We start from the raw sequence: 112582 nt of genomic DNA on the forward strand, positions 1-112582 counted from the left end.
CCGCGGGCGCGGCGGGCGCCTGCGCGGGGGCGGCCGCCGGGGCTGCCGGTGCCGCGACGGGTGCCGGGTCCTGCCGGCGGCTGACGCGCACGTTGAGGCTGTCGTCGGTGCCGTAGTCGCGCTTGACCTGCAGTTCGGTCAGGTCGTTGTCGTTGAGAAGCTCGGCCAGCGCACGGATGAAGGCGACGTCGTCGTCGTGGGTCTTGTTGGGCATGCGGTTCCTCGGCTGTTGCGGCGCCGCGGCCCTGGCGGGCCAGAACGGACGGTCCCGCCGCTTATAGGACAAGGCGCCGCGGTAGAAAAGCAGCCATTTGGTGCCGTGCGCCGCCACGCGGCGGCGCACAGTTGATTGCCGGACCGGTTGGTGCTTGTCTGTTTCCTGCACCGTGCGCAGGGAGGGCGGACATGAACATCGCGCAATGGCTGGCACGCGTGGCCGCGGTCTCGCCGCGGAGGCCCGCGGTCTTTCTCGGGCGCGAGCGGGCCTGCGACTATGCCGGCCTGCACGGCCGCGCGGCGCGCCTGGCCGGCTGGCTGAGCGCGCAGGGCGTTGCCCCGGGCGATCGCGTCGCGATCTTCATGACCAACGTGCCGGACTACCTGACCGCGCTTTTCGGCATCTGGTATGCCGGTGGCGCGGCGGTGCCGATCAACGCGAAGCTGCACGGGCGCGAGGCCGCCTGGATCATCGGCGACGCGGGCGCGGCGGTGACGCTGGCGTCGCCGGAGCAGGCCGCCGCGCTGCGCGCCGCCGCCGCAACCGGCCGCCTGGTCGAGACGGACGGCGCGGACTGGGCCGTGGCGATGGACCACGCCCCCAGCGACGGCCCCGCCGCGCGTGCGCCGGGCGACCTGGCCTGGCTGTTCTACACATCCGGCACGACGGGCACGCCCAAGGGGGTGATGATCACGCACCGGATGCTGCAGGGCATGACGCTGAGCTACCTGTCGGACGTCGACACGGTGACGGCCGGGGACGCGACGCTCTATGCCGCGCCGATGAGCCATGGCGCCGGCCTTTACAGCCTGCCGCATGTCCTGATGGGGGCGCGGCACGTCTGCCCGCCCTCGGGCGGTTTCGACCCGGCCGAGATCCTCGACCTGGCCCGCCGGCACGAGCGGCTGCACATGTTCGCCGCGCCCACGATGGTCAACCGGCTGACCGCGCATGCGCGGGATGCCGGCGAGACGGGCGCGGGGCTCAGGACAATTGTCTATGGCGGCGGGCCGATGTATCTGGCCGACATCGAGGCGGCGGTGGACCGTTTCGGGCCCGTGTTCGTCCAGATCTTCGGGCAGGGCGAATGCCCGATGTGCATCACCGCCCTGTCGCGTCACGACGTGGCCGACCGCACCCACCCGCGCTGGCGAGAGCGCCTCGGCTCGGTCGGGCGGGCGCAGAGCCTTGTCGAGGTGGCGATCGGCGACGAGGCGGGCCGTGTCCTGCCGCCCGGCGAGACCGGAGAGATCATGGTGCGCGGCGACCCGGTGATGCCGGGCTACTGGCAGAACCCGCAGGCCACGCGCAAGGCGCTCAGGGACGGCTGGCTGATGACCGGCGACGTGGGCCGGATCGACGCCGACGGCTACGTCACGTTGCACGACCGTTCCAAGGACGTGATCATCTCGGGCGGCACGAACGTCTACCCGCGCGAGGTCGAGGAGGCGCTGCTGTCGCACCCGTCGGTCGCCGAGGTGTCGGTGGTGGGCCGCCCGGACGCGGAGTGGGGCGAGGTCGTTGTCGCCTTCGTCGTCCCCGCAAGCGGCTCGAAGCTGGACGAGGCGGCGCTCGACGCCCATTGCCTTGACCGGATCGCGCGCTTCAAGCGGCCGAAGGCCTATGTCGCGCTGGGCGCGCTGCCCAAGAACAACTACGGCAAGGTACTCAAGACGGAACTGCGCAAGATACTGGAGGGCGCGAATGGTTGATCTGACGGGAAAGACGGCGCTGGTGACCGGTTCGGTGCAGGGCATCGGGCTGGCCGTGGCCGAGGCGCTGGCCGGCGCGGGGGCGCGTATCGCGGTGCACGGCCTCGCCGGCGATCACCAGATCCACGAGGCCTGCACGCATCTGCGCGCGAAGGGCGCGCCGCAGGCCGAGTTCTTCCACGGCGATCTGCGCCAGCCCGAGCGCATCGACGAGCTGATGGCGGCGGTCGCGGCCTGGGGCGGGGCGGACATCCTCGTCAACAACGCGGGGATCCAGCACACCGCGCCGCTGGCGCGGATGCCGCGCGAGACATGGGACACGATCCTGCAGGTCAACCTTTCGGCGGCCTTCGAGACGATGCAGGCCGCGCTGCCGGGCATGGCCGAGCGCGGCTACGGCCGGGTCATCAACATCGCCAGCGTGCACGGGCTGGTGGCCAGCAAGGACAAGGCCCCCTATGTCGCCGCCAAGCACGGTCTGGTCGGCCTGAGCCGCGTGGCCGCGCTGGAATACGCCGGGACGGGCAGCAAGGCGGACGGTGGCGTGACCGTCAACTGCATCTGCCCCGGCTGGACCGAGACCGAGATCCTTGCGCCCCAGATCGCCGAACGCGCGGAGGCGCACGGCGGCGACCGCGCGGCCGGCATCGCCGAGCTTCTGGCCGAGAAACAGCCCAGCCGCCGGACGTCGGACCCGGCGGAGATCGGCGCGCTGGCGCTTTGGCTTTGCGATCCGATCGCCCACAACGTGACCGGCACCGCGATCCCGGTGGACGGCGGCTGGACGGCACAGTAACCGCCGCCACCACGCCGGTTTTCAGGAGCCGCCGCGCGGGCCGGTCTCGCCGGCATGGAAGTCCGCGGCGATGCGCATCTCGCGCAGCGGGCGGACCCGCGCGATGGCCGACGCGTAGAGCGGATGCGCCTTGTAGGCGGCCAGGTCTTCCTCGCTGTCGAACTCGGCATAGACCACGAGATCGACATGCGGGCCGCTGATCGTGTCGGCACCGAGGTTGCCGCCCACCTCGAAATGCCGCGCGTGCGGAATGTCCGCCAGGGTCATGAGCCCGTCGCGGATGGCGTCCAGATCGGCGTGGTCGCGCGCGGAAAAGAACACGATGTGGCGGATCATTCGCTGCGCGCCGCCTTCTCGGCCAGCCCGGACCGGCCCTGCCGGCGGGCCAGTTCATCCATCACATCCGAAAGCGCCACGCCGCGCGACTGCAGCATCACAAGCAGGTGGAACAGCACGTCCGCGGCCTCGGCCGTCAGGCCCGCGCGGTCGTCCTTCACGGCCTCGATCACCGCCTCGACGGCCTCTTCGCCGAACTTCTCGGCGGTTTTCTCGGGCCCCTTCGCCAGCAGCCGGGCGGTCCAGCTGTCCTCGGGGTTCGCCGCGGCGCGGGTGGCCACGATCTCTGCAAGTTCCTCGAGCGTCATGCCTGCGTCCTCACGGGTATGCCGGCGCGGGCCATGTGCGCCTTGGCCTGCCGGATGGAGAATTCGCCGAAGTGGAAGATCGAGGCGGCCAGAACCGCGCTGGCGCCGCCCTCGGTGACGCCGCGCGCCAGGTGGTCGAGCGTGCCCACCCCGCCCGAGGCGATGACGGGCACCTCCACCGCGTCCACGATGGCGCGGGTGAGCGCGATGTCGAAGCCTTCGCGCGTGCCGTCGCGGTCCATGCTGGTCAGCAGGATCTCGCCCGCGCCCTTGGCCGCGACCGTGCGCGCGAATTCGACGGCGTCCACGCCCGTCGCGCGGCGGCCGCCGTGGGTGAAGATCTCCCAACGGTCCGGGGCAACCCGCTTGGCGTCGATGGCGACGACGATGCACTGGCTGCCGAAGCGGTCGGCGGCGCGGCGCACGACATCGGGGTCGGCCACGGCCGCGGAATTGAAACTGACTTTGTCGGCGCCGGCCAGCAGCAGGGCGCGAACATCGTCGGGCGTGCGCACGCCGCCGCCCACGGTCAGCGGGATGAAGCAGTGCTCGGCGGTGCGGCGCACCACGTCGAGCATCACGCCGCGGTTCTCGTGCGTGGCGTTTATGTCGAGAAAGCACAGCTCGTCGGCGCCGGCGGCATCGTAGGCGCGCGCGGCATCCACCGGGTCGCCCGCGTCGCGCAGGTCGACGAAGTTCACGCCCTTGACCACGCGGCCGTCGGCGACGTCGAGGCAGGGAATGATGCGGGTCTTGAGCATGCGGCAGGCCCCTTTCGCGTTCACGGCATTGTTTATGGGCATTGGCGGCGACATGCCAGAGGGTGGGGCCGATTGCCACTGCCATTCAGGGAGTTTCGCGATGAACAGGATCTTCGCCGCCGCCACGCTCATGCTCGCCCCGCTGCTGACCGCGCCCGCGGCCGCGGCCGACCTGACGCGCGTGGAGTCCGCGCGCGGGGTCGCGGCCACCGCCGACGCGCTGGAGGCCGCGGTGGAGGGCGCGGGCGCCACCGTTTTCGCGCGCGTCGATCACGCCGCCGGCGCCCGATCGGCCGGCATGGACCTGCGCCCCGCGCAGCTTCTGGTGTTCGGCAACCCCAGGCTGGGCACGCCGGCGATGCAGGATGCGCCCGAGGCCGGGCTTTTCCTGCCGATGCGCGTGCTGGTCCACGAGGATGCCGACGGACAGACCCTGCTGGTCTACGAGGATCCCGCGGCGATGCTGGGCGATCTCGACGGTGTCGCGGCCGGCGCGGGATACATCGAGAAGATGACCGGCGCGCTTGCCAAGCTGACGGCAAAGGCCGCCGGCGGTTAACCGGCCAGCGCGGCCAGGGCCTGCCGCAGGTCGATCGCCCCGTCGTAGAGCGCGCGCCCCGAGATCGCGCCGTTCAAAGGTGCCCCGCAGTCGCGCAACGCGATCAGGTCGTCGATGGAACTGACGCCACCCGAGGCGATGACGGGGATCGACACGGCCCGCGCGAGCGCGGCCGTGGCGGCGACGTTGGGCCCGCCCATCGCGCCGTCGCGGTCGATGTCGGTATAGATGATCGCGGCCACGCCCGCGTCCTCGTAGGATCTGGCAAGCTCGGTGGCGTCCACGTCGGTCTCGTGGGCCCAGCCCTGGGTGGCCACGCGGCCGTCGCGCGCGTCGATGCCCACGGCGACCTGCCCCGGAAAGGTGCGCGCGGCCTCGCGCACCAGCGCCGGGGTCTCCACCGCCACGGTGCCCAGGATCACGCGGGCCAGCCCCTTGTCCAGCCAACGTTCGATCGTGGCCATGTCGCGGATGCCGCCGCCCAGTTGCGCCGGCACGCCGGCCCGGGCGAGGATCGCCTCGACCGCGGCGCCGTTGACCGGCTCGCCCGCGAAGGCGCCGTTGAGGTCGACCAGGTGCAGCCATTCGCAGCCGGCCGCGACGAAGGCCTCGGCCTGCGCGGCGGGGTCGTCGTTGAACACCGTCGCCTGGTCCATCTCGCCCTTGTAAAGGCGCACGGCCTGACCGTCCTTCAGGTCGATGGCGGGATAAAGGATCATGGTGCCTGCACTCCCCCGTGTGGCTGACTGGACCCGTCCTAAATCACGCGCACGGGGGATTTGCAACGCGACCCCACGTCAGGCTTGATCGCGGCCCGGCGGCGCGCACACTGGGCCGAAAAGGGAGGAGACGGATGAAACACATCGCAACCGCCGTCGCGTTGCTGCTGGCCGGCGCCGGGGCCGCCCTGGCGGAGCCGCTCGAGGGCATGTGGCAGACCTCGCCCGACGACAACGGCCACGTCGGCTGGGTCGAGGTCACGACCTGCGGCGCCACGCTGTGCGGCAAGCTGGTCAAGGCATTCGATTCGGACGGTCGGCCCATCGAGTCGGACAACATCGGCCGCAAGATCATCTCGCGGACGGAGCCCGCGGGCGACGGCCGCTACACCGGCCGGGTGTATTCGCCGGACCGCGACAAGACCTACCGCTCCAAGCTGGAGCTTTCGGGGGACCGGCTTTCGGTGTCGGGTTGCGTCATGGGCGGGCTGATCTGCCGCGACGGTGGCACCTGGGTGCGCGTCGAATAACGCGGGCCGCGCGGCGGGTTAGCCACGCGTCACTGGAAAGGGCGCCCGTTTGCCCCATATGTATCGCATGTAACCGGGGCCGGCGGCGCCCGGGAAACGCGTCTCGGCGCCGCGGGCTCGCCATGCAGGGGCCAAGCCATGTGGCGCGTCGTTCTTCTGACTGCCCTCGTTTCCGCCGGGTCCGGCTGGGCGGGCCCGTCCGACGCCATTCTCGGGCTCTGGCGCACCGGCCCGGACAGCAAGGGACAGGTCGCGCACGTCAAGGTGCAGGAATGCGATCGCCGGATTTGCGGCCGGATCGTCGCGGCCTTTTCCGCCGAGGGCGAGCCGGTGACGTCGCCCAACGAGGGCAAGCTGGTGTTCTGGAACATGTCGCGCACCGCGCCTTCGCGGTATTCGGGCCGGGCCTGGGTGCCCGCGCACGACCGGGTCTATGATGCCGGTGCGCGCATCGCCGGGGACCGGATGAAGGTATTCGGCTGCCTTGGCCCGTTCTGCCGCAGCCAGGTCTGGACCCGGGTGGAGTAGGGCGCGCAGCACCCCCCTCAGGGCCGCCACGTCAGGAAATTGCCGATCAGCCGCAGGCCGGTGGCCTGGCTTTTCTCGGGGTGGAACTGCGTGCCGACGATGTTGTCGCGCCCCACCACTGCCGTGATCGGCACGCCGTAGTCGGCATGGGCCAGCAAGTGCGCGGTGTCGTCCACCACGTAGTGGTAGGAATGCACGAAATAGGCATGATCGCCCGTCGCGATCCCGTCGAACACGGGGTGGGCGCGGTCGATCACCAGGTCGTTCCAGCCCATGTGCGGCACCTTGAGCGCCGGGTCGGCGGGGGCGATGCGCGCCACCGTGCCGCCGATCCAGTCGAAGCCCGGCGTTTCCTCGTATTCCATCCCGCGCGTGGCCATCATCTGCATGCCGATGCAGATCCCGAGGAACGGGGCGCCTTGACCGATCACGCGCTCCTCGATCGCCTCGAAGACGCCGCGGTGGTCGAACAGCGCCTGCCGGCAGGCCGGAAAGGCGCCGTCACCGGGCAGCACGATGCGGTCGGCGCGCGCGATGACCTCCGGCGAATCGGTGACGGTGACGGGGCCGGCGCCCGCCTCGGCGGCCATGCGCTGGAACGCCTTCTCGGCGGAGTGCAGGTTGCCGCTTTCGTAATCGACGATGACGGTGGACATGGCGCTACAGCGCCCCCTTGGTCGACGGGATGGCGTCGCCCTTGCGCGGGTCGGCCTCGATCGCGTCGCGCAGCGCGCGCGCCACCGCCTTGAACGCCGCCTCGGCGATGTGGTGGCTGTTGATCCCGCGCAGCGCGTCAACGTGCAGTGTGATCCCGCCGTGGGTCGAGAGGGCCTGGAAGAACTCGCGCACCAGTTCGGTATCGAATGCGCCGATCTTCTGGGTCGGCATCTCGACGGACCAGGCCAGGTAGGGCCGCCCCGAGAGGTCGAGCGCGGCGCGGACCAGCGCGTCGTCCATCGGCAGCAGGCACGCGCCGTAGCGGCGGATGCCGCGCTTGTCGCCAAGCGCCCGCGCCAGCGCCTGCCCGAGCGCGATGCCGATGTCCTCGACGCTGTGATGGTCGTCGATGTGGGTGTCGCCCGAACACCGTACCGTCATGTCGATCAGCGAATGGCGGGCCAGCTGGTCGAGCATGTGATCGAGGAACCCCACGCCGGTCGCCATGTCGTGGGCGCCGGAGCCGTCGAGATCGACCTCGACGCGGATGTCGGTTTCGGCCGTCTTGCGGGTGATCTCGGCGCGGCGCATGGGCGGTGGTGTCCTTTCGGCTGTGCGCCGCCCTTATAGGGCCGCCCGGCGTCGGCGCCAAGGGTTTGCGGCGCCGGCGAAAGACGAAAGGGCGCGGCCTGTGCCGCGCCCTTTTCGATGGCCTCCCGCGAGGGGAGAAATGGAGCGGGTGATGAGATTCGAACTCACGACATCAACCTTGGCAAGGTTGCGCTCTACCCCTGAGCTACACCCGCGCCCTTGGGTGAGGCGTGAGATATAAATTCTCGCGCGGGGCTGCAAGAGGAAAATTGCGGCGCCCCGCAATTTTCCTCGGGGGGCGGCGGGGCTCAGTTCGTCGCGCCGGCCCGTTCGCGGCGGCGCTTCTGTCGCAGCAGGTTCAGCCCTTCCACCGCGCCGGAAAACACCATCGCCGCGTAGATGAACCCGCGTTCGATATGGAAGTGGAAGCCGTCGGCGACCAGCGCCATGCCGACCATGACCAGGAACGCCAGCGCCAGCATCTTGGTTGAGGGGTGCGCCTCGATGAACTCGGCGATCGGGTTGGCGGCCACCATCATCACGACGATGGCCACGACCACCGCGGCGATCATCACCTCGATGTGGTCGGCGATCCCCACGGCCGTCAGCACGCTGTCGACCGAGAACACGAGATCCAGAACCATGATCTGCGCGATCACCGTCATGAAGACCGCCTTGACGACGGCTTCCTCGGAGGTCTGGAAATCCTCGCCCTCGACCTCGTCGAAGATCTCGGTCGCGGCCTTGTAAAGCAGGAACAGCCCGCCGGCGACGAGGATCACGTCGCGCCACGACACCGGGAAGTCCATGACCGTGATCACCGGCTCCGACAGACCCACGATCCAGGTTATGGAAAACAGAAGGCCGATGCGCAGCACCAGCGCGCCGGCCAGCCCCAGAACGCGCGCGCGCGGGCGCTGGGCCTCGGGCAGCTTCGACGCGACGATCGAGATGAAGATCACGTTGTCCACGCCGAGGATGATTTCCAGCACGGTGAGCGTGAAGAACGACGCCCAGACCGCCGGGTCGTTGAGCAATTCCAGCATGACACCTCCGCAAGCGGTTGGCCGGCCCGCCGGCCGGCGCGCCTTCGCCGCGGAGGATAAAGGATTCGCCCCGCCGGGCCAGCGCGAAACCGGCCGACCGGCAGGCGCTTGCAGACCCGTCTGGCGATTGTGCCCGCAAGGGGCCCAGGACGGCGCGGGCCTACTCCAGTTCGACCAGCAGGTCCTTGGCGTCGATCTGCCCGCCGGGCTGGACATGCACCGCCTTGACGGTGGCGTCGCGCTCGGCTTGCAGGCCGGTTTCCATCTTCATCGCCTCGATCGTCAGCAGCATGTCGCCTTCGTGCACCGTCTGGCCGGGCTGGACGGCCACGCTGGCCACCACGCCGGGCATCGGCGCGCCCACGTGGTTGGTGTTGGTCGGGTCCGCCTTGGGCCGCGCGCCGGCCTGCGCCTTGACCTTGCGGTCGGGCACGCGGATGACGCGGGGCTGGCCGTTGAGCTCGAAGAAGACCTTGACGTCGCCGTCCTCGCCCGTCTCGCCCACGGTCTGCAGCCGGATCTCGAGGATCTTGCCGGGGTCGATCTCGGCGCTGATCTCCTCGCCCGGTTCCATGCCGTAGAAGAAGGTGCGCGTCGGCAGGGTGCGCACCGGCCCGTACTGCCGGTGGCGGCCCATGTAGTCCAGGAACACCTTGGGATACATCAGGTAGCCGTTGAGATCCTCGTCGTCGACCGACTTGCCCTCGAGCTGGGCGCTGAGGTCGCGGCGCGTGGCCTCCAGGTCAACCGGCTCCAGGTGCTTGCCGGGCCGCTCGGTGTCGGGGGTTTCGTCCGTGAGCACCTTGCGCACGATGGCCGGCGGGAATCCGCCCGGCGGCTGGCCGAGGTTGCCGCGCATCATGTCGATCACCGAGTCGGGGAAGGAGACCTCGGTGTCCGGGTCCTCGACGTCGGCGCGCGTCAGCCCCTGGCTGACCATCATCAGCGCCATGTCACCCACGACCTTGGAGCTCGGCGTGACCTTCACGATGTCGCCGAACATCCGGTTGACCTCGGCATAGGTCTGGGCGACCTCGTGCCAGCGGTCCTCGAGCCCGAGGCTGCGCGCCTGTGCCTTGAGGTTGGTGAACTGCCCGCCGGGCATCTCGTGCAGGTAGACTTCCGAGGCGGGTGCCTGAAGCCCCGCCTCGAAGGCGGCGTATTGCCCGCGGACCTGTTCCCAGTAGTCGCTGATCCCGCGCACGCGCGCGATGTCCAGGCCCGTCTCGCGGGGGCCGTGGCGCAGCGCCTCGACGATGGAGCCCAGGCACGGCTGGCTGGTCGCCCCGGAGAACGCGTCCATCGCCGCGTCCGCGGCATCCACGCCGGCCTCGGCCGCGGCCAGCACCGAAGCGCCCGAGATGCCCGAGGTGTCGTGCGTGTGCAGGTGCACGGGAATGTCGATCTCGTCCTTGAGGGCGCGCACCAGCAGCGTCGCGGCGGCCGGTTTCAGCAAGCCGGCCATGTCCTTGATGCCCAGGACGTGGGCGCCGGCGGCCTGAAGCTCCTTGGCCATGCCGACGTAGTATTTCAGGTCGTATTTCGCGCGGTCGGGATCGAGGATGTCGCCGGTGTAGCACACCGCCGCCTCGCAGACGCGCCCGGTGTCCTGCACCGCGTCCATCGCCACCCGCATGTTCTCCACCCAGTTGAGGCTGTCGAAGACGCGGAAGATGTCGATGCCCGTCTCGGCGGCCTGCCGGACGAATTCCCGTACCACGTTATCGGGGTAGTTGGTGTAGCCGACACCGTTCGAGGCGCGCAGCAGCATCTGCGTCATCACGTTGGGCATCGCCGCGCGCAGGTCGCGCAGCCGCTGCCAGGGGCATTCCTGCAGGAAGCGGTAGGCCACGTCGAAGGTGGCGCCGCCCCAGCATTCAACGCTGAACAGCCCGGGCAGATGGGCGGCATAGGCCGGCGCCACGCGGATCATGTCGATCGAGCGCATGCGGGTCGCCAGCAGGCTCTGGTGGCCGTCGCGCATCGTCGTGTCGGTCAGCAGCAGCCGGTCCTGGTCGAGCATCCAGTCCGCGACGGCCTTCGGGCCCTCATTCTCCAGCAGGGTCCTGGTGCCCGGGGGCGGGGCATCGTGGCCCACCCGCGGCGCCTTGGGCGTTCTGGCCTGCGCCGGCGGACCGGCGCGGCCCTGCGTCTCGGGGTGGCCGTTGACGGTGATGTCGGCGATGTAGGTCAGCACCTTGGTGCCCCGGTCGCGCCGCTTGCTGAACCGGAACAGCTCGGGCGTCGTGTCGATGAAAGTCGTGGTGTATTCGTTCGACAGGAACGTGGGGTGCTTGAGAAGGTTCTCGACGAAGGCGATGTTGGTCGACACGCCCCTGATGCGGAACTCGCGCAGGGCGCGATCCATCCGCGCGATCGCGGCCTCGGGCGTGGGCGCCCAGGCGGTCACCTTCACCAGCAGGCTGTCGTAGAACCGGGTGATGATCCCGCCGGCGTAGGCGGTGCCGCCGTCGAGACGGATGCCCATGCCCGTGGCGCTGCGGTAGGCGGTGATGCGCCCGTAGTCCGGAATGAAGTTGTTCTGCGGGTCCTCGGTGGTGATCCGGGTCTGCAGCGCGTGGCCGTGCAGGGTGATCGACGCCTGGTCGGGCTTGCCGGTGGCCTCGGCCAGCGTCCGGCCCTCGGCGATCTTGATCTGCGCCTGCACGATGTCGATGCCGGTCACCTCCTCGGTGACCGTGTGCTCGACCTGCACGCGCGGGTTCACCTCGATGAAGTAGAAGGCGCCGGTCTCCATGTCCATCAGGAACTCGACGGTGCCGGCGCACTCGTAGTTGACGTGCTTGCAGATCTTCACGCCCAGTTCGCACAGTTCGGCGCGCTGCGCCTCGGTCAGGTAGGGGGCGGGCGCGCGTTCGACGACCTTCTGGTTGCGCCGCTGGACCGAGCAATCCCGCTCGTAGAGGTGATAGATCTCGCCGTGACCGTCGCCGAGGATCTGCACCTCGACGTGGCGGGCGCGGGTGATCATCTTTTCCAGGTAGCCCTCGCCGTTGCCGAAGGCGGCCTCGGCCTCGCGCCGGCCCTCGCGCACCTTCTCCTCCAGCTCGTCGGGGCCGTTGATGGGGCGCATGCCGCGCCCGCCGCCGCCCCAGCTGGCCTTGAGCATCATCGGGTAGCCGATTTCCTCGGCTGCCTCGCGGGTGCGCGCCATGTCGTCGTCCAGCACGTGACTGGCCGGGATCACCGGCACGCCCGCCTCGACGGCGACGCGCCGGGCGCTGGCCTTGTCGCCCAGCGCGCGCATGGTCTCGGCCTTGGGGCCGATGAAGGTGATGCCGGCCTCGCGGCAGGCATCGACGAAATCCGGGTTTTCCGACAGCAGGCCGTACCCGGGGTGGATCGCGTCCGCACCCGACTGCTGGGCCACCCGGATGATCTCGTCGATCGACAGGTAGGCCTGCACGGGGCCCAGCCCCTCGCCGATGTGATAGGCCTCGTCGGCCTTGAACCGGTGCAGGCCCAGCTTGTCCTCCTCGGCGAAAACGGCGACCGTGCGCTTGCCCAGCTCGTTGGCCGCGCGCATCACGCGGATCGCGATCTCGCCGCGGTTGGCGATCAGGATTTTCTTGAATTCGCTCACGTCTGCGTCCCCCTGTCCGTCGTTGCGGGCGGCGTCGCCCGGTGGCGTGCTGCAGCGCAGCGCCGTTGACCGGATGTTGTAGGCGGTGTGACGGTTTCTCGCAATCCGGCACCGACCACTTTCACCCGTTCGCGACATTTCCCACCCGCGCGGGCGATGCCGGCGCGGCCCCCGGCCCGGCGAAAGCTCCGGTCAACCTTCTCGCGCTAAGGTAAGAGGGGATACAGGAGCATAGGGGATGCCATGCTGTTTCGCCGCATCTACGTCAGCCAGGCCGCCCCGGGCGTGGGCGAACAATGCATCGCACGGATCCTCGCACAGTCGCGGCGCAACAACCAGGCCGCGGGGCTGACCGGGTTGCTGATCTTCCACGAGGGGCGATTCTTCCAGGTGCTCGAGGGGCGCGCCCCGGATGTTCTGGCCTGCTGTGCCCGGATCGCCGAGGATCCGCGACACACCGACATGCAGATCCTGCAGGAAGGCCGGGTCACCACCCGGGCCTTCGCCGGCTGGAAGATGGGGTATGGCTGGCCGCAGGCGTTGCCGGATGCCCGTTGCGACGGCGTCATCCCGCTGCATGACCTCGTGCCGCCAGACAGCCCCGCGCGCGGCGCCGACGGGCAGGTGCGCCGCGCGGTGCGCGATTTCCTTGCCGGGTTCCGGCACCTGCCGGATGCGGGCGGCCGGGTGCGCGCCTGACCGCCCGGAACGGGTGGACAGCAGGGCAGCGCGCAAGCTCCCGGCAACCATTTTCGCCTGTCAGACGGGAACGCCCCGTCGTCCACCCCGTCAACCAAGGGGAAGGCCGCCATGTTTTTCCGCCGAATCTACACCAGCACCGCCGCCCCCGGCACGGGGGAGCACGCCGTTGGCGACATCCTGCGCCGGTCGCGGCGCAACAATGCCGCTGCGGGGCTCACCGGGTTGCTCGTCTTCCACCAGGGTCGGTTCTTCCAGGTGCTCGAGGGGCCGCGACCGGCCGTGCTGGCGTGTTATGGCCGGATTTCCGGCGATCCGCGCCACGGCAAGATGCGCCTGCTCGACGAAGGCCCGGCGCAACAGCGTGCCTTCGGCGACTGGCAGATGGGGTACGGCCGCCCGCAGGATCTTCCGGCGGCGCAACGCGACGGGGTGATCGCCATCCTCGATCTCGTGCCGCCCGACAGCGCCGCGCGCGGCGCCGACGTCCAGGTCCGCCGCGCCGTGCGCGATTTCCTCTCCGGGTTCAGGCATCTTCCGGCCGGGCGCCGCACGGCGTGAGGTGACGCGCGCGGGCGGGTGCCCCGGCGCCCATGTCAGGGGGCGATGAGCCGCGCCCGTGCCTGCGCGGGGTGGGCCAGCCCCAACTGCCCCATGTTTGCCACCAGATCCGCGCGCAGGACGTCAGCCAGATGCGCGGGCCCTGCCGGCCCCAGCGCGGCCAGCGCGTAGTGCCACGCGCGCCCCAGCATCACGAAATCCGCGCCCAGCGCGAAGGCGCGCAGGATGTCGAGCCCGCCCGCGATGCCACCGTCTAGGATCACCGGCAGCGCGGTGGCCCCGCGGATCCCGCGCAGCGACTCCAGCGTCGCGGGGGCGGCGTCGAACTGCCGGCCGGCATGGTTCGACACCCACACGGCATCGACCCCTTCGGCCTCGAGCCGCGCGGCGGTTTCGGCCTCCAGCACCCCCTTGACCACCAGCGGGCCGCCCCACGCGTCGCGCAGCCAGCGCAGGTAATCCCAGTCGGGCGCCGTGCGCAGCAGGTAGCCCGCGTGCGCGGTGGACGACAGCCCGCTGGTCCGCCCCGCGTAATCGTCGATCAGCCGCATCCGGGGCATGCCGTGGCGCGCCATGCCCGCCGCCCAGGCCGGCCGCGCGGCCACCTGCGCCAGAAGCCGCGGCGTCAGCCGGGGCGGCTGCGTCAGCCCCGACCGCAACTGCCGTTCGCGCCGGCTGGCCACCGGCACGTCGACCGTCAGTACCAGCGTGTCGAACCCCGCGTCCCGCGCGCGCGCCAGCATGTCGGCGCGGATCTCCGGGTCGCGCGGCGGGTACATCTGGAACCACGCGGGCTTGCCCAGGTCGTCACCCAGATCCTCGGGCGTGCGGCTGGCCACCGTGGACAGGGTGTAGGGGATGCCAAGTTCGGCCGCCGCGCGGGCCAGGTGGTGTTCGGCCCGCGGCCAGACCAGCCCCGACATGCCCACCGGCGCGATACCCACCGGCAGCGCGGGACGCGCGCCCAGCAGCGGCACCGACAGATCCGGCACCACCTCGCCATGCAGCACCGAAGGGCGCAACAGCACCGCATCCAGCGCGGCGCGGTTGCGTGCCTGCGTGGCGCCCGTGCCGGTCGCGCTGTCGAGGTAGTCCCACACGAAGCGCGGCACGCGGGCGCGGGCCCGGGCGCGCAGGTCGGCGATGGCGGGAAAGCGGGCGTGCAGGTCCATGCCGCGCATTTGTCCCCACCGCCGTGCCCGCGTCCAGTGCCGGGCCGGAAAATTAAATAATTTTCCGGCCCGGAATTTTATTTAAAATTCCGGGCGGCCGCTGCGGCGACCTCGGGAACATCCTGCGAACAAACCTTTAACTCCGGCGACGCGCACGCTAACCTCGGGTCATGAGCCATTTCGACGAATCCGCCGCCTTCGAACAGGCCGCCCTGTCCACCCGCGCGATGGCCGCGCGGCCCGCGCCCTATCTTGACGGGCTCAACCCCGAACAGCGCCGTGCCGTCGAGGCGCTGGACGGGCCGGTGCTGATGCTCGCCGGCGCGGGCACCGGCAAGACCAAGGCGCTGACCACGCGGCTGGTGCACCTGCTGAACACGGGGCGCGCGCGGCCCGACCAGATCCTTGCCGTGACCTTCACCAACAAGGCCGCGCGCGAGATGAAGGACCGGGTGGGCCAGCTCATGGGCCACCAGATCGAGGGGATGCCGTGGCTGGGCACCTTCCACGCGATCTGCGTCAAGCTGCTGCGCCGGCACGCCGAACTGGCCGGGCTGAAGGCGAACTTCACCATCCTCGATACGGACGACCAGCTGCGCCTGCTCAAGCAGCTGGTGCAGGCCGCCGGCATCGACGACAAGCGCTGGCCGGCCCGCCAGCTGGCCGGGATCATCGACCGCTGGAAGAACCGCGCGTGGACGCCCGCGAATCTGCCGGCGTCCGAACACGCGGCCTACGACGGGCACGGCCCCGCGCTCTTTGCGCAATACCAGGCGCGGCTGAAGGAGCTCAACGCGGTCGATTTCGGCGACCTGCTGCTGCACGTGCTGACCATCTTCCGCGCGCATCCGGACGTGCTGGAGCAGTACCAGCGCCGCTTCGCCTATATCCTCGTGGACGAGTACCAGGACACCAACGTGGCGCAGTACATGTGGCTGCGGCTGCTGGCGCAGCGCCACCGCAACATCTGCTGCGTGGGCGACGACGACCAGTCGATCTATGGCTGGCGCGGCGCCGAGGTGGGCAACATCCTGAAATTCGAGACGGATTTTCCCGGCGCGACGGTGATCCGGCTGGAGCAGAACTACCGCTCCACCCCGCATATCCTGGGCGCCGCGGGCGGGGTGATCGCCGCCAACGAGGGCCGGCTGGGCAAGGAGCTTTGGACCGAGGCCGACGCGGGCGAGAAGGTGCGCCTGATCGGGCACTGGGACGGCGAGGAGGAAGCGCGCTGGATCGGCGAGGAGATCGAGGCGATGCAGACCGGCACCCGCGGGATGCGGCCCTTCTCGCCGGACGAAATCGCGATACTCGTGCGCGCCAGCCACCAGATGCGCGCCTTCGAGGATCGTTTCCTGACCATCGGGCTGCCCTACCGCGTGATCGGCGGCCCGCGTTTCTACGAGCGGATGGAGATCCGCGACGCGATGGCCTATTTCCGCCTCGTCGTGAGCCCCGCCGACGACCTGGCGTTCGAGCGGATCGTGAACACGCCCAAGCGCGGGCTGGGCGACAAGGCGCAGCAGAAGATCCAGACCACCGCGCGCGCCAACGGCGTGCCGCTGGTCGACGGCGCGCGGCTGCTGCTGGAACAGAAGGGGCTGACGGGCAAGGGCGCGGCGGCGCTGGGCCGGTTGCTTGACGATCTCGCGCGATGGGGACGCATGGCCGGCAGCGGCGAGGTCGGCCACGTCGAGCTGGCCGGGATGATCCTCGATGAATCCGGCTACACCGCGATGTGGCAGAACGACAAGACGCCCGAGGCACCGGGCCGGCTGGAAAACCTCAAGGAGCTGGTCAAGGCGCTGGAGGAGTTCGAGAACCTCTCGGGGTTCCTCGAGCACGTCAGCCTCGTGATGGACAACGAGCAGGGCGAGCAGGGCGAGAAGGTGTCGATCATGACGCTTCACGCGGCCAAGGGGCTGGAGTTCCCGGCCATCTTCCTGCCGGGCTGGGAGGACGGGCTGTTTCCCAGCCAGAGGTCGATGGACGAGACCGGCCTGAAGGGGCTGGAGGAGGAACGCCGGCTGGCCTACGTCGGCATCACGCGCGCCGGCGAGGTCTGCACGATCTCGTTCGCCGGCAACCGCCGCGTCTTCGGCCAATGGCAGAGCCAGCTGCCCTCGCGCTTCGTCGACGAGCTGCCCGAGGCGCACGTCGAGGTTCTCACGCCGCCGGGGCTTTACGGCGGCGGCTACGGTGCCGCCGCGCCGGGTGCGGGGGCCGCCGGGATCGAGACGCGCGCGGCCGAGGCCAACGTCTACAACTCGCCCGGATGGCGGCGGATGCAGGCGCGCGCGGGCGAGCGACCGCTGTCGCAGCCGCGCGAGTCGCGCGCGCCGGTGATCGACGCGCAGGCGGTGTCCAGCCACACCGTGGGCGAGCGGGTGTTCCACCAGAAGTTCGGCTACGGCCGGATCACCGGGATCGAGGGCGACAAGCTGGAGATCGATTTCGAGAAGGCGGGGCCGAAGAAGGTCGTGGCCAAGTTCGTCTCGGGCGCCGACGACGTGCCGTTCTGAGCCGGGGGGCGCGGGGGCGCTGCCCCCGTCGCCCTGCGGGCGACTCCCCCGGAGTATTTCGGGCAAGATGAAGAACGCCGGTGCGCCTCAGCGCTCCAGCCGCTGGCGCCAGTAGCCCAGCGGGTAGAAGACGAGCGCGGCGGCCATGCCGATCACCACGATCCGTGCGGCCAGTTGCGTGCCGCCGTCGGGAAACGCGTCGCGCAGCACCAGCAGCGCCGGCAGGCCCACGGCGTTGGGCACGGCCAGCACCGCCAGCGCGTAGAAGGCCGCGAAGCCGGCCCAGCCGGTGAAGCGCCGCGCCGCCGCCCGTGCGCAAAGCCAGACCCCGGCCAGGATCGCGACGAGGGAGACGAGCATCACCGTTCAGCCCGCCGTTTCCAGCGTCGCGCGGTCGATGATCGCGACGCCGTCGCCGACGCGGTCGGAGGGGTGGGTGACCACCCGCGCGCCGGCCTCGAGCCCGGCCGTGACCTGTGCCGCGCGGTCATTGCGCCGCCCGATCCCGACCGTGCGCAAGCGGGCGACGCCGTCACCACCGACCGCGAACACCGCCCAGTCGTCGCCGCGGCGAAAAAGGGCACTCAACGGCACCTGCAGGACGTTGTCGGCCTGCCATTCGACGATGCGCAGGTAGACCGCGTAGCCGTCGCCCAGGCCCGCGCGCGCGGCGGGGGGCGAGACGAAGTCGAAGACGACGTCGACGCGCTGTTCCTCGATGCCCAGCGCGGAGACCTCGGTGCGTGCGGATGGCTCGACCCGGCGCAGTTCCGCCTCCAGGGGCTCCGGGCCGCCCCAGCGCTCCACGATGGCGCGCGCCCCCGGTGCAAGACCGATGGCATCGGACGACAACAGCTCGGCGACGATCTCGAGATCCTGCGGCTGGCCTACCGACAGAAGCCGCGTGCCCGCGGTGACGGGCCGTTCGCTGAGCACGTCGATCGACAGGACCTGGCCGTCGATCGGCGCCGTGAGCCGCACGCAGCAGCCCTGGTCGCCGGCCGCCGGGTCGTCGGGTTCGATCAGCGCCGCGCGGGCACGGTCGAGCGCGCCGCGCGCCCGGTCGAGCTCGGCGCGCGCGGCCTCCAGCGCGGCCTTCCTGATCTCGAGCTGCTGGGTGACGTCCTCGAGCCGGGTGAGCGAGGCGACGCCGCGTTCCACCAGTGTCTGGACCCGTTCGAACTGGCTGCGGGCATGGGCCAGTTCCTCCTCGGCCACGCGCGCGCGGCTCTCGGCGGCGTGCAGCGCGGCGCGTGCCTCGCGCACGGCGGCCTCGGCCTGCACCCGGCTGCGGGTGTCCAGCAGCGCGGGGCTGGCCGGCTCCACCACCGCGACGACGGTCTCGCCCGCGGTCACGTCGTCGCCCACACGAACCGGCGAGCGCTGCGCCGTCCCGGTGATCGGGGCGGCGACCTCGTAGACCTCGCGGATGCGCGTGCGCCCCTCTGCGCCGATGGTCACCTGCATCGGCCCGCGCGTGACGGTGGCAAGGTCGACCGGCACGGGGTCCGGCCGGAACGCCACGACGGCCAGTGCGGCGACGGCGGCCAGCCCGAGGCCACCCAGGATCAGCGTGCGGGGTCTAGTGGCCATGGGTCATTCCCTCGTTTTCATGACGTCGACAAGATCGAGCCGGTCGAGCCGGCGGCGCACGATCAGCGCCGAGGCCAGCGCGGCCCCCAGCACGACCAGGCTTGCGCGCGCGAAACCGGCGGGTTCCAGCACCAGCGGGATCGCGTAGAGATCGCTGCTCGAGCCCTCGGCCAGCGCCTTCGAGATGGCCGCGCCCAGCAACCAGCCCAGCGGTTGCGCCAGCACCGCGATCAGCATGCTTTCGCCCACGAGGATGAACGAGACCTCGCCGCGGGTGAAGCCCAGGATGCGCAGGCTGGCCAGTTCGCGGGCGCGCTCCGACAGCTGGATCCGCGCCCCGTTGTAGGCGACGCCGACGGTGATCATGACCGCGATGGCGATGTAGACCGTGGTCATGATGGTCACGTTCTCGCGGATCGTGTCGCGGAACGCGCGGCGCATCCGGTCGATCATCACCAGCCCGCTGAGCTTCGGCGTGCGCTTGAGTTCCGCGTGCAGCGCGGGCAGCTTCGTGTCGTCGAGCAACAGGTTGGCGGTGGTGATGCGCGGCGCCTGGCCCAGCAGGCGGTTGAGCGTGCCGAGGTCCATGTAGGCGCCCAGCCCGAAGTACTGCGTTACCAGCCCGGCCACCCGGACCGCGTGCGTTTCGTTGTGCGCGCCCATGAACTCGACCTCGATCACGTCGCCGGGGCGCGCTTCCAGCTGGTCGGCCAGCCGCCGCGACAGCAGCAGCCCGCCGGGCGGCGCGGTGACCACGCGACCGGCACCGTCGATGATGCGCGACAGGTCGGTGCCGGGGCGGCGCGCCTCGATCGGCGTGTCCTTTTCCAGGTGGCCGTGGCGCAGGATCGCGGCGTGGAACTGCTGGCCCTCGGCGCGCAGCACGCCCGGCAGGTCCGCGACCCGCGCCAGCGCGGTTTCCGGCACGTCGGGTGTGAACATCAGCATCGCGTCCTGACGGTTGGCCTGGTGGAAGGCGGTATCCAGGATCTCGTCGAGCGCATCCGAGAAGAAGCTCGAGGCCACGAGGACCGCGACTGCCAGCGACAGCCCCAGCGTCGTCAGGGCCGAGCGCACCGGCCAGCGCATCAGGCTGCGCAGGATCATCATCACCGGCTGCGACAGGCGCATCGCGGCCAGCGCCCGGTCCAGCACGGTGCGCTTGAACCGCGGGGGTGCCGGCGGGGCCATGGCGACCGCGGGCGCCATCCGCGCCGCCCGCAGCGCGCTGCGCGTGGCCCCCGCCGCGGCGCTGAGCAGGGCCAGCGCCCCCGACACGGCGTAAGCGGTGTAGGACACGCTGTAGATCAGGTAGGGAAAGTCGAAGAACCGCGCGTAAAGCTGCGCCAGTTCGCGCGACAGCCACGTTCCCGCGGTCCAGCCGATCAGCGTGCCGGCCACGGCGATGAGCCCGGCCAGCATCAGGTAGTGGATGCAGATCTCGACGTCGGAATAGCCGATCGCCTTGAGCAGGCCGATCTCGGAGCGTTCCAGCGCGATGATGCGGCCGAGAACCATGCCCACGAGGAAGGCGGTGATGCCGAAGAACACCGGCGGAAGGATCATCGCGGTGGTGCGCAGCTGCGTGATCTCGGCGTCGACGAAACTGTGCGACACCTGCTTGTCGCGCCCGTAGGCCCCCAGCCCGCCGTAGGGATCGAGCAGGTCGTTCAGCCGGTCGATCACCGCCCGCTCGTTGGAGTGCGGCCCCAGGTCCAGCGCCACGTTGTTGAACGCGCCCTCCATGTCGAAGGCCGCCGCCAGCGCCGCCCGCGGCATCCAGAGGATACCGAAGGTCTCGTTGTCGGGCATCATGCCGCCCGGGCCGATGGTATAGATGAATTCCGGCGACAGCAGCGTGCCAGTCAGCGTGAGGCTGCGCTTGCGCCCGTTCAGGTTGGCCGCGAAGCTGTCCCCCGGTTGCAGGCCGTTGGCCCGCGCGAAGGGTTCGTTGACGGCGACCTCGTCTGCCGCCCCCGGCGCCGGCAGGCGCCCGGAGCGGACCACCGGCACGTTCAGCCCGCCGCCGCCTTCCCCGGGCAGCGACAGCAGGCGCCCCGTCACCGTTTCCATCCGGCCGGGGATGTCGAGGACGGCATGTTCGGACACCCGCGCCTGGGCCGCGCGCACGCCGGGAATCTCGCGGATGTCGCGCATCAGCGACAGCGGCGCGCGCCGGGCGTCGCCGAAGACGTCGGCGAAGCGGTTGCGCTCGTAGTAGGCCGCGCGCGTCTCCTCCAGCGCGGTCTGCATCCCGAAGGACGTCATCAGGATCGCCACGCCGCAGCCCAGCACCAGCGCGATGGCCAGCGCCTGGGCCCAGAGGCGGCGGAAATCGCGCAGAAGCTTGCGGTCGAGCGCGTCCATCGCCCCGCGTCCCCTACCAGCTGATCTCGGACGGGGCGACCCGGGTGGCGTTTTCCTCCACCCGTTCGATGCGCCCGTCGCGGAACCGGATCACCCTGTGGGCCATCTTGCGGATTGCCGCGTTGTGGGTGATCACCGCCGTCGTGGTGCCCAGCCGGTCGTTGACCGATTTCAGCGCCTCCAGCACCTGGATGCCGGTCTGGCTGTCCAGCGCGCCGGTGGGTTCGTCGCACAGCAGCACCTCGGGGCGTTTCGCGATGGCCCGCGCGATGGCGACACGCTGCTGTTCGCCGCCGGACATCTCGGCGGGGAAATGGTCCATCCGGTGGTCCAGCCCGACCTCGGCCAGCGCCGCTTCTGGCGTCATCGGGTCGCGGGCCACGTCGGTGACAAGCTGGACGTTCTCGCGCGCGGTCAGGCTGGCCACCAGGTTGTAGAACTGGAAGACGAAGCCCACGTGATCGCGCCGGTAGCGGGTCAGGCCCCGGTCGCCCAGCCCGGTGAGTTCAAGGTCGCGGAACCAGACCCGGCCCTCGGTCGCGTGATCCAGCCCGCCCAGGATATTGAGCAGGGTGGACTTGCCACTGCCCGAGGGGCCCAGCAGGACGGCCAGTTCGCCCGCGAAAAGTTCCAGATCGACGCCGGCCAGCGCCGTCACCTTCACCTCGCCGGTGTCGTAGACCTTGGTCACCCCTTCGGTTCTGAAAACCGTTTCAGGCATCTGCGCGATTCCCTTCGCGGCGGACAATGCGCCGGCACGGTGCCGCGGGCCTTGATCTGACGCAACTGCGCCGGATCGGGGTTGAGCGCGATCAAGGCGGGCGCGGGCCATGCCTGTCAAGCTCTCGGCACATGCAACCGCAAGGAGGCCGAAATGACCGCCGATGCCGAGATCCGGGATCTCGTGAACGCCGCCCACATGGCGCCGTCGAGCCACAACACACAGCCCTGGGTGTTCGAGGTGGAGGGGCGCCGCGTGCGCCTGCTGGCCGACCGCACGCGCGCGTTGCCCGCCAACGACCCCGATGACCGCGAGCTGACGATCAGCTGCGGCGCCGCCCTGCTGAACCTGCGGGCTGCCGCGGCCGCGCAGGGGCATGGCGCGCAGGTGGCTCTGTTGCCCGACGCGGACGATCCGGACCTGCTGGCCGAGGTCGAGATCGGGCCGGGCACGCCCGAGACCGCGCTTGCCCCGCTGGCCCCGGCCATCGCGGCGCGGCGCACCTGGCGCAAACCCTTCGACGGCACGCCCGTGCCCGCCGACCGGGTGGCGCAGCTGCAGCGCGCCGCGCAGGAGGAGGGTGCGTGGCTGGCCCCGCTGGAGGACCCGCAGCTGCGGGAGTCAGCCGCCGAGCTGGTCTCCGAGGGCGACGCGGCGCAATGGGCCGATCCGCGCTGGCGCCGCGAACTGGCCGCCTGGATGCACCCGCGCCGCGACGGCGAGGGGCTGAGCCTGCCGTGGCTCGCGGTGCCGGTGGCGCAGCTGGTCGTGCGCAGCTTCGACATGGGCGGCGGTGTCGCGGCCCATGACGCGAAGCTGGCCGAGGGGTCGCCGTTGCTGGCGGTTCTGGGCACGGGGGCCGACGGCACCGCCGACTGGCTGCGCGCGGGGCAGGCGCTGGAGCGGGTGCTGCTGGCCGGTGCCGCCGACGGGGTGCAGGCGTCCTATCTCAACCAGCCGGTGCAGGTGGCGCACCTCCGCCCCAAGCTTCAGGCGCTTGCCGCGCAGCCGGGTCAGCCGCAGATCCTGCTGCGCATGGGGTTCCCCGAGGATGAGGTCCCGGCGGCCCCGCGCCGCCCGCTCGACGCCGTCCTGCAGGGCTGAGCGCGCCACGCGCCTGCCGGCCATCGGCGCGGGCGCGGTGGCGTCCTGAACGGCACGAAAAGCGAATCAACCGTGCGGTCCCGCCGGGTGCGGGGCCGCCGTGCAGCGCGCGCATGCCCATTTGAAAAGGCGGGTCCGCGCGCGGGGTGTGCCCTGCCGGCAACGGGCCCGGGTTCCCGCGATGCCGCAGCTTCGGGCAACACCGCATCAATGATTGGCAGGAGACGTTCGCGCAGGCGAGTCGGACTTCGGGGCATGCTCAAAAATTACTGCAATTGCGCAAGTTTAGATCACTTTCTTAGCTTGCAAATTCTGCATAGCAGCATTGAGAAACCCGGGGATTGTGCAGGTGCAGCATCCGCCTATGTTGGAGGTCAACGAGACACGGCACGGCGTCCAGGCCGCCGCACCGACCGACCACGACGGAGCACGAAGAATGGCATTCGATGTCAACACCCGCCCGGCCCACTCGACACTCGCGCTTGAAATCAGCGCGCTTGTCGACCGCTTGGGGCAGCGGGCTGCACACTACGCCGCCTTCCGCCGCACGCGCAACGAACTCGCGGCTCTGAGCGACCGCGAACTCGCGGATCTCGGCGTGCACCGCAGCGAAATCACGCGCTGCGCCTACGAATCCGTCTACGGCCCCCGCGACCGGGGCTGACAGAAATCAGGCGCTCTTTCTCCTCCTCCCTTGGAGCGCCTGAGACCGGCGGCGGCACCCTTCCTCCTCCCTGGTGCCGCCGCCCGTAAGACCGGGGATCCTCGGATCCCGACAGCATACGCGGGGTTCCCTCCTCCTCCCTGAACCCGCGCGTTGTATGGCGGTGGCACCTCTCCTCCTCCCGGGTGCCACCGCCGCAAGACACTGGGATCCTCGGATCCCGACAGGATACGTGGGGTTCTCTCCTCCTCCCTGAACCCACACGTTGATCGACGGCGGCGCCTCTCCTCCTCCCGGGCGCCGCCGTCATTCTTTTTCTGGCCACATCCTTGACCCGCGTCGCAACTTGGCGATCCTTCGGCCGTGATGCCGCCAAGGGGGGAAGATGACCCGACACGCAACCGATGCCGCCACCTGCCGCGCCATTCGCGACGCCGTGGCAGAGGCCATGCCCGCCCAGACCGAGTTCCTGGCCGATCTCACGCGCGTGCCCAGCGTGCGCGGCCAGGAAGGGCCGGCACTGGACCTGGTGGCCGGGGCACTGGGCGCCCACGGCATGGCCGTGGACGACTGGACCGTGCCGGTCGATGAGTTGGCGGGCCAGCCCGGGTTCTGCCGGGCGGCGGGCGAGGTGCCGTCGGTGCGCAGCGTCGTGGGCACGCACAGGCCCGCGCAGGCGCGCGGGCGGTCGTTGATCCTGCAGGGGCACCTGGACGTCGTGCCGCCGGGGCCGGAGGGCATGTGGACCACGCCGCCATTCGAGCCCGTGCTTCGCGACGGCTGGATGCACGGCCGTGGCGCCGGTGACATGAAGGCGGGGGTCTCGGCCAATCTCTTCGCCCTGGCCGCGCTGGCGCGCGCGGGGGTGGCGCCGGCGGCGCAGGTGCATCTTCAGGCGGTGGTCGAGGAGGAAAGCACCGGCCTTGGCGCGCTGGCCACGCTCGCGCGCGGGTATCGTGCGGACTGCGCGCTGATACCCGAACCCACGGCGCACGGGCTGGTGCGCGCGCAGGTGGGCGTGCTGTGGTTCCGGCTCGAGGTGGCAGGCCGGCCCGTGCACGCGGCCGAGGCCGGGCAGGGCGCCAACGCCATCGACGCCGCCTGGCACGTCATCGGGGCCCTTCGCGAGATGGAGGCGCGCTGGAACGCCGCCGCCGCCGCCGACCCGCTCTATGGCGGCGTGGCCCACCCGCTGAACTTCAACCCGGGCCGGATCTCGGGTGGCGACTGGGCCTCGAGCGTACCGGCGTGGTGCCACGCCGATTGCCGGATGGGCCTTTTGCCCGGCGCCGACGTGGACGAGGCGAAGGCCGAGATCGAGGCCACGGTGGCCGAGGCGGCGCGCGGCCATCCCTTCCTGTCTGCGCATCCGCCGCGCGTGGTCTGGAACGGGTTCGAGGCCGAAGGATACGTGCTGGACCATGCAGGCCCGGCCGAAGCGGCGCTGGCCGGTGCCTACCGGCAGGTTTTCGGCGAGGACGGCCCCGAAGACCGGATCTGGACGGCGCTGACCGACACGCGGTTCTACGGTCTCTATCACGGTATTCCGGGGGTGTGTTTCGGCCCGCGTGCCGAGGGCATTCACGGCTTCGACGAGCGCGTCGACCTCGGGTCGTTGCAGCAATGCACCGAAACCATCGCGCTTTTCGTGGCGGCGTGGTGCGGGCTGGAGCCGGCGGGCGATGCCTGACGTCGAAATCCGGCCGGCGACGGCCGGCGACTGGCCGGCGCTCTGGCCGATCCTGCGCGACATCTTCCGTTCGGGCGACACCTACGCCGTGGACCATGACATTTCGCAGACGGACGCGCGCGCCATGTGGCTGGAGGCCCCCGCGGCCAGCTTCGTCGCGCTGGCGGACGGCGCCGTGCGGGGCGGCTACTACATCAAGCGCAACCAGGCGGGGGGCGGGGCGCATGTGTGCAACTGCGGCTACGTGGTCGCCCCGGCGGCGCGCGGGCAGGGGCTGGCCGAGGCGATGTGCCGCCATTCGCAGGCGCAGGCGCGCGCCCTGGGGTTCGAGGCGATGCAGTTCAATTTCGTGGTGACCACCAACACCGGCGCGATCCGCCTGTGGGAGCGGCTGGGCTTCGAGACCGTGGGCCGGTTGCCGGGCGCCTTCGAACATCCCGCCGCCGGCCGGGTGGACGCGCTGGTGATGATGAAGTGGCTGGCGCCCGCCGGCTGACGCCGCCCCGGGAAAGCATGGGACATGGGAAACCGTGGGACACCGGCGCGGGAAACCGTGGGAACCGCGCCTGCCCAGGCCGAATCATGCATGGGAAAGCCGCGGGTCGGCCCGTGATTCACGCTTGAATCGCGCGGATTCCATGGTATCTCGCCCCTCGTTCCCCGGTCTGGCGCGGAATTTCTGGGAATTCGCGGGAAATTTTTGCCGTTCCATTTCAGCACCACATATTGTGCTCATCAAATGGTATTCCGCAACTTCGTGGGAAAAATTGCCCGAAATTGCCACATCATATTGTCTCGGAGGGGGTGTCTGAACAAGATGATGTGGGTTCTTCGGGCAGAATTCTATTGATTTCCATGAATTCCCATGGCATCCCTGTATTCACGATGAGGACGGGACGAAGGGGCACGAAGAACCCCGCAACACAATCTCCCAAGTCAGGTTTCATACAGGCACCCGCTTCATCGCAAGAAGTTCCGGCGCGCGGGCGAGCAGACATCCCCCCAGGTGGCGCGCGCAGCCGGATACCCGCGCAGCGGGACGAGGGCGGCGGATTGGGCAGTGGCAGCAGCTCAATCCGCCGTTTCGTTTCCGGGGCGCGAAACAGCGGGGGCCGAGGAAAGGACCAGCTGGACAGTGGTTCGACGGTTCAGAGGCGAGAGCCACCACAAGGTGGACAGCAAGGGCAGGGTGTCGATCCCGGCCTCCTTTCGCCGAGTCCTCGAAGCGGGTGATCCCAACTGGACCGACGGCCTCAACCCCGAGCTGGTGATCGTCTACGGCGACCACCGGCGCGACTACCTGGAATGCTACACGATGGAAGCGATCGGCGAGGTCGACGCCAAGATCGACCGGCTGCCGCGCGGCTCGATGGAACGCAAGATGCTTCAGCGCCTGTTCCACGGTCAGTCCTACCCCACCAACGTGGACGACACCGGCCGGCTGGTGCTGCCGGCCAAGCTGCGCCAGAAGATCGGGTTGGAGGACGAGGCGTTCTTCATCGCCGCCGGCGACACCTTCCAGATCTGGAAGCCAGAGACCTACGAGGCCGAACAGGCCCGCACCGAGGCCTGGCTCGAGGACCTGCCCGACGACGTCGACCCGCTGGTCTTTCTCGACAAGGCGGAGGGGGAGTGATCCATGTCCGCCGCGGCCCGGACCGGTGACACCACGCCCCATGTTCCGGTTCTGCTGCGCCCGCTTCTGGACGCGGTGGCGCCGGTTGAGGGCACCTGGATCGACGGGACGATGGGCGCGGGCGGCTATACCCGCGGGCTGCTCGAATCCGGGGCGGCGCATGTCGTGGCGATCGACCGCGACCCGCAGGCGCTGGAGATGGCGCGCGGCTGGGCCGCGGCCTGGGGCAGCCGGCTGACGCTGGTGCGCGACGTGTTCTCGAACATGGACGCGCACGCGCAGGACGTGGCCGGCGTGGTGCTCGATCTCGGGGTGTCGTCGATGCAGCTCGACGCGGCCGCGCGCGGCTTTTCCTTCACCCGCGACGGGCCGCTCGACATGCGCATGAGCCAGCAGGGCGAAAGTGCCGCCGAGTTGGTCGCGCGGCTGGGCGAATCCGCGCTGGCCGACCTGCTGTTTCTCTATGGCGAGGAACGCGCGAGCCGCCGGATCGCGCGCGCGATCGTGCGCGCCCGTGCCGAGGCGCCGATCGAGACCACAGGTCAATTGGCGGAGATCATCGAGAAATGCCTGCCACGCCCGAAGCCGGGGCAGGCGCACCCCGCCACCCGCAGTTTCCAGGCGATCCGCATCGCCGTGAACGACGAGTACCGCGAACTGGTGGGCGGGCTCGAGGCCGCCGAGCGCGCGCTGGCACCGACGGGCCGGCTGGCCGTCGTCACCTTCCATTCCATCGAGGACCGTATCGTCAAGCGGTTCCTGCAGGCGCGCTCGGGCGGGGGCGGCCGGGGAAGCCGCCATGCCCCCGAGATCGCCCGGGACGCGCCGCGCTTCACGCTGCCGCGGCGCAAGCCGATCGAACCCGACGCCGCCGAACTGGACGTCAACCCGCGTGCCCGCAGCGCGCGCCTGCGCGTCGCCGTGCGCACCGACGCGCCGGCCGGTCCGGTGGACCGCGACGCGCTGGGCATGCCCAGTCTGGAAGGAAAGAGATGATGCGCAGCCTGTTCTACATCACCTCAGCGCTCGCGGTGATCGCGCTGGCCTTCTGGGCCTACCGCGAGAACTACCGCACGCAACAGGTGCTCGCCGAAACCGAGGACCTGCAGCAGCAGATTTCCCGCGCGCGCCAGAGGCTGCGCGTGCTCAACGCCGAGTGGGCCTATCTGAACCGGCCCGACCGTCTGCGCGCGCTGGCCGAGATGAACTTCGACAAGCTGGGGCTGTTGCCCTTGCAGCCGTCGCAGTTCGGCATGGCCGACCAGGTGGCTTTCCCCCGCCGCGACCGTCTGCCGGTGCGGCAGCGCCTGCCGATCAGCCAGCCGGTGGACGTCTCGAACATGGACCGGGCGGAGGCACAGGAATGACCCGCGTCCCGCTGCGCCCGCTGCCCCGCGTTCTGGAGGCCCGAGAGAAGGGCGAGAACCCCGACTCCATCGAACGCGAGAACATCCGCCGCCGCAACGAGGCCACGCGCGACCGTGCCCGCGCCCGGGCCGAAAGCCGGCTGCTGGTGCTGGCCGGGCTGTTCGTCTGCGCCTTCGCCGTGATCGGCGGGCGGATGAGCGTGCTGGCCAGCTCCGAGCCGGCCGAACCGCGCGCCAGCGCCGCCGGCGCCGGTATCCTCGCGCAGCGTGCCGACATCGTCGACCGCAAGGGCCGCATCCTGGCCACGAACTTCGAGACCCACAGCCTCTACGCGCGGCCGCAGGACATGATCGAGCCGGCCCACGCCGCGCAGGAACTGGCCCGGATCTTCCCCGATCTGGAAGCCGCCCGGCTGACCGAGGCCTTCACAGGCAAGCGCCGCTTCATCTGGATCAAGCGCAAGATCAGCCCCGAGCAGAAGCAGGCCGTCCACGACATCGGAGAGCCGGGGCTGCTGTTCGGCCCGCGCGAGATGCGGCTGTATCCCAACGGGAAGCTGGCCGCGCACGTTCTGGGCGGGGCCAGCTTCGGCCGCGAGGGCGTGCATGCCGCGGAAGTGGTCGGCGCCGCCGGGGTGGAAAAGCATTTCGACGCCCGCCTGCGCGATCCCGCCCGCGGGCACGAGCCGCTGCGCCTGTCGCTCGACCTGTCGGTGCAGGCCGCCGTGGAACGCGTGCTGCAGGGCGGCATGGGCCTGATGAACGCGAAGGGTGCGGCAAGCGTCCTGATGGACGTGCACACCGGCGAGATCATCTCGATCGCGTCTCTGCCCGATTTCGACCCAAACCGTCCGCCGCCGGCGACATCGGACGCCAAACCGGGCGACAGCCCGCTGTTCAACCGTGCGGTGCAGGGGCTTTACGAACTGGGCTCGACCTTCAAGATCTTCGCCGCCGCGCAGGCGCTGGAACTGGGAGTCGTGGAGCCGGGGACCATGATCGACACCTCCGGCCGGATCAGGTGGGGCGATTTCACCATCTCGGACATGTACGACCACGGAGAGGCGCTGTCGGTGGCCGACGTGATCGTCGAGTCATCGAATGTCGGCACCGCGCGCATCGCCAAGAAGATCGGCGCGGACCGGCAACAGGATTTCATGCGCGCGCTCGGCCTGACCGAGCCGACGCCGTTCGAGATCGTCGAGGCCCGCGGGGCCAAGCCGTTGCTGCCCGCGCGCTGGTCCGAGCTTTCGGCGATGACGATCTCCTTCGGGCACGGCATCTCGGTCAGCCCGCTGCACCTTGCGGCGGCCTATGCCACCATTGCCAACGGCGGCCGGCAGATCACGCCGACGCTGCTGCGCCGCGACACGGCCCAGCAGGGCACGCGCGTGCTGTCGCCCGAAACCGCAAGGGCCGCGCGCAGGATGCTGCGCCGCGTGGTGGCCGACAAGGCGGGCACGGCGAACATGGCCGAGGTCGCGGGCTATGCCGTGGGCGGCAAGACCGGCACCGCCGACAAGCCCAAGCCCACCGGCGGCTATTACGAGGACCGGGTGATCGCCACCTTCGCGTCGATGTTCCCGGCGCACGACCCGCGCTTCGTGCTGGTGGTGATGCTCGACGAGCCGGTGGAAACCTCGGGCGAGGAGCCGCGCCGCACCGCCGGCTGGACGGCGGTGCCCGTGGCGGCCGAGATCATCCGCCGCGTCGCGCCGCTGCTGGGCCTGAGACCCGAGATTGAACCCCGGGCAGCGACTGATATAACGCTCACGTCGAACTAGCGGCCCGGGGGGCGGACATTGGCGGCGGGGCAATCGAAATCACTGGCGGACCTGGGGCTGACGGCCCAGGGCGGGCGCCGCGCCGAGATCACCGGCCTGGCGGTGGACAGCCGCAACGTCAAGCCGGGCTTCCTGTTCGCCGCGCTGCCGGGCACGCGCGTGCACGGCGGCGAATTCATCCAGTACGCCCTGCGGATGGGCGCGGCGGCCGTGCTGACGGATGCCGAGGGCGCGCGCGTGGCCGCGGAGGTGCTTTCCGACAGCGACGCCGCGCTGGTCCTGGCCGAGGATCCGCGCCAGGCGCTGGCTTATGCCGCGGCGCTGTGGTTCGCCGAGCAACCCGACACCGTCGTGGCGGTGACCGGCACCAACGGCAAGACCTCGGTGGCGCATTTCACCCGCAGGATCTGGGCGGCGCTGGGCCTGTCGGCGATCAGCGTCGGCACCACCGGCATCGAGGGCGCCTTCGAGGCGCCATTGTCGCACACCACGCCCGAACCGATCACGCTGCACCGTTTCCTGTCCGCCGCGGCGGCCGCCGGGGTGACCCATGCGGCGCTGGAGGCCTCCAGCCACGGGCTGGAACAGCGGCGCGTGGACGGGGTGCACCTGGCCGCCGCGGCGTTCACCAACATCAGCCAGGACCACCTGGATTACCATCCGAGCTTCGAGGCCTATTTCACCGCCAAGGCCGGCCTGTTCGCCCGCGTTCTTCCCGACGATGGCGTCGCGGTGGTCAACACCGACGATCCCAAGGGCGATGACGTGGCCAGCATCGCCCGTGCCCGCGGGCAAACGCTCATCACCGTCGGTCGGGATGCCGACGCCAGCCTGCATCTGCAGGCGCAGCGGTTCGAGCCGGCAGGACAGACGCTGCGCTTTGCCTGGAAGGGCTGCACGCACCAGGTCGCGCTGCCGCTGATCGGCGGCTTCCAGGCCGAGAACGTGCTGCTGGCGGCGGGGCTGGCCATCGGCGCGGGTGCGGATGCCGAGCGGGTGTTCGAGGTCCTGCCCGACATGCAGACGGTGCGCGGCCGCATGCAGCTGGCCGGGCGGCGCGAGAACGGCGCGGCGGTCTTCGTCGACTACGCCCACACCCCGGCGGCGGTGGCCACTGCGCTCGGGGCGCTGCGCCCGCACGTGATGGGCAGCATCGTCGCCGTGGTGGGCGCGGGCGGCGACCGCGACCGCGACAAGCGTCCGCTGATGGGCCGCGCGGCGGCCGAGAATGCCGACGTGGTGATCGTGACCGACGACAACCCCCGCTCGGAGGACCCGGCGGCGATCCGTGCCGCGGTGATGGAAGGCTGCCCCGACGCCCGCGACGTCGGCGACCGGGCCGAGGCGATCCTGCGCGCGGTCGACGCGCTGGGGCCGGGCGATGCGCTGCTGATCTGTGGCAAGGGCCACGAGACGGGGCAGGTCGTGGGCGACGACGTGCTGCCCTTCGACGATGCCGAGCAGGCCAGCGTGGCGATCGCGGCGCTCGACGGGGGCAGGGCATGACGCTGTGGACCGCGACCGACGCGGCGGCGGCCACGGGCGGGCGCGCCACCGGCGACTGGCAGGCCACGGGCGTGTCCATCGACACCCGCACGCTGGCCCCGGGCGAACTGTTCGTCGCGCTGACCGCGGCACGCGACGGGCATGACTTCGTGGCCGATGCGCTGGCGCGGGGCGCGGCGGCGGCGATGGTCTCGCGCGTGCCCGAGGGGGTGGCGCCGGACGCCCCCCTGCTGATGGTCGATGACGTTCTGGCCGGGTTGACGGCGCTGGGCGCGGCAGGCCGCGCCCGCAGCGCCGCGCGGGTCGTGGCCGTGACCGGCTCGGTCGGCAAGACCTCGACCAAGGAAATGCTGCGCGCGGCGCTGCACCGGCAGGGCCGGACCCACGCGGCCGAGGCCAGCCACAACAATCACTGGGGCGTGCCGCTGACGCTGGCGCGGCTGCCCGCCGACGCCGAGTATGCCGTCGTCGAGATCGGCATGAACCACCCCGGCGAGATCGCGCCGTTGTCGCGGCTGGCGCGCCCGCACGTGGCGATCGTGACCAGCGTGGCCGCCGCCCATCTGGAGGCCTTCGACGACCTCGCGGGGATCGCCCGCGAGAAGGCATCGATCTTCGAGGGGCTGGAGCCCGGTGGGGCGGCCGTCCTCAACGGTGATCTCGAGACCACGCCGATCCTGCGGGCGAAGGCCGCCGCCCACGCCGACCGGGTGATCGACTTCGGCGCGGCACCGGGCAATCACCACCGGCTGACGCGGGTGGACATCCACGATGCCGTCACGGTGGGGCACGCGCTGGCCTGGCGCACGCCGCTGGTCTACAAGGTCGGGGCGCCGGGGCGGCACCTTGCCGTCAACGCGCTGGCGGTGCTGGCGGCGGTGTGGTGGCTGGGCGCGGACCGGGCGCTGGCGATCGCGGAGCTGGGCCGCTGGCAGCCGCCCGGCGGGCGCGGCACGCGCGAAACCGTCGCGCTGGACCCGTCGGACGAGGCCATGAGCTTCGACCTGATCGACGACGCCTTCAACGCCAACCCCGCGTCGATGGCCGCCGCGCTGGAGGTGCTGGCCGCCGCGCGCCCGCGCGACGACGTGGGCCACGTCGCCCGCGGCCGGCGCATCGCCATCCTTGGCGACATGCTGGAGCTGGGCGAGACCGAGGCGGCGCTGCACGCCGCGCTGGCCGAGCTGCCGGAGATGGACCGGCTGAGCGTCGTGCATTGCGTCGGCCCGCGCATGAAGGCCCTGTGGGACGCCCTGCCCGAGGCGCGGCGGGGCCGCTGGGTGGAACATGCCGACGATCTGGCCGGCCGCCTGCACGGTATGGTAGACGCGGGCGACGTCGTGCTGGTCAAGGGCTCGAAGGCGAGCCTGGTCAGCCGGCTGGTCGATGAACTGCGCCGCACGGACCGCGCCGCGCGCCGCGCCCAAGGGGGACGCTGAATGCTCTACTGGTTGACCCTGCTGTCGGACGGCGGCGACGTCTTCAACCTGTTCCGTTACATCACCTTCCGCGCCGGGGGCGCGTTCCTGACGGCGCTGCTGTTCGGCTTCCTGTTCGGCCCGCCGCTGATCAACGTGCTGCGCCGCCGGCAGGGCAAGGGCCAGCCCATCCGCCATGACGGCCCCGAGACGCATCTGACCAAGACGGGCACGCCCACCATGGGCGGGCTGCTGATCGTGGGCGCGCTGGTGACCTCGACGCTGCTCTGGGCGCGGCTCGACAACCCCTTCGTCTGGCTGGTGCTCTTCGTCACCGTGGCCTTCGGCGCCATCGGCTTCGCCGACGACTACGCCAAGGTGTCCAAGCAGACGGCCTCGGGCGTGCCGGGCAAGCTGCGGCTGCTGCTGGGCTTCGCGATCTCGGCGGTGGCGGGCTACTGGGCGACGGCCTACCACCCCGAGGCGCTGCAGGACCGGCTGGCGCTGCCGGTGTTCAAGGACACGCTGATCTACATGGGCTATCTCTTCGTGCCCTTCGCCACCATCGTCATCGTCGGCGCGGCCAACGCCGTGAACCTCACCGACGGGCTGGACGGGCTGGCGATCATGCCGGTGATGATCGCCGCGGCCACGCTGGGCATCATCGCCTACACCGTGGGGCGGGTGGACTTCACCGACTACCTCGACCTGCACTACGTCCCCGGCACGGGGGAGCTTCTGATCTTCACCGCCGCGCTGTTCGGCGGCGGGCTGGGGTTCCTGTGGTACAACGCCCCGCCCGCGGCGGTGTTCATGGGCGACACCGGCAGCCTCGCGCTGGGCGGCTCGCTGGGCGCGATCGCCGTGGCCGCCAAGCACGAGATCGTGCTGGCCATCGTCGGCGGGCTGTTCGTGGCCGAGGCGCTGAGCGTGATCGTGCAGGTGCTCTACTTCAAGCGCACCGGCAAGCGGGTGTTCCTGATGGCCCCCATCCACCACCACTACGAGAAGAAGGGCTGGGCCGAACCCCAGATCGTCATCCGCTTCTGGATCATCGCCCTGATCCTCGCGATGATCGGGCTGGCGACGCTCAAGGTGCGGTGAGGGGGCCTGAGTTTGCTAGGAGTGCGGGAAAGCGATCGGCAAAGCCGATTGCGGCCGCACAGGCCGGACCCCTGCCACCCCCTTACAAAATCGCGTTAAACGGGTATGGTCGAGACAAATGACCAGTGATATGGAGATCACGGATTGGACGGGCCGGAAAACCCCGACCGGGTCAGGCGTTTCGCGCGCCGGTATAAGCAATGCATGGGGGGGGCAAAAATTAGGTCATTCGTTATTGTCGCGGCTGCTGCGGCAACCTTGGCTGGCTGCAAGGCCGACGAGGTCGAAATCGACTTGACCGGAAGCGCCGTCGCCGCCGCCGCATCGGGCGACCACCGCATGGTCGACTTTGAAGCCGAGTTTTCCAATTTCGGTGAAATTGACGACGAGCAGCGCGCCGACATGAAGACGGTCGAGAACATCATAGCTAAACATGTTAGTGTCGACGATTTCGAGGTCGAGCAGACGGATATGGGCTTCGAGGTTGCCGTCGAAGGGCAAATCCCAATGACCTCGGACCCCGACACAGCGGACCCGTGGTTCATACTCGTGCAGCCTTCTGACGTGTTTCCCGAAACCCTGCGCGTGCAAGTGGTAAACGGCAGCGATTTCGACGTCCTCGGCGACGAAGTGCAGCAGGTCAATTTCATGCTCGCGCCCGATGCATCCCAGCCCACACAGATTCGGCTGGAGGCCGACGGCATGGATGTCCTGGCGCCGGCGGCGCAGGTCGATGGCCGTTATCACCTGCTGTGGCGCGGCACCGTGACCGACAGGATTCGCATGACCTTCAAGGGCGGCGCCTACGACTCCATCGGAGCAGGTTTCTTCGTTCGTTAAGCCGGTAGAAATACGCTGATCCACGGCACCCAAGCCCGGCCCGGTGCCGCGCTTTGTCATGTGTCCGGCCAAGCCTGCGGTGAGTGCGCCAGACCGACACGCGGCGGACCGGCATCTGGTGCGCATCGGCGATTTCCAGCGCCGGATCGTCTCGCGAGGGATCGGGCCTCGCGGCCATCCGCGCCGCGCTCCAGCCCCGCAACTGGACAAGCTTGCCATGCCCGCCGCCATTGCCCTGAAGGCGCGGGGGGCGGTATGCGGAGGCCGAGGGGCTTTTCCGGCAGGCGCTGGAGGTCACCCGCGCGACCCTCGGGGAGGGGCACCCGGAGTATGCCAAGAACCTCGGCAATCTCGGGCGGTTGCTGGGGCAGACCGGGCGCGTGGCCGAGGGGCGCGGGATGCTGGAGCAGGCGCTGGAGATCTTCCGCGCCGCGCTGCCCGCCGATCATCCGCATATCGCCGAAACGCAGCGCCGCCTCGCCGATCTGCCCGGCGACTGATCCCTGCGCGGCACCGGCGCGGGGCCGACACGAGACCGACGCGATACCGACGCCGCCCCCGCCCTCTGGCCAAGGCGCGCGCGATGGGCTAGCGAAGGGGCGGAGGGGCAGGACAAGGGGCCAGGCGATGATACCGGTCAGGGGCGTTCAGGGCAGCCGCGTCGCGGTGCTGGGGCTGGGCCGCTCGGGGATGTCGGCGGCGCGGGCGCTGCGCGCGGGCGGCGCGCATGTCCTGGCGTGGGATGACAACCCCGCCGCGCGCGAGATGGCCGCCGAGGACGGCTTCGAGGTGGCCGACCTGACCCGGCAGGGCGCCGTCGAGGCGGTGGCGCGCCTCGTCGTCAGCCCGGGCATTCCGCATCTCTATCCCGCGCCCAACCGCGTGGTCGCCGCCGCGCTCGACGCGGGCATCCCGGTGGACAACGACGTCGGGCTGTTCTTCCGCTCGCTGGCCACCGCCGACTGGGACGGCTTCGACCGGCCGCCGCGGGTCATCGCGGTGACGGGAAGCAACGGCAAGTCCACCACCGCCGCGCTGATCCACCACGTGCTGGAGGAGGCCGGGACGCCCGTTCAGCTGGCCGGCAACATCGGCCGCGGCGTGCTGGACATCGACCCGCCCGGCGACGGCGGCGTGGTGGTGCTGGAGCTGTCGAGCTACCAGACCGAGCTGGCGCGCGCGCTGACCCCCGACGTGGCGGTCTTCACCAACCTCAGCCCCGATCACCTTGACCGCCACGCCGGCCACGGCGGCTATTTCGCGGCCAAGCGCCGGCTGTTCGCCGAGGGCGGGCCGGACCGCGCCGTGGTGGGCGTGGACGAGGACGAGGGGCTGTTCCTGGCCAACCAGATGGCCGAGGGGCCGGGTGACGACCGGGTGATCCGCGTCTCGGCGGGCCGGAAGCTCGACGGGCCGGGATGGTCGGTCTTCGCGCGCAAGGGCTTCCTGTCGGAATACCGCAAGGCCAGGCAGATCGGCTCCATCGACCTGCGACCCATCGCCGGGCTGCCGGGCGCGCACAACCACCAGAACGCCTGCGCGGCCTATGCCGCCTGCCGCACGCTGGGGCTGGCGCCCCGGGTGATCGCGCGGGCGTTCGAAAGCTTCTCGGGCCTGCCGCACCGCAGCCAGATCGTGGCGCGCGCGGGCGGCGTGACCTTCGTCAACGATTCCAAGGCCACCAACGTGGACAGCGCGCGGCGCGCGCTCGATGCCTTCCCGGCGGTGCGCTGGATCTGCGGCGGGCTTGCGAAGGACGGTGGCCTTGATGCGCTCAAGCCCGCGCTGCACCGGGTCGTCAAGGCCTATGTCATCGGGCGCGAGGCCGCGCAGTTCGCGATGCAGCTCGACCGCGTCGAGACCGAGGTCTGCACGACCATGGAGCGCGCCGTCGCGCGCGCGGCGGCCGAGGCGGAGGCGGGCGAGACGGTGCTGCTGGCCCCCGCGGCGGCGAGCTTCGACCAGTACGACAATTTCGAGATGCGCGGCGAGGATTTCATCGCCCGCGTGCACGAGGCGCTGGGCAGCTGAGCACGCCTTGCCGCTTTCCCTCGCGCGCGCGGCGGTGTACCCCTGCCGACGGTAACTTCGCGGAGGCCCCATGCCAGACACCATGCTCCTCTTGCAAATGCTGGCCATGTTGTTGGCGATCGGCGCCTTCGCGGGCGTTCTTGCCGGGCTGCTGGGCGTGGGAGGCGGCATCGTCCTGGTGCCGTCGTTCTTCTATGCCTTCCAGACGCTGGGGTATGCCGGCCCGCAGCTGATGCAGATCTGCCTGGCCACCTCGCTGGCCACGATCATCGTGACCTCGGTGCGCTCGGTGCTCAGCCACCACAGGAAGGGCGCGGTGGACTGGAGCATCCTCAGGCGATGGGCGCCGGGCATCGCGGCGGGGGCCCTGCTGGGCGTGATGGTGGCGGCCTCGCTGAAATCCTCGTCCTTGCAGGGCATCTTCGGCGCGCTGGGGTTGGTGATCGGCGCCTACCTCGGGTTGGGCCGCGTCGAATGGCGCCTCGGGCCGGTCATGCCCACGGGGCTGGCCCGCGGGGCCATGGCGCCGGTGCTGGGGTTCCTGTCGGTGCTGATGGGCATCGGCGGCGGCAGCTTCGGCGTGCCGCTGATGAGCCTTTACAGCGTGCCGATCCACCGCGCCGTTGCCACCGCGGCGGGCTTCGGCGTGACCATCGCGGTGCCCTCGGTCGCTGGGTTCCTGTTCCTCGAGATCGCGGCGGAAAACCGGCCGCCGCTGACGGTCGGGGCGGTCAACCTCGTGGCCTTCGGTATCGTGATCGCGATGACCTTGCTGACGGCGCCGCTGGGTGTCAGGCTGGCGCACGCGATGGATCCCAAGCCGCTGCGCCGGGTCTTCGCCGTGTTCCTGACGATCGTGGCGCTCAACATGCTCAGGAAATCGCTGGGATGGTAGAGGCGTTCGTCGGCCAGGGCTGGGCGCGGTTCCCTTTCGAGCGGGCCGTCGCGGACTGGGCCGCGGCCGCGCGCGCGGCCGCGCTGCCGCGGATCGCTGACCCGGAGGCACGCGCGAGGTGGCTGGCCTGCGAGGGCACGTGGTTCGTCGGCGTGGACGCGCTGCCCAACGGCCCCGACGGGGCCGTGGAGGGCGCCGGGCCGCCCGGGGGCGCGGCGTTGTGCGCGGCGCGTGCGTTGTACGGTGCGCTGCCGCTCCACCCGGCGCAGGTGTCGGTCGTCTATCCCGGCTACCCCCGCCCGCGTGCAGGCGAGGGCGAGGCCGCCTTCCGCTACCGTCTGCGGCGCGACGCGGCCCATGTTGACGGGCTCAAGCCGGTCGGCCCCGACCGCCGGCGCAACCTGGAGGAGCAGCACGCCTACATCCTGGGGCTGCCGCTGACCGCCTGCGACGCGGGCGCGAGCCCGATGGTCGTATGGGAGGGCAGCCACGAGATCATGCGCGCGGCCTTCCGCCGCGCGTTGGGCGGGTTGCCGGAGGCGCAGTGGGCCGGGGCGGACCTGACCGAGATCTACAAGGCGGCCCGCCGCGAGGTCTTCGAAACCTGCCGCCGCGTGCCGATCCCGGCGCAGCCCGGCGAGGCCTACCTCGTGCACCGGCTGGCGCTGCACGGCGTCGCGCCCTGGGACGAGGGCGCACAGGCGTCGCAAGAGGGCCGCATGATCGCCTATTTCCGCCCGGAACTGCCCCCGGGCACGCGCGGCTGGCTGGAGTTGCCCTGACGCGCGCGCCCGGCCCCGGACGGTTGCCCGGTCAGCCCGATCGCGCCAGGCGTGCGCTGCGTCCGCCGCGGCGCTTTTGCAGCAGGGGGGCGCGGCCGGGCAGGGCCTCCATGATCTCGCGGCGCTCGTCGGCGGTCATGCGCGACCAGCGCGCGATCTCGTCGGTGGTGCGGTAGCAGCCGGTGCAGATCCGCGCCTCGGGGTGAACGACGCAGATGCGGATGCAGGGCGATGCGATCTCGTCGCGCTTCCAGACGTCGTTTTCGCTCATGGCGTCGTCCTCAGGTTGGCCAGCCTGTCCAGCAGTCCCTGCAGGATATAGGCCGCCGCGACGGCGTCGATAACCTCGGCGCGACGTTTTCGTGTCGCATCCGCCTCAAGAAGCGCGCGCTCGGCGGCCACCGTCGACAGGCGCTCGTCCCAGAAGGTGACCGGCAGGTCGGTGCGGCCCGCGAGGTTGCGGGCGAAGGCCCGGGTGGACTGGCACCGCGGTCCTTCCGAGCCGTCCATGTTGCGCGGCAGCCCCAGGACGATGCCGCCCAGGTCGCGTGCCTGCGCGATGCCAAGAAGATGCTCGGCGTCGGTCGTGAACTTGCGCCGCTTGACCGTCTCCAGCGCCGAGGCCGCCGACAGCATCGGGTCGGAGACCGCCACGCCGATGGTCCTGGTGCCGAGGTCGAGCCCCAAGAGCGCCCGGCCCGGCGCCAGCGCGGCAGCGAACTCCGCCACGTCCTCGTGAATCATTCGACCAGTCCGGCACGGCGCGCGCCCTGGCGCACCCGGTCCAGCGCCTCGGGCTTGTCGGCGAAGACCTCCTGGGCCTCGGTCCAGATCGCGCGCGCGCGATCGGTTTCGCCCAGCACGCCGTAGGCGCCGATCAGCCGCGCCCACTCGGCGGGGTTGCCGCCCTCGTTGGCCAGCCGCTCGGACAGCTGCCGGACCATGCCGCGGATCATCTGCTGGCGCTGCTCGGGCGTCATGTCCTGCGCGGCGTCCATGTCGGCCGCGTCCGGCCCGCGGGGGGTGTCCTCGGCTGCCGGGGCGCCCGGTGTCTCGGGCGGCTGGTAATCGGTCACCCCGGCGCGCATGGCGATCTCGCCGATACGCTCGCGGATGGGCGCGATCCAGCGCGCGCTGGCCGGTCCTTCGCGCAGCAGCTGGTCCCACAGGCGGAAGGCGCCGTCGGGACGGTCCACCTGAAGCAGGTAGAGCCCGAGGTAGTAGCGGGCGAGCTTGTGATCGGGATCACGCTGGAGCGCCTTGCGCAGGGCATCCTCGGCCTCGCGCGAGACATAGCCGCCCGCGGCGCCGATCATCAGTTCGGCGTGCGCGGCGAAGTCGTCCGCCGTGGCCTCCGCACCCTTGGCCGCGATCAGCCTGGCCTGTGCCTCGTGCGCGGCCGAAAGGTTGCCCAGCCGCGCCTCGTTGCGCGCCAGCAGCATCAGCCCGCGCAGGTCGTCGGGGCGCTGGCGCACGGTTTCGCGCAGCCGTTCCATCAGCTGCAGGAATTCCTCGGGCGCGTCGGGGCGGGGGGCATCGGCGGGCATTCGCTCCTCGGCCTCGGCCTGTGTCATGCGCGACTGGCGCGCCGCGTCCGAGGCGGCGATGCGTCCCTGCAGCGGCAGGTCGCGGTAACCGGGTGCGCCCAGCCGATCATAAAGCCAGAGCGATCCGCCCACCAGAACCACCGCCGCGACACCGGCCAGAACCCGGCCGGCGATCCGCGGTTGCCCGCCCGTTTCGCCTTGCTCGCGCAGCTGCGCGTCAGCGGACAGAATGCGGCGCGAGATCTCGTTGCGGACGCGCGCGGCCTCCTCGGTGCCGATCAAGCCGCGCGCCGCGTCGCGGTCCACTTCCTTGAGTTGGTCGCGATAGACCTGCAGGTCGTAGGCCGCCGGCGGGGCGTCGCCCACGCGTCCGCGCAGCAGCACGCCCACCAGGATCCCGCTGACCGCGATCGCGAGCGCCGCGATGACAATCCAGAAAACCATCGTCTCTCCCTAGGTTCTTTCTTCATTTAGACGTGCCGCGGCGGGGGCGAAAGGGGCAACCGGCGCCGTATCCGGGGCGCGGCCCCCGGCACAATGTCGCAATGTCGCTTCTCGTCCCCGATTTGCCGCGCGGGGTATCCTGTGCCGCCGTCAGCTGTCGCATTACGATCGCCAAGCAGAACCGTCTGCGAATCCAACAGAACCCGGAGCGCGTATGAAACGGTATTCCGCCTTCGCCATCGCCCGCGAGGCCCTTCGCCACCACACCGGGTGGGAGCGCGCCTGGACCTCGCCCGAGCCGCGCCAGCGCTACGACGTCGTCATCATCGGCGGCGGGGGGCACGGGCTGGCCACGGCCTATTACCTGGGCAAGAATTTCGGCATCACCAACGTGGCGGTGCTGGAAAAGGGCTGGATCGGCGGCGGCAACACCGGGCGCAACACGACGATCATCCGCTCCAACTACCTGCAGGATCCGTCGGCCGCGATCTACGAGAAATCGCGCGGCCTGTTCGAGACCCTCAGCCAGGACATCAACTTCAACCTGATGTTCAGCCCGCGCGGCGTGATGATGCTGGCCCAGACCCAGCACGAGGTGCGCGGCTACACCCGCACGGCACACGCCAACGCGCTTCAGGGCGTGGACACCGAGTTCATCGGTCCCCAGCGCGTCAAGGAACTGTGCCCGATCATGAACATCGAGGGCCCGCGCTATCCCGTGCTGGGCGCGCTGTGGCAGCCGCGCGCGGGCACGGGGCGGCACGACGCGCTGGTCTGGGGCTTCGCGCGGGCGTGCTCGGACATGGGTATGGACATCATCCAGAACTGCGAGGTCACCGGCATCCACAGCGAGGACGGCGAGGTTTCGGGCGTGAGCACCACCCGCGGCGACATCGCCTGCGACAAGCTGGGCATCGTGGTGGCCGGACACTCGGGCCGCCTGGCCGAGATGGCCGGATTCCGCCTGCCGATCGAGAGCGTGGCGCTGCAGGCCCTGGTCAGCGAGCCCATCAAGCCCTGCATGGACGTCGTGGTGATGGCCAACACCGTGCACGGCTACATGAGCCAGTCGGACAAGGGCGAGATGGTGATCGGCGGCGGCGCGGACGGGTTCAACAACTACACCCAGCGCGGCAGCTTCCACCACATCGAGGAGACGGTGCGCGCGCTGTGCGAGACCTTCCCCGTCATCAACCGGCTGAAGATGCTGCGCCAGTGGGGCGGCATCGTCGACATGACCGGCGACCGCTCGCCCATCCTGTCGAAGACGCCGCTGGGCAACTGCTTCATCAACTGCGGCTGGGGCACCGGCGGCTGGAAGGCCACGCCCGGCTCGGGCTGGGGGTTCGCCGAACTGATGGTCAGGGGCTATTCGCCGCTGACCGCCGCCTTCGGGCTGGAGCGCTTCCGCGAGGGCCGCTTCATCGACGAAAGCGTCGCCGCGGGGGTGGCGCACTGATGACTGCCACAGGCCAAAATCTTTCACAAAGATTTTGCCAGAAGTTTTCGGAAAACTTCTGGCGCGCAACTTCTCCGATCCGGAAAGGACGCACCGATGCTTCAGCTTGAGTGTCCCAACTGCGGCGTCACCGCCGAGGAAACCGAGTTCGCCCAGGGTGGCGAGGCGCACCTGACCCGTCGGGGGCCGGAGGCGTCGGAGCAGGAGTTCCACGACTACCTCTTTGCCAAGGAGAACCCGCGCGGCGTGCATTTCGAGCGCTGGCGCCATGTCAACGGCTGCGGCAAGTGGTTCCATGTCGCCCGCTGCACCGCCACGCTGGAGATCTTCGGCACCTACAGCGCGCAGACGCTGGAGCCGCCCAGGGAAATCCGCGACCGGATCAGCAAGAAACGTCCCGGCTGGAGCTGGAGGGAGTTCGCATGAGCACACGTCTGGCCAAGGGCGGCCGCCGTCTCGACCGGTCCCGCAAGATCGAGTTCACCTTCAACGGCAAGCGCCTGGCGGGTCACGCGGGCGACACGCTGGCCTCGGCGCTGCTGGCCAACGACCAGGTCATGGTGGGCCGCTCGTTCAAGTATCACCGCCCGCGCGGCATCGTGGCCAGCGGCGCGGAGGAGCCCAACGCGCTCGTCGGGCTGGGCGAGGGGCCGCGCTTCGAGCCCAACCAGCGCACGACGACGACCGAGCTGTTCGACGGGCTGACCTGCGTCAGCCAGAACCACTGGCCGAGCCTCGAGTTCGACGTCGGCGCGCTCAACGACAGCCTCGCGCGGTTCTTCCCGGCGGGCTTCTACTACAAGACCTTCCTGTTCCCGCGGCCGTTCTGGAAGCATGTCTACGAGCCTGTCATCCGCCAGTCGGCCGGGTTGGGCAAGGCACCGAAGGATCTGGACCCCGACCGCTACGAACACTTCCATGCCTATGTCGACGTGCTGGTCGTGGGGGGCGGCTTGGCCGGCTTGCAGGCCGCGCGCGCGGCCGGTCAGGCGGGGGCGCGCGTGCTGGTGCTGGAACAGACGCCGCACTGGGGTGGCCGCGCGCCGGTCGACGGCGGCACCGTGGATGGCAAGCCGGTCGAGGACTTCATCGCAGACACGCTGTCCGAGCTCGAGGCGATGGACAACGTGACCCTGCGCGCCCGCACCATGGGCGCGGCCGTCTACGACCACGGCTACGCGCTGGGCTACGAACGGGTGGCCGACCATGCCCCCGGCGCCGAGGGGCCGCGCCACCGGCTGTGGCGCATCCGTGCCGGGCGCATCGTCACCGCCACCGGTGCCATCGAGCGGCCGCTGAGTTTCGCCGGCAACGACCTGCCGGGGGTGATGCTGGCCTCGGCCGTGCGCGACTACGTGGTGGACTACGGCGTCTCGGCGGGCGACCGTACCGTGGTGGTGACCAACAACGACGATGCCTACCGCACGGCGATCACGCTCAAGCAGGCGGGGCTGGAGGTGCCGCTCATCCTCGACGCGCGCGCCGGTGGCGGCGGTCCGCTGGCCGAGGCGGCGCGCGGGATGGGCATCCGCGTGGAAAACGGCAAGGGCATCGCCAAGGTCAAGGGCCGCAAGCGCGTCGAGGGCGTGGCGATTTGTGCGCAGGCGGGCGAGGGCGCGGTGCTGGAAGAGGTCGCCTGCGATGCCGTGGCGATGTCGGGCGGCTGGTCGCCGGTCGTGCACCTGTGGTCGCACTGCGGCGGCAAGCTGACATGGGACACGGGGCAGGCCCTGTTCCGTCCCGACCCCGAGCGCGCACCGACGGGTGCCGACGGTGCTGGCTTCGTCCTGGCCGCGGGCGCGGCCAACGGCGCGCTGGACCTTGCCGGCGGGCTGGCCGACGCGGACGCGGCCGGCAAGGCGGCGGCCAAGCAGGCGGGCCACGCGCCGGGGCGCAAGGCCGCGCCCAAGGCCGAGACCGAGGAGGCCGCGCCGATCGAACCCGTCTGGCTGATGCCGCAGGGCGCGGGGCCCGCGCTGCGCATGAAGGCGTGGCTGGATTACCAGAACGACGTGAAGGTCTCGGACGTGCAGCTCGCCGCGCGCGAGGGCTATACCAGCGTGGAGCACACCAAGCGCTACACCACGCTGGGCATGGCCACCGACCAGGGCAAGCTGAGCAACATCAACGGGCTGGCCACGCTGGCGGGCGCGCTGGGCGAGGAGATCCCGAATGTCGGCACCACGACCTTCCGCCCGCCCTACACGCCCATTTCCATGGCCTCGATCGCCGGCGACGCGCGCGGGCGCACCTTCCAGCCGATCCGGCGCACGCCGATGCACGACCGGCACGAGGCGAACGGCGCCTACTGGGAACCGGTGGGCCACTGGCGGCGGCCCTACTGCTACCTGCGCGACGGCGAGAGCGTCGAGGACGCGCTGACTCGCGAGATCAATCAGACACGCGCCAGCCTCGGGCTGCTCGATGCTTCCACGCTGGGCAAGATCATCGTGAAGGGGCCGGACGCCGGGCGCTTCATGGACATGATGTACACCAACATGATGTCCACGCTGAAGCCGGGGCGCTGCCGCTACGGGCTGATGTGTTCGGAAAACGGGTTCCTGATGGACGACGGCGTGGTCGCGCGGCTCGACGAGGACACCTTCCTGTGCCACACGACCTCGGGCGGGGCCGACCGGGTGCACGGCCACATGGAGGAATGGCTCCAGACCGAGTGGTGGGACTGGCAGGTCTACACCGCCAACCTGACCGAGCAGTACGCGCAGGTGGGCGTCGTCGGGCCGAAATCGCGCGAAACCCTGCAGAAGCTCACGGATGACGACATCAGCGCCGAGGCGCTGACCTTCATGGGCTGGACCGAGATCGACCTGCGCGGCATCCCCGCGCGCGTGTTCCGCATCGCCTTCGCCGGGGAGCTATCGTTCGAGCTCGCGGTCCCCGCGAACCAAGGTCGCGCGCTGTGGGACATGCTGATGGAGGCGGGTGCCGAGTTCAACGTCATGCCCTACGGCACCGAGGCGATGCACGTGATGCGCGCGGAGAAGGGTTTCATCATGATCGGCGACGAAACCGACGGCACGGTGATCCCGCAGGATCTGAACCTGCACTGGGCGATCTCGAAGAAGAAGGACGACTACATCGGCAAGCGCGCACAGGCCCGCAGCCACATGACCAGCCCCGACCGCTGGCGGCTTGTGGGGCTCGAGACGCTGGACGGCAGCGTGCTGCCCGACGGCATCTACGCCGTGGGCGAGGGCACCAACGCCAACGGCCAGCGCAACATGATCGGGCGCGTGACATCGACCTACCATTCGCCGACGCTGGGCCGCGGCATCGCGATGGGCCTGGTCAAGCACGGCCCCGAGCGCATGGGCGAGGTGCTGGAATTCGGCAAGACCGACGGCACCTTCGTGAAGGCCAGGATCGTCGAGCCGGTGTTCTACGACAAGGACGGGGAAAAGCAGAATGGCTAAGGCAGTCAGCGCGCTGGACGGCGCCAGCCACGACGGGTACGTCAGGGTCGAGGAGGCCGGTCTGCAGGGCATGATCACCCTGCGCGGCGACCTTTCGCTGGATGCGGTCAGGGCCGCGGCCACAACCGCCTCGGGCACCGAGATGCCCGGCACGCGCGAGATCCGGGCGGCCGAGGACCGCGCGCTGGCGTGGATGTCACCCGACGAACTGTTGCTGATGCTGCCCTACGAGGAGGCGCCGGAGACGGTGCAACAGCTGCAGGACGCCCTGGCGGGGACGCACCACCTTGCCGTCAACGTCTCGGACGCGCGCGCGATGTTCCGCCTGTCGGGCGGACCGCCGGTGCGCGAGGTGGCGGCCAAGCTGTGCCCGGTGGATTTGGCCCCCGGGCGCTTCGAGCCCGGGGAGTTCCGCCGTACGCGGCTGGCACAGGTGGCGGCCGCGATCTGGATGCCCGACGCGCAGAGCCTTCAGGTCATCTGTTTCCGCTCCGTGGCCGGGTATGTCCACGACCTGCTGTGCGACGCGGCCGCGCCGGGCGGCGAGGTCGGCTACCTCGTCTGACCCGCGCGCGTGTCAGGGCCGGGGCGGAATGTCGCGGATCGGCCTTGACCTCCCCCCACGGTCGGACACATGTAGACGGCACGTCAAAACAGATTTCAAGGACAGGGGGCCAACCCATGAGCTTCGAACTTCCCGATCTGCCATACTCGCACGATGCGCTGGCCGACAGCGGCATGTCGCGCGAGACGCTGGAATACCACCACGACATTCACCACAAGGCTTACGTCGACAACGGCAACAAGGCGATTGCCGGCACCGAGTGGGAAGGCAAGCCCGTCGAGGAGATCATCAAGGGCACCTATGACCCCAAGGCGATCGCCCAGAGCGGCATCTTCAACAACGCCAGCCAGCACTGGAACCACACCCAGTTCTGGCAGATGATGGCGCCCGGCGGCACCGGCATGCCCGGCGAGCTGGAAAAGGCGCTGACCGAGGCCTTCGGTTCGGTCGACGACTTCAAGCAGAAATTCGCGGCCGCCGGCGCCGGTCAGTTCGGATCGGGCTGGGCATGGCTTGTCAAGGATACCGATGGCAGCCTCAAGATCACCAGCACCGAGAACGGCGTGAACCCGCTGTGCTTCGGCCAGACGGCGCTGCTGGGCTGCGACGTGTGGGAGCATTCCTACTACATCGACTTCCGCAACAAGCGCCCCGCGTACCTGCAGAACTTCCTGGACAACCTGGTGAACTGGGAAGACGTGGCCAGCCGGATGTGATGGCCGGGACCGTCTGAAACACCGCGGCCCGCGCCATCCCGGCGCGGGCCGTGTCGTTTTGATTTGTGTCATCGCCCTTCGGCCGGCGATGGGCTTTCATGCAAGGATCCGATGCGCCAGATTGCGCACGACAGAAGGAGGACAATAATGATCGAGTTGCGCCAAGGCACCTGGGTTCTCGTGGCGGACGGGGAAAAGGCGATGTTCCTCGAAAACCTCACGGACGGCGAAGACCCCTACCTGCGGGTCCTTCGGCACGAGGAACAGGAAAACCCCCGCCACGGCGAGCAGACCAGCGACCGGCCCGGGCGCATGCCGGATGCCGGCGTCGGCCAGCGATCCTCGATGCAGGAGGCCGACTGGCACAAGCTGGCGAAGGACCGTTTCGCCTCGGAAATGGCCGACCTGCTGTACCGGTACGCCCACATGAACGCGTTCAGCCGCATCGTCCTTGTGGCCCCGTCCAAGGTTCTCGGCGCGCTGCGCGACCAACTCCACAAGGAGGTCAGCCAACGCGTCATCGCCGAGGTGTCAAAGGACATGACCAACCACCCCGTCAACGAGGTGGAAAGGCTGCTCAAGACCGAGCTGGCGGCGCGACGCTAGGCGCCCACGCCATCCGCGGCGCCCCGGCGCGGGGGATGCTGCCTTCCCCGATCCGGGCTTTCGTGCGATACTGTGATCGCACGTTGGCCGGGTCGGGGGAATTTTCATGAAAAACGCCGTTCTGGCGAGCGTGATGCTGCTCGCCGCGTGCGATCTTGCCAAGCAGGACATTTACAGTTCCGGCGGGTTCGTCGAGGCGAGCTATTTCTCGCATCTGTTTCCCGCCACGACCCATCAGCAACGATTTGATCGCTACCTGCTGTCCTTTTCCGTCCTGGCGCCGCTGGCGCTGGAAACGGCCGTGGATGGACAACAGGCCTCTGCCGCGATCGGGCGGGTGAACGCGACGTACCGGTCGCTCGCGGTGCTGCAGACGGCGGCGGCGAGCTGCACCATCGGCCCGGCGACAGACGACCTGCCGTCGGAGATCCCCGCACCGTGTCGCGAGGATGTGCCGAAGGACGGCCAGCCCAACGCCTATGCGTTCGAAACCGCTGCCTATGACGTGCAGTCCGACCTGTATTTCCTGTCCAAGACGCTGATCGTGAACCTCGATCTTGACGGCACGGCGCGCGATCTGGCCGCGCTCGACATCGACGGGCTGCTGGCGGTGTCCGGGCGGATGGATGACCTCTTTCCCGTCGTGCGCCGCGGTGCGGCAACCTACCGCGACAGCATCGTGCTGCTGGCCGACGCGGTGCAAACGTCCTGCGCGGCTTCGGGATACACGAGGGAGGAATACCCCGACTCGGAGTGCGCTCGGCTCGAAACGCGGCTCAGGGACACCTTCCATCGCGGCGATCCGCCGGACGCGGTGTTCGACATCGAAGAGCTGCTCGAACTCGCCAGCGCCGCCAGCCGCACGCATCGCTGGTCGATGACCCCCCAGCAGCGCCGCGCGGTCATCCATCACGTCGACCGCGCCTGTGACCATGCCTTCGCTTTCCAGTCAATCGGCCGTGGCGCATCCGCGCAGAAGCGGAGTTGCGGAGTTGCGGATGGCGATGGCATCGACTCGGCGCGCAGGGAATTGCTCGGCCGCCTCGCGGGGTGACACGGGCGGCGCCCGCAGCCGGCAACGGACCCGGCTTCGCGACAAGAACAGCACCACCCGGCGCCCCCCGGGGCTTGCCATTCCTGCCCGATCGGGGCAGCACGGGCGGCAGGCAGCGATGGGGCAAGGCGATGCGCGAGGCGGTCAAGGGTGTTGCGGCGATGGTGCTGGCCTGTACCATCTGGGGCCTCTCGCCCCTGTTCTACAAGCTGCTCACCCACATCCCGCCCATCGAGATCCTTGCGCACCGCACGCTGTGGTCGCTGGCCTTCTTCGCCGGCGTTCTGGCGGTGCAGGGGCGGCTGGCATGGCTGGCCCGGGCCGTGGGCACCCTGCGGTCGGCGCGGGTGATCGGCTTTGCCGCGCTCATGATCTCGACGAACTGGTTCGTCTTCATCACCTCGATCCAGATCGGGAAGGCGCTCGAGGCCTCGATGGGCTACTACACGTTCCCGCTGGTGGCGGTGCTGCTCGGCGCGGTGGTGTTCCGCGAACGGCTGGGGCGCGCGCAGCGCTGGGCGGTGGCGCTGGCCGCCGCGGCCGTGATCACGCTCACGGCTGGTCTGGGCGTGGCGCCGTGGATCGCGCTGGTCCTGGCCACCACCTTCGGGCTTTACGGCGTGGCCAAGAAACACCTGGAGGTCGGGCCGGTCGTGTCGGTCACGGGCGAGGTGCTGCTGCTTTCGCCGATCGCGCTGGCAGTGCTGGCGGTCGCGCACGCCGATGGCGGCGGGGCCTTCGGCGCGGCATGGGGCGACAGCCTGCTGCTGGCGGCCTCGGGCGTGATCACGGCGACGCCGCTGATCCTGTTCAGCTACGCCACCCGCCGGGTCACGCTGGCCTCGGTGGGTTTGATCCAGTACCTCAACCCCACGCTTCAGTTCCTGGTGGCCACGCTGGTGTTCCGCGAGCTTTTCACGCCGTGGCACGCGCTGGCCTTCGGCATGATCTGGACGGCCCTGGCGATCTACACGGTCGCCGCGCTGCGTCAGGACAGGGCGGCGCGCAGGGCCGCCGCCAGCGCCTCGGGCGTGTCGATGACCTCGAGATAGCCGAGAAGCGAGGTATCCGCGAAACCCTGTTCGATCACGTGGTCCAGGACCGCCGTCAAGGGCGCCCAGTAGTCCCGAGTGTTGAGCAGGAAGATCGGCTTGGTATGCAGCCCCAGCTGGCGCCAGGTCAGCACCTCGAAGAACTCGTCGAGCGAACCGGCCCCGCCCGGAAGAACCACGATGGCGTCCGAGTTCATGAACATGACCTTCTTGCGCTCGTGCATGTTCTCGGTGACCACGAAACTCGTCAGGTCGGCGTTGCGGCGTTCGGCGTGCATCAGGTGCATGGGGATCACGCCGAAGGTTTCGCCGCCGGCCGTCTGCGCGGCGCGCGCGGTGGCGCCCATCAGCCCGATATCGCCCGCCCCGTAGACCAGCCGCCAGCCGTTCTCGGCCAGAAGGCGGCCCAGTCGGGTGGCCTCCGCCTCGTAGGCGGGATCGCCCCCCGAGCGTGAGCCGCAAAAGACACAGATCGACCGCTGTGGCACTGGTTCACCCCTGTATCGCGGTGTGTTGTTTTGACCCCTGATAGCCTTGTTGATATTGTCCGGCAACCGCGGGGTCGCGCGCCCCGCCGACGAGGAGAAACCATGAGCAAACTGACAGGGTTGGCAAGCGGTCCGGTCCTCGGCGCGGCCGGGGTGGCGGCCGCTGCCGGCGTGGTCGGCACGGCCCTGTATTTCTCCGGGGCGTTCACGCCGGAAACCCCGACGCCGGACGCGGCCGCGATCAGCCAGCCCGAGGCCCCAGAGGCCGAGGCCCCCGAGGCCGGAACACCACCCCCCGCCCCGGAACCGCAGGCGCCCGCGCCCGAGGAAGCGCCGAGCCCGGCGCCACCGTCCTTCGACGTCGTGCGCCTCGAACCCGACGGCGAGTTGCTGGTCGCGGGCACCACGCAGGCCGACTGGACCACCAAGCTCGTGATGGATGGCGAGGACCTGGGCCGCGTCACGCCGGACAACAGCGGGAAGTTCGTGAAGTTCGTGGACGTGGAGACCAGCGGCGAGCCGCGTGTCCTGTCGCTGGTGATGCGCGAACCGGAGACCGGCGAGGAGATCGTTTCGAAGTCGGAGGTCATCCTCGCGCCCACGCCGCAGGAGCCCGAGACGCCGGAGCCCGAGGTCGCCGAGGCGGAGCCACCGTCGGACCCGCAGGTCTCGGTTTCCGAGCCCGAAGGCGGCGAGGCGGCTCTGCCCGGGGCCGCGCCCGATGTCGCGGCCGTGGAGCCGCAGCCCGACACGCCCGAGGTTTCCGGCACGCCGGACGCGGCGCCCGAGGCGACGGCGCCCCCGGCCGCCGAGACCGGCACGGCCGCCCCCGCGCCCGAGGCCGACCCGAAGGTCGCCGTCGCGCAACCCGAGGGCGGGACCGAGGAAGCCGTTGCACCGGCGCCCGACGTTGCTGTCGTCGACCCGGCCCCGGAAACGGACGGGACCGCGCCGGACGCCGGCGAGGAGCCCGCGCCCGGCGGGGCCGCCGACCCCGAAACCGATGCCGCCCCGCAGCCCGACGCCCAACAGGAGGTCGTGCGCGCCGCCGCGCCCGAGACGGATGGCGGGCCGGTCGACGTGACAGGGGCGACACCGCCGCCCACGCCGTCCGCGGAAACGCCCGCTGCTCCGGCCGCCACGACCGCGGTTCTGCTCAGTGACGAGGAAGGCGTGCGCGTCGTCCAGCCCCCCGAGCCGCGGGAAAGCTCGCCCGAGGTGATGTCGGCCGTCGCGCTCGACGCGATCAGTTATTCCGAAACCGGTGAAGTGGAGTTGTCCGGGCGTGGCGGCAGCGGTCGCTACGTGCGGGTCTACCTCGACAACCGGCCCATCAAGACATCGCGCATTGCCGCCAGCGGCCAGTGGCGCACCGGGCTGCCGCAGGTCGATACCGGTGTCTATACCCTGCGCATCGACGAGGTCGACGAGAGGGGCGAGGTGGTTTCGCGTGTCGAGACGCCGTTCAAGCGCGAGGATCCGGAGAACATCGAATTCCTGCGCGATGCGCAGGGCAAGATCGAGGCCGTGACCGTCCAGCCCGGAAACACGCTGTGGGCGATTTCGCGCGAGGCCTACGGCGAGCCCACGGCCTACATGCGGCTTTACCGGGCCAACCGCGACCTGATCCGCGATCCCGACCTGATCTATCCCGGGCAGGTGTTTTCCGTCCCCGAAGACTGACGCGCCGCCCGGCGCTATGGCCTTTGCCGGCGCGCGGCGCTATCTCGTGGGCTGTTGTTTCCGCTTGGGGAGCGCGCGATGCGCCGCAGACACCTGACCACCACCGAGGCGCCGCAGAACGGCTGGCAGGTGATCGCGCGCGTTGCCCCCTATCTCTGGCCCGCCGACAAGCCCTGGGTGAAGCGCCGTGTCGTCCTGGCGCTGCTGGCGCTTTTCCTGGCCAAGCTGGTGGCGGTGGGCACGCCCTATCTTTACAAGGCCGCGGTCGACGCGCTGGGGGGCGAGGGCGACGCCGCGGGCTGGATGCTGGCCATCGGCGCCATCGGGCTGACGGTGGGCTACGGCATGGCGCGGCTGATGAACACGGGCTTCCAGCAATTGCGGGACGTCATTTTCGCGCGCGTGGCCCAGCGGGCGCTGCGCCAGCTCGCGCTGGAGACGTTCCGCCACATCCACCGGCTGTCGCTGCGCTATCACATCACCCGGCGCACGGGCGGGCTGAGCCGGATCATCGAGCGCGGGGTCAAGGGCGTCGAGTTCCTGTTGCGGTTCCTGCTGTTTTCCATCGGGCCGCTGGTGCTGGAGCTTCTGATGATCGGCATCGTCCTGTGGACGCTGTTCGATTTCTGGTATCTCGCTGTCGTGGTGGGCGTGATCGCGGCCTATGTCGCCTTCACCTTCAAGGTCACCGAATGGCGCGTGAAGTTGCGCAAGCAGATGAACGACCAGGACACCGACGCCAACCAGAAGGCGATCGACAGCCTGCTGAACTTCGAGACGGTCAAGTATTTCGGCGCCGAGGGCCGCGAGGCCGCGCGCTACGACGCGGCGATGGCCGGGTACGAGGAGGCCGCGCTGCGCACCAGCTATTCGCTGGCCTTTCTCAACTTCGGGCAGGCGTTCCTGATCACCGGCGGCCTGGTGGCGGTGATGGTGATGGCCGCCGTGGGCGTGCAGGACGGCACGCTCACGGTGGGTGATTTCGTGATGGTCAATTCCTACATGATCCAGATCACCATGCCGCTGAATTTCCTCGGCACCGTCTACCGCGAGATCCGGCAGAGCCTCGTGGACATGGCCGAGATGTTCGACCTGCTCGAACAGCCCCCCGATGTGACCGACAAGCCCGACGCGCGACCGCTGGAGGTTTCGGGCGGCGCGGTGCGTTTCGACGAGGTCGTGTTCGGCTACGACCCCGACCGGCCGATCCTGAAGGGCGTGACGCTCGACGTGCCGGCCGGGCAGACGGTGGCCGTCGTCGGGCCGTCGGGGTCGGGCAAGTCCACGATCGGCCGGCTGCTGTTCCGGTTCTACGACGTGGCAAGCGGCGCGGTCACGATCGACGGCCAGGACGTGCGCGACGTGACGCAGGACAGCCTTCACGCCGCCATCGGCGTGGTTCCGCAGGACACGGTGCTGTTCAACGACACGATCCGCTACAACATCGCCTACGGCCGCGATGATGCCACCCCGGCCGAGATCGAGGCCGCGGCGCGCGCGGCCCAGATCCACGACTTCATCGAGCGCCTGCCGCAGGGGTATGACACGACGGTGGGCGAACGGGGCCTGAAATTGTCGGGCGGCGAGAAACAGCGCGTCGGCATCGCGCGCACGCTGCTCAAGGACCCGCCGATCCTGCTGCTGGACGAGGCCACGAGCGCGCTTGACACCGAGACCGAGCAGGACATCCAGGGGGCGCTTGCGCGGGCCGGACAGGGGCGCACCGTCATGACCATCGCGCACCGGTTGTCCACGGTCGCCGATGCCGATCGCATCGTCGTGCTGGAAGACGGCCGGATCGTCGAACAGGGCACCCACGCCGAGCTTCTGGCGCGCAACGGGCGCTATGCCGGGCTGTGGCGGCGCCAGCAGGCAGAGTCCGAGGCCGCCTGATGGGGAGAGGAACACGCTTTTTGCCCGACCCGTGCCATGATTCCGGCAGGTTGGTCCTTTAGGGCGAACGGCATGGACACGACGCCCCGATACCCTCTGCCGCCGCGCGCCCTGTGGATCGGTGTGGTTCTCGTGCTGGAACTCGTGGCCGTCGTGCTGGCGTTTCAGGTTCTCACTTCGGTCGAATGCCGCGCGACGGGGCTCGAAAGCGCCTGTCGCGCGCTCCGCGGTGTCGTGGTGCGTGCCTTTTGCCTTGCCCTGATCCTCGGCGTCTACCTGTGGGCCCGAAGGGACGCGCGGCAGGGATTTGCCGACATGACCACGCGCGGGGGCGGGGCTGTGTGGGCGGCGGTGCACCTGGGCGGGCTCGCGCTGATCTTTCTGCCGCTCGGCATCGTCCCGGCCGACCGGATGAACGCGGCATTCGGGGGCATCTTCCCTGCCCTGGTGATGGGCGCCGTTCTGGCAGGGGCGGGCGGGCTGTTCTGGCTGGCGAGGCCCGTCGCCTGGGCCCGCTGGCTGCGCGGGCGGTGGGCCGTGCTGCTGGCGCTGGCGGCAATTGCCATGCTGCTGCCCGAGGCGGTCGGCCTGCTGGGGCCCCTGTGGTACTGGGACGCGCTGACGCGGGCGACCTTCCTCGCCGTCGCCCTTCTGCTGGCGCTGGTGTCGGGGCGGCCGCATGTCCAGCCCGATGTGCAGATCATCGGGGTCGATGGCTTCCGCGTCGCGGTGGCCGATTCCTGTTCGGGGATCGAGGGATTCGTGCTGATCACCGCGTTTCTCGCGCTGTACGCGTGGCTGTTCCGCGACACGCTGCGCGCCGGGCGGTTCTGGCTTGCGGTGTTGCCGGTGGCGCTGGCGCTGAGCTGGACGCTCAACGTGCTGCGCATCGCCGTGTTGATCCTGATCGGCGCGCATGTGTCACCGGAGCTGGCGGTGAACGGCTTTCACAGTTTTGCGGGCTGGCTGTTTTTCGCCGCGCTGTCCATCGGCGTGCTCGTCGCGGTGAGCCGCAGTCGCTGGCTTCACGCCGGTGCGGCGTCGGGGCCGCGGGGGGCGGGCCCGCGGTTGGGCGACGATGACATGGCCGCGCGGATCCTGCCATTTATCGTTTTCATGCTCTCCGGGGTGGTCGCGCAGGCATTCTGGCGCGCGCCCGAACTGGCCTACCCGCTCCAGGCGGCCGCGATGGTCGCGGCGCTGTGGTACGTGCGCCGTCCCCTGGCGCAATACCTGCAACCTCCGGGCGGGATCGCCGTGCCCGCCGGGCTTGCGGTGGGCGCGGCATGGGTTGTGCTGGCGCCCGCGCCGGACGCGCCGTCGGCCGCCCTGGCGCAGCTGCCGGCCGCGGCCCTTGTCGCGTGGGCCGCCGTGCGCATCCTGGGCACCGTGGCCCTGGTGCCGCTGATCGAGGAACTGTTCTTTCGCGGCTATGTTCAGGCGCGGATCGACACGGGCGGTTGGCCGCGCCGCGTTGCGGCGGTGGGGGTTTCCGCCGGGCTGTTCGCCCTGCTGCACGGCCGCTGGCTGGAAGCCGGCCTTGCCGGCACCGTCTTCTCTCTGCTCTACATCAAGCATGGGCGACTGGCCGATGCCATTGCCGCCCATGCAATCGCCAATGCCGTTATTGCCGGTTTCGCCGCGTGGCGCGGCGACTGGTCACTCGTCTGAGCGCAGGATCATCCCCGCTGGCGGCGGCGTTTGAGTTCCCACGCGAGCGCGACGGCCGCAAGCACCGCCGCGACGGCAAGCAGACCGCTCGACGCGTCGATCTCGGGCACCGCGTGCGTGGCGCCGCCGGTCTGACCCCCACCGAAGAAATAGTCGAAAATCCATCCCATGGAACCGGTTCCCTGTTGGTCTATGGCATGCCATACAATCGCCACAAACCCACGGACTGACAAGTTTTTTCTCTTTGCTGGCAGTGAAATGGGGACAGTGCGCTGGAGCCCCGCTTTCTGTTTCCGGGGCGGCTACAATGTCCCTGTTTCCGGGCTTGCGGATTGGTTGTTCATGCCTGCCTTGCCCACGGGAACCGCCGGCCGAGTCGTCGCCGGGGTGCCGGCGGCAGCGTCGTCGCAGGCGGCAGTCACTCGGCCGCGCGCAGCGGCTTGTGCGGCCCCCCGGGGGCACTGTCGCGCGTCTCCAACACCTTCTGGAAGTCGGTGAAGGCCAGTTCGCCGCCGGTTTCCTCGTCCTGGTCCTGCGCGGCCGTGCGCATGTCCGGCCAGATGACCTCCGGCGCGCGCAGGCGACTTGCCGCCCGGTTGAGCGCCCAGTCCCGCGCGGCCCGGCTGGTGCGGCCCGTCGACAGCCTGGCCGCCAGCCGCGCGGCCCAGACCACGTAGGTGCCCGCCCAGACGCGCAGCGCCAGCATCGACGGCGTGAACACGAGCGTGAGCAGCGTCGCGATCCCCAGGCCGAACACCACCGCCGTGGCCAGCTGTTTCCACCACAGCGCGGTGGGCGAGTTGAAGGAATAGCCACCCTCGACGAAGTTCAGGCTCAGTCCGAACATCATGGGCGCGAGACCGGCCATCGTGGTTATCGTGGTCAGAAGCACGGGGCGGATGCGCGCTTCGGCCGTGCGCGTGATCGCCTCGACCTGCGGCATGTAGCGGCTGTAGTCCTGGTAGGTGTCGATCAGCACGATGTTGTTGTTCACCACGATCCCCGCCAGCGCGACGATCCCGGTGCCCGTCATGATGATCGAGAACGGCTGGTTCATCACCAGCATGCCGATCAGGACGCCGGTCGTCGACAACACCACCGCCAGCAGCACCAGCGCGGCGTTGTAGAGGCTGTTGAACTGCGCCAGCAGGATGATGAACATCAGCCCCAGCGCCCCGGCAAAGGCCTTCTGCAGGAAGGCCTGGCTTTCGGCCTGGTCCTCCTGGTCGCCGGTCCATTCGTAATCCACTGCCGCGGGCAGCGCGCCGGACTCCAGCCACTCGGTCAGTTCGCCGATCCGTTCGTTGGCGGTGATCGGCACCTCCTGCTCGGCGCCGTCCGCGGTGGTGACTGTCTTGGTCAGCCCCGGCTCCACACCCGCCTTCACGTCGAAATAGCGGGTCTGGTCCACGCGGTCGATCTGGGCGAGCTTCTGCACCGGTTCGCGGGTTATGAAGTTCGCAAGCGGCACCAGACCGTCGGCGGTGCGCACCTTCAGCGTGTCGAGGGTGGACAGCACGCGGTCGTCCTCGGGCAGGCGCACGCGGATGTCGATCTCCTCGTCCGAACTGTCGACGCGCATGGTGTCCAGCAGGATGCCGCGGGTGACGAGCTGCACCATCGCGCCCACGGTCGCCACGTCGGCGCCGTAGCGGCCGGCCTTTTCCACGTCCACGTCGATCTTCCAGTCGATGCCGGGCAGGGGCAGGGTGTCCTCGACCTGGTCGAGGCCGCGCGTCTGGTCGAACTTCTCGCGCGCAAGCCGCGTGGCCGTCTTGAGCGCGCCCCAGTCGTCGCTTTTCAGGCGCAGGTGCACCGGCTTGGCCGACGCCGGGCCGCGCGCCTGTTCGCGGATCTCGATCTTGATTCCGGGCACCTGCGAGAGCCGTGCGCGCAGCTCGGAAATGACCCGGTCGCCATCGAAGGCCGGGTCGCGGACCTGGCGTTCGATCAGGCCGAAGGCCCAGGGCTCGGTGGTGGTGGGCCGCTCTTCCCACGGGATGGTTTCCAGCTGCACCTGTCCGATGGTGTCCAGCGGTGGCTGCGCCCCGCCGGTGTTGTTGTTCAGACCGCCGTCGCCCGCAAAGGCAAAGGCCGTTTCCACGCCCGGATGGTCGAGCACGATACGCTCGACTTCGGAAACGAGCTCATCCTTCTGGCCGATGGACAGGTTTCCTCGGGCGCGGACGTAGACAATGGCCTGCTCGGGCTCGGTCTCGACGAAGAATTCGGTGCCGTTGTTGTTGTTGACGTAGAACGTCAGCACCGAACCGACGAAAACGAAGATCGCGCAGAAGGTCACAAGCGGCATCACCGGGTTGGCGGCGATCAGGTGGATCACCTGTCCGAAGCCGCTGCGGCGGTATCCCGCCTGAACGCGGGCGCGCCGATGGGGCAGAAGCCACGCGCGGATCCAGCCCAGAAGGTTGCGCACCCGCCGGACCAGCGCCATCAGACCCAGCAGCGTGGCCACCACGCCGGCGATCGCCGCCGCCGCAAGAACGACGATCCCGAGGACGAGCGCGAACACCTTGGCCAGCGTGGGCGCGACCGAACCGATGATGCGGCTGGTGTCCATCGCCGAGAACTGCGCGTTCACCTGTTCCAGAAGCTGCGGCGCGGCCCAACCGGCCGCCGCCACGGCGCCGCCGGCGATCGGGAACAGCACGAGGTGCCACAACCAGAAGCCGCCGGCGATCCGGGTGATGCGGGTGTTGAACCACCGCTCCAGGCGCCCCGTCACACCCCCCATAACCGGCAGGTAGACCAGCGCCACCAGCAGCGAGGCCGAGAGCACGAAGATCAGCGTCACCGGCAGCATCCCCATGAACTCGCCCGGTACGCCGGGCCAGAACAGCATCGGCAGGAAGGCACAGAGCGTCGTCGCGGTGGAGCTGGCCACCGGCCAGAACATCCGCTTGGCGGCGGCGACATAGGCGTGCATCGGGCCCTCGCCGTCGGAGATCCGCTTGTCGGCGTATTCGACCACCACGATGGCGCCGTCCACCAGCATCCCCACCGCGAGGATCAGCCCGAACATCACGATGTTGGAAACCGCCACCCCCATCAGCGCCAGCAGCGCGAAGCACAGCAGGAACGACGTTGGGATCGCGAAACCCACCAGCAGCGACGGGCGGATGCCCAGTGCCGCCAGCGTGACGATCATCACCAGCGCGACGGCGGTCAGCACCGAGCTTTCCAGCTGGCCGACCATCGAGGCCACGGTGCGCGACTGGTCGTTCGACGTGCCCACGAGAACGGCGGTGCGCAGTTCCCGCGGCCAGCTCGCCTCCGCCTTGTCGATGGTTTCGCGGACAAGATCGGCGGTGTCGATGATGTTGAAGCCCTTGCGCTTGACCACCTGCAGGGCGACCGTGTTCTCGCCGTTGAACCGGGCGGTGCCCTTGCGGTCCTCGAAGGTCAGGTTGATGCGCGCCAGGTCGCCCAGCGTGACCACGCGGTCGCCGTTGGTCTTGACCGGCAGGTCGTAGATGTCGCGGGCCTCGTCGAAGCTCGACGGGATCTTGACGGAAAACGCGCCCTCTTCGGTTTCCACCTCGCCGGCGGCGATCAGCTGGTTGTTGTTGCGCACCACGTTGATGAGCTCGGCCGCCGTGACGTTGTAGGATTCCAGGCGCAGGGGGTCGATGACCACCTCGACCATCTCGTCGCGGTTGCCCGCGATCCCGGCTTCCAGCACCGGTTCCAGCCCCTCCAGCCGGTCCTGAAGATCCTTGGCCAGCCGCGCCATGGTGCGTTCGGGCACGTCGCCGGACATGTTCACGACGATGATCGGGAACTCGCTGAAATTGATCTCGTTGAGCGAGTATTTCTCGGCGCCGTCGGGAAACTCGGCCTCGGCGGCGTCCATCGCGTCGCGCACGTCGGCCATGATCTTGCTCTTGTCCCAGCCGAACTCGAACTCCATCGCGACGCCGGCGTAGTTCTCGGCGGCGGTGCCCGTCATCTCCTTGAGGCCGTCGAGGTCCGACAGCTCGGTCTCCATCGGCTTGACCAGCAGCTTCTCGCTGTCCTCCGCCGAGATCCCCGGGAACTGGACCGAGACGAAAAGCGCCGGGATCTCGATGTCGGGTTCGCCCTCCTTGGGCAGGCCGACGTAGGCAAGGCTGCCGGCCAGAACCGACAGCACGATCAGCGCCAGGATCATCCTGGCCCGGTTCGCGGCCCAGTCGACGATGCCGGTCATTGGCCGACCTCCCGGAAGGTCGCGGCGACGCGCACGCCATCGGTGACGTATTCCTGCCCGATCACGATCACGTCCGCGCGCTCGGGCAGCCCGGACACCCAGACGCCGGTCGGCGCGTCGCGCAGCAGCGTCACCGGCGCGAACCGGGCGTCATCGTTTTCGGTGACAAGACGCACGCCCAGCGTACCCGCGTCATTGAGCGTCAGCGCCGACTGCGGAAGCAGGTGCGCCGCCTTGCCGTCGGCACTGACGCGGATCTCGGCAGTTTGCCCGTCACGCAACGCGAGATCGGGGTTGGGCACCTCGACCTCGACGCGGAAGGTGCGCGTCGTCGGGTCGGCGGCCCGCGACAGGAAGGTGACCTCGCCCTCGACCTGCCGGCCCGAGGCCAGCTGGGCCGTCGCGGGTGCACCCAGAACGATCCGGTCGACTGCCGTTTCCGGCACGAAGCCCACCAGCGTGATCGGGTCGAGCTGGATGACGGTGGCGCACAGGCTGCCGGGTTGCAGAAGGCTGCCCACCTCGGCGGTGTCCGATTCCAGCAGCCCGGCGAAGGGTGCCGTGATGGTCAGCCGCTCGATCTCCTTTTCCGCCGCGGCCACGGCGGCACGCGCGCTTTGCACGGCGGCCTTTGCCGCCTCCTTGTTGGCCGCCACCGTCTCGAGGTTCGACCGCGCCGATTCCAGCCCGGCCTCGGCACTGACGACGCCGGCCTCGGCACCCCGGACCGACGCCTGCGTGCCGGCCACCCGGGTGCGCGAGGCGAAGCCTTCCTCGCTCAGCTTGGTGGCAGCGTTGGCGTTGATCTTCGCCTCCTCGAGCCGCGCTTTCGCTTCCTCGACCCGGGCCTTGGCTTCCCTCACCCGCGCCCGGGCCTCGGGCAGCTTGGCCTCGGCCTCGGGCACGCGGGCCTTGGCCTCGGCCAGCCGCGCGCGGGCCTCGTCCAGCTGGGCCCGCCGGGTGCCGGCATCGATCTTGCACAGCACGTCGCCCTCTTCCACGAAGGCGCCCTTGCGTTGGGGGTCCGAGACGACCTTGCCGGAGGTCTCCGCGCGCACCTCCACCTGGCGATCCGCCTCGGTGTCGCCACGCAGGACGACCGCGCTGTCGAACTGCCGCGCCGTCGAGTGCACGGCGACCACGCCCACGGGGCCGCTGTCCTCGGCGGGCGTTTCGTCCGCCGCGGTGGCCGCGCCCTGCCGGGCGGTTTCGGTGCCGCCCGTGGCGTCTGCCAGCATTTCGGTGAGCCGGTCGCGTTCGAACACGAAGATATAGATCAGCCCGCTCACGACGATGGCGGCAAGAATCGGAAACAGTCTCATCGGTCAACCTGGCGCGTCTTGGACTTGCGAGCGATAAATGGGCGTGTGAATCGCGGTTGCAATGCCCTATGTACTCTGAACTGACCAGTTTAGATTAATCTTTCCCGAAAACGGCAGCAAGATGCGCCAATCGTGCAACACCGGTTGCCCTTGGCACGGCTCGGGCTTCGCGGTAAGAGGGGGCGGATTCACGGATCGGGGGCAGGGCGTGAGCGACCGCGACAGTTTCATCGACGAAGTCACCGAGGAGGTGCGCCGCGACCGGCTTTTCGCGCTGATGCGGCGCTATGGCTGGATCGCCATCCTGGCCGTGCTGCTGCTTGTGGGCGGTGCCGCCTGGAACGAATGGCGCAAGGCGCAGGACCGCGCCGAGGCCCAGGCCCTGGGCGACAGCATCCTCGCCGCGCTCGAGGCCGACAGCCGCACCGCCCGTGCCGAGGCGCTTGCCGCGGTCGAGGCCCCGAACCCCGGCGCCGGTGCCGTGGTCGACCTGCTGGCGGCGGCCGAACGCCAGGCCGAGGATCCGGCAGCGGCCGCGCAACGGTTGCTGGCGCTGGCCGACAACAACGCGGTCGAGCCGGTCTACCGCCAGGTCGCCACCCTCAAGGCCTTGGCACTGCCCGAAAGCGGGCTGACCGACCAGGAACGGCGCAGCCGCCTCGACGGGCTGGCGCTGGCCGACGGGATCGTGGGCCTGCTTGCCGAGGAGAGGATCGCCCTGTTGCAGGCGCAAGCGGGCGAAACCGGCGCGGCGCTCGAGCGGCTCCGGCAAGTCGCCGCCGACGCGGGCGCCAGCACGGGCTTGCGCCGCCGTGCGGCGCAGGCGATTGTGGCGCTCGGCGGGGAGCCGCCGAAGATCGCGGAGCGACAGTGACCCTGCCCGCGCCCGCGGCACGCAGATGAAGCGAGGATGAGTGCATTGACACGGATCGGATTGGCCTTGGGACTGGCAGGCGCCGTCGCCGTCGCCGCCTGTTCCAAGCAGGAACAGGTGCTGACCGGCGAGCGCGAGGATATCCGCTCGGTCCTGAGCGAGGATCAGGCCGCCGCCGACGATCCGTCGCGGGACGCCGAGAAACCCGTTTCGCTGCCGGGCGCGACCGCGAACGCCGAATGGCGCCAGCGGCCGGGCACCGAGGCCACGCGCACCGACCATCCCGCTCTGGCCGCCGGCTTCGGTCCGGCCTGGTCGGTGTCGATCGGCGCGGGTGACGAGCGCCGCGCCCGGGTGACGGCCGACCCCGTGGTCGCGGGCGGGCGCATCTTCACGCTGGATTCGCAGGCCCAGGTGGCGGCGGTGTCCACCTCGGGCAAGATGCAGTGGACCCGCAGCCTGGTCCCGGCGACCGACAATCCCGGTGATGCCACCGGCGGCGGGCTGGCCTTCGGCGAGGGCAAGCTCTTCGTCTCCACGGGGTTTGGCGAGCTCACCGCGCTCGATCCGGCCACGGGCAAGGAGATCTGGCAACAGGACCTGCAGGCCACCGGCAACGGCAACCCCACTGTCTATGACGGGCTGGTCTACCTCGTGGCGGGCGACGAGATCGCCTGGGCCCTCGACGCCGACACCGGGCGCATCAAGTGGCAGCTTTCGGCGACGCCCGACATCAACAACGTCATGGGTGGGCCGGCGCCGGCGCTGTCGTCGAAATATGCCGTTTTCGCCTTCGGGTCCGGCGAGGTGCAGGGCGCCTTCCGCAAGGGTGGCCTGCGTCTGTGGGACACGCAGATCGCGGGCCAGCGTCTGGGCCGCGCGCGCAGCCGCATCGCCGACATCACCGGCGACCCGGTGATCGATGGCGGCCGCATCTACGTCGGCAGCCACTCGGGCCGCACGGTCGCGCTCAAGCTGGCCGATGGCGAGCGGCTGTGGACCGCCACCGACGGGCCGCTCAGCCCGGTCTGGCCGGCGGGCCGGTCGCTCTACATGATCACCGACCGCAACGAACTGGTCCGGCTGAACGCGTCGGACGGCCGGCGCGTGTGGGGCACCCGGCTGCCGTTCTTCGTCAAGGACAAGCCGCGCCGCCAGAACGAGGTCTTCGCGCACTATGGTCCCGTCATGGCGGGCGGGCAGCTGATCGTTGCCTCCAACGACGGGCTGATCCGCGTCTTCGATCCGGTCTCGGGCAAGTTGGCCCGCACGGTCGAGATCCCGGGCGGCGCCACCACCAACCCAGTCGTGGCCGGGCGCACGCTCTACCTGGTGTCGGCCAAGGGGCAATTGCACGCTTTCCGCTGACGCGGAATTGCTGTAACGGGGCGGATCAATCCGAACCGGAGCCTGTGCGATGAGCTTCACGCTTGCCATCGTGGGCCGCCCCAACGTGGGCAAGTCCACCCTGTTCAACCGCCTCGTGGGCAAGCGCCTGGCGCTGGTGGACGACCAGCCCGGCGTCACCAGGGACCTGCGCGAGGGCGAAGGGCACCTCGGCGATCTGTCGTTCACCGTGATCGACACCGCCGGCCTGGAGCAGGCGACCGACGACTCGCTCGAGGGCCGGATGCGGCGGCTGACCGAGCGCGCGGTCGACATGGCCGACGTCTGCCTGTTCCTGGTGGACGCGCGCACCGGCATCACCCCCACAGACGAGGTCTTCGCCGAGATCCTGCGCAAGCGTGCCGAGCACGTGATCCTCGTGGCCAACAAGGCCGAGGGCGCGGCGGCCGAGGCCGGGGCCCTGGAGGCCTGGGGGCTGGGGCTGGACGCGCCGGTGGAGCTGTCGGCGGAACACGGCGAGGGGCTTGCCGATCTTTATGCCCGGCTGGTCCCGCTGGCCGAGGCGCATGCCGCCACCGACGCGGCCGTGCAGGCCGCGCCGGACACGGATGTCGCCGTCGAGGTCGACGACGCGGAGGCGGCGGATGCCGCGCAGGACAGTCATCGCCCCACACCCGACCGCCCGCTGCAGGTGGCCGTGATCGGGCGGCCCAACGCCGGCAAGTCGACGCTGATCAACACGATCCTGGGCGAGGACCGGCTTCTGACCGGCCCCGAGGCCGGCATCACGCGCGACTCGATCTCCTTGAGGCTGGACTGGGGCGCGTTGCCCGTGCGGTTGTTCGACACCGCCGGCCTGCGCAAGAAGGCGCGCGTCGAGGGCAAGCTCGAGAAACTCTCGGTGGGCGACGCGCTGCGCGCCGTCAAGTTCGCCGAGGTGGTCGTCGTCCTGCTCGATGCCGCGGTGCCCTTCGAGCAGCAGGACCTGCGCATCGCCGACCTGGCCGAGCGCGAGGGGCGGGCCGTCGTCATCGCGGTCAACAAGTGGGATCTCGAATCCGACCGGCAGGGCAAGCTGCGCGCGCTGCGCGAAAGCTTCGAGCGGCTGCTGCCGCAGTTGCGTGGTGCGCCGCTGGTCACGGTGTCAGCAAAGACTGGCCGCGGCCTCGACCGGCTGCGCGAGGCCATCGAGCAGGCACATGCCGTCTGGAACCGCCGGGTGCCCACCGCGCAACTCAACCGCTGGCTGGCCGGCATGGTGGAGGCGCATCCGCCGCCCGCGCCGGGGGGCAGACGGATCAAGCTGCGCTACATCACCCAGACCAAGACGCGGCCGCCGGGGTTCGTCGTGATGTGCTCAAACCCCGCAAAGCTGCCCGAGGCGTACCGGCGGTACCTGATCGGCGGATTGCGCACCGATTTCGACATGCCGGGCACGCCGATCCGCCTGACGGTGCGCGGCCAGTCCGACAAGAACCCCTACAAGGGCCGAAAGAAAACGACGCCGTCGAAGTTGCGCAAGCATCTGGGCAAGGGAACGGCCGGGTAGCCACCCGCGGCGGGGGAAAATTTGTGCGCCGGCCGCTCAGGCCCGTTGGCGATCCTGCCGCACCAGCCCGGCGACAAGCACCGCGATGCCCACGGCGGCCAAGCCGGCCACGGGCAGGTTCAGCGGTGCCGCGTTTTCCGCGAGGATACCCACCAGCGCCCAGGCCAGCCCGACGGTGTAAAGCGGCGTGCCCGGGCGCAGGGCCTGAACCGCAACGCCGATGGCCAGCGCGAGCGCGATCATCGCCAGCGCGGCCGTGCGCTGCCCGATCACGCCGTGCCCGGCCAGAACCATCCCCAGCGCCACGCAGGCGGCGGCGGTCAGCCAGCCGGAATAGAGGCCAATGGGGGCCTGCAGCCACCAGCCGTCGCGCCGCCCGGCCCGCATCAGCGCCGCCAGCGCCGTGGCCAGCATCGCCCAGATCAGCACGGTCGCCCAGACGGGCGTGATCTGGGCCACCGGGATCCATGCGGCACCCATCACGAGGCTGGCGAACAGCGGCCAGCGCGCCGTGTCCCAAGCCGGATCGACGTCGCGGTACAGCAGGCCGAACCCCGTTCCCGCGATCATCCAGAGGTAGATCAATCCCCAGATCGCGAAGGCCCAGCCGGCCGGTTGCACCGGCGCGTCCACCTGCGGCACCGGGAACTGGTCGGGCCGGAACCCGGCAAATCCGTCTGTGACAAGCGGCGAGGCCGCGAAGGCCGCTGCGGCGGTGAGCGTGAGAATGGCTTTCATGCGTTCCATGGGTGTTAGATGGGGACGGGCGCGCGCAGGTCAAACCCTGCTCGACCTGCGAGGGGCGCGCGACTCTTGCGTCGCGCCTGCGGCTCTTGCAATTTTCGCGCGTGCCTTCACATTCCTGACGTATGCCGGGCGGTATGGCTCGGCCGTCGGAACCGGCGAAGACGGGGGTGGATGTCATGACGATCAGGGAGTTCACCAAGGCGTACACAGGCAAGAGCGACCTGCGCGGTGCGCTCAGCCTTTTCGGCACGCTTGCTGTCTACCTCGCCGCGCTGACGCTGGGGGTCTGGGCCGTGCAGGCGACGGGTCAGCCTCTGGCGGCGGTTCCGGCGGTGGTCGTGCTCGCCTTCGCCTCCGTCCGGCTCTACGTGTTGCAACACGACTGCGGGCACGCCTCGCTGTTCGCGACCCGGCGATGGAACGACTGGGCGGGCTACCTGCTGTCGGTCTTCTCGCTCACGCCGTTCCGGGTGATGCAGTACAACCACAACCTGCACCATGCCTACCTCGGCAATCTCGACCACCGCGAGACGACCGAGGTCTACACCATGACGCTGCGCGAATGGCAGGCGGCCCCGTGGCACAGGCGGCTGTGGTATCGGCTTTACCGCAACCCTCTGGTGATGCTTTCGCTTGGCGGTGTCTACACGTATTTCATCGCCTACCGCTGGCCGCGCAACACCGGGCGCGTGGGCGCCGCCGGCGTGATCGCGCACAACCTGATGCTGGCGGGCTACGTCGCGGTGGTCTACCTGGCCGCGGGCTGGACTGGCCTGGGCGTGCTGGGGTCGAGCGCCGTCCTGGCCGGCGTGATCGGTGTCTTCCTCGTCTACCTGCAACACAACTTCGAGGACACCTACTGGGACCGCAAGCCCGACCTTGATTTCCGCCGCGCGGCGCTTGAGGGGTCGTCGTCGCTGGATCTCGGCTGGTGGTGGGATCTGGGCACCGGCAACATCGCCTACCACGACCTGCACCACTTCAACCCGTCGATCCCTTCCTACAACCTCCGCCGCTGCCAGAAGGCGTTGCCGCCCGACCTGCAGTCGCACGACGTGATCCGCTGGCCCGAGGCGCTGGCAAGCTTCCGGCTCAAGCTCTGGGACGAGGACACCGGCAAGCTGGTTCCGTTTCCCCGCGCGGGCGCCAGCCAGGGCGCCGTGCCCGCGGAATAGGTGGACCGCCCCGGGAACCGGCCGTGACCGCGGGGCGTCAACTGCGCACGCGGGCGTCTCGGCCCTCGGCCCAGAGGTCGTCGTAGACCCGTGCGATGCCCGCGGCCTCGGCCTCGGCGCTGAACGTGGATTCCGCCACGGCGCGTGCGGCGCGGGACACGGCGGCGAGCCGGGCCTTGTCCCCCAGCAGCGCATCAACCGCGCCGGCCGTCGCTTCGGCGTCGTCGGGCGCCACGATGGTGCCGGCCGCTCCGTCCTGCGTGAAGCGGCGGTAATAGCCCGCGTCGGTGCCCACGAAGGGCACGCCGCTGGCCATCCCCTCGAGCGGGGTCATGCCATAACCTTCGTAGCGTGGCAGCTGCACCACTGCCGAAAGCGCACGCATCAGCGCGGGCAGCGCCTGCGGCGCCACCTCGCCGGGAAACAGGATTCGGTCCGACAGCCCCGCGGCGGCGATCCGCGCCTGCAGGTCGGCCAGGAATGCCCGGTCCGGTCGGGCTGCACGCCCGATCACCAGGGCGGTCAGCCCCGGGTGGTCGGGCAGCAGCCGCAGCATCGCGTCGACGAAGCGGTCGGTGCCCTTCTCGGGGCGTATGCGCCCGATGGTGGCCACGCCGGCGCGCCCCGGAAACCCGGTGGCGGCCCAGGCAGCCGCGCGGTCGGGGGCGGGGGTGAAGTTTTCGGTGTCCACCCCGTGCGGGACGACCGCCCGGACGTGGGGCACGAACGCCGCTGCCCGCTCGGTGGTGGCGATCACCGCGTCCATCCGCGCGATCAGCCAGCGGGGCAGGGTCGAGTGATACCGCTGCGCGGCCGAGGTGAAGACCACCCGCACCGGCAGGCGCAGCACGTCGCGTGCCCAGAGCGCCGCGCGCATCTCGGGATTGCGGCGAACGTGCCAGATGGTGAAGGCCCGCCCGGGGGCCGGGGTGCGGGAGTCACGGATGGCCTGCGCGCGGCTCACGGGCGCGGGGCAGCCCGGCAAGGGGTGACCGGCCAGGCGCAGGTCGAAGTGGGCGGCCTGCCGGCGGATCACACTCGCGGCGGTGGCCGAGACCCCGGTGAAGTTGCGGTTGAAGTTCGTGACGATCAGTTCGGGCATGCCTGCCTCGTCCGCTGCCCTCCCGGGGCGTCGACGAGACCCAGCGCATGGGCCAGGGTTCGGCCCAGTTCGTCGAGCATGTCGTCCTGCCGCCGTGCGAAGGCGTGGGCGTTCTCGCGCAGGGCGGCGGCCTGGGCGGGCGCGGCGATCAGCCGGTGCAGAACCGCGCCCAGTTCGCCGGCATCGGCCACCTCGACGCCCGCGTCGGCGGCGTGCAGGTCGGCGTAGGCCTGCGCGAAATTGGCGTGAAGCGGGCCGTGCAGCACGGCCGAACCCGCCTGCGCGGGCTCGTAGGGGTTGTGACCGCCGACATCCGTCAGCGACCCGCCGAGGAACGTGAGCGGCGCCAGCGCGTACCAGAGCCCGGTTTCCCCCAGCGTGTCGGCAAGATAGACCTGCGTGTCCGCCCCCGGCAGGCCGCCCGTGCTGCGCCGGGCGACGGTCAGCCCCGCATGCGCGATCATCTCGGCCACCGTGCCGCCGCGTTCGGGATGGCGCGGCACGAGGATCAGCAGCGCGCTTCGGTGATCGGCCAGCAGGCGGCGGTGCGCGCCCAGCGCGACCTCTTCCTCGCCCGGGTGCGTGGAGCTTGCCACCCAGACCGGCCGATCGCCGAGCATGCCGGCCAGACGGGCATGCGCGTCGGCGTCGAACGGCAGGGGGCCGGCCGCCGCCTTGAGGCTCTGCCCCGCCCGTGCGCCCGCGATCCCCAGCGCCTGAAGGTTGGTGGCCGTGCGCGCGTCCTGGCAGTGGATCATCGCGAACTGCCCGAGCAGGAACCGCGCGGTCCGCGGCACCCGCCGCCACCGGCGCAGCGACCGGTCGGACAGGCGCGCGTTGACAAGCGCCAGCGGCACGCCCCGGTCACGCGCCGCCGCGATCATCTGCGGCCAGAGTTCGCTTTCCACGAAAACGCCCGCGTCCGGCCGCCAGTGATCGAAGAAGCGGCGCAGCGCGGCCCGCGAGTCGAGCGGGGCGAACTGGTGGCTGCAGCGCGGCGGCAACCGTTTCGCGATCACCTGCGCCGAGGTCGCCGTGCCCGAGGTCATCAGGAACGACAGCTCCGGGCAGTCGCGGCCCATGTGCTCGATCAGCCGCAGTACCGACAGGCTTTCTCCCACGCTGGCGGCGTGAAACCACACCAGCGGGCCGTCGGGGCGCGGTGCCGTGGCGTGGCCCAGACGTTCGCGGATGCGCGCGGGCTCGGTGCCGTGGGCGGCCAGCCTGGGCCGGACGTGCCGGGCAAAGGCCAGTGGCGCGATCAGGTTCGCCCCGGCGGCGTAGAGACGCACCGGAAGGGGCCGTCGCGGCGGCGCGGCCATCAGCCGCCCGTGTGGCTCATGTGCCGCGATACGCGGCCGTCCACCGTCTGGCGGGAATAGTCGAAGTCGTGGCCCTTGGGCTTGCGCGCGATCGCGGCGCGAATCGCATCCTCGAGCGGTTCGTCATTGCCCGGGTTGTTGCGCAGCGGGGCGCGCAGGTCGGCCATGTCCTCCTGGCCCAAGCACATGTAAAGCTCGCCCGTGCAGGTCAGCCGGACGCGGTTGCAGCTTTCGCAGAAATTGTGGCTGAGCGGCGTGATGAAGCCGATCTTCTGGCCCGTCTCCTCGGCCCGCACGTAACGCGCCGGCCCGCCCGTCCGCTCGGCCAGGTCGGTCAGCGTGAAACGTTCGGCCAGCTGCGCCCGCAGATCGGTGAGTTTCCAGTACTGGTCGATCCGGTCCTCGTTGCCGATGTCGCCCATCGGCATCACTTCGATGAAGGTCAGGTCCATGTCGCGCTCGGCGCACCAGTCGACCAGCGGGAACAGTTCGTCCTCGTTGAACCCCTTGAGGGCGACCGTGTTGATCTTCACCCGCAGCCCGGCCTTCTGCGCCGCGTCGATGCCGCGCATGACCTGCGGCAGGCGACCCCAGCGGGTGACATCGGCGAATTTCTTCTCGTCCAGCGTGTCGAGCGAGATGTTCACGCGCCGCACGCCGGCATCGTGAAGCGGCTGCGCGAAGCGTTCGAGCTGGCTGCCGTTGGTTGTCAGCGTCAATTCGCGCAGCGCGCCCGACTCCAGGTGACGCGTCATGGCGTCGAAGAACGTCATGATGCCCTTGCGCACCAGCGGCTCCCCCCCGGTGATGCGCAGCTTTTCCACGCCCATGCGCACGAAGGTCGTGCACATCCGGTCGAGCTCCTCGAGCGTCAGGAGTTCCTTCTTGGGCAGAAAGGTCATGTTCTCGGACATGCAGTAGACGCAGCGGAAATCGCAGCGGTCCGTGACGGAGACACGCAGGTAGGAAATCGCGCGCTGGAACGGGTCGATCAACGGTTCGGTCATGTCACGAAACTATGCTCGCGTGCGGGCACGGGCAAGGTGTTCTTTGACGATTGAAGCCGCCGGGCGCGGCGCGTAGTCTGTCGGCATGACACGACTTGTGACGGTAATGACGGCGCTCGCCCTTGTCGCGGGCTGCGCGCGGATCGCCGACATCGTGCCCGGATTGTCGCGTCCCGGGGCGGACAGGGGCGCGTCGGCCGGCATCGAAGAGGACACCGGCACGCGCCCACGCGCGCGGCCCGACGGCATGTCACGCAGCGCCGCCGCGCTGGACACCGCCAGCCCGGAATCGCGCAACGCTGCCGCGCAGGATGCGGCGGCGCCCGCGCAGCGGCTGGGCAGTACCGTCGCCACGCTCGGCGCGCCGGGCGAGGAGGGGTTCTGGATCAAGACCCCGCTGGCCGATGCACCGGGGCGGGGCCGGGTCTATTACCCGGGCTCGGACAAGTCCGTCGGCGTCGACCTTATCCCGCTCGACGCGGCACCGGGGGCTGGCAGCCGGTTGTCGCTGTCCGCGATGCGAATGCTCGACGCGCCGCTGAGCGGGCTTCCCGAGGTCGATGTTTTCCGGCTGACCGAGTAGGTCGCGTTCACTCAACCGTGACGGATTTGGCCAGGTTTCGGGGCTGGTCCACGTCGGTGCCCTTGGCCACGGCGGTGTGGTAGGCCAGAAGCTGCGCGGGCAGCGCATACAGGATGGGCGTGAGGGCCGGATCCACCTGTGGCAGGATCACCTGCCGCCAGACGCCGTCGTCCTGCTGCTGCGCGCCCTCGGCGTCGGTGATCAGCAACACCCGGCCGCCACGCGCCATGACCTCCTGCATGTTGGACACGGTCTTGCCGAACAGCGCGTCGCAGGGCGCCATGACGATGACCGGCATGGTCTTGTCGATCAGCGCGATGGGCCCGTGCTTGAGTTCGCCTGATGCATAAGCTTCGGCATGTATATAGCTGATTTCCTTCATTTTCAACGCCCCCTCAAGCGCGAGAGGATACATCAGCCCGCGCCCCAGGTAGAGCGCGTTCCCGGCCTCAGCCAGCGCCCGGGCGGCTTCGCGGAACTCCGAATCCCTGGCCAGCACGCGATTGAGTATGGCCGGCAATCCGCGTAGGGCCGACAAGCGGTCCGCCAGCGCCTCGGCGTCCAGCTTCCCGCGGTCGCGGCCCGCGCGCAGCGCCATCAGCAGCAGCACCGTGAGCTGGCAGGTGAACGCCTTGGTCGACGCCACGCCGATCTCGGCCCCCGCCAGGATCGGCAGGGCCACGTCGCTTTCGCGCGCGATCGAGCTTTCGGGAACATTGACCACCGACAGCAGGCTGTCCGCGCGCCCCGAGGCGTAGCGCAGGGCGGCCAGCGTGTCGGCCGTTTCGCCCGATTGGCTGACGAACAGTGCCGCCGTGCGATCCGGGATCGGCGGATGCCGGTACCGGAACTCGGAGGCGATGTCGACGTCCACCGGCAGGCCGGCAAGCTGCTCGAACCAGTATTTCGCGGTCAGGCAGGCGTAATAGGCCGTGCCACAGGCCACGAGGACCATGCGGTCAATGCCGGCGAAGTCCACGCCAGTGCCGGGCAGAACGACGTCGCGGCCGTCCTCCGTCAGGTAATGGCGCAGCGCGTCGCTGATGACGGTGGGTTGCTCGGCGATTTCCTTGGCCATGAAGTGGCGGTGCCCGCCCTTGTCGATCTGCGCCGGGTCGATCTCGATGCGGCGCATCTCGCGGTTGGCGATGTTGCCGTTTTCATCAACGATTTCAACGCTGTCACGGGCGATGATCGCGCAATCGCCCTCTTCGAGGTAGGTGATGCGCTCGGTCAGCGGCGCCAGCGCGATGGCATCGGAGCCCACGAACATCTCGCCGTCGCCGTGCCCGACGGCCAGCGGGCTGCCCTTGCGCGCGGCGATGAGCAGGTCGGGTTCGCCGTCGAACAGGAACAGCAGGGCGTAGGCCCCTTCGAGCCGGGCGATGGTGCGCATCGCGGCCTCGCGCGGGGGATGGCCCGCCTCGAGGTAATGCTGCGCCAGCAGCGCGACCGTCTCGGTGTCGGTGTCGGTGCTGTGGCCGGTGCCCAGCTCGGTCAGTTCCGCGCGCAGCTCGCGGTAGTTCTCGATGATGCCGTTGTGGACCACGGCCACGGGGCCGGCCCGGTGCGGGTGGGTGTTGGCCAGGTTGGGCGCACCGTGGGTGGCCCAGCGGGTGTGCCCGATGCCCGCCTTGCCCGCCAGCGGTTCACGCACCAGAAGGTCCGAGAGGTTGACCAGCTTGCCGACGGCGCGGCGCCGCTCCAGGTGGCCGTCGTTCACGGTGGCCAGCCCGGCGCTGTCATACCCGCGGTATTCCAGCCGCTTGAGCGCCTCGACAAGGATCGGCGAGGCTTCGTGCCGGCCCAGGATCCCTACAATTCCGCACATCAGTCTGCCCCTTCGGCGGCTTTTTTCTTCCGCGCCTTTAGAATTTCCAACAATTTGCGGGCCATGCCGGGTTTGTTGACCTGCCGGGCGCGCGCCAGCGCCAGCGCGCCGGCCTCCACGTCCTCGGTGATGACCGAGCCCGAGCCGGTCATGGCGTCGTCACCCAGGGTGACGGGGGCCACCAGCATGGTGCTGGAGCCGATGAAGGCATTGCGCCCAACCTGCGTGCGGTGCTTGGAGACACCGTCGTAGTTGCAGGTGATCGTGCCCGCCCCCACGTTGGTTCCCGCGCCAAGCTGCGCGTCGCCGATGTAACTGAGGTGATTGACCTTCGCCGCTTCGCCCAACCCGGCGTTCTTGACCTCGACGAAGTTGCCGACGCGCGCGCCGGCGGCCAGTTCGGTGCCCGGCCGCAGCCGGGCATAGGGGCCGACCACCGCGCCACGGGCGAGGTGCGTGCCCTCGAGGTGCGAAAAGGCGCGGATGCGCGCGCCGCCCGCCACGGTCACGCCGGGGCCGAAGACGACGTTGGGTTCGATCACCGTGTCGGGGCCGATCACGGTATCGAAGGCGAAGTGCACGGTCTCTGGCGCGGTCAGGGTCACGCCGTCGTCCATCATCTGCGCGCGGGCGCGCGCCTGAAAAGCGGCCTCGGCGGCGGCGAGGTCCGTGCGGGAATTCACGCCCAGCGTCTCGGCCGCGTCGCAGGTCACCGCGGTCGCCGTCAGCCCACGCGCGCGGGCCAGCCCGACGATGTCGGTGAGGTAGTATTCGCCGGCGGCGTTGTCGTTGCCCACCGCCTCGATCAGTTCGAACATCAGTGCTGCCGGCGCGGCCACCACGCCGCTGTTGCACAGCGCGATGGCGCGTTCGTCCGGCCCTGCGTCCTTGAACTCCACGATCCGGTCGAGGCGGTCGCCCTCCATCACGAGCCGGCCGTAGCGGCCGGGGTCGGCGGGCTCGAACCCGAGAACGACGATGTCGTGTTCGGCGCGCGCGCGTTCCATGCGCGCCAGTGTTTCGGGGCGGATGAAGGGCGTGTCGCCGTAGAGCACCAGCGCATCGCCCTCGTGCCCCTCAAGGGCGGGCGCCGCCTGCGCCACGGCGTGGGCGGTGCCAAGCTGCTCGGCCTGCACGACGACGCGCGCGTTGCGGTCGACGGCCCGGGCGGCGTGGCTCACCGCCTCGGCGCCGTGGCCGGCCACGACGACCGTGCGCGCCGGCGCGATCTGGCGGCCGGCCATCAACGCATGCGCCAGAAGGGGGGCGCCGGCGACCTCGTGCAGAACCTTCGGGCGGTCCGATTTCATCCGCGTGCCTTTGCCGGCGGCGAGGACGATCAGCGCAGTGGCCATGACGTTTCCCTTTGTAATCTCGCGCCGCCCGTTCTATCGCGTTCGGGGCGCCGTGCAAGGCGGGTGCGGTTCAAAGAAGATTGCGGCATGTGTCAGCGGTGCGCGGGACTTCGCCGGCGCGGCGGCGCGGCCGGGGGAAGGATCGGGAAGTTTTTCGATGCGGACTGTTGTCTTCGATCTCGACGGGACGCTGGCGGACACCAGCGGCGACCTGATCGCGGCGGCCAACGCCTGTTTCCGGGCGATGGGCGAGGGCGATGTGCTGGACGTGGGCCGCGATGCGTGCACCGCCTTTCGCGGGGGGCGAGCGATGTTGAGCGCCGGGCTGGCGCGTTTGGGGCGGCCCGAGGCCGAGGCGGCTGCGGCCGTCGAGGCGTGGTATCCGCGGCTGCTGCGTTTCTACGAAGCCGAGATCGACGTGCACACGCGGTTCTATCCCGGCGCGCTCGATGCCGTCGGGGCCCTGCGTGCGGCCGGCTACAGGGTGGGGATCTGCACCAACAAGCCCGAGGCGCTCGCCGCCCTGCTGCTGGAGCGACTGGGCGCCCGCGCGGCGTTTGCCGCGCTGGTGGGCGCAGACACCCTCCCGGTGCGCAAGCCCGACCCGGCACCGCTGCGCGAAACCGTCCGCCGGCTGGGTGGCGCGATGGACCGGGCCGTGCTGGTGGGCGACACGGTGACAGACGTCGACACCGCGCGCGCGGCCGGGGCGCCATCGATCCTGGTCACCTTCGGGCCGAACGGGCGCGAGGTCGCCACCCTGGGCGCACAGGCGCTGATCGGTCATTTCGATGAGCTTCCCGGCGTGATCCGGCAGCTTATCGGCTGACCGCGCGCCGGGCGGCCATTGACCTGACCTTGCCCCCGGCCCAAAACATGCGCATGAGCGAGGTCTTCAAGGGCAGTTTCACCCAGCAGGAACCGATCCCCGAGGACGGGATCGCGGCCGCCGTGGAGGTAATGCGCCACGGTCGGTTGCACCGCTACAACCTGGCCGATGGTGAACCGGGCGAAACGGCGCTGCTGGAGCAGGAGTTCGCCGCGCTCACGGGCGCGGACTACGCGTTGGCCGTGGCCTCGGGCGGCTACGCCATGGCGACGGCGCTGCGCGCGGTGGGGGTGCAGCCGGGCGACGCCGTGCTGTCGAACGCCTTCACGCTGGCCCCTGTGCCCGGCGCGATCGCCAGCGTGGGTGCCCGCCCCGTCTTCGTCGGCGTGACCGGGGATCTGACGATCGACCTGGACGATCTCGAGGCGAAGGCGGATCAGGCGCGCGTGCTTCTGCTGAGCCACATGCGCGGCCACATCTGCGACATGGATCGGCTGATGGCGATCTGCGACGCGGCCGGCGTGACCGTGATCGAGGATTGCGCGCATACCATGGGGGCCACCTGGCGCGGCGTGCCATCGGGGCGGCACGGGCTGGTGGGGTGCTATTCCTGCCAGACCTACAAGCACGTCAATTCCGGCGAGGGCGGCCTGCTGGTCAGCGACGACGCCGGTGTGATGGCGCGCGCCGTGCTGCTGTCTGGCAGCTACATGCTTTACGAGCGCCACCTTGCGGCCCCCCCGCCGGACGCCTTCGAGCAGGTGAAATACGACACGCCCAACATCTCGGGGCGGATGGACAACCTGCGCGCGGCGATCCTGCGGCCGCAACTGGCGCGTCTGTCCGAGCAATGCGCGGCCTGGACGGCGCGCTACCGCGTGGTCGAGGACGGGCTGCGCGGCACGCCGGGCCTGACGGTGATCGAGCGGCCCGAGGAAGAGGGCTTCGTCGGCTCCTCGATCCAGGTCCTGCTGCGGGACTGGCCGGATGCAGCGATGGAAGAGGTGATCGGGCGGTGCGCGGCGCGCGGCGTCGAGCTGAAGTGGTTCGGCGCGCCCGAACCACGCGGGTTCACCAGCCGCTACGCGCACTGGCACTATGCCCCGAGCGCCGCGATGCCCGAGACCGACCGCGTGCTCCGCGGTCTTCTGGACATGCGGCTGCCGCTGACCTTCAGCCTCGGGGATTGCGCGCAGATCGCCCGGATCATCCGCGCCGAGGTGGGGGCCGTGCACCAGGCGGGTGTCGGCGGCTGACCGCGCGGGCGGTTGCCACTTGCACGGGTATCCCGGCCAGGGTGAAGAGGCTGCGCGCGGGATTGACCGGCGGGCTGTTTCGGGGCTATTATTGAACGGGCGTTCAATAAACGCCGGAGACGGGAGGGAAGGCAACGATGTTCAACGCGGTGATGCAGTTCGACCTGGGCGAGGACGTGAACGCCCTGCGCGAGATGGTGCACAGGTGGGCGCAGGAGCGGATCAAGCCCAGGGCCGCCGAGATCGACGCGACAAACGTCTTTCCCAACGACCTGTGGCCCGAGATGGGCGAGTTGGGCCTGCTGGGCATCACCGTGCCGGAGGAGCAGGGCGGCGCCGGCATGGGCTATCTGGCGCATGTCGTGGCGGTCGAGGAGATCGCGCGCGCCTCGGCCAGCGTGTCGCTGAGTTACGGCGCGCATTCCAACCTGTGCGTCAACCAGATCAAGCTCAACGGCACCGATGCGCAGAAGGCGAAATACCTGCCCGGGCTGGTCTCGGGCGACAGCGTGGGCGCGCTGGCGATGTCCGAGGCCGGCGCGGGCAGCGACGTGGTGGGCATGAAGCTGCGCGCCGAGAAGCGCAACGACCGTTACGTGCTCAACGGCACGAAGTACTGGATCACCAACGGCCCGGATGCCGACACGCTGGTGGTCTATGCCAAGACCGACCCCGAGGCCGGCGCCAAGGGCATCACCGCCTTCCTGGTGGAAAAGGAGATGAAAGGGTTTTCCACCAGCCCGCATTTCGACAAGCTGGGCATGCGCGGCTCGAACACCGCCGAGCTGGTGTTCGACGACGTCGAGGTGCCCTTCGAGAACGTCCTGGGCGAGGAGGGCAAGGGTGTGCGCGTGCTGATGTCGGGGCTGGACTACGAGCGCGTGGTGCTCGCCGGCATCGGCACCGGGATCATGGCCGCCTGCCTGGACGAGATCATGCCGTACATGGCCGAGCGCAAGCAGTTCGGCCAACCCATCGGGAACTTCCAGCTGATGCAGGGCAAGATCGCTGACATGTACACGGCGATGAACTCGGCGCGGGCGTATGTCTACGAGGTCGCCAAGGCCTGCGACCGGGGCGAGGTCACCCGGCAGGACGCCGCGGCCTGCGTCCTGTATTCTTCGGAGGAGGCGATGAAGCAGGCCCATCAGGCGGTGCAGGCGATGGGGGGCGCGGGGTTCCTGAACGATGCCCCGGTCGCGCGCATCTTCCGCGACGCCAAGCTGATGGAGATCGGCGCCGGCACGTCCGAGATCCGCCGCATGCTGGTGGGTCGCGAGATGATGGGGGCGATGGCATGAGGCGCGCACCGGACCGATGGGCGGGGCGGTGATGCCGCGCTGGCTGGTCTTCGCGCCGCTTCTGGCGCTGGTCGGCGCCGCGGCCGTTTTCGGCCTGACGCTGGGCTGGAAGGCCGCGACGACGACCGAGACGCAGGTGATCGACCGCATCGCGCAACGCTACCTGGCCGAGCACGGGGCGGGCGCAGCGGCCTCGGACTGCGTCGCACGGCCCGCGCGGTCCGACGGGCTGTGGCTGGTCGTGTCCTGTCGCCCGGCGCGTGGCGCGGGCGCCTATGCCTATTTCGTGGACCGGTTCGGCCGGCTGGCACACGCCGCGCGGCCCGGGGGCAGGGGAGAGGACGCATGACGGCCCCCGCACCGATGCTTCCGCGTGTGCCCAGCTACGCCGCGTTGCGCGACGGATTCCACTGGGATCTGCCCGACCGCCTGAACATGGCGGCGCAGGTTTGCGATGACTGGGCCGATGCCGCGCCGGACCGCGTGGCGATCGTGGAACTGGCGGATGGGCGCCGTGACGTCACATATGCGCGCCTGCGCGTAATGGCCGACGCGCTGGCCCATGCCCTCGTGGCCCGCGGCGTGAACCGCGGCGACCGCGTCGGCGTGCTGCGCAGCCAGGATGCGTGGTGTGCTGCCGCGCATGTCGCGATCTGGAAGATCGGCGCGATCTCGATCCCGCTGTTCAAGCTGTTCAGGCACGAGGCGCTGGCCAGCCGGCTGGGAGATGCCGGCGCCGACCGTGTGGTGACCGATGCCGACGGCGTGGCGATGCTGGACGGTCTGGACGGTGTCGCGGCGCTGGTGCCCGAGAATGAAACATTGCCCGGGGGGCGTTTCGAGACCGCGGTGACCGGGCCGGAGGACCCGGCGGTCCTGATCTACACCTCCGGCACGACCGGAAGCCCCAAGGGCGCGCTGCACGGCCACCGGATGCTGACAGGCCACTTGCCGGGCGTCGAGATGAGCCACGATTTCCTTGGCCGGCCGGACGATTGCCTGTGGACGCCGGCGGACTGGGCGTGGATCGGCGGGCTGTTCGATGTGCTCATGCCCGGGCTCGCGATCGGCGTGCCGGTGGTGGCCGCGCGCATGGCGCGGTTCGATGTCGACGATTGCCTGAAGATCGTCAGGCAAGGCGCTGTGAGAAATATCTTTTTCCCGCCCACCGCGCTGCGGATGCTCAAGGCCGCGGACGCGGGCATCGACGGGCTGCGGTCGGTCGCCTCGGGCGGCGAGCCGCTGGGGCCAGAGATGCTGTCGTGGGGCCGCGATGCCTTCGGGCTGACGATCAACGAGTTCTACGGCCAGACGGAGTGCAACATGGTCGCCAGCTCCTGCGGCGCGCTGTTCGATCCGCGCCCGGGGTGCATCGGCCGGCCGGCGCCGGGGTTCGAGCTGGCGGTGCTGGACGGTGACGGCTGCCCGCTGGGCGGCAACACCGAGGGCGATGTGGCGATCCACCGCGGCCCGGCGTCGATGATGCTGGAATACTGGCACAAGCCCGAAGCGACCGCCGCGAAGTTCCGCGGCGACTGGATGCTCACCGGCGACCGGGGCGTATGGGAGGGCGGCTTCCTGCGCTTCATGGGGCGCGAGGACGACGTCATCACGACCGCCGGCTACCGTGTCGGCCCGGCCGAGATCGAGGATTGCCTGCTGCAGCACCCGGCGGTGGCGACCGTGGGCGTTGTGGGCAAGCCCGACAGTCTGCGCACCGAGATCGTGAAGGCGTATGTCGTGCCGAAACCGGGCGAAACACCCTCCGGAACGCTTGCCGAAACCTTGCAGGATTTCGTCAGGGACCGGCTTTCGGCGTATGCGTACCCGCGCGAGATCGCGTTCCTGGACGACCTGCCGATGACGGTGACGGGCAAGGTGATCCGCAAGGATCTCAAGGCGCGTGCGGCGCGCGAAGCCACCGGGGAAGCGCCATGACCGCTTGGCATGCCTCCATCGGCGGCTGCCGGGCCGTGCACGTGGCCGGCCCGGCGAACCCGGGATCAGAACTGGTGGACGTAGGCCAGACCGAAGACCGTCGGGTCGATCTCGGCCTTGCCGATCGTCACGCCGCCCAGCTTGACGTCGCTTTCGATGTTCATCCAGCGCACGTCGGCGCGGATCGCGCCCTTGGGGCCGACGGGGATGTCGATGCCCGCGTGCAGCGCCATGCCCCAGGAATCGTCCAGATCGAGCGGGCCGAGCACGGAGGTGTCGTCGAAGAAGTGGGTGTAGTTGATGCCCGCGCCCACGAAAGGCGAGACGCCGCCGCCGGTGGGGAAGTGATACTGCAGCGACACGGTGGGCGGAAGGTGCTTGGTCGAGCCGATGGTGCCAAGCGGGCCAAGCGCGATGTCATGGTCGAACGGGGTCGCGGCCAGCACCTCGATCCCGACGTTGTCGGCGACGAAGTATTCGAAGGTGAACGTGGGCTGGGCGTTGTCGTCCACGTCAAGCGGCAGGCCGGCGGCAACGCCGTTGTTGGACTTCGGCGCGACCTGGTGGAAGCCGATGCCGATGGTCATGTCGCCCTTGGACTGCGCGAGCGCCGGCCCGGCGGCCGTCGTGGCCAGAAGGGCGGCGAGGGCGGCGGATGCGGTCTTTTTCATTGGTCTATCACTCCTTTGAACACCGCGCGGACCGTGTGTTGCGCCGCATGCGGAAACCTTGATGTGAATCAAATCGGGGCGGTGCACCGGACGATACGGCCGGACCGTGGCGCCGCGGCAACACCGGCCGCCATGCCGTTGCGATACCGGAACGAAACGAGGGAGGCCCGGAAATGAAGATCATGAGCGCCGCGCAGGCGGCCTCGGCCGAGTTCGCGGCCAACCGGGCCGCCCATCTGGAGGCTCTGGACACCGTGCGCGCCGCGGCGGAAACCGCGGCGGCCGGGGGCGGGCAGGCCGCGCGCGAGCGGCACGAGGCGCGGGGCAAGATGACGCCGCGCGACCGGGTGGCGGGGCTTCTGGATCCCGGCAGCCCGTTCCTGGAGATCGGCGCGACGGCCGCCCACGACATGTACGACGGGGCCGCCCCCTGCGCCGGGGTGATCGCAGGGGTGGGCCGGGTCCAGGGCCTCGACTGCATGGTGGTGTGCAACGACGCCACCGTGAAGGGCGGCACCTATTACCCGATGACCGTCAAGAAACACCTGCGCGCGCAGGAGATCGCCGAACAGTGCCACCTGCCGTGCATATACCTGGTGGACTCGGGCGGCGCGAACCTGCCCAACCAGGACGAGGTGTTCCCCGACCGCGACCATTTCGGGCGCATCTTCTTCAACCAAGCCAACATGTCGGCCAAGGGCATCCCCCAGGTCGCGGTGGTCATGGGATCCTGCACCGCCGGCGGTGCCTATGTGCCCGCGATGTCGGATGTCACCATCATCGTGAAGGAGCAGGGCACGATCTTCCTTGCCGGTCCGCCGCTGGTGAAGGCGGCCACGGGCGAGGAGGTCACGGCCGAGGACCTGGGCGGCGGCGACGTGCACACGCGGCTGTCGGGCGTGGCGGATTACCTCGCCGAGGATGACGCGCACGCGCTGGCGCTGGCGCGCCGGGCGGTGGCCGGGTTCAACCGGTCGCGGCCGGCGACGGTGGAGTGGGCGAGCCCCGAGCCGCCCGCCTACGACCCCGAGGAGATCCTGGGCGTCGTGCCCGCCGACCTGCGCACGCCCTACGACATCCGCGAGGTGATCGCGCGCATCGTCGACGGGTCACGCTTCGACGAGTTCAAGGCGCGCTTCGGCGAGACGCTTGTCACGGGCTTTGCCCATGTGCAGGGCTGCCCGGTGGGGATCGTGGCCAACAACGGCGTGCTGTTCTCCGAGGCCGCGCAGAAGGGCGCGCATTTCGTGGAATTGTGCAGCCAGCGGCAGATCCCGCTGGTGTTCCTGCAGAATATCACCGGCTTCATGGTGGGCCGCGCCTATGAAAACGAGGGTATCGCGCGCCACGGCGCCAAGATGGTCACGGCGGTGGCCACCACGCAGGTGCCCAAGATAACGATGCTGGTCGGCGGCTCCTTCGGGGCGGGCAACTACGGCATGGCCGGGCGTGCCTACAGCCCGCGGTTCATGTGGACGTGGCCCAACAGCCGCATCGGCGTGATGGGCGGCGAGCAGGCCGCGGGCGTGCTGGCGACCGTCAAGCGCGACGCCATGGAGCGCAAGGGAAAAGGCTGGTCGGCGGAGGAGGAGGCCGAGTTCAAGCGCCCCACCATCGAGATGTTCGAGCGCCAGAGCCACCCGCTCTATGCCAGCGCGCGGCTGTGGGACGACGGGGTGATCGACCCGCGCAAGTCGCGCGAGGTGCTGGCGCTGTCGTTGCGCGCGGCGCTGTGCGCGCCCATCGGGGAGACCCGCTTTGGCGTGTTCCGGATGTAGCCCCGGCCCCGCCCCGGGCGCGCCCGCCCGCCCACCCCGCACCCGGGGCGGGGCCGGGCGCGGGCGCGGCGCCGTCCGAGCCCGTCGCCGGGGTTGGGGCAATGAGTATTTTGGGCAAGATGAAGTGTGCGCACCGTTCGTGCGGGCCCCACGAGCGAGAGGATCGATATGTTCGACAGGATACTGATTGCCAACCGCGGCGAGATCGCCTGCCGCGTGATCGACACGGCGCGCGCCATGGGCGTGGAGACGGTGGCCGTCTACTCCGATGCCGACCGCGCCGCGCGGCACGTGGCGCTTTCGGACCGGGCGGTGCGCATCGGCGGGCCGGCGCCCTCGGACAGCTATCTGAAAGCCGAGGCCATCATGGATGCCGCCCGCGCCACCGGTGCGCAGGCGATCCACCCCGGTTACGGGTTCCTCAGCGAGAACCCCGGTTTCGTCGAGGCCGTGGAGGCCGCGGGGCTGACCTTCATCGGCCCCTCGGCGGCGGCGATCCGGGCGATGGGGCTCAAGGACGCGGCGAAAAAGCTGATGGAGGAGGCCGGCGTGCCGGTCGTGCCCGGCTATCACGGCGACAACCAGGACCCCGAGCACCTGTCCGGCGCGGCCGAGGCGATCGGCTATCCCGTGCTGATCAAGGCGGTCGCGGGCGGCGGCGGCAAGGGCATGCGGCTGGTGGAGCGCCCGGAGGACTTCATGGACGCGCTCGCCAGCGCGCGCGGCGAGGCGGCGACCGCCTTCGGCAACGACGCGGTGCTGATCGAGAAATTCATCGCCAAGCCGCGCCACATCGAGGTGCAGGTCTTTGGCGACGGTGCGCGTGCCGTGCATCTGTTCGAGCGCGACTGTTCGCTCCAGCGCCGCCACCAGAAGGTGATCGAGGAGGCGCCGGCGCCCGGCATGACCGAGGCGATGCGCGAGGCCATGGGGCAGGCGGCGGTGCGCGCGGCCGAGGCCATCGGCTACAAGGGCGCGGGCACGGTGGAATTCATCGTGGATGCCAGCGACGGGCTGCGCCCCGACGCGTTCTGGTTCATGGAGATGAACACGCGGCTTCAGGTGGAGCACCCGGTAACCGAGGCGGTGACCGGCGTCGATCTCGTGGAATGGCAGCTGCGCGTGGCGGCGGGCGAAGGATTGCCGGCGCGGCAGGACGATCTTTTCCTCGACGGTCATGCCTTCGAGGCCCGGCTTTATGCCGAGGACGTGCCGAAGGGGTTCCTGCCCGCCACGGGGCGGCTCGATCACCTGAGGTTTCCCGGCTCCGTGCGCGCCGACACGGGCGTGCGCAGCGGCGACGAGATCAGCCCGCATTACGACCCGATGATCGCCAAGCTCGTCGCGCGCGGACCGACGCGCGCGGTGGCCCTGCGCCGGCTGGCGGCGGCGCTGGGGCGCACGGAGGTCGCGGGCACCGTGACAAACCTGGCGTTTCTCGGGGCCCTGGCACATCACGCGGGCTTTGCCGCCGGCGACGTCGACACCGGGCTGATCGCGCGCGACCTCGATGCGCTGGCGGCCGCGCCGGCGCCGCGGGCTGCCGAAGTGGCGCTGGCCGCGCTGGCCGCGGCGGGTTTGCTGGATGTCGAGGATCCGGCCACGGGGTTCACCCTTTGGACACCGCTGGCGCGCGACGTCATCCTGCGCCGCGACGGGGCCGAGCGGATCGTGCGCATCCGCAGCCGTTCGGCCGATGCCCATGACGTGGTGGTCGACACCGAAACGGTCGCCGCGCGGCGTGTCGGCGGGCGCTGGCAACTCGACGGCGCGGCGGCGCCCGAGGTCGCGGTGACGCCGGGGCGCGTGACCGTTTTCTCGCAATACGGGCTGGGATTCGAGGTGGTCGAGCCGCTGGAGCGGGCGCAGGCCGCGGCCGGTGACGCCGGGATGATCGAGGCGCCCATGCCCGGGCTGGTCAAGACCTTGCTGGCCGAGCCGGGCCAGAGCGTGGCCCGGGGAGACCGGCTGGCGGTGCTGGAGGCGATGAAGATGGAACATTCGCTGCTGGCGGCGCGCGACGGCGTGGTGGCCGAGGTCATGGTGGCCGAGGGCGACCAGGTGGCGGCCGGTGCGGGCCTGATCGCGCTGGCCGAAGAAACCGGGGAGGGGGCGGCATGATCACGCTGCACCACGTGCCGCAGTCGCGCTCGATGCGGGTGCTGTGGCTGCTGCACGAACTGGATGTCGATTTCCGCGTCGTCGAGCACCCCTTCGACAAGTCTTTGCGCTCGCCGGAGTTCCTGACGCTGTCGCCCGCCGGCCGGGTGCCCGCGCTCGAGATCGACGGCGAACGGATGTTCGAATCCGGGGCGATGGTCGAATACCTGTGCGAACGCTTCCCCGACGCGGGCCTTGGGCGGGGTCCGGGTGACATGGACCGCATGGCGTGGCTGGTCTGGGTCCATTTCGCGGAAACCGTCAGCCAGCACACGGCGGCGCTGACCCAGCAGCACGTGGCCCTTTACGAGGAGTGGATGCGCAGCCCCACCGTGATGAAGCTGGAAGCGGCACGGGTGAAGAAATGTTTCGCGGCGATCGAGGCGCGCCTGAGCACGCCGGTGGAAAACCGCGACTACCTGCTGACCAGTGGCTTCTCGGCCGCCGATATCGCCGTGGGACAGGCCGTCTACATGGCCCTGCACTTCGCGCGGCTGGACGGTTTCCCCGAGACCGCGCGCTGGTACGACCGCATCACCGACCGCGGCGGGTTCCGCGCGTCCCTGCCCGGGCCGGAGAGCGGGCTGATCTACAACCGTGACTTCTACGAGGTGCCCGATGCCTGAGCGCGTGGAAATCTTCGAGGTCGGCCCGCGCGACGGGCTGCAGAACGAGAAACGCGGGATCGCGACAGAGGACAAGATCGCGCTGGTCGATTGCCTGAGCCGCGCGGGGTTCCGGCGGATCGAGGTGGCCAGCTTCGTCAGCCCCAGATGGGTGCCGCAGATGGCCGACAGCGCCGAGGTGCTGGCGGGCATTGCCCGGGCGCCGGGGGTGTCCTATGCGGCGCTCACGCCCAACATGCGGGGGCTGGAGCGCGCGCTGGCGGCCAGGGCCGACGAGGTGGCGGTGTTCGGCGCGGCCTCCGAAGGGTTCTCGAAGGCCAACATCAACGCCACGATCGATGAAAGCCTCGACCGTTTCGCGCCGGTCGTGGAGGCGGCACGCGAGGCCGCGTTGCCGGTGCGCGGCTATGTTTCCTGCGTGACCGACTGCCCCTACGACGGGCGCATCGACCCGGCCGCCGTGGCGCGGGTGGCCGGACGCCTGTTCGGGATGGGCTGCACCGAGATCAGCCTTGGCGACACGATCGGCCAGGGCACGCCGGAGCGTGTGGGCGCGATGCTGCAGGCGGTGCGCGACGTCGTTCCCGTCGATCGACTCGCGGGGCACTACCACGATACCTCGGGGCGGGCGCTGGACAACATCGAGGCGTCGCTCGATGCCGGGCTGCGCGTTTTCGACGCCGCCGTGGGCGGCCTGGGCGGCTGCCCCTATGCCCCGGGCGCGGCCGGCAACGTGGCGACCGAGGCGGTGCATGCCCGGTTGACGGCGCTGGGCTTCGAGACCGGGCTGGAGGCGGACGTGCTGGACCAGGCCGCGGACATGGCGCGTGCCATGCGGGGCGGGTGAGCGCGGGATACGCATCACCGCCGCGCCGAGGTGCCACTCGTCCGGGTGTGATCGGGCGGGGCGCAATGACAATGGCCGGCTTGCAAGCGCGTCGGACCACGGCGCCAGCCGGGAGTTGACTGGAAGCTCCGGCGCACGGGGCCGGGCGGGGAGACAGGGAAAGGAACTGCGCGATGTACGAAACGATTTCCATCGAGACCGATGCGCGCGGTGTGGCCACGCTGTGGCTGGACCGCGCCGAAAAGCACAACGCGATGTCCGCAAGGATGATCGCGGAGCTTCACGCCGCCGCCGATGCGCTGGGCGCGGACGATACGGTGCGTGCGGTGGTCCTGGCGGCACGGGGCAAGAGTTTCTGCGCCGGCGGCGACCTGGCCTGGATGCGCGACCAGATGGAGGTGGACGCGGCCACGCGCGGGCGCGAGGCGGGCAAGCTGGCCTACATGCTGCAGGCGCTCAACACCCTGCCCAAGCCCCTGATCGGGCGGGTCCACGGGGCGGCGTTCGGTGGCGGTGTCGGGCTGGCCAGCATCTGTGACGTCACCGTGGGCGCCGATCACGTGAAGATGGGGCTGACCGAGACGCGGTTGGGGCTGATCCCGGCCACCATCGGGCCCTACGTCTGTGCCCGCATGGGCGAGGCGCGCGCGCGCCGTGTCTTCATGTCCGGGCGCCGTTTCGGTGCAGCCGAGGCCGTGGAACTGGGGTTGCTGGCGCGCGCCGTGCCGGAGGCGGAGCTGGATGCCGCGGTGGAGGCGGAGGTCGTCCCCTATCTCGACTGCGCGCCGGGCGCGGTGGCGCGCGCGAAAGGGCTTTTGCGGGCGCTGGGCCCCGCCATAGACGAGGGCGTGATCGAGCGCACCATCGCCGCGTTGACCGCCTGCTGGGAAGGCGACGAGGCGCCGGAAGGAATCGCGGCCTTCTTCGAGAAGCGTGCGCCGGCGTGGAAAGCCGGCTGAGGCAGCCGCCCCCCTTTTCGGTGCGCGCCGGGGAACTAGATCTGACACAGGTGAAACTTTGGCGTCAGACGCGGATCGGCGTGTAATGTATGCAATCGCATGCATCCGGGGCGAGCGAAGCACGCAGCTTCTTGAATGTGTCCCGGGCTTGGTTGACCCCGCCGGGGGGCGGGGGTAAACCTGAGGCCGCATCCGCAGCCAGCCCAAGGCGCGCGCAACGCGCCCGAAAGGAGCCAGACCTCGTGGAAGATTTGCTTAGGGAATACGCGCCGATCCTTGTCTTTCTTGCGATCGCGGTGGGCCTCGGCCTTATCCTTATCCTGGCCGCTGTCGTTCTGGCGGTGCGCCATCCCGATCCCGAGAAGGTCTCGGCTTACGAATGCGGGTTCAACGCATTCGACGATGCGCGGATGAAGTTCGATGTCCGGTTCTACCTGGTCTCGATCCTGTTCATCATCTTCGACCTCGAAATCGCGATGCTGTTCCCCTGGGCGGTGGCGTTCAAGGACATCAGCATGGTCGCCTTCTGGTCGATGATGGTCTTCCTGGCCGTTCTGACGGCGGGCTTCGCCTATGAATGGAAGAAAGGAGCGATGGAATGGGAGTGAACGACGACGCGGACGCCCTCGTCACCGAGACCCAGCCGCACCAGTCCGACCGCGTCAAGAGCGGCCCGTCGATGCAGGTGGCCGGTGCCGACGCCAGCGACACCACCGACGTGGCGACGCAGGAGTTGAACCGCGAGCTGCAGGACAAGGGGTTCCTGGTCACCTCGACCGAGGACATCATCAACTGGGCACGCACCGGTAGCCTGCACTGGATGACCTTCGGGCTGGCCTGCTGTGCCGTCGAGATGATGCACACCTCGATGCCGCGCTACGACATGGAGCGGTTCGGCACCGCGCCGCGCGCCAGCCCGCGCCAGTCCGACCTGATGATCGTGGCCGGAACGCTGTGCAACAAGATGGCGCCGGCGCTGCGCAAGGTCTATGACCAGATGCCCGAACCGCGCTACGTCATCTCGATGGGGTCCTGCGCCAACGGTGGGGGATACTACCACTACAGCTATTCCGTGGTACGCGGCTGCGACCGGATCATCCCGGTTGACGTCTACGTGCCCGGATGCCCGCCGACGGCCGAGGCACTGCTTTACGGTATCATGCAGCTGCAGCGGAAGATCCGGCGCACCGGGACGATCGTGCGCTGAACGGCGCAAGGGGGGCGAGACATGAGCGAGGCACTCAAGGAACTGGGCACCCACATCGAGGCGCGCCGCCCCGACTGCGTGCGCGCGTGGCACGTCGACCGCGGGGAACTGACCGTGGACGTGACGCTTGCCAACATCGTCGGGCTGACCGAATTCCTCAAGGCGGACCAGACCTGCAAGTTCTCCACGCTGGTGGACATCACCGCGGTGGATCATCCGGAGCGCCCGAAGCGCTTCGACGTGGTCTACCACTTCCTGTCGATGTACCAGAACCAGCGCATTCGCCTGCGCGTCGCCACGCGCGAAGAGGACATGGTGCCCTCGATCACCGGGGTGCATCCCTGCGCCGACTGGTTCGAGCGCGAGGTCTTCGACATGTTCGGCATCCTGTTCTCGGGGCACCCGGATCTGCGCCGGATCCTGACGGACTACGGCTTCCGCGGGCACCCGCTGCGCAAGGATTTCCCCACGACGGGGTATACCGAGGTGCGCTACGACGAGGTGGAGAAACGCGTGGTCTACGAGCCGGTGAAACTGGTGCAGGAATACCGGCAGTTCGATTTCATGTCGCCGTGGGAGGGCGCGGACTACATCCTGCCCGGCGACGAAAAGACAGAGGAGGCGTAGCGCGTCATGGACAACCAGCGGGGGGTGCCGGCGTGATCTGGATCATCGTTCTGTCGGCGCTGTTCGTGATCCCGTTCTGGCGGCTGCTGCCCGACTACGGCATGCCCGCCTGGCTGGCGGTCTTCGCCGTCATTCCCGTCGGCGCGCTGGTGCTTCTTTACGCGATGGCCTTCTGGGCCCGGCGCACCGGAGAGCGGTAGGATGGCAGCGCCCTGCGCCGATATCCTGTTGCCGAGGCCGCGCGCGGGGCAGGAAAAAGCACAAGCCATGTCGCGTGGCCGGATGGCGGCCCGGCGGCGTTGCAACGATGTCCAGGGCGCCGCGGCGGACCCGGACGGGACCAAGCGGGGCGAGAGCCCGGCAAGGGGGTAGAATGGACGGAAAATTCGACGAGGCCCTGACCGGCGAACAGAAGATCCGCAATTTCAACATCAACTTCGGGCCCCAGCACCCGGCGGCGCACGGCGTGCTGCGCCTGGTGCTGGAACTGGACGGAGAGATCGTGGAGCGCTGCGATCCCCATATCGGCCTGCTTCACCGCGGCACCGAGAAGCTGATGGAAAGCCGGACGTATCTGCAGAACCTGCCCTATTTCGACCGGCTGGATTACGTGGCGCCGATGAACCAGGAACACGCCTGGTGCCTGGCGATCGAAAAACTGACCGGGGTCGAGGTGCCGCGGCGCGCGCAGTTGATCCGGGTGCTGTTCTGCGAGATCGGGCGCGTGCTGAACCATCTTCTCAACGTGACGACGCAGGCCATGGACGTGGGCGCGCTGACACCGCCGCTGTGGGGCTTCGAGGAGCGCGAGAAGCTCATGGTCTTCTACGAGCGCGCCTGCGGCGCGCGGCTGCACGCGGCCTATTTCCGGCCCGGTGGCGTGCACCAGGACCTGCCGTCGGAGTTGCTTGACGACATCGAGAGCTGGGCCAAGGCGTTCCCCTCGGTGATCGACGACATCGACGGGCTTTTGACCGAGAACCGTATCTTCAAGCAGCGTAACTGCGACATCGGCGTGGTGAGCGAGCAGGACGCGCTCGACTGGGGCTTTTCCGGCGTGATGGTGCGCGGGTCGGGCCTGGCCTGGGACCTGAGGCGCGCCCAGCCCTACGAGTGCTACGACGAGTTCGATTTCAGGATCCCGGTGGGCAAGAACGGCGACTGCTATGACCGCTACCTCGTGCGGATGGAGGAGATGCGCCAGTCCACCGCGATCATCCGCCAGTGCATCGAGAAGCTGCGCGCGCCGGAGAACCAGGGCGATATCCTGTCCCGCGGCAAGATCACCCCGCCCACCCGCGGCGAGATGAAGACCTCGATGGAGGCGCTGATCCATCACTTCAAGCTCTACACCGAAGGCTTCCACGTGCCCGAGGGTGAGGTCTATGCCGCGGTCGAAGCGCCCAAGGGCGAGTTCGGTGTCTATCTCGTGGGCGATGGCACGAACACGCCCTACCGCGCCAAGCTGCGCGCGCCGGGCTTTTTGCACCTGCAGGCCATGGATCATGTCGCCGGCGGCCATCAGCTGGCCGACGTGGCGGCGATCATCGGCACGATGGACGTGGTGTTCGGGGAGATCGACCGCTGATGACCACCTTCACGATCGACCTCTGGCTGCTTGTCGTCGGCGCGATCGCCGGCGCCGGCGCGGCCATTGGCGCGACGGGGCGGGGGCGTGTGCTCAAGGGTGGCGTGATCGGTGCCGCGCTCGCTGTCCTCGCCGGGGTCGTTCGGGGGTATCTGTGATCGTGTTGCGGTTTCCGCATATCCGGCGGCGCGCCTTCACCGAACGGGGGGCGTCATGACGCTGGCGTCTCTGGCGACGGCTCTTGCCGGGATCGGCGCGGCGGTCATGGCCGTGCTGGCGCTGCTGTTCTGGCGCGACCCGGCGCAGGCGATGCGGCTGACCACCCACAGGGCGGAGGCCCTGCCCCAGGTCATGGTGGACCGCTACGCCGCCTTCGGCGTGCTGGCGGTGGGGGCCGCGCTTTCGGGCGACCCGGTCGTCATCGCGTGGCTGTTTTCCGCCTTCGCCCTGATGGGGTTCGCCGACGCCTGGATCTATGCCCGCGCCGGCTACGCGTTCGCCAAGCACCTCGCCGCGGGCGTCGCGGCGCTGGTCGTGGTCGCCGTCGCACTGGCCGGCCGGGCGGGGGAGGGGAACCTATGACCCCGATGCGCCGCATCCCTTTGGCGGCACTGGGCCTGCCGGTGGTTCTGGCGGCCTGCGCCATGCCGCCGCGTGGTGTTTCCGACGCGGATCTGGCCGCCTACGCCTCCGCCGTTGCCAGCATCGGCTGCGAGATGCGTTACGAATCCGACTACCTGCCGGTCGAGCTGCAGACGGGGCTGAGCCGCGCGCAGGTCGTCGGCATCACCGAGTACCACCTTGCCGCGGGCAGCGCCGAGCCGCTGCCCGGTGGCGGGGCCAAACTGATCACGGGAGCCTGTGCCTGAATGCTACGCCGTCTTCACCCCGAGCAGCCTGACAGCTTCGCCTTCACGCCCGAGAACCAGGCCTGGGCCGAGGCGCAGATCACGAAATATCCGCCGGGCCGGCAGGCCAGCGCGATCATTCCGCTGCTGTGGCGCGCACAGGAGCAGGAGGGCTGGCTGTCGCGGCCGGCCATGGAATACGTGGCCGACATGCTGGACATGCCCTACATCCGCGCGCTCGAGGTGGCGAGCTTCTACTTCATGTTCCAGCTTTCGCCGGTGGGCAGCGTCGCGCACGTCCAGATCTGCGGCACCACCAGCTGCATGATCTGTGGCGCCGAGGACCTTGTTGGCGTGTGCCGCGAGAAGATCGCCGAAAATCCGCACGAACTCAGCCCCGACGGCAAGTTCAGCTGGGAAGGGGTCGAATGCCTGGGCGCCTGCGCCAACGCGCCCATGGCCCAGATCGGCAAGGACTACTACGAGGATCTGACCGCCGAGCGGCTGGGCGAGATCCTCGATCAGCTTGCCGCGGGCAAGGTGCCGACGCCGGGGCCGCAGAACGGGCGCTATGCCAGCGAGCCGCTGACCGGGCTGACGAGCCTCAAGGAATTCGACAGCGGGCACACCAAGTACAATGCCAGTGTTCAGCGGGCCGAGGACGCCGGCGACACGATCAAGCGCATCGACGGCAGCGAGGCGCCGCTTTACACGCCGTGGATCGACAAGGGCGCGCGGCACGATCCCGCGCCGCCCGACGTCGCGGTGCGCGAGACGCCCGCCGAGATCGGGGCGGCCGAGGCGCCGGCGGCGGAAACCGTCAAGGACAAGACCGAGCCCGCTGAAACCGGTGCGGCCGAGACGGAAACCGGCCGCAAGCCCGAGGTCCTGTCGGCCCCGCAGGCCGGGGGCGCCGATGATCTCAAGAAGATCAAGGGGGTGGGTCCGAAGCTGGAAAAGCTGCTCCACTCCATGGGGTTTTACCATTTCGACCAGATCGCCAAATGGACGGACGAAGAGGTGCAATGGGTTGACGCCAACCTCGAAGGGTTCAAGGGACGCGTCAGCCGTGACGACTGGGTTGAACAAGCCAAGATGCTGGCCAGGGGCGAAACCGACGCCTAGGCCGGGCAAGGAGGGCGGCGGAAGCTGAAACGCGCGCCCATCGTAGTCAGGGAGGACTGACAATGGCGAACGACAAAACCTGGAGTACCTGCTCGATCACCAGCTGGGTCGTGGCGGCCGCGGCTGGCGTCGTGGCGATCGTGATGACGTGGAGCGCGCTGTCGGCGGTGGCGGCGCTGCTGATCGGCGTCGTGCTGGCCGTTCTGCTGGGCCTTGTGCTCACGCGGCTGTTCTGCACGGGCGGCGAGGCCGGTACAGGCGCACAGGCCGGCGCCGCGTCGACTGGCGCCGCGCGCCCGGTGCCCGAGGCGGAACCGGCACCTGCACCGAAGCCCGAGCCGGCACCGGAGCCCGAACCGGCGCCGGAGCCCGAAACTGCACCGGAACCCCAACCGGCGCCGAAGCCCGAGCCGGCGCCGCAATCGCCGGCCGCCCGACAGGCGCCGGCAGAGCCGACCGAGGGCAGCCGGCCCGAGACGTTGTCGGCACCGCGCGGTGGACAGCCCGACGACCTGAAACAGATCAAGGGCGTGGGACCGAAACTTGAAGAAGCCCTCAACGAGCTGGGGATTTATCATTTCGACCAGATCGCCAACTGGTCCGAGGCCGAGGTGGCCTGGGCCGACGAGAACCTCGTGGGCTTCAAGGGCCGGGTGAGCCGCGACGACTGGGTGTCGCAGGCGAAGACCCTCGCGGCCGGTGGCGATACGGAATTTTCCAAGCGCGTCGAGGATGGCGACGTTTACGAGTGACGAGGAGGGTCGCGGAGTTGGCACCGCACGACACGCAGGAGCGGCACCTCGCCCGCAAGAGCCGCACAGTCGCGATCGTGATCGCGGCGGCCACGATACTGTGGCTCGGGGTTCAGTGGCTTGGCGCCGCGATGGGCTGGCCCGCGCGGTTCGTGTTCCTTGCCGATTTCGCGGCCATCGCCGCTTTCGTCTGGGCGCTTGTGGTGATCCATCAAATCTGGCGTGCGCGCCGGGACAATCGGGGGTAGCATCCGAATGCTGAAAGACCAGGACCGCATCTTCACCAACCTCTACGGGATGCACGACCGTACCCTGAAGGGCGCCATGGCGCGGGGCCACTGGGACAACACGGCGAAGATCCTGCAGAACGGGCGCGACTGGATCGTCGAACAGATGAAGGCCAGCGGCCTGCGCGGCCGCGGCGGCGCGGGCTTTCCCACCGGGTTGAAGTGGTCCTTCATGCCCAAGGAAAGCGACGGGCGCCCCGCCTACCTCGTGGTCAACGCCGACGAGTCCGAGCCGGGAACCTGCAAGGACCGCGAGATCATGCGCCACGATCCGCACACGCTGATCGAAGGCTGCCTGATCGCGAGCTTCGCGATGAACGCGCACGTCGCCTACATCTACATCCGCGGCGAATACATCCGCGAGCGCGAGGCGCTGCAGGCGGCGATCGACGAGGCATACGAGGCCGGGCTGATCGGGCGCAATGCCTGCAACTCGGGCTTCGACTTCGACGTCTACCTGCACCACGGCGCCGGCGCCTACATCTGCGGCGAGGAAACCGCGCTTCTGGAAAGCCTCGAGGGCAAGAAGGGCATGCCGCGGATGAAGCCGCCGTTCCCGGCGATGGCGGGTGTCTACGGTTGCCCCACGACGGTCAACAACGTCGAATCCATCGCGGTGGTGCCGACCATACTGCGCCGCGGGCCGGAGTGGTTCGCGGGGTTCGGGCGCCCCAACAACACGGGCACCAAGATCTTCGCGGTTTCGGGGCACGTGAACACGCCCTGCGTGGTGGAAGAGGAGATGTCGATTTCCTTCGAGGAGCTGATCGACCGGCACTGCGGCGGCGTGCGCGGGGGCTGGGACAACCTCAAGGCGGTGATCCCGGGCGGCTCTTCCGTGCCCTGCGTCCGCGGCGAGAACATGCGCGACGCGCTGATGGATTTCGACGCGCTGGCCGAGAAGAAGTCGAGCCTCGGCACGGCGGCGGTCATCGTGATGGACAAGGATACCGACATCATCAAGGCGATCTGGCGGCTGGCCAAGTTCTACAAGCACGAAAGCTGTGGCCAGTGCACCCCTTGCCGCGAGGGGTCGGGCTGGATGATGCGCGTGATGGAGCGGCTCGTGAAGGGGGACGCGGACCCCGAGGAGATCGACATGCTCTTCGACGTCTCCAAACAGGTCGAGGGCCACACGATCTGTGCACTGGGCGACGCGGCGGCCTGGCCCATCCAGGGGCTGATCCGCAACTTCCGCGACGAGATCGAGGACCGCATCAGGGCCAGGCGCGCCGGCCGCGTCGGCGCCGTGGCCGCGGAATAGGAAAGGGCAGGGCATGAAACACGCGATCGCAATCCTGACACTGGCTGCCGCGGCATCCACCGCCGCCGCGCCGGCGCTGGCCGAGACGTTGCGCGGCGAGACCTACACCGGCGCGGTGACCGAGCGTCTGATCGAGGAACAGCCCGCCGATGCGCGGATCGCCCAGGTGTTCGTGACGGTCACCCGCAACGACCGCGGCGCCATCGCCGAGGGTGCGCTGGAGCGGGCGGCCGCGTTCGCCGCCGGGGCGGGTTGCCGCGACGGCGACGTGCTGACGATGATCCGCGCCGCGCGCGAGGCGGCGCAGGTTGACTTCGAATTGCTTTGCCGCAGGCCGGAGGCCCAGTGACGAAGATTGGAGTGGATATCGTGACAGGCGTTCGCCGGCACAGCGCGCGCGCGGCGGCGCTGATCGCGTTGCCGGCGCTTCTGGGCGGCTGTGGCAACATGACCGAGTTCAGCGACCGGATGTATTTCGACGGGAACTATTATCCGGCCAAGGTCAAGCACGATCGCGAGAACCGGCGCATCTTCACGCTGACCGTGCGGCGTATCGGGCAGGGCATCGAGGGCGCGCGCGAGGCGGCCCGCTACGAGGGCACCCGCTATTGCGTGGACGAATACGGCACGTCCGAGATCGCCTGGGTGGTCGCCCCCGACGCGCCGTTGGAGGAGCTGCCGATCAGCGACGGCAAGATGGTGTTGCAAGGAAAGTGTGAACGGTGGGATTGATGGCGGTGCATAAGGCGTCGGCGACGCGGGCCGGGCGGCTGGCCGCGGCGGCGCTGGCGTGTGCGCTGATTGCCGCACCGGCGGCGCAGGCCGGCAAGCCGGGCCTCGCGCAGGAGGACGACATCAATGCCGGGCTGCTGGCCGTGGGCATCGCCGACGAGATCCGCGACCACTGCCCGACGATAAGCGGCCGCGTGTTCAAGGCGCTGTTCTACATGAACGGGCTCAAGCGGATGGCACGTGAGCGCGGCTACACCGACGACGAGATCGACGCCTACGTGGACAGTGATGCCGAAAAGGCGCGGATGCGCGAAAAGGGCGAGGCCTATCTCGCCCGGCACGGCGTGGACCGCGACACCCCCGAAACATTCTGCGATCTGGGCCGGGCGGAAATCGCGCGCGGCAGCCGGATCGGATCATTTCTCAGAGCAAGGTGAGCGTAATGGCTGACGCGCGCAAGATCATCATCGACGGCGAAGAGCACGAGGTCGACGGGGCCATGACCCTGATCCAGGCCTGCGAGGAGGCCGGCATCGAGATCCCCCGCTTCTGTTACCACGAACGCCTGTCGATCGCGGGCAACTGCCGGATGTGCCTTGTCGAGGTGCAGCCCGGCCCGCCGAAACCGGCGGCAAGCTGCGCGATGCAGGTCAAGGACATGCGCCCGTTCCCCGACGGGTCGCCGCCGCAGGTCAAGACCAACTCGCCCATGGTCAAGAAGGCCCGCGAAGGGGTGATGGAGTTCCTGCTCATCAACCATCCCCTCGATTGCCCGATCTGCGACCAGGGTGGCGAATGCGACCTGCAGGACCAGGCGATCGCCTACGGCGTCGATTTCTCGCGCTTCCGCGAACCCAAGCGCGCGGTGGACGACATCGACCTCGGCCCGCTGGTCGAAACCCACATGACGCGCTGCATCTCCTGCACGCGCTGCGTGCGTTTCACCACCGAGGTGGCGGGCATCACGCAGATGGGTCAGACCGGCCGCGGCGAGGATGCCGAGATCACCACCTACCTTAGCGGGACGCTCGATTCCAACATGCAGGGCAACATCATCGACCTGTGCCCGGTCGGGGCGCTGACGTCCAAGCCCTATGCCTTCACCGCCCGGCCGTGGGAACTGGCCAAGACCGAGACCATCGACGTGATGGATGCGCTGGGGTCCAGCATCCGCGTGGACACCAAGGGCCGCGAGGTGATGCGCATCCTGCCGCGCAACCACGATGGCGTGAACGAGGAATGGATTTCCGACAAGACCCGATTCGTGTGGGACGGCCTGCGCCGTCAGCGGCTGGACCAGCCCTATGTGCGCCGCGACGGGCGCCTCCGGCCCGCGACCTGGCCCGAGGCGCTGTCAGCCGTGACCGATGCGATCCGGGGAGCGAAAAAGCTGACCGGGCTGGTGGGCGACCTTGTGCCGGTCGAGGCCGCCTTCGCGCTCAAGCAGCTTGTCGAGGGGCAGGGCGGCACGGTGGAGTGCCGCACGGACGGCGCCAGTCTGCCTGCCGGCAACCGCTCGGCCTATGTCGGCACGGCGCGGGTCGAGGACATCGACACCGCGAAGGCCATCTACCTGATCGGCACCGACCCGACGGTGGAGGCCCCGGTGCTCAATGCGCGCATCCGCAAGGCGTATCTGGCCGGCGCGCAGGTGCGCCACGCCGGGCCGGAAGCCGAGCTGACCTACGAGGCCGACAAGATGGGCGCCGGAAACCGTTACGTCATGCGGATGGTCAACGAGGCCGAGCCCACCGAGGACGCGATCGTCATCGTCGGCCAGGGTGCGCTGCATGGCGAGCAGGGCGAGGCGATCCTGAGCCAGGCCATGGCGCTGACCGAGAAGCTGGGTGGCAAGATGCTGGTGCTGCACACCGCCGCGGCCCGCGTCGGCGCGATGGACGTGGATGCCACCACCGAGGGCGGCATCGAGGCGGCCATGGACGGTGCCGACGTGGTCTACAACCTGGGCGCCGACGAGATCCAGATCACCCCCCGCGATGCGGGTGGCCCCTTCGTCATCTACCAGGGCAGCCACGGCGACCGCGGCGCCCACCGGGCCGACGTGATCCTGCCCGGCGCGGCCTACACCGAGGAACAGGGGCTGTTCGTCAACACCGAAGGGCGGCCGCAACTGGCGCTGCGCGCGGGCTTCGCCCCCGGCGAGGCCAAGGAGAACTGGGCGATCCTGCGGGCGCTGTCGGGCGAACTGGGCGCGACCCAGCCGTGGGACAGCCTGCCGCAGCTGCGCCAGAAACTGGTGGAGACGGTGCCGCTCCTCAAGCGGGTCGACGAGGTTCCCGAGAACGCATGGACGCCGCTGGCGCCGGTCAAGCCCGGTTCGGGGCAGATGGCCCCCGCGGTCACCGACTTCTGGTTGACCAACCCGATCGCGCGGTCGAGCGCGCTGATGGCCGAGATGTCGGCCCGCTTCAAGGCACGTCGGCAGGGGGCGATGGCGGCCGAGTGATGCGGGCCGCGGCGCGGATATCCACGCTCGCGCCGATGGCGGTGCTGGGGCTGGCCGCTTGCGGCGAGGGGGCTGCAACCGGCGGGGCGGTAAGCCGGTCCGCACCGGATTACCGCGGCGTCGAAACACGCCTGCTGGACGGCGACCTGGTGAATTTCCATGTCAGCCTGTCGAAAGCCGACGATGCGGAGGCCGTGCGCCGCTATGCCGAGTGTGCCGCGGCGCAATACGCCCTGATCCGCGGTTACGGGTTCGCCCGCCACGTGCGCACGAATGTCACGCGCGAGGGTGGCATCTGGCGCGCGGATGCGGTTTACACGATCTCGGCGGCACTGCCGCAGGGGCTCAAGACAATCGACGCCGAAGTCGTCGCCGCCAACTGCGCGGAAAACGGAATACCGATGGTGTGAGGGACTGATGGCCGAATTCTTCTCAACCCCGCTGGGGACCTTCGTGATCATCCTGGCCCAGTGCCTGGCGGTGCTGGGCTTCGTGATGATCTCGCTGCTGGTCCTGGTTTACGGCGACCGCAAGATCTGGGCCGCCGTGCAGATGCGCCGCGGGCCGAACGTGGTCGGCGTCTACGGGCTATTGCAGACCATCGCCGACGCGTTGAAATACGTCGTCAAGGAGGTGGTGATCCCCGCCGGCGCCGACAAGGCCGTCTTCATCCTCGCCCCCCTGATCAGCTTCGTGCTGGCGGTGATCGCCTGGGCGGTGATCCCGTTCAACGAGACCTGGGTGCTGGCGGATCTGAACGTGGCCATCCTTTACGTGTTCGCGATCTCCAGCCTCGAGGTCTACGGTGTCATCATGGGCGGCTGGGCGTCCAACTCCAAGTATCCCTTCCTTGGCTCGCTGCGCTCGGCCGCGCAGATGATCTCCTACGAGGTGTCGATCGGCCTTATCATCATCGGCGTCATCATCTCTACGGGCTCGATGAACTTCGGCAACATCGTTGCCGCGCAGGATGGCCCCTACGGCTTCTTCAACTGGTACTGGCTGCCGCACCTTCCGATGGTGTTCCTGTTCTTCATCTCGGCGCTGGCGGAAACGAACCGCCCGCCCTTCGACCTGCCGGAGGCGGAGTCCGAGCTGGTCGCCGGCTACCAGGTGGAATACTCGGCCACGCCCTTCCTGCTGTTCATGGCCGGTGAATACATCACCATCTTCCTGATGTGCGCGCTTACATCGTTGCTGTTCTTCGGCGGCTGGCTGTCGCCCATTCCGGGCCTGCCCGACGGCGCGCTTTGGATGGTGGGCAAGATGTTCATCTTCTTCTTCATTTTCGCGATGATCAAGGCAATCACCCCGCGCTACCGTTACGACCAGTTGATGCGCATCGGCTGGAAGGTGTTCCTTCCGCTGAGCCTGGCCTGGGTGGTGATCGTGTCGTTCCTCGCGAAGTACGAGGTCCTGGGCGGTGCCTGGGCCCGCTGGAGCATGGGAGGCTGACGGTTGGGGATCGATTTCGTCCTCTTCGACAGGCTCGTGGAGCTGTCCACCCGGTACCGGCCCGCGGAGCGGTCCCTGATGCTCGGGCGCCAGGGATTCCGCATCCAGACGACGTTCCGGCAGGAGTACGAAAGAACCCTGCGCCGCCACGGCATCGACGGCCGGCGGTTCGATTTCCTGCAGGACGACGGTTACGCCGAGACGCTGATGCGCAAGCTGGGCTTCGGCGAGGTCGAGACGATGGACTTTTCCGATTACGAGGGCGCGAGCATCCTGCACGACCTCAACCGGAAGCCGCCGCGGGAACTGGAAAACAGTTTCGATTTCATTTTCGACGGCGGCACCCTGGAGCATGTGTTCAACGTGCCCCAGGCGCTGGAGGGCGTGTTCCGCATGCTGCGGCCGGGCGGCCGGATCGTATCGGCCAACGGGCTGAACGGCTGGCACGGCCACGGCATGTACCAGTTCAACCCCGAACTCGTCTGGACGTTCTGGAAACGTGCCTGCAATTGCCGGGTCATCGACTGCCGGGCATTGCCGGAGACCCCGCATTCGCAGTACGGCCCGGTGGTGTTCAACGACCCCGCCGAGCGCGGCCACCGTCTGCGTCTGAAGGACAAGATCGGACCGGAACGCACCTACCTCTACTACGAGGTCGAGAAGACCGCGGAGTCGCACCTGCCCGATTTCGCGCTTCAAAGCGACTACGAGGCGAAATGGCAGGGCCATGACACCGCCGGGGTCACCCGGTTCGCGGAAACAAGGAGCTGAGGCATGGCGAACATCGACTATGGACGCGCGGCGGGCTATTTCCTGCTCAAGGATTTCTTCAAGGGGTTCGGGCTGGGGCTGAAGTATTTCTTCTCACCCAAGGCGACGGTGAACTATCCCCACGAGAAGGGGCCGCTCAGCCCGCGCTTTCGCGGCGAGCATGCGCTGCGCCGTTACCCCAACGGCGAGGAACGCTGCATCGCCTGCAAGCTCTGCGAGGCCATTTGCCCGGCGCAGGCGATCACGATCGACGCCGAGCCGCGCGACGACGGCTCGCGCCGCACCACGCGCTACGACATCGACATGACCAAGTGCATCTACTGCGGTTTCTGCCAGGAGGCCTGCCCGGTGGATGCCATCGTTCAGGGTCCCAACTTCGAGTTCGCGACGGAGACGCGCGAGGAACTCTTCTACGACAAGCAGAAGCTGCTGGACAACGGCGAGCGCTGGGAGGCAGAGATCGCCCGCAACCTCGAACTGGACGCGCCCTACAGATGACGGAGTCTTCCAACCCCTTCGAGCTGATGATGCGCCAGGCGCATGAGATGGCCAAGGCGGTCAATCCCACGCTCGAGTCCTTTTCGCCGAAGGAATTCGAGAAGCTGTGGCCAACCGTTCCCCGGGATGTCATGGAGATGTGGTTCGGGCGCGGGGTCAACAAGGAAGGGCTGGATTCGAAGACCCGGCTGCTCCTGACGCTTGCGGGGTTGACCATGCTGGGGGCGCAGAGCGACACCCAGATCCGGATGACGGTGCGCCACGCCCGCGAGGCCGGCGCCACGCGTGACGAGATTGCCGAGACCATCGCGCAGATGTCGATGTTCGCCGGCATACCCTCGATGACCCGGGCGATGGAGTTCGCGCGCGAGGTTCTGGACGAGGACGATCAAGAGGACGACAAGACATGACCATCGCTGCGCTGGCCTTCTACCTGTTCGCCGTCTCCATCCTGGCGGGGGGGCTTTTCACCGTGATCAGCCGCAACCCCGTGCACTCGGTCCTGTGGCTGATCCTGTCGTTCATCAGCGCGGCGGGGTTGTTCGTGCTGCTGGGCGCGGAGTTCGTGGCGATGCTTCTCATCATCGTCTACGTGGGCGCGGTGGCGGTGCTGTTCCTTTTCGTGGTGATGATGCTCGACGTGGATTTCGCCGAGCTGAAGGCGCAGATGGCCAAGTACGTGCCACTGGCGCTGCTGATCGGGGTGATCTTGCTGATGCAGTTCGCCCTGGCCTACGGCGCCTGGACCTCGGCCGAGGGGGCCGAAGCCGCGCGTGCGGCCGTGATCCCGCAGGAGCGGCACAACACCGAGGCCCTTGGGCTGCTGCTGTATGACCGATACATCCTTCTGTTCCAGCTTGCCGGGCTGATCCTTCTGGTGGCGATGGTCGGCGCGATCGTCCTGACCTTGCGGCACCGTCAGGACATCAAGCGGCAGGACGTGCTGGCGCAGATGTACCGCGACCCGGCCAAGGCGATGGAACTGCGCGACGTGAAACCGGGGCAAGGCCTCTGACCGGCCGCCGCGCCGGGCCGCCCGGCGCGCGCGGCGCACGAAACGACAAGACGGACGGGCAACGCCCGGAGGGACAGACATGATCGGACTTGAACATTACCTGACGGTGGCGGCGACCCTGTTCGTCATCGGCATCTTCGGCCTATTCCTCAACCGCAAGAACGTCATCATCCTGCTGATGTCCATCGAGTTGATGCTGCTTTCGGTCAACATCAACCTGGTGGCCTTCTCCAGCTTCCTCGGCGACATGGTGGGGCAGGTGTTCACGCTGTTCGTGCTGACCGTCGCCGCGGCCGAGGCCGCGATCGGGCTGGCGATCCTGGTGTGCTTCTTCCGCAACCGCGGCACCATCGCCGTGGAAGACGTCAACGTGATGAAAGGCTGACGCGATGGAAACGATCATCCTCTTCGCGCCGCTGGTCGGCGCCATCATCGCGGGCTTCGGCTGGCGCATCATCGGCGAGACGGGTGCGCAGTGGGTCACCACCGGCCTGCTGTTCCTGTCGATGGTGCTGTCGTGGGTCGTCTTTCTCGGCCATGACGGCCAGACGCATCACATCCACATCCTCGACTGGATCCGCTCGGGCACGCTGGACACGACCTGGTCGATCCGGCTCGACCGGCTGACGGCCGTCATGCTGATCGTGATCACCACGGTGTCGGCCTTCGTGCATCTCTACAGCTTCGGCTACATGGCGCACGACGAGAATTTCCGCGAGGGCGAAAGCTACAGGCCACGCTTTTTCGCGTATCTGTCGTTCTTCACCTTCGCGATGCTCATGCTGGTCACGGCGGACAACCTGGCGCAGATGTTCTTCGGCTGGGAGGGCGTGGGCCTGGCCTCCTACCTGCTGATCGGCTTCTACTTCCGCAAGCCGTCGGCCAATGCCGCGGCGATCAAGGCGTTCGTGGTCAACCGGGTGGGCGACTTCGGCTTCGCGCTTGGCATCTTCGCCCTGTTCTTCCTCGCGGACTCGATCAAGTTCGACGACATCTTCGCAATGGCCCCGCAGCTGGCCGAGACCCAGCTGACCTTCCTGTGGACCGACTGGAACGCCGCGAACCTCGTCGCCGTGCTGCTGTTCATCGGCGCGATGGGCAAGTCGGCGCAGTTCATTCTGCACACCTGGCTGCCCGACGCGATGGAGGGCCCGACCCCGGTGTCGGCGCTGATCCACGCCGCCACCATGGTGACCGCCGGCGTGTTCCTTGTCTGCCGGATGTCGCCGGTGTTCGAATACGCCGACGCGGCCAAGAATTTCGTCGTCTACATCGGCGCGATCACGGCGTTCTTCGCGGCGACCGTGGGGCTGGTGCAGAACGACATCAAGCGGGTGATTGCCTATTCCACGTGTTCGCAGCTCGGCTACATGTTCGTGGCGGCGGGCGTGGGTGTCTACTCGGTGGCGATGTTCCACCTGCTCACCCACGCCTTCTTCAAGGCGCTGCTGTTCCTGGGCGCGGGCTCGGTCATCCACGGGATGCACCACGAACAGGACATGCGCAACTATGGCGGGCTGCGCCACAAGATGCCCTGGACCTTCTGGTCGATGCTGATCGGCACGCTGGCGATCACGGGCGTGGGCATCCCGCTGACCGGGATCGGCTTCGCCGGGTTCCTCAGCAAGGACGCGATCATCGAAAGCGCCTATGCCGGCACCGCCGGTGGCTTCGGCTTCTGGGCGCTGGTCATCGCGGCCCTGTTCACCAGCTTCTACAGCTGGCGGCTGATGTTCATGACGTTCTGGGGCAAGCCGCGCGGCGACAAGCACACGCATGAACACGCGCATGAAAGCGGGGCGAACATGCTGGTGCCGCTGGGCGTGCTGGCCATCGGCGCGGTTTTCTCGGGCATGGTGTGGTACAACAGCTTCTTCGGGCACACCGACACCGTCGCGAAGTTCTTCGGCGTTCCCTACGCCGAGGCCGGTGCGCATGGCGAGGACGCGGGCCACGGCGAAGAGGCCGCGGCCGGCGCTGAGAAGGACAAGACGGCCAACGACGGCAAGCACCATTACGTCTTCGCCGGCGCGCCCGGCGAGGGCGCGATCCATGCCGCGCCGGGCAACGACGTGCTGACCGAGGCGCACGCGGTGCCCAAATGGGTCAAGGTCAGCCCCTTCATCGCGATGCTGCTGGGGCTTGCGACTGCCTACTGGTTCTACATCGTCAACCCGGCGATGCCGCGCTGGCTGGCCGAGGTGCAGCGGCCGCTGTACCTGTTCCTGCTCAACAAGTGGTACATCGACGAGATCTACGACTACGCCATCGTGCGCCCGGTCAAGGCGCTGGCGCGGGCTCTGTGGCGCGGCGGCGACCTGGGCGTGATCGACGGTTTCCTGAACGGTGTCGCGATGGGCGTCGTGCCCTTCTTCACGCGCCTCGCGGGCCGTGCCCAGTCGGGATACATCTTCACCTATGCCTTCGCCATGGTTATCGGGATTGCTGTCCTGATCACCTGGATGTCGTTCGCCGGAGGGGCTGAATAATGGACAACCTGCTTTCCATCACCACCTTCATCCCCGCCATTGCGGCCGCGATCCTGGCGGTGTTCCTGCGCGGCGACGACGAAGCGGCACAGCGCAACGCCAAGTGGGTGGCGCTGATCGCGACCACGCTGACCTTCATCGTCTCGCTGTTCATCCTGGTGCAGTTCGACCCCAACGAGACCGGTTTCCAGTTCGTCGAGGAACGCGAATGGCTGCTGGGGCTGAACTACAAGATGGGCGTGGACGGGATCAGCGTGCTGTTCGTGCTGCTGACCACCTTCATCATGCCGCTGACCATCGCGGCGTCATGGCACGTCACCACGCGCGTGAAGGAATACATGATCGCCTTCCTCGCGCTCGAGACGCTCATGCTGGGTGTCTTCATGGCGCTCGACCTGGTGCTGTTCTACGTCTTCTTCGAGGGCGGGCTGATCCCGATGTTCCTGATCATCGGCATCTGGGGCGGCAAGGAACGCATATATGCCGCGTTCAAGTTCTTCCTCTACACCTTCTTCGGCTCGGTGCTGATGCTGGTGGCGATGGTGGGCATGTTCGTGGATGCCGGCACGACCGACATCCCCACGCTGATGAGCCACCAGTTCGGCACGGAAACCTTCAGCCTGCTGGGCGTGCAGATCGTTGGCGGCGTGCAGACGCTGATGTTCCTTGCCTTCTTCGCCAGTTTCGCGGTGAAGATGCCGATGTGGCCGGTGCACACGTGGTTGCCGGACGCGCACGTGCAGGCGCCCACTGCCGGGTCGGTGGTGCTGGCGGCGATCCTGCTGAAGATGGGAGGCTACGGCTTTCTGCGCTTCAGCTTGCCGATGTTCCCGGTGGGCGCCGAGGTGATGACGCCGCTTGTGTTCTGGCTGTCGGCCATCGCCATCGTCTACACGAGCCTCGTCGCGCTGGCGCAGGAGGACATGAAGAAGCTGATCGCCTATTCCTCGGTCGCGCACATGGGGTTCGTCACCATGGGCATCTTCGCGGCCAACCAGCAGGGCGTGGACGGTGCGATCTTCCAGATGATCAGCCACGGCTTCATCTCCGGGGCGCTCTTCCTGTGCGTGGGCGTGATCTATGACCGGATGCACACGCGGGCGATCGACGCCTACGGCGGGCTGGTGAACCGCATGCCGGCCTATGCGCTGGTGTTCATGCTGTTCACCATGGCCAATGTCGGGCTGCCCGGGACATCCGGGTTCGTCGGCGAGTTCCTGACGCTCATGGGGGTCTTCCAGGTCAACACCTGGATCGCGGCGGTGGCGGCCACCGGCGTGATCTTCTCGGCGTGCTATGCGCTTTGGCTCTATCGCCGGGTGGTGTTCGGCGATCTGATCAAGGAAAGCCTGAAGTCGATCACCGACATGGGCGCGCGCGAACGCGCGATCTTCGCGCCGCTGGTGGCCATGACCCTGCTCCTGGGTGTCTACCCCAGCCTCGTGACCGATATCATCGGCCCGTCGGTCGAACACCTGATTGCCAACTACGACACCGCCCTGGCCGAGGCGCAAGCCGCCAGCCAGGTGGCGGCGTCGCATTAACTGGAGGCCCTGATGATCCAGGCTGATCTCAACGTTGTCCTGCCGGAGATCGTGCTCGCGGTCTACGCGATGGCGGGCCTTCTGCTGGCCGTCTACACCCGCAAGGACCAGCTTGCCGGCGTGCTGGTGTGGCTCACCGCGGCGCTGTTCACGGCGCTGGCGATATGGATCGGCGTCACCGGCGACGGCGCGCGCGTGGCGTTCGGCGGCATGATCCACGACGACGGTTTCGCGCGCTTCGCCAAGGTGACGATCCTGCTGTCTGCCGCGGCGGTTCTCGTGATGGGGCAGGATTACATGGCGCGGCGCGACATGCTGCGCTTCGAGTTCCCGATGCTTGTGGCGCTGGCCGCGGTGGGCATGATGGTCATGGTCAGCGCGGGTGATTTGATGGCGCTCTACATGGGGCTGGAGCTGCAGAGCCTCGCGCTCTACGTCGTCGCCAGCCTGCGCCGCGACAGCGTGAAATCCACCGAGGCCGGGCTCAAGTACTTCGTGCTCGGTGCGCTGAGCTCGGGCCTGCTGCTTTACGGCGCCTCGCTGACCTACGGCTACGCGGGAACGACGCTGTTCTCCGGCGTGATCGACGCGGCCTCGGGCCAGGCACCGATGGGCCTGCTGTTCGGCCTGGTTTTCGTGCTGGCCGGTCTGGCGTTCAAGGTCTCCGCCGTGCCGTTCCACATGTGGACGCCGGACGTCTACGAGGGCGCGCCGACGCCGATCACCGCCTTCTTCGCGACCGCGCCGAAGGTGGCGGCGATGGGGCTTTTCGCGCGCGTGGTGCATGACGCCTATGGCGGGGTCGTGGGCGACTGGCAACAGATCGTCGCTGTGCTGAGCCTGTTGTCGATGTTCCTCGGCGGCGTGGCGGCGATCGGGCAGACCAACATCAAGCGGCTGATGGCCTATTCCTCGATCGCGCACATGGGCTATGCCCTGATGGGGCTCGCCGCCGGCACGGCCTTCGGCGTGCAGGCGATGCTGATCTACATGGCCATCTACGTGACCATGAACATCGGCACCTTCGCCTTCATCCTGAGCATGGAAAAGGACGGCAAGCCCGTCACCGAGATCGCGGCGCTGAACATGTATTCGGTCTCTCACCCGGGACGGGCCGCGGCGATGCTGGTGCTGTTGTTCAGCCTCGCGGGCGTACCGCCGCTGGTGGGGTTCTTCGGCAAGCTCTACGTGCTGCGCGCGGCCTACGAGGGCGGTCTGATCTGGCTTGCGGTGGCCGGGGTGGTCGCCTCGGTGATCGGTGCGTTCTACTACCTGCGTATCGTCTATTACATGTATTTCGGCGAAGAGTCCGAAGGCATCGACGCCGGCCGCTCGCCGGTGCAATGGGGGCTTCTCATGGCGAGCGCGGTGATCATGGTGGTGGGCATCATCAACCTGTTCGGCATCGAGGGCGCGGCGCAGGCCGCGGCGGCAACGCTTGTCAACTGAGCGTCGCCGCGCCGCGGCGCGCGGCCCGGACCTGGCGCGTGACGTGGCGCCAGAGTGGGCACCATGACACGATGGCCCGACGGCTATGGCCGGCGCGTGCTGGACCGGGTCGACAGCACCAATGCCGAGGCCGCGCGCATCGCGCGCGGCCTGCCCGGGCCGGAATGGATCCTTGCCCTCGAACAGACGGCCGCGCGCGGCCGGCGCGGCCGCGCCTGGGCCAGCGCGCACGGCAACTTCGCGGCCACGCTTGTGCGTCCCGCGCAAGAGCCGCCCGCGCAGCTTTCGCTGCGCTCGTTCGTGGCCGCGCTGGCGCTGCACACGGCGCTGGCGAAGGTCACCGGCCGGCCCGAGCGCTTCGCGCTCAAGTGGCCCAACGACGTGCTGCTCGACGGCGGCAAGCTGGCGGGCATCCTTCTGGAAAGCGCGGGGGGTGACCGCGCCGGCGGGGTTCTGGCCATCGGGTTCGGCGTGAACCTGGCCGAGGCGCCCGCGGCCGACGCGCTGGAACCCGGCGCCGTTCCTCCGGTTTCGCTGCTGTCCCTTACCGGTGTTTCGGTGACGCCCGAGGAATTCCTCGACCGTCTCGCGCCGGCCTTCGCCGACTACGAGCGCCAGCTTGTCACCTACGGATTTGCCCCCGTGCGCGCCGCCTGGTTGCAGCGCGCCGCACGCCTGGGCGAGGTGATCCGTGCGCGCACGCACTCCGAGGAGATTGCGGGCATCTTCGAAACGGTGGACGCCGCCGGCAATCTTGTTCTATCCACGGCCGGTGGCCGCCGCGCCATCGCGGCGGCCGAGGTATTCTTCTGAGACAACGGAGGCGCGGCCATGCTTCTGGCCATCGACTGCGGCAACACCAACACCGTTTTCGCCGTCTGGGACGGGACGCGTTTCCTGTGCACGCTGCGGACCTCCACCCACCATGCGCGCACCGCGGATGCCTATTTCACCTGGTTCTCGACGCTGGTGAAGCACTACGGGATCGACTTGGACATCACCGACGTCATCATTTCCTCGACTGTGCCGCGGGTGGTGTTCAACCTGCGTGTCTTCGCGGACCGGTTCTTCGGCTGCCGGCCCCTGGTGGTCGGCAAACCCGAGTGTGCGCTTCCGACGCCGCCGCGGGTGGATGAGGGCACGACGGTGGGGCCCGACCGGCTGGTCAATGCCGCCGGTGCCCATGATCGCCATGGCGGCGACCTGATCGTGGTGGATTTCGGCACCGCCACGACCTTTGACGTGGTGGCGCACGATGGCGCCTACGTCGGCGGCGTGATCGCGCCCGGCGTCAACCTGAGCCTGGAGGCGCTGCACGCCGAGGCGGCGGCACTGCCGCATGTCGACGTGACCAAGCCGCAGAAGGTCATCGGGACGAACACGGTCGATTGCATGCAGTCGGGCGTGTTCTGGGGCTACGTCGGGTTGGTCCACGGTGTCTGCGAACGGATCCGCGCCGAATACGAGAAACCGATGCGGGTCATCGGCACCGGCGGGCTGGCGCCCTTGTTCGCGCAGGGTGAACTGTTATTCGACCACATCGAGGAAGACCTGACGATGCACGGCCTGACCGTGATCCACGACCACAACAAGAAAGGCTGACACCCCATGAGCAGCGAGCGACTGATCTACCTCCCCCTCGGCGGGGCGGGCGAAATCGGGATGAACGCCTATGTCTACGGCTGGGGCGCGCCCGGCAAGGAACGCCTGATCGTCGTGGACATGGGCGTGACGTTTCCCGACATGGACACGACACCGGGCGTCGGCCTGATCTTTCCCGACATCGCCTGGCTGGAAGAGCGACGCGACCGGATCGAGGCGGTGTTCGTCACCCACGCGCACGAGGACCACGTCGGTGCGGTTGCGCACTACCACGAGAAGCTGGGCGCGCCGCTGGTGCATGCGCGCGCCTTCACGGCCAACATCGCGCGCGGCAAGATGGCCGATCTCGGCGGTGACGAACGCGCCGTGCACACAGCCGACCCCTGGCCGGAGACGATCGCGGCGGGCCCCTTCACCGTCGGCTTCGTGCCGATTTCGCATTCCATTCCCGAAACCTCGGGGCTGGTGATCGACACACCCGCCGGGCGGCTCGTGCACACCGGCGATTTCAAGCTCGACCCCGCGCCCGTGGTGGGCGAGCCGTGGGATCCGGAGCTGTGGGAGAAGATCGCGGCACCGGGCATCAAGGCGCTTGTGTGCGATTCCACGAACGTGTTCAGCCCGCACGAGGGCCGCTCGGAAAGTTCGCTGGCGCCCGCGATCACCCGTCTGGTGCAGGAGGCACGCGGCATGTTCGTGGCAACGACCTTTGCCAGCAACATCGCGCGGGTCAAGACGCTGGCCGAGGCCGGGCAGGCCGCGGGCCGTTCCGTCTGCCTGATGGGCCGGGCCATGCGCCGGATGATCGAGGCGGGCGTCGAAACCGGGGTCCTGCGCGATTTCCCCAGGACGATCGCGCCCGAGGATGCGGCCCAGATCCCGCGCGAGAACCTGATGCTGATCGTCACCGGCAGCCAGGGGGAGCGTCGCGCGGCCAGCGCGCAGCTGGCGCAGGGCAAGTACAACGGGATCGAGCTGAAGGCGGGCGACACCTTCCTGTTCTCGTCCAAGACGATCCCGGGCAACGAGCGCGGCGTGATCCGCATCATGAACCAGTTCAGTGAAAAGGGTGTCGACGTGGTCGATGATTCCAGCGGCGACTACCACGTCTCGGGCCACGCCAACCGCCCCGACCTGCAGACGGTGCACCGCCTGATGGGGGCCGACGTCGTGATCCCGATGCACGGCGAGCACCGCCACCTGCGCGAGCACGCGGCGCTGGCCGGGCAGGGCGGCGCACAGGGCATGCTGGCGCCCAACGGCACAATGGTGGACCTTACCGGCGATCACGCGCAGGTGGCCGAGTACGTGGAAACCGGGCGGACCTACCTTGACGGGACGGTACAGATCGGCGCGCTCGACGGCATCGTGCGCGATCGCATCCGCATGGCGCTGAACGGGCACCTGATGATCAACGTGATCCTCGACGAGGACGACGAGCCGCTGGGCGAGCCGTGGTGCGACCTGATGGGCCTGCCAGAGACCGGCCAGAGCCGCGTGCCGCTGTCGGAGGTGATCGAGGCCGATCTCGACCAGTTCATGGGCCGGGCGAAAGCAAGGGTCCTGACCGACGACGACAAGATCGAGGAAGGGCTGCGCCGCGTGGCGCGCCAGACCGCGCAGAGGGAAATCGGCAAGAAACCCGAGGTGACGGTCGTCATCAGCCGCCTGAGCGGATAGGGGAAATCCGGCGCGGCGCCCCGGCGCCGCCCGGTGGTCGGGCGCCGCCGGTCAGCCCGCGCGGCGCTCCTCGAAGCTCAGCGCGATGAACTTGGGCATGTGATCGCCCATGCCCACGACCGCCTCATCGCCGCCCTTTTCGCCCTTTTCGGACTTGCGCTTGCCACCCCGGCGGCCCCGTGCCGGTTTCGGCTTTTCGGCGTCCGCCTTGTCGGCCCCGGCCGTCCCGGTGTCGGCCGTTTCCCTGCTCTCCGTCGCGGCGGCGGCGGGCGTGGCATCCTGATCGGTCTTGCCGTCCTGCGCGCCCTCGGTGGCCTTCGTCTCGCTGCCCTTCGCCTTGGACGGTTTGCGCCGGCGGGGTTTGCGCGGCTTGTCGTCGGTCTCCGCCGTGTCCTGATTGCCGCCCGCCTCGGCAGGCACGGTGCTGCCCAGCGGGTTGTCCGCGCGCGGGATATCCTTTTCCAGCAGCTTCTCGACGCCGTCGAGGCTTTTCTCGTCGCGCGGGGTGCAGATGGTGATCGCCGTGCCTTCGCGGCCCGCGCGACCCGTGCGGCCGATACGGTGCACGTAGTCCTCGGCATGGCCGGGCACGTCGTAGTTGATGACATGGCTGACGTCGGGGATGTCGAGACCGCGCGCGGCGACATCCGAGGCGATCAGCAGCCGCAGGCTGCCATCGCGGAAGCCGTCGAGTGTCTTGGTTCTCTGGCTCTGGTCGAGGTCGCCGTGGATCGGCGCCGCATCGTAGCCGTGTTTCTTCAGGCTCTTGGCGAGGACGTCGACATCGGCCTTGCGGTTGCAGAAGATGATGGCGTTCCTGAGCTTGTCGCCCTCGCCGTCGATCAGCGCGCGCAGCAGGTCGCGCTTCTCGCGGTCCTCGCGGTCGCGGCGCGAGCCCTTGAACATCACCACGCGCTGTTCGATCGTTTCCGACGCGGTGGCCTGCCGGGCGACCTCGATGCGCACCGGCGCCTGCAGGAAGGTGTTCGTGATCCGCTCGATCTCGGGCGCCATGGTGGCCGAGAAGAACAGCGTCTGGCGGGTGAAGGGGGTCAGGCCGAAGATCCGCTCGATGTCGGGGATGAAGCCCATGTCGAGCATGCGGTCGGCTTCGTCCACGACCATCACCTTGACGTCCGACAGGATCAGCTTGCCGCGCTCGAAATGGTCGAGCAACCGGCCCGGCGTGGCGATCAGAACGTCAACACCCTTGTCGATCAGCTTGTCCTGTTCCTTGAAGCTGACGCCGCCGATCAGCAGCGCCTTGGACAGCTTGAGGTACCTGGAATAGGTGTCGAAGTTCTCGGCCACCTGCGCCGCGAGTTCGCGGGTGGGGCACAGCACCAAGCTGCGCGGCATCCGCGCCCGCGCGCGCCCGCGTGCCAGCAGCGACAGCATCGGTAGCGTGAAACCGGCGGTCTTGCCGGTGCCCGTCTGCGCGATGCCCAGCACGTCGCGTCCTTCGAGCGCGGGGGGAATCGCACCTTCCTGGATCGGGGTGGGCGTTTCGTAGCCGGCTTCCTCGACAGCCTTGAGAACCTTCGGGTTCAGGTTGAGGTCAGAAAACTTTGTCATGTGTATCCGTGGTTCACGGACACGTCCTGGCCCGTGCGTCTGATCGGGTCGGGCCCGGATGGCCCCTGCGTCGTCACATCTGCGACCCGTGCGCCGCATTTACCGGAAAAGGCGGGGCGGGGTCAATGCGGCCGCGCAGATTCGCCACAATGGGTCGTGCGGCGACAGTACGGGTTGCCTGCGGGCAACAATCAGGCCGCACCGGGAAAATGGCGGGCCCGTTTCGCGTCGAGATCGAGGCGCAGCGCGTGCAGCAGACCGTGGTCGTCAAGCCGCGCGCACAAAGCCGGCGTGGCGGTGCAGACCTCTTCGAAGAATGCGCGCAGCGCGGCCTCGCCCCCGCTTTCCTCGATCGCGCCAAGCAGCTGGTTCATGGTCAACCCGGCACCATCGGGGCGCGGTGCGGGCTTGAGCCCCGGGCGATAGGCCCCCTTTTCCATGCGGAACGCGTAATGGCGCAGGAAGCTGTCGATGTCGGGGGCGTGGACATGCGCCAGCCGGGTCCGGGGCAGTTCCGCGCAATCCGGGTCCGGTTTGCCGTCGCGGATCGCGTTGTGGATGCGCAAGGTCACCTCGTCGCCGGCGCTGTCCGTGCGCACGAAGACCTTGCCCGCGACGTGGCTCAGGAACCCGCCGTCCAGATGTTCGCCATAGGTGGGGTAGATCGCGTCGGTCTGCGCGCGCCGCCTCGGTCGGTCGATGGAAAAGCCCTTGCACCAGGTGACCGGGTCGTCCGGCGCGGCGGGGTCGGGCGCCAGCGCCTCGACCGGGCGAACACGCGCGCTGAGCGTTGCCGCGGGCAGCGCGGCAAGCTGCTCCGGCAGGGGGGCTTCGGGCCACAGGAACTCGTCCACGTCGATATGCACCAGCCAGTCGACCTCGGGCCCGCGCCGCAGGCAGCGCGTGGCGTTGGCGGTCTGGCGCACCTGGTGCTTCTTCGGCCGGCCGCCCAGGCCCTGCCAATAGGGGGCGTCGCACAAGGTCACGCGGCATTTCGGATGCGCCTTGAGCGCGGCCCGCGCCGCCGGGTCGTCGGCGTCGAGGTAGACATGCACGCGGTGCGCGCCCAGGTCGACGTGATGGGCGGCGAAATCCAGGATCGTTCGCGTGTCGGCCTTGACCGTGGCGACAAGGCCCCAGGTGGGGGGGCGGTTCATGCGGCGGAGTGTGGCCGGGCGCGGCCCCGGGCGCAAGCGTGATCGGGCGCCCGCGCAGGCCGTTCCGGCGGGCGCCTCCGGCGGGGGAATTTCCGGCAGGATGACCCGCAGGGCGCGCCGCGGGCGTGCGCGGCGGCCTGCCCTGTCAGACCATCATCTCCTTGGTGGCCGTCAGGTTGACCTCGGGATGGTCGCGTTCGATCCGGTCGATGTCCCATTGCAGGCGCGTGAG

Annotated in this window: 108 protein-coding genes, 1 tRNA gene and 2 pseudogenes (1 of these 111 cut by a window edge); 79 read left to right on the forward strand and 32 right to left on the reverse strand. The window is 69.3% G+C overall.

The features are described from left to right. Nucleotides 1–214 (reverse strand): annotated as a pseudogene (locus CEF10_RS10865) (acetyl-CoA carboxylase, biotin carboxyl carrier protein); the annotation flags it as partial. Nucleotides 215–405: 191 nt separating this feature from the next. On the opposite strand from CEF10_RS10865, the gene CEF10_RS10870 reads away from it, so the two are divergent. Both CEF10_RS10870 and CEF10_RS10875 read left to right on the forward strand, forming a co-directional pair. Next, entirely contained in the window at nt 406–1929 is a 1524-nt protein-coding gene (locus tag CEF10_RS10870; RefSeq protein WP_101068205.1) for a class I adenylate-forming enzyme family protein, read from the forward strand. Next, complete coding sequence (locus CEF10_RS10875) at nt 1922–2725, forward strand: 3-hydroxybutyrate dehydrogenase (protein WP_101068206.1); 804 nt, start codon at nt 1922–1924, stop codon at nt 2723–2725. Before CEF10_RS10870 ends, CEF10_RS10875 begins: the two co-directional genes overlap by 8 nt. Before the next feature lie 21 nt (nt 2726–2746). On the opposite strand, the gene CEF10_RS10880 is transcribed toward CEF10_RS10875, so the two are convergent. The 3 genes from CEF10_RS10880 to hisF are packed head-to-tail and all read right to left on the reverse strand — an operon-like array spanning nt 2747 to nt 4130. Further along, nucleotides 2747–3061, reverse strand: coding sequence for a Dabb family protein (locus tag CEF10_RS10880; protein WP_101068207.1), 315 nt, complete (start codon nt 3059–3061; stop codon nt 2747–2749). Further along, nucleotides 3058–3369, reverse strand: a complete 312-nt coding sequence (locus CEF10_RS10885; protein ID WP_101068208.1) for a phosphoribosyl-ATP diphosphatase — start codon at nt 3367–3369, stop codon at nt 3058–3060. Before CEF10_RS10885 ends, CEF10_RS10880 begins: the two co-directional genes overlap by 4 nt. Further along, on the reverse strand, nt 3366–4130 hold the full coding sequence (gene hisF, locus CEF10_RS10890; protein WP_101068311.1) for an imidazole glycerol phosphate synthase subunit HisF: 765 nt from the start codon (nt 4128–4130) through the stop codon (nt 3366–3368). Before hisF ends, CEF10_RS10885 begins: the two co-directional genes overlap by 4 nt. 100 nt (nt 4131–4230) lie before the next feature. Here hisF and CEF10_RS10895 point away from each other — a divergent pair, with 100 nt between their 5' ends. Further along, nucleotides 4231–4689: a DUF302 domain-containing protein gene (locus CEF10_RS10895; RefSeq protein WP_101068209.1), complete on the forward strand. Its 459-nt coding sequence runs from the start codon at nt 4231–4233 to the stop codon at nt 4687–4689. On the opposite strand, the gene hisA is transcribed toward CEF10_RS10895, so the two are convergent. Continuing rightward, nucleotides 4686–5408: a 1-(5-phosphoribosyl)-5-[(5-phosphoribosylamino)methylideneamino]imidazole-4-carboxamide isomerase gene (gene hisA, locus CEF10_RS10900; protein ID WP_101068210.1), complete on the reverse strand. Its 723-nt coding sequence runs from the start codon at nt 5406–5408 to the stop codon at nt 4686–4688. The two genes, CEF10_RS10895 and hisA, sit on opposite strands and share 4 nt — an antisense overlap. Before the next feature lie 134 nt (nt 5409–5542). Here hisA and CEF10_RS10905 point away from each other — a divergent pair, with 134 nt between their 5' ends. Beyond that, complete coding sequence (locus CEF10_RS10905; protein WP_101068211.1) at nt 5543–5938, forward strand: DUF2147 domain-containing protein; 396 nt, start codon at nt 5543–5545, stop codon at nt 5936–5938. Between the two features lie 138 nt (nt 5939–6076). Then, nucleotides 6077–6466 (forward strand): DUF2147 domain-containing protein, encoded by a 390-nt coding sequence (locus CEF10_RS10910; RefSeq protein ID WP_101068212.1) that lies wholly within the window; start codon nt 6077–6079, stop codon nt 6464–6466. Nucleotides 6467–6483: 17 nt separating this feature from the next. Here the strand turns inward: CEF10_RS10910 and hisH are convergent, their stop codons facing one another. The 5 genes from hisH to CEF10_RS10935 all read right to left on the reverse strand — a co-directional run bounded on the left by hisH (nt 6484) and on the right by CEF10_RS10935 (nt 12364). Next, entirely contained in the window at nt 6484–7122 is a 639-nt protein-coding gene (gene hisH / locus CEF10_RS10915; protein ID WP_101068213.1) for an imidazole glycerol phosphate synthase subunit HisH, read from the reverse strand. Nucleotides 7123–7126: 4 nt separating this feature from the next. Beyond that, nucleotides 7127–7714 carry an imidazoleglycerol-phosphate dehydratase HisB gene (gene hisB, locus CEF10_RS10920; RefSeq protein ID WP_101068214.1) on the reverse strand — a complete coding sequence of 196 codons (588 nt, stop codon included), beginning with the start codon at nt 7712–7714 and terminating at the stop codon, nt 7127–7129. Between the two features lie 140 nt (nt 7715–7854). Continuing rightward, nucleotides 7855–7929: transfer RNA gene (locus CEF10_RS10925), tRNA-Gly, on the reverse strand. A 93-nt stretch (nt 7930–8022) separates the two neighbouring features. Then, complete coding sequence (locus CEF10_RS10930) at nt 8023–8760, reverse strand: TerC family protein (RefSeq protein WP_101068215.1); 738 nt, start codon at nt 8758–8760, stop codon at nt 8023–8025. Nucleotides 8761–8920: 160 nt separating this feature from the next. Next, nucleotides 8921–12364 (reverse strand): pyruvate carboxylase, encoded by a 3444-nt coding sequence (locus tag CEF10_RS10935; RefSeq protein WP_101068216.1) that lies wholly within the window; start codon nt 12362–12364, stop codon nt 8921–8923. A 243-nt stretch (nt 12365–12607) separates the two neighbouring features. Between CEF10_RS10935 and CEF10_RS10940 the strand changes: the two genes are divergently transcribed. Continuing rightward, nucleotides 12608–13063, forward strand: coding sequence for a BLUF domain-containing protein (locus CEF10_RS10940; RefSeq protein ID WP_101068217.1), 456 nt, complete (start codon nt 12608–12610; stop codon nt 13061–13063). Nucleotides 13064–13174: 111 nt separating this feature from the next. Next, a complete protein-coding gene (locus CEF10_RS10945; protein WP_101068218.1) occupies nt 13175–13624 on the forward strand; it encodes a BLUF domain-containing protein in 450 nt (149 codons plus the stop codon). A 35-nt stretch (nt 13625–13659) separates the two neighbouring features. Here CEF10_RS10945 and CEF10_RS10950 read toward each other — a convergent pair whose 3' ends face one another. After that, entirely contained in the window at nt 13660–14805 is a 1146-nt protein-coding gene (locus CEF10_RS10950; protein WP_101068219.1) for an alpha-hydroxy acid oxidase, read from the reverse strand. 161 nt (nt 14806–14966) lie between these two features. On the opposite strand from CEF10_RS10950, the gene CEF10_RS10955 reads away from it, so the two are divergent. Further along, a complete protein-coding gene (locus CEF10_RS10955; protein WP_101068220.1) occupies nt 14967–17318 on the forward strand; it encodes an ATP-dependent helicase in 2352 nt (783 codons plus the stop codon). Between the two features lie 87 nt (nt 17319–17405). Here the strand turns inward: CEF10_RS10955 and CEF10_RS10960 are convergent, their stop codons facing one another. Genes CEF10_RS10960 through CEF10_RS10975 form a run of 4 tightly spaced genes read right to left on the reverse strand, consistent with a single transcriptional unit; the run spans nt 17406 to nt 21999 of the window. Beyond that, nucleotides 17406–17681, reverse strand: coding sequence for a hypothetical protein (locus tag CEF10_RS10960; RefSeq protein ID WP_232796476.1), 276 nt, complete (start codon nt 17679–17681; stop codon nt 17406–17408). A gap of 3 nt (nt 17682–17684) precedes the next feature. Then, entirely contained in the window at nt 17685–18911 is a 1227-nt protein-coding gene (locus tag CEF10_RS10965) for an efflux RND transporter periplasmic adaptor subunit (RefSeq protein ID WP_101068222.1), read from the reverse strand. A gap of 3 nt (nt 18912–18914) precedes the next feature. Further along, entirely contained in the window at nt 18915–21278 is a 2364-nt protein-coding gene (locus tag CEF10_RS10970; protein WP_101068223.1) for an ABC transporter permease, read from the reverse strand. 13 nt (nt 21279–21291) lie between these two features. After that, the gene (locus CEF10_RS10975) at nt 21292–21999 is read right to left on the reverse strand and encodes an ABC transporter ATP-binding protein (RefSeq protein ID WP_101068312.1); all 708 of its coding nucleotides are present in this window, start codon (nt 21997–21999) and stop codon (nt 21292–21294) included. Nucleotides 22000–22152: 153 nt separating this feature from the next. Here CEF10_RS10975 and CEF10_RS10980 point away from each other — a divergent pair, with 153 nt between their 5' ends. The 16 genes and pseudogenes from CEF10_RS10980 (at nt 22153) to CEF10_RS11055 (ending at nt 38820) form a co-directional block, all read left to right on the forward strand. Further along, nucleotides 22153–23103 (forward strand): Acg family FMN-binding oxidoreductase, encoded by a 951-nt coding sequence (locus tag CEF10_RS10980; protein ID WP_101068313.1) that lies wholly within the window; start codon nt 22153–22155, stop codon nt 23101–23103. A gap of 436 nt (nt 23104–23539) precedes the next feature. Further along, the gene (locus CEF10_RS10985) at nt 23540–23767 is read left to right on the forward strand and encodes a DUF1127 domain-containing protein (protein ID WP_101068314.1); all 228 of its coding nucleotides are present in this window, start codon (nt 23540–23542) and stop codon (nt 23765–23767) included. 385 nt (nt 23768–24152) lie between these two features. Continuing rightward, nucleotides 24153–25457, forward strand: a complete 1305-nt coding sequence (locus CEF10_RS10990) for an ArgE/DapE family deacylase (RefSeq protein WP_101068224.1) — start codon at nt 24153–24155, stop codon at nt 25455–25457. Continuing rightward, the gene (locus CEF10_RS10995) at nt 25450–25953 is read left to right on the forward strand and encodes a GNAT family N-acetyltransferase (RefSeq protein WP_101068225.1); all 504 of its coding nucleotides are present in this window, start codon (nt 25450–25452) and stop codon (nt 25951–25953) included. The genes CEF10_RS10990 and CEF10_RS10995 overlap by 8 nt, the downstream gene beginning before the upstream one ends. 639 nt (nt 25954–26592) lie before the next feature. Further along, complete coding sequence (gene mraZ / locus CEF10_RS11000) at nt 26593–27093, forward strand: division/cell wall cluster transcriptional repressor MraZ (protein ID WP_101068226.1); 501 nt, start codon at nt 26593–26595, stop codon at nt 27091–27093. A gap of 3 nt (nt 27094–27096) precedes the next feature. Then, a complete protein-coding gene (gene rsmH / locus CEF10_RS11005; RefSeq protein WP_101068227.1) occupies nt 27097–28089 on the forward strand; it encodes a 16S rRNA (cytosine(1402)-N(4))-methyltransferase RsmH in 993 nt (330 codons plus the stop codon). Beyond that, the gene (gene ftsL / locus CEF10_RS11010) at nt 28089–28460 is read left to right on the forward strand and encodes a cell division protein FtsL (protein ID WP_198586187.1); all 372 of its coding nucleotides are present in this window, start codon (nt 28089–28091) and stop codon (nt 28458–28460) included. Before rsmH ends, ftsL begins: the two co-directional genes overlap by 1 nt. Next, the gene (locus tag CEF10_RS11015; protein ID WP_101068229.1) at nt 28457–30244 is read left to right on the forward strand and encodes a peptidoglycan D,D-transpeptidase FtsI family protein; all 1788 of its coding nucleotides are present in this window, start codon (nt 28457–28459) and stop codon (nt 30242–30244) included. The genes ftsL and CEF10_RS11015 overlap by 4 nt, the downstream gene beginning before the upstream one ends. An 18-nt stretch (nt 30245–30262) precedes the next feature. Then, complete coding sequence (locus CEF10_RS11020; RefSeq protein ID WP_101068230.1) at nt 30263–31750, forward strand: UDP-N-acetylmuramoyl-L-alanyl-D-glutamate--2,6-diaminopimelate ligase; 1488 nt, start codon at nt 30263–30265, stop codon at nt 31748–31750. Continuing rightward, complete coding sequence (locus tag CEF10_RS11025; protein WP_101068231.1) at nt 31747–33189, forward strand: UDP-N-acetylmuramoyl-tripeptide--D-alanyl-D-alanine ligase; 1443 nt, start codon at nt 31747–31749, stop codon at nt 33187–33189. The genes CEF10_RS11020 and CEF10_RS11025 overlap by 4 nt, the downstream gene beginning before the upstream one ends. Next, nucleotides 33190–34272: a phospho-N-acetylmuramoyl-pentapeptide-transferase gene (gene mraY / locus CEF10_RS11030; protein WP_101068232.1), complete on the forward strand. Its 1083-nt coding sequence runs from the start codon at nt 33190–33192 to the stop codon at nt 34270–34272. Between the two features lie 144 nt (nt 34273–34416). Next, a complete protein-coding gene (locus CEF10_RS11035; protein ID WP_157933009.1) occupies nt 34417–35112 on the forward strand; it encodes a hypothetical protein in 696 nt (231 codons plus the stop codon). Between the two features lie 254 nt (nt 35113–35366). Next, a pseudogene (locus tag CEF10_RS17340) lies at nt 35367–35612 on the forward strand (tetratricopeptide repeat protein); the annotation flags it as partial. A gap of 43 nt (nt 35613–35655) precedes the next feature. Further along, entirely contained in the window at nt 35656–37143 is a 1488-nt protein-coding gene (gene murD / locus CEF10_RS11045; protein ID WP_269801322.1) for a UDP-N-acetylmuramoyl-L-alanine--D-glutamate ligase, read from the forward strand. Nucleotides 37144–37213: 70 nt separating this feature from the next. Beyond that, nucleotides 37214–38038 (forward strand): sulfite exporter TauE/SafE family protein, encoded by an 825-nt coding sequence (locus CEF10_RS11050; protein ID WP_101068236.1) that lies wholly within the window; start codon nt 37214–37216, stop codon nt 38036–38038. Beyond that, nucleotides 38032–38820 carry a hypothetical protein gene (locus CEF10_RS11055; protein WP_101068237.1) on the forward strand — a complete coding sequence of 263 codons (789 nt, stop codon included), beginning with the start codon at nt 38032–38034 and terminating at the stop codon, nt 38818–38820. The genes CEF10_RS11050 and CEF10_RS11055 overlap by 7 nt, the downstream gene beginning before the upstream one ends. Before the next feature lie 31 nt (nt 38821–38851). Here CEF10_RS11055 and CEF10_RS11060 read toward each other — a convergent pair whose 3' ends face one another. The 3 genes from CEF10_RS11060 to ccmI are packed head-to-tail and all read right to left on the reverse strand — an operon-like array spanning nt 38852 to nt 40811. Then, nucleotides 38852–39091: a DUF1289 domain-containing protein gene (locus CEF10_RS11060; protein ID WP_101068238.1), complete on the reverse strand. Its 240-nt coding sequence runs from the start codon at nt 39089–39091 to the stop codon at nt 38852–38854. Next, entirely contained in the window at nt 39088–39564 is a 477-nt protein-coding gene (gene ruvX / locus CEF10_RS11065; protein ID WP_101068239.1) for a Holliday junction resolvase RuvX, read from the reverse strand. The genes CEF10_RS11060 and ruvX overlap by 4 nt, the downstream gene beginning before the upstream one ends. Continuing rightward, nucleotides 39561–40811, reverse strand: coding sequence for a c-type cytochrome biogenesis protein CcmI (ccmI, locus tag CEF10_RS11070; protein ID WP_101068240.1), 1251 nt, complete (start codon nt 40809–40811; stop codon nt 39561–39563). Before ccmI ends, ruvX begins: the two co-directional genes overlap by 4 nt. 214 nt (nt 40812–41025) lie before the next feature. Here ccmI and CEF10_RS11075 point away from each other — a divergent pair, with 214 nt between their 5' ends. From CEF10_RS11075 to rarD, 8 genes are all read left to right on the forward strand, one after another. Continuing rightward, a complete protein-coding gene (locus tag CEF10_RS11075) occupies nt 41026–42270 on the forward strand; it encodes a sarcosine oxidase subunit beta family protein (RefSeq protein WP_101068241.1) in 1245 nt (414 codons plus the stop codon). Nucleotides 42271–42366: 96 nt separating this feature from the next. After that, the gene (locus CEF10_RS11080; RefSeq protein WP_101068242.1) at nt 42367–42696 is read left to right on the forward strand and encodes a sarcosine oxidase subunit delta; all 330 of its coding nucleotides are present in this window, start codon (nt 42367–42369) and stop codon (nt 42694–42696) included. Beyond that, nucleotides 42693–45704 carry a sarcosine oxidase subunit alpha family protein gene (locus tag CEF10_RS11085; RefSeq protein WP_101068243.1) on the forward strand — a complete coding sequence of 1004 codons (3012 nt, stop codon included), beginning with the start codon at nt 42693–42695 and terminating at the stop codon, nt 45702–45704. The genes CEF10_RS11080 and CEF10_RS11085 overlap by 4 nt, the downstream gene beginning before the upstream one ends. Then, nucleotides 45697–46269, forward strand: coding sequence for a sarcosine oxidase subunit gamma (locus tag CEF10_RS11090; protein ID WP_101068244.1), 573 nt, complete (start codon nt 45697–45699; stop codon nt 46267–46269). The genes CEF10_RS11085 and CEF10_RS11090 overlap by 8 nt, the downstream gene beginning before the upstream one ends. A 116-nt stretch (nt 46270–46385) precedes the next feature. Further along, nucleotides 46386–46985 carry a superoxide dismutase gene (locus tag CEF10_RS11095; RefSeq protein ID WP_101068245.1) on the forward strand — a complete coding sequence of 200 codons (600 nt, stop codon included), beginning with the start codon at nt 46386–46388 and terminating at the stop codon, nt 46983–46985. 147 nt (nt 46986–47132) lie between these two features. After that, entirely contained in the window at nt 47133–47591 is a 459-nt protein-coding gene (locus CEF10_RS11100) for a host attachment family protein (RefSeq protein WP_101068246.1), read from the forward strand. Between the two features lie 106 nt (nt 47592–47697). Further along, a complete protein-coding gene (locus CEF10_RS11105; protein WP_157933011.1) occupies nt 47698–48645 on the forward strand; it encodes a hypothetical protein in 948 nt (315 codons plus the stop codon). A 131-nt stretch (nt 48646–48776) separates the two neighbouring features. Further along, a complete protein-coding gene (gene rarD / locus CEF10_RS11110) occupies nt 48777–49697 on the forward strand; it encodes an EamA family transporter RarD (protein ID WP_101068248.1) in 921 nt (306 codons plus the stop codon). Here the strand turns inward: rarD and CEF10_RS11115 are convergent. Further along, nucleotides 49634–50185, reverse strand: coding sequence for an LOG family protein (locus tag CEF10_RS11115; protein WP_101068249.1), 552 nt, complete (start codon nt 50183–50185; stop codon nt 49634–49636). The genes rarD and CEF10_RS11115 overlap by 64 nt on opposite strands. Nucleotides 50186–50287: 102 nt before the next feature. Between CEF10_RS11115 and CEF10_RS16900 the strand changes: the two genes are divergently transcribed. The 3 genes from CEF10_RS16900 to xrtE all read left to right on the forward strand — a co-directional run bounded on the left by CEF10_RS16900 (nt 50288) and on the right by xrtE (nt 55432). After that, nucleotides 50288–51868, forward strand: a complete 1581-nt coding sequence (locus CEF10_RS16900) for a LysM peptidoglycan-binding domain-containing protein (RefSeq protein WP_232796477.1) — start codon at nt 50288–50290, stop codon at nt 51866–51868. A 78-nt stretch (nt 51869–51946) separates the two neighbouring features. Next, nucleotides 51947–53761: an ABCB family ABC transporter ATP-binding protein/permease gene (locus tag CEF10_RS11125; RefSeq protein ID WP_101068250.1), complete on the forward strand. Its 1815-nt coding sequence runs from the start codon at nt 51947–51949 to the stop codon at nt 53759–53761. Nucleotides 53762–53833: 72 nt separating this feature from the next. Next, nucleotides 53834–55432 (forward strand): exosortase E/protease, VPEID-CTERM system, encoded by a 1599-nt coding sequence (gene xrtE / locus CEF10_RS11130; RefSeq protein WP_101068251.1) that lies wholly within the window; start codon nt 53834–53836, stop codon nt 55430–55432. 8 nt (nt 55433–55440) lie between these two features. On the opposite strand, the gene CEF10_RS11135 is transcribed toward xrtE, so the two are convergent. From CEF10_RS11135 to CEF10_RS11145, 3 genes are all read right to left on the reverse strand, one after another. Then, complete coding sequence (locus CEF10_RS11135; RefSeq protein ID WP_101068252.1) at nt 55441–55602, reverse strand: VPEID-CTERM sorting domain-containing protein; 162 nt, start codon at nt 55600–55602, stop codon at nt 55441–55443. A gap of 248 nt (nt 55603–55850) precedes the next feature. Beyond that, the gene (locus tag CEF10_RS11140; protein WP_101068253.1) at nt 55851–59639 is read right to left on the reverse strand and encodes an efflux RND transporter permease subunit; all 3789 of its coding nucleotides are present in this window, start codon (nt 59637–59639) and stop codon (nt 55851–55853) included. Next, the gene (locus tag CEF10_RS11145) at nt 59636–60961 is read right to left on the reverse strand and encodes an efflux RND transporter periplasmic adaptor subunit (protein WP_101068254.1); all 1326 of its coding nucleotides are present in this window, start codon (nt 60959–60961) and stop codon (nt 59636–59638) included. The genes CEF10_RS11140 and CEF10_RS11145 overlap by 4 nt, the downstream gene beginning before the upstream one ends. A gap of 208 nt (nt 60962–61169) precedes the next feature. On the opposite strand from CEF10_RS11145, the gene CEF10_RS11150 reads away from it, so the two are divergent. The 3 genes from CEF10_RS11150 to der are packed head-to-tail and all read left to right on the forward strand — an operon-like array spanning nt 61170 to nt 64731. Next, on the forward strand, nt 61170–61835 hold the full coding sequence (locus tag CEF10_RS11150; RefSeq protein WP_101068255.1) for a tetratricopeptide repeat protein: 666 nt from the start codon (nt 61170–61172) through the stop codon (nt 61833–61835). A 36-nt stretch (nt 61836–61871) separates the two neighbouring features. Beyond that, nucleotides 61872–63203, forward strand: coding sequence for a PQQ-binding-like beta-propeller repeat protein (locus CEF10_RS11155; protein WP_101068256.1), 1332 nt, complete (start codon nt 61872–61874; stop codon nt 63201–63203). Between the two features lie 49 nt (nt 63204–63252). Then, nucleotides 63253–64731, forward strand: coding sequence for a ribosome biogenesis GTPase Der (gene der, locus CEF10_RS11160; RefSeq protein WP_101068257.1), 1479 nt, complete (start codon nt 63253–63255; stop codon nt 64729–64731). A 36-nt stretch (nt 64732–64767) separates the two neighbouring features. On the opposite strand, the gene CEF10_RS11165 is transcribed toward der, so the two are convergent. Further along, nucleotides 64768–65478, reverse strand: a complete 711-nt coding sequence (locus CEF10_RS11165; protein WP_101068258.1) for a hypothetical protein — start codon at nt 65476–65478, stop codon at nt 64768–64770. Nucleotides 65479–65654: 176 nt separating this feature from the next. Between CEF10_RS11165 and CEF10_RS11170 the strand changes: the two genes are divergently transcribed. Beyond that, on the forward strand, nt 65655–66653 hold the full coding sequence (locus CEF10_RS11170) for a fatty acid desaturase (RefSeq protein WP_101068316.1): 999 nt from the start codon (nt 65655–65657) through the stop codon (nt 66651–66653). A gap of 37 nt (nt 66654–66690) precedes the next feature. Here the strand turns inward: CEF10_RS11170 and CEF10_RS11175 are convergent, their stop codons facing one another. From CEF10_RS11175 to moaA, 3 genes are read right to left on the reverse strand one after another with little or no spacing between them, the layout of a single operon-like run. Next, entirely contained in the window at nt 66691–67755 is a 1065-nt protein-coding gene (locus CEF10_RS11175) for a glycosyltransferase family 4 protein (RefSeq protein ID WP_101068259.1), read from the reverse strand. Beyond that, entirely contained in the window at nt 67743–69047 is a 1305-nt protein-coding gene (locus CEF10_RS11180; RefSeq protein WP_232796478.1) for a 3-deoxy-D-manno-octulosonic acid transferase, read from the reverse strand. The genes CEF10_RS11175 and CEF10_RS11180 overlap by 13 nt, the downstream gene beginning before the upstream one ends. A gap of 29 nt (nt 69048–69076) precedes the next feature. Continuing rightward, nucleotides 69077–70084 carry a GTP 3',8-cyclase MoaA gene (gene moaA, locus CEF10_RS11185; RefSeq protein ID WP_101068261.1) on the reverse strand — a complete coding sequence of 336 codons (1008 nt, stop codon included), beginning with the start codon at nt 70082–70084 and terminating at the stop codon, nt 69077–69079. An 85-nt stretch (nt 70085–70169) separates the two neighbouring features. On the opposite strand from moaA, the gene CEF10_RS11190 reads away from it, so the two are divergent. Further along, entirely contained in the window at nt 70170–70667 is a 498-nt protein-coding gene (locus tag CEF10_RS11190) for a hypothetical protein (protein WP_157933012.1), read from the forward strand. 7 nt (nt 70668–70674) lie between these two features. Here the strand turns inward: CEF10_RS11190 and glmS are convergent, their stop codons facing one another. Both glmS and glmU read right to left on the reverse strand, forming a co-directional pair. Further along, entirely contained in the window at nt 70675–72498 is a 1824-nt protein-coding gene (glmS, locus tag CEF10_RS11195; protein WP_101068263.1) for a glutamine--fructose-6-phosphate transaminase (isomerizing), read from the reverse strand. After that, on the reverse strand, nt 72498–73853 hold the full coding sequence (gene glmU, locus CEF10_RS11200) for a bifunctional UDP-N-acetylglucosamine diphosphorylase/glucosamine-1-phosphate N-acetyltransferase GlmU (RefSeq protein ID WP_101068264.1): 1356 nt from the start codon (nt 73851–73853) through the stop codon (nt 72498–72500). The genes glmS and glmU overlap by 1 nt, the downstream gene beginning before the upstream one ends. 157 nt (nt 73854–74010) lie before the next feature. On the opposite strand from glmU, the gene CEF10_RS11205 reads away from it, so the two are divergent. The 5 genes from CEF10_RS11205 to CEF10_RS11225 all read left to right on the forward strand — a co-directional run bounded on the left by CEF10_RS11205 (nt 74011) and on the right by CEF10_RS11225 (nt 79177). Next, nucleotides 74011–74682 carry an HAD-IA family hydrolase gene (locus CEF10_RS11205; RefSeq protein ID WP_101068265.1) on the forward strand — a complete coding sequence of 224 codons (672 nt, stop codon included), beginning with the start codon at nt 74011–74013 and terminating at the stop codon, nt 74680–74682. 53 nt (nt 74683–74735) lie between these two features. Next, on the forward strand, nt 74736–75938 hold the full coding sequence (locus CEF10_RS11210; protein ID WP_101068317.1) for a DegT/DnrJ/EryC1/StrS family aminotransferase: 1203 nt from the start codon (nt 74736–74738) through the stop codon (nt 75936–75938). A gap of 137 nt (nt 75939–76075) precedes the next feature. Continuing rightward, the gene (locus CEF10_RS11215; protein WP_101068266.1) at nt 76076–77239 is read left to right on the forward strand and encodes an isovaleryl-CoA dehydrogenase; all 1164 of its coding nucleotides are present in this window, start codon (nt 76076–76078) and stop codon (nt 77237–77239) included. Between the two features lie 31 nt (nt 77240–77270). Further along, nucleotides 77271–77588, forward strand: coding sequence for a hypothetical protein (locus CEF10_RS11220; protein ID WP_101068318.1), 318 nt, complete (start codon nt 77271–77273; stop codon nt 77586–77588). Next, the gene (locus tag CEF10_RS11225) at nt 77585–79177 is read left to right on the forward strand and encodes an AMP-binding protein (RefSeq protein WP_232796479.1); all 1593 of its coding nucleotides are present in this window, start codon (nt 77585–77587) and stop codon (nt 79175–79177) included. Before CEF10_RS11220 ends, CEF10_RS11225 begins: the two co-directional genes overlap by 4 nt. Nucleotides 79178–79242: 65 nt before the next feature. Here the strand turns inward: CEF10_RS11225 and CEF10_RS11230 are convergent, their stop codons facing one another. Then, the gene (locus tag CEF10_RS11230; protein ID WP_101068267.1) at nt 79243–79848 is read right to left on the reverse strand and encodes an OmpW/AlkL family protein; all 606 of its coding nucleotides are present in this window, start codon (nt 79846–79848) and stop codon (nt 79243–79245) included. A 173-nt stretch (nt 79849–80021) separates the two neighbouring features. Between CEF10_RS11230 and CEF10_RS11235 the strand changes: the two genes are divergently transcribed. From CEF10_RS11235 to CEF10_RS11390, 34 genes are all read left to right on the forward strand, one after another. After that, a complete protein-coding gene (locus CEF10_RS11235) occupies nt 80022–81626 on the forward strand; it encodes a carboxyl transferase domain-containing protein (protein WP_101068268.1) in 1605 nt (534 codons plus the stop codon). Between the two features lie 168 nt (nt 81627–81794). After that, nucleotides 81795–83747: an acetyl/propionyl/methylcrotonyl-CoA carboxylase subunit alpha gene (locus CEF10_RS11240; protein ID WP_101068269.1), complete on the forward strand. Its 1953-nt coding sequence runs from the start codon at nt 81795–81797 to the stop codon at nt 83745–83747. Beyond that, the gene (locus CEF10_RS11245; protein WP_101068270.1) at nt 83744–84412 is read left to right on the forward strand and encodes a glutathione S-transferase family protein; all 669 of its coding nucleotides are present in this window, start codon (nt 83744–83746) and stop codon (nt 84410–84412) included. Before CEF10_RS11240 ends, CEF10_RS11245 begins: the two co-directional genes overlap by 4 nt. Continuing rightward, complete coding sequence (locus tag CEF10_RS11250) at nt 84405–85259, forward strand: hydroxymethylglutaryl-CoA lyase (RefSeq protein ID WP_101068271.1); 855 nt, start codon at nt 84405–84407, stop codon at nt 85257–85259. Before CEF10_RS11245 ends, CEF10_RS11250 begins: the two co-directional genes overlap by 8 nt. A gap of 173 nt (nt 85260–85432) precedes the next feature. Then, a complete protein-coding gene (locus tag CEF10_RS11255) occupies nt 85433–86218 on the forward strand; it encodes a crotonase/enoyl-CoA hydratase family protein (RefSeq protein WP_101068272.1) in 786 nt (261 codons plus the stop codon). Nucleotides 86219–86460: 242 nt separating this feature from the next. Further along, entirely contained in the window at nt 86461–86826 is a 366-nt protein-coding gene (locus tag CEF10_RS11260; RefSeq protein ID WP_101068273.1) for an NADH-quinone oxidoreductase subunit A, read from the forward strand. A gap of 71 nt (nt 86827–86897) precedes the next feature. After that, nucleotides 86898–87425, forward strand: coding sequence for a NuoB/complex I 20 kDa subunit family protein (locus tag CEF10_RS11265; protein WP_101068320.1), 528 nt, complete (start codon nt 86898–86900; stop codon nt 87423–87425). Nucleotides 87426–87446: 21 nt separating this feature from the next. Further along, complete coding sequence (locus tag CEF10_RS11270) at nt 87447–88052, forward strand: NADH-quinone oxidoreductase subunit C (protein ID WP_101068274.1); 606 nt, start codon at nt 87447–87449, stop codon at nt 88050–88052. A gap of 32 nt (nt 88053–88084) precedes the next feature. Then, on the forward strand, nt 88085–88252 hold the full coding sequence (locus CEF10_RS17080; RefSeq protein WP_198586188.1) for a hypothetical protein: 168 nt from the start codon (nt 88085–88087) through the stop codon (nt 88250–88252). 173 nt (nt 88253–88425) lie between these two features. Next, nucleotides 88426–89640 carry an NADH-quinone oxidoreductase subunit D gene (locus tag CEF10_RS11275; protein WP_101068275.1) on the forward strand — a complete coding sequence of 405 codons (1215 nt, stop codon included), beginning with the start codon at nt 88426–88428 and terminating at the stop codon, nt 89638–89640. Beyond that, the gene (locus CEF10_RS16905) at nt 89640–89798 is read left to right on the forward strand and encodes a hypothetical protein (RefSeq protein ID WP_157933013.1); all 159 of its coding nucleotides are present in this window, start codon (nt 89640–89642) and stop codon (nt 89796–89798) included. The genes CEF10_RS11275 and CEF10_RS16905 overlap by 1 nt, the downstream gene beginning before the upstream one ends. A gap of 55 nt (nt 89799–89853) precedes the next feature. After that, nucleotides 89854–90222 carry a hypothetical protein gene (locus tag CEF10_RS11280; RefSeq protein ID WP_101068276.1) on the forward strand — a complete coding sequence of 123 codons (369 nt, stop codon included), beginning with the start codon at nt 89854–89856 and terminating at the stop codon, nt 90220–90222. Further along, the gene (locus tag CEF10_RS11285) at nt 90219–90509 is read left to right on the forward strand and encodes a hypothetical protein (RefSeq protein WP_101068277.1); all 291 of its coding nucleotides are present in this window, start codon (nt 90219–90221) and stop codon (nt 90507–90509) included. The genes CEF10_RS11280 and CEF10_RS11285 overlap by 4 nt, the downstream gene beginning before the upstream one ends. Next, complete coding sequence (locus CEF10_RS11290; protein WP_101068278.1) at nt 90510–91613, forward strand: NADH-quinone oxidoreductase subunit E; 1104 nt, start codon at nt 90510–90512, stop codon at nt 91611–91613. A gap of 62 nt (nt 91614–91675) precedes the next feature. Next, complete coding sequence (locus CEF10_RS11295) at nt 91676–92365, forward strand: NADH:ubiquinone oxidoreductase (RefSeq protein WP_101068279.1); 690 nt, start codon at nt 91676–91678, stop codon at nt 92363–92365. A gap of 17 nt (nt 92366–92382) precedes the next feature. Continuing rightward, the gene (locus CEF10_RS11300) at nt 92383–92613 is read left to right on the forward strand and encodes a DUF5337 domain-containing protein (protein ID WP_101068280.1); all 231 of its coding nucleotides are present in this window, start codon (nt 92383–92385) and stop codon (nt 92611–92613) included. A 7-nt stretch (nt 92614–92620) separates the two neighbouring features. Beyond that, a complete protein-coding gene (nuoF, locus tag CEF10_RS11305; protein WP_101068281.1) occupies nt 92621–93916 on the forward strand; it encodes an NADH-quinone oxidoreductase subunit NuoF in 1296 nt (431 codons plus the stop codon). Nucleotides 93917–93929: 13 nt separating this feature from the next. After that, nucleotides 93930–94265 (forward strand): hypothetical protein, encoded by a 336-nt coding sequence (locus tag CEF10_RS11310; protein WP_101068282.1) that lies wholly within the window; start codon nt 93930–93932, stop codon nt 94263–94265. Continuing rightward, the gene (locus tag CEF10_RS11315; protein ID WP_232796480.1) at nt 94262–94648 is read left to right on the forward strand and encodes a hypothetical protein; all 387 of its coding nucleotides are present in this window, start codon (nt 94262–94264) and stop codon (nt 94646–94648) included. The genes CEF10_RS11310 and CEF10_RS11315 overlap by 4 nt, the downstream gene beginning before the upstream one ends. After that, complete coding sequence (locus CEF10_RS11320; RefSeq protein ID WP_157933014.1) at nt 94648–95085, forward strand: DUF5333 domain-containing protein; 438 nt, start codon at nt 94648–94650, stop codon at nt 95083–95085. Before CEF10_RS11315 ends, CEF10_RS11320 begins: the two co-directional genes overlap by 1 nt. Before the next feature lie 5 nt (nt 95086–95090). Further along, nucleotides 95091–97115, forward strand: coding sequence for an NADH-quinone oxidoreductase subunit NuoG (nuoG, locus tag CEF10_RS11325; protein ID WP_101068283.1), 2025 nt, complete (start codon nt 95091–95093; stop codon nt 97113–97115). Then, nucleotides 97115–97525: a hypothetical protein gene (locus tag CEF10_RS11330; protein ID WP_101068284.1), complete on the forward strand. Its 411-nt coding sequence runs from the start codon at nt 97115–97117 to the stop codon at nt 97523–97525. The genes nuoG and CEF10_RS11330 overlap by 1 nt, the downstream gene beginning before the upstream one ends. 7 nt (nt 97526–97532) lie before the next feature. Beyond that, nucleotides 97533–98570 (forward strand): NADH-quinone oxidoreductase subunit NuoH, encoded by a 1038-nt coding sequence (nuoH, locus tag CEF10_RS11335; protein WP_101068285.1) that lies wholly within the window; start codon nt 97533–97535, stop codon nt 98568–98570. A gap of 3 nt (nt 98571–98573) precedes the next feature. Then, nucleotides 98574–99341, forward strand: coding sequence for a methyltransferase domain-containing protein (locus CEF10_RS11340; protein WP_101068286.1), 768 nt, complete (start codon nt 98574–98576; stop codon nt 99339–99341). A gap of 3 nt (nt 99342–99344) precedes the next feature. Continuing rightward, the gene (nuoI, locus tag CEF10_RS11345) at nt 99345–99839 is read left to right on the forward strand and encodes an NADH-quinone oxidoreductase subunit NuoI (RefSeq protein WP_101068287.1); all 495 of its coding nucleotides are present in this window, start codon (nt 99345–99347) and stop codon (nt 99837–99839) included. Further along, on the forward strand, nt 99836–100249 hold the full coding sequence (locus CEF10_RS11350) for a carboxymuconolactone decarboxylase family protein (protein WP_101068288.1): 414 nt from the start codon (nt 99836–99838) through the stop codon (nt 100247–100249). Before nuoI ends, CEF10_RS11350 begins: the two co-directional genes overlap by 4 nt. A 2-nt stretch (nt 100250–100251) precedes the next feature. Further along, entirely contained in the window at nt 100252–100854 is a 603-nt protein-coding gene (locus CEF10_RS11355) for an NADH-quinone oxidoreductase subunit J (RefSeq protein ID WP_101068323.1), read from the forward strand. A gap of 79 nt (nt 100855–100933) precedes the next feature. After that, nucleotides 100934–101239 carry an NADH-quinone oxidoreductase subunit NuoK gene (gene nuoK / locus CEF10_RS11360; protein WP_101068289.1) on the forward strand — a complete coding sequence of 102 codons (306 nt, stop codon included), beginning with the start codon at nt 100934–100936 and terminating at the stop codon, nt 101237–101239. Between the two features lie 4 nt (nt 101240–101243). Beyond that, nucleotides 101244–103343, forward strand: coding sequence for an NADH-quinone oxidoreductase subunit L (gene nuoL / locus CEF10_RS11365; RefSeq protein ID WP_101068290.1), 2100 nt, complete (start codon nt 101244–101246; stop codon nt 103341–103343). Continuing rightward, on the forward strand, nt 103343–104887 hold the full coding sequence (locus CEF10_RS11370) for an NADH-quinone oxidoreductase subunit M (protein ID WP_101068291.1): 1545 nt from the start codon (nt 103343–103345) through the stop codon (nt 104885–104887). Before nuoL ends, CEF10_RS11370 begins: the two co-directional genes overlap by 1 nt. Nucleotides 104888–104899: 12 nt before the next feature. Continuing rightward, the gene (gene nuoN / locus CEF10_RS11375) at nt 104900–106336 is read left to right on the forward strand and encodes an NADH-quinone oxidoreductase subunit NuoN (protein WP_101068292.1); all 1437 of its coding nucleotides are present in this window, start codon (nt 104900–104902) and stop codon (nt 106334–106336) included. Nucleotides 106337–106399: 63 nt separating this feature from the next. Then, complete coding sequence (locus CEF10_RS11380; RefSeq protein ID WP_101068293.1) at nt 106400–107149, forward strand: biotin--[acetyl-CoA-carboxylase] ligase; 750 nt, start codon at nt 106400–106402, stop codon at nt 107147–107149. Between the two features lie 18 nt (nt 107150–107167). Continuing rightward, on the forward strand, nt 107168–107938 hold the full coding sequence (locus CEF10_RS11385; RefSeq protein ID WP_101068294.1) for a type III pantothenate kinase: 771 nt from the start codon (nt 107168–107170) through the stop codon (nt 107936–107938). A gap of 6 nt (nt 107939–107944) precedes the next feature. Next, nucleotides 107945–109618: a ribonuclease J gene (locus tag CEF10_RS11390; RefSeq protein WP_101068295.1), complete on the forward strand. Its 1674-nt coding sequence runs from the start codon at nt 107945–107947 to the stop codon at nt 109616–109618. A 51-nt stretch (nt 109619–109669) separates the two neighbouring features. Here CEF10_RS11390 and CEF10_RS11395 read toward each other — a convergent pair whose 3' ends face one another. The 3 genes from CEF10_RS11395 to CEF10_RS11405 form a co-directional block, all read right to left on the reverse strand. Next, nucleotides 109670–111193, reverse strand: coding sequence for a DEAD/DEAH box helicase (locus tag CEF10_RS11395; RefSeq protein WP_101068296.1), 1524 nt, complete (start codon nt 111191–111193; stop codon nt 109670–109672). A gap of 191 nt (nt 111194–111384) precedes the next feature. Further along, on the reverse strand, nt 111385–112350 hold the full coding sequence (locus CEF10_RS11400; protein WP_101068297.1) for a glycosyltransferase family 2 protein: 966 nt from the start codon (nt 112348–112350) through the stop codon (nt 111385–111387). A gap of 145 nt (nt 112351–112495) precedes the next feature. Next, nucleotides 112496–112582, reverse strand: the final stretch of a protein-coding gene (locus CEF10_RS11405; RefSeq protein ID WP_101068324.1) for a peptide chain release factor 3. It continues 1521 nt past the right edge of the window; only the last 87 of its 1608 coding nucleotides appear in the window; its start codon lies beyond the right edge, outside the window — the gene reads right to left on this strand; it ends in the stop codon at nt 112496–112498.

This window comes from Roseovarius salinarum (assembly GCF_002834145.1).
GTDB lineage: Bacteria > Pseudomonadota > Alphaproteobacteria > Rhodobacterales > Rhodobacteraceae > Roseovarius > Roseovarius salinarum.

Bases quoted from the DNA above. Each gene is read 5' to 3' on its own strand.
- CEF10_RS10870 (WP_101068205.1), top strand. From the start codon at position 406: ATGAACATCGCGCAATGGCTGGCACGCGTGGCCGCGGTCTCGCCGCGG.
- CEF10_RS10875 (WP_101068206.1), top strand. From the start codon at position 1,922: ATGGTTGATCTGACGGGAAAGACGGCGCTGGTGACCGGTTCGGTGCAG.
- CEF10_RS10880 (WP_101068207.1), bottom strand. From the start codon at position 3,061: ATGATCCGCCACATCGTGTTCTTTTCCGCGCGCGACCACGCCGATCTG.
- CEF10_RS10885 (WP_101068208.1), bottom strand. From the start codon at position 3,369: ATGACGCTCGAGGAACTTGCAGAGATCGTGGCCACCCGCGCCGCGGCG.
- hisF (WP_101068311.1), bottom strand. From the start codon at position 4,130: ATGCTCAAGACCCGCATCATTCCCTGCCTCGACGTCGCCGACGGCCGC.
- CEF10_RS10895 (WP_101068209.1), top strand. From the start codon at position 4,231: ATGAACAGGATCTTCGCCGCCGCCACGCTCATGCTCGCCCCGCTGCTG.
- hisA (WP_101068210.1), bottom strand. From the start codon at position 5,408: ATGATCCTTTATCCCGCCATCGACCTGAAGGACGGTCAGGCCGTGCGC.
- CEF10_RS10905 (WP_101068211.1), top strand. From the start codon at position 5,543: ATGAAACACATCGCAACCGCCGTCGCGTTGCTGCTGGCCGGCGCCGGG.
- CEF10_RS10910 (WP_101068212.1), top strand. From the start codon at position 6,077: ATGTGGCGCGTCGTTCTTCTGACTGCCCTCGTTTCCGCCGGGTCCGGC.
- hisH (WP_101068213.1), bottom strand. From the start codon at position 7,122: ATGTCCACCGTCATCGTCGATTACGAAAGCGGCAACCTGCACTCCGCC.
- hisB (WP_101068214.1), bottom strand. From the start codon at position 7,714: ATGCGCCGCGCCGAGATCACCCGCAAGACGGCCGAAACCGACATCCGC.
- CEF10_RS10930 (WP_101068215.1), bottom strand. From the start codon at position 8,760: ATGCTGGAATTGCTCAACGACCCGGCGGTCTGGGCGTCGTTCTTCACG.
- CEF10_RS10940 (WP_101068217.1), top strand. From the start codon at position 12,608: ATGCTGTTTCGCCGCATCTACGTCAGCCAGGCCGCCCCGGGCGTGGGC.
- CEF10_RS10945 (WP_101068218.1), top strand. From the start codon at position 13,175: ATGTTTTTCCGCCGAATCTACACCAGCACCGCCGCCCCCGGCACGGGG.
- CEF10_RS10950 (WP_101068219.1), bottom strand. From the start codon at position 14,805: ATGCGCGGCATGGACCTGCACGCCCGCTTTCCCGCCATCGCCGACCTG.
- CEF10_RS10955 (WP_101068220.1), top strand. From the start codon at position 14,967: ATGAGCCATTTCGACGAATCCGCCGCCTTCGAACAGGCCGCCCTGTCC.
- CEF10_RS10965 (WP_101068222.1), bottom strand. From the start codon at position 18,911: ATGGCCACTAGACCCCGCACGCTGATCCTGGGTGGCCTCGGGCTGGCC.
- CEF10_RS10970 (WP_101068223.1), bottom strand. From the start codon at position 21,278: ATGGACGCGCTCGACCGCAAGCTTCTGCGCGATTTCCGCCGCCTCTGG.
- CEF10_RS10975 (WP_101068312.1), bottom strand. From the start codon at position 21,999: ATGCCTGAAACGGTTTTCAGAACCGAAGGGGTGACCAAGGTCTACGAC.
- CEF10_RS10980 (WP_101068313.1), top strand. From the start codon at position 22,153: ATGACCGCCGATGCCGAGATCCGGGATCTCGTGAACGCCGCCCACATG.
- CEF10_RS10985 (WP_101068314.1), top strand. From the start codon at position 23,540: ATGGCATTCGATGTCAACACCCGCCCGGCCCACTCGACACTCGCGCTT.
- CEF10_RS10990 (WP_101068224.1), top strand. From the start codon at position 24,153: ATGACCCGACACGCAACCGATGCCGCCACCTGCCGCGCCATTCGCGAC.
- CEF10_RS10995 (WP_101068225.1), top strand. From the start codon at position 25,450: ATGCCTGACGTCGAAATCCGGCCGGCGACGGCCGGCGACTGGCCGGCG.
- rsmH (WP_101068227.1), top strand. From the start codon at position 27,097: ATGTCCGCCGCGGCCCGGACCGGTGACACCACGCCCCATGTTCCGGTT.
- ftsL (WP_198586187.1), top strand. From the start codon at position 28,089: ATGCGCAGCCTGTTCTACATCACCTCAGCGCTCGCGGTGATCGCGCTG.
- CEF10_RS11015 (WP_101068229.1), top strand. From the start codon at position 28,457: ATGACCCGCGTCCCGCTGCGCCCGCTGCCCCGCGTTCTGGAGGCCCGA.
- CEF10_RS11025 (WP_101068231.1), top strand. From the start codon at position 31,747: ATGACGCTGTGGACCGCGACCGACGCGGCGGCGGCCACGGGCGGGCGC.
- mraY (WP_101068232.1), top strand. From the start codon at position 33,190: ATGCTCTACTGGTTGACCCTGCTGTCGGACGGCGGCGACGTCTTCAAC.
- CEF10_RS11050 (WP_101068236.1), top strand. From the start codon at position 37,214: ATGCCAGACACCATGCTCCTCTTGCAAATGCTGGCCATGTTGTTGGCG.
- CEF10_RS11055 (WP_101068237.1), top strand. From the start codon at position 38,032: ATGGTAGAGGCGTTCGTCGGCCAGGGCTGGGCGCGGTTCCCTTTCGAG.
- CEF10_RS11060 (WP_101068238.1), bottom strand. From the start codon at position 39,091: ATGAGCGAAAACGACGTCTGGAAGCGCGACGAGATCGCATCGCCCTGC.
- ruvX (WP_101068239.1), bottom strand. From the start codon at position 39,564: ATGATTCACGAGGACGTGGCGGAGTTCGCTGCCGCGCTGGCGCCGGGC.
- ccmI (WP_101068240.1), bottom strand. From the start codon at position 40,811: ATGGTTTTCTGGATTGTCATCGCGGCGCTCGCGATCGCGGTCAGCGGG.
- CEF10_RS11075 (WP_101068241.1), top strand. From the start codon at position 41,026: ATGAAACGGTATTCCGCCTTCGCCATCGCCCGCGAGGCCCTTCGCCAC.
- CEF10_RS11080 (WP_101068242.1), top strand. From the start codon at position 42,367: ATGCTTCAGCTTGAGTGTCCCAACTGCGGCGTCACCGCCGAGGAAACC.
- CEF10_RS11085 (WP_101068243.1), top strand. From the start codon at position 42,693: ATGAGCACACGTCTGGCCAAGGGCGGCCGCCGTCTCGACCGGTCCCGC.
- CEF10_RS11090 (WP_101068244.1), top strand. From the start codon at position 45,697: ATGGCTAAGGCAGTCAGCGCGCTGGACGGCGCCAGCCACGACGGGTAC.
- CEF10_RS11095 (WP_101068245.1), top strand. From the start codon at position 46,386: ATGAGCTTCGAACTTCCCGATCTGCCATACTCGCACGATGCGCTGGCC.
- CEF10_RS11100 (WP_101068246.1), top strand. From the start codon at position 47,133: ATGATCGAGTTGCGCCAAGGCACCTGGGTTCTCGTGGCGGACGGGGAA.
- CEF10_RS11105 (WP_157933011.1), top strand. From the start codon at position 47,698: ATGAAAAACGCCGTTCTGGCGAGCGTGATGCTGCTCGCCGCGTGCGAT.
- rarD (WP_101068248.1), top strand. From the start codon at position 48,777: ATGCGCGAGGCGGTCAAGGGTGTTGCGGCGATGGTGCTGGCCTGTACC.
- CEF10_RS16900 (WP_232796477.1), top strand. From the start codon at position 50,288: ATGAGCAAACTGACAGGGTTGGCAAGCGGTCCGGTCCTCGGCGCGGCC.
- CEF10_RS11125 (WP_101068250.1), top strand. From the start codon at position 51,947: ATGCGCCGCAGACACCTGACCACCACCGAGGCGCCGCAGAACGGCTGG.
- xrtE (WP_101068251.1), top strand. From the start codon at position 53,834: ATGGACACGACGCCCCGATACCCTCTGCCGCCGCGCGCCCTGTGGATC.
- CEF10_RS11135 (WP_101068252.1), bottom strand. From the start codon at position 55,602: ATGGGATGGATTTTCGACTATTTCTTCGGTGGGGGTCAGACCGGCGGC.
- CEF10_RS11140 (WP_101068253.1), bottom strand. From the start codon at position 59,639: ATGACCGGCATCGTCGACTGGGCCGCGAACCGGGCCAGGATGATCCTG.
- CEF10_RS11145 (WP_101068254.1), bottom strand. From the start codon at position 60,961: ATGAGACTGTTTCCGATTCTTGCCGCCATCGTCGTGAGCGGGCTGATC.
- CEF10_RS11155 (WP_101068256.1), top strand. From the start codon at position 61,872: ATGAGTGCATTGACACGGATCGGATTGGCCTTGGGACTGGCAGGCGCC.
- der (WP_101068257.1), top strand. From the start codon at position 63,253: ATGAGCTTCACGCTTGCCATCGTGGGCCGCCCCAACGTGGGCAAGTCC.
- CEF10_RS11165 (WP_101068258.1), bottom strand. From the start codon at position 65,478: ATGGAACGCATGAAAGCCATTCTCACGCTCACCGCCGCAGCGGCCTTC.
- CEF10_RS11170 (WP_101068316.1), top strand. From the start codon at position 65,655: ATGACGATCAGGGAGTTCACCAAGGCGTACACAGGCAAGAGCGACCTG.
- CEF10_RS11175 (WP_101068259.1), bottom strand. From the start codon at position 67,755: ATGCCCGAACTGATCGTCACGAACTTCAACCGCAACTTCACCGGGGTC.
- moaA (WP_101068261.1), bottom strand. From the start codon at position 70,084: ATGACCGAACCGTTGATCGACCCGTTCCAGCGCGCGATTTCCTACCTG.
- CEF10_RS11190 (WP_157933012.1), top strand. From the start codon at position 70,170: ATGACACGACTTGTGACGGTAATGACGGCGCTCGCCCTTGTCGCGGGC.
- glmS (WP_101068263.1), bottom strand. From the start codon at position 72,498: ATGTGCGGAATTGTAGGGATCCTGGGCCGGCACGAAGCCTCGCCGATC.
- glmU (WP_101068264.1), bottom strand. From the start codon at position 73,853: ATGGCCACTGCGCTGATCGTCCTCGCCGCCGGCAAAGGCACGCGGATG.
- CEF10_RS11205 (WP_101068265.1), top strand. From the start codon at position 74,011: ATGCGGACTGTTGTCTTCGATCTCGACGGGACGCTGGCGGACACCAGC.
- CEF10_RS11210 (WP_101068317.1), top strand. From the start codon at position 74,736: ATGAGCGAGGTCTTCAAGGGCAGTTTCACCCAGCAGGAACCGATCCCC.
- CEF10_RS11215 (WP_101068266.1), top strand. From the start codon at position 76,076: ATGTTCAACGCGGTGATGCAGTTCGACCTGGGCGAGGACGTGAACGCC.
- CEF10_RS11220 (WP_101068318.1), top strand. From the start codon at position 77,271: ATGCCGCGCTGGCTGGTCTTCGCGCCGCTTCTGGCGCTGGTCGGCGCC.
- CEF10_RS11225 (WP_232796479.1), top strand. From the start codon at position 77,585: ATGACGGCCCCCGCACCGATGCTTCCGCGTGTGCCCAGCTACGCCGCG.
- CEF10_RS11230 (WP_101068267.1), bottom strand. From the start codon at position 79,848: ATGAAAAAGACCGCATCCGCCGCCCTCGCCGCCCTTCTGGCCACGACG.
- CEF10_RS11235 (WP_101068268.1), top strand. From the start codon at position 80,022: ATGAAGATCATGAGCGCCGCGCAGGCGGCCTCGGCCGAGTTCGCGGCC.
- CEF10_RS11240 (WP_101068269.1), top strand. From the start codon at position 81,795: ATGTTCGACAGGATACTGATTGCCAACCGCGGCGAGATCGCCTGCCGC.
- CEF10_RS11245 (WP_101068270.1), top strand. From the start codon at position 83,744: ATGATCACGCTGCACCACGTGCCGCAGTCGCGCTCGATGCGGGTGCTG.
- CEF10_RS11250 (WP_101068271.1), top strand. From the start codon at position 84,405: ATGCCTGAGCGCGTGGAAATCTTCGAGGTCGGCCCGCGCGACGGGCTG.
- CEF10_RS11255 (WP_101068272.1), top strand. From the start codon at position 85,433: ATGTACGAAACGATTTCCATCGAGACCGATGCGCGCGGTGTGGCCACG.
- CEF10_RS11265 (WP_101068320.1), top strand. From the start codon at position 86,898: ATGCAGGTGGCCGGTGCCGACGCCAGCGACACCACCGACGTGGCGACG.
- CEF10_RS11270 (WP_101068274.1), top strand. From the start codon at position 87,447: ATGAGCGAGGCACTCAAGGAACTGGGCACCCACATCGAGGCGCGCCGC.
- CEF10_RS11275 (WP_101068275.1), top strand. From the start codon at position 88,426: ATGGACGGAAAATTCGACGAGGCCCTGACCGGCGAACAGAAGATCCGC.
- CEF10_RS16905 (WP_157933013.1), top strand. From the start codon at position 89,640: ATGACCACCTTCACGATCGACCTCTGGCTGCTTGTCGTCGGCGCGATC.
- CEF10_RS11280 (WP_101068276.1), top strand. From the start codon at position 89,854: ATGACGCTGGCGTCTCTGGCGACGGCTCTTGCCGGGATCGGCGCGGCG.
- CEF10_RS11285 (WP_101068277.1), top strand. From the start codon at position 90,219: ATGACCCCGATGCGCCGCATCCCTTTGGCGGCACTGGGCCTGCCGGTG.
- CEF10_RS11290 (WP_101068278.1), top strand. From the start codon at position 90,510: ATGCTACGCCGTCTTCACCCCGAGCAGCCTGACAGCTTCGCCTTCACG.
- CEF10_RS11295 (WP_101068279.1), top strand. From the start codon at position 91,676: ATGGCGAACGACAAAACCTGGAGTACCTGCTCGATCACCAGCTGGGTC.
- nuoF (WP_101068281.1), top strand. From the start codon at position 92,621: ATGCTGAAAGACCAGGACCGCATCTTCACCAACCTCTACGGGATGCAC.
- CEF10_RS11310 (WP_101068282.1), top strand. From the start codon at position 93,930: ATGAAACACGCGATCGCAATCCTGACACTGGCTGCCGCGGCATCCACC.
- CEF10_RS11320 (WP_157933014.1), top strand. From the start codon at position 94,648: ATGGCGGTGCATAAGGCGTCGGCGACGCGGGCCGGGCGGCTGGCCGCG.
- nuoG (WP_101068283.1), top strand. From the start codon at position 95,091: ATGGCTGACGCGCGCAAGATCATCATCGACGGCGAAGAGCACGAGGTC.
- CEF10_RS11330 (WP_101068284.1), top strand. From the start codon at position 97,115: ATGCGGGCCGCGGCGCGGATATCCACGCTCGCGCCGATGGCGGTGCTG.
- nuoH (WP_101068285.1), top strand. From the start codon at position 97,533: ATGGCCGAATTCTTCTCAACCCCGCTGGGGACCTTCGTGATCATCCTG.
- nuoI (WP_101068287.1), top strand. From the start codon at position 99,345: ATGGCGAACATCGACTATGGACGCGCGGCGGGCTATTTCCTGCTCAAG.
- CEF10_RS11350 (WP_101068288.1), top strand. From the start codon at position 99,836: ATGACGGAGTCTTCCAACCCCTTCGAGCTGATGATGCGCCAGGCGCAT.
- nuoK (WP_101068289.1), top strand. From the start codon at position 100,934: ATGATCGGACTTGAACATTACCTGACGGTGGCGGCGACCCTGTTCGTC.
- nuoL (WP_101068290.1), top strand. From the start codon at position 101,244: ATGGAAACGATCATCCTCTTCGCGCCGCTGGTCGGCGCCATCATCGCG.
- CEF10_RS11370 (WP_101068291.1), top strand. From the start codon at position 103,343: ATGGACAACCTGCTTTCCATCACCACCTTCATCCCCGCCATTGCGGCC.
- nuoN (WP_101068292.1), top strand. From the start codon at position 104,900: ATGATCCAGGCTGATCTCAACGTTGTCCTGCCGGAGATCGTGCTCGCG.
- CEF10_RS11380 (WP_101068293.1), top strand. From the start codon at position 106,400: ATGACACGATGGCCCGACGGCTATGGCCGGCGCGTGCTGGACCGGGTC.
- CEF10_RS11385 (WP_101068294.1), top strand. From the start codon at position 107,168: ATGCTTCTGGCCATCGACTGCGGCAACACCAACACCGTTTTCGCCGTC.
- CEF10_RS11390 (WP_101068295.1), top strand. From the start codon at position 107,945: ATGAGCAGCGAGCGACTGATCTACCTCCCCCTCGGCGGGGCGGGCGAA.
- CEF10_RS11395 (WP_101068296.1), bottom strand. From the start codon at position 111,193: ATGACAAAGTTTTCTGACCTCAACCTGAACCCGAAGGTTCTCAAGGCT.
- CEF10_RS11400 (WP_101068297.1), bottom strand. From the start codon at position 112,350: ATGAACCGCCCCCCCACCTGGGGCCTTGTCGCCACGGTCAAGGCCGAC.